This is a genomic window from Labrys miyagiensis, from assembly GCF_030160835.1.
In the GTDB taxonomy this organism is placed as follows: domain Bacteria; phylum Pseudomonadota; class Alphaproteobacteria; order Rhizobiales; family Labraceae; genus Labrys; species Labrys miyagiensis.
Genome location: NZ_BSPC01000015.1, coordinates 169,322 through 279,566, shown reverse-complemented (window position 1 = coordinate 279,566; position 110,245 = coordinate 169,322). Strand labels below are relative to the sequence as shown.

Genomic DNA, 110,245 nt, shown 5'->3' with positions numbered 1-110,245 from the left:
CAATGCAATCCAACGCATCTCAGGCGGAGGAAGATGCCGGGCAGGGTGTTGTCGAATTTATCCGGTCGTTGACGAGCGGTTTGAGCGGGGAACCAGGAGATCGCTTGAGGACAGGAGCTTCAAGCGCGGTGCCTCTCCGCCCTCTGAACACCGGCTTGCCGACTCACTCATTTCTTGACGACCGCTTAGGCGTTTTCTTCCAGACGGAGCGTGGCGTCATTCCAGCTCACCTCTCAGTCGCACGGAATGACGCCACGCCCCATCCGATAGGCCCCGAACGGGCTCGCATTTGGAAGCCCGCCTTCCCACGGCTAAAGCGTTTTGCGATTTGACGGAATCGACAAGAACCGCAAAGACGCGTCCAAACAAAGAGTTAGAGCAAAGAAGCGTTTATGCTCAAACGCGTTTTGCGCTAGCATGGGCGCCTACTCATTCTGGCCGCGAGTCTCCATGCCGATCTCAGCCCGCCCCTTCCTGATGTTCCAAGGCGATGCCGAGGCGGCGATGACGCTCTACCGCGCCGTCTTCGGCGAGGCCGCCCGCATTCTCAAGATCAATCGCTATGGCCCCGGCGAGGCCGGCGCCGAAGGCTCGGTGAAGGTGGCGCTGTTCCAGATCGCCGACCAGGAGATCAAGTGCATCGACAGCCCCATGAAACACGCCTTCGGCTTCACCCCGGCCATCTCGCTCTATGTCAATTTCGACAGCGAGGATGAGCTCGGGCGGGTTGCGGTGGCGCTGGCCGAAGGAGGCGCGGTCTACATGCCGCTCGACGATTACGGTTTCAGCCGGAAATTTACCTGGGTCGGAGACCGCTACGGTGTCACCTGGCAGTTGAACCTGCCCTGAGGCGGAGTACGCTCCTCTGAAGCGTCTCGAGGTTCAGGCCTGCGCCAAACCTGCCAGCGCCTTCGGAAGCATCCCATGCAGGTCATCCGCCGTAAGCCCCAGCCCGAACTGGTTGGCGGCCTCGCCATGCAGCCAGACGCCGGCGCAGGCCGCGTCGAAGGCCGGCATGGCTTGCGCCAGCAATCCGCCGATCAGGCCTGACAGCACGTCACCGGAGCCAGCGGTCGCCAGTGTGGGCGGCGCGTTGGCGTTGATGGCGGCACGCCCGTCCGGTGCGGCGACCACGGTATCGGCGCCTTTGAGCAGGACCACGGCGCCGGTTGCCTCGGCGGCGGCGCGGGCGCGTTCGAGCTTGGAAGCATGCCTGCTGGCGATATCTTCGAACACACGTTCGAATTCGCCCTCATGCGGAGTGAGCACGATGGCGCCCTTCGCGGCGCGCAGGGTGGCAATGAAGCGGATGCGCTCGGCGGCAAAGGCAGTGAGCGCGCCGGCATCAACAACCACCGCCCTGTTCGAGCCCAGAGCCATGTCGACGCGAGAGCGGGTCTCCTCGTCCGGCGGCAGCGCCGGGCCGATCACGAAGGCGTTGCGCCTCTTGTCCTCCAGCATGGCGGCAAAGCCCTCCAGCCCATCGCAGCGCCGCACCATGATGGCGTCGAGCGCGGCGGCATGGATGGGCAGGGCATCCGAGGGGCTCGCCACGGTGACGAGGCCGGCGCCGGCGCGCAGCCCCGCCTTGGCCGCCAACCGCGCCGCGCCCGTGCCCTCGATGCCGGCCGAGAGCACGACGAGATGGCCGCGGGCATATTTATGGCCCTCCGGCATCAAGTGCGGAAAGTGCTGCCGCCACAGTGCCGGCTGGTTGGCGAAGGTCTTCGGCTTGATTGTCTCCAGCACGCTGTCGCTGATGCCGATATCGGCGACACGGACGGCGCCGCAATTGACCTTGCCTGGCACCAGGAGATGGCCGGGCTTGCGCCGGAAGAAGGTCACGGTCTCCTGCGCCTTGATGGCGACGCCTCGGATCTGCCCGTTGCTGCCGTCGATCCCAGAGGGCAGGTCGACCGCGATGACATGCAGGCCTGAAACGTTGACGCGCTCGATCAGGCCAGCGAGCGGCCCGGTAATGTCGCGCGAGAGACCTGCACCGAGCAGCGCGTCGATGACGATGCCTTCCCTGGGCAGCGTCAGGGTGAAGGCATCCTCGATCGCTGATCCCCATTGCTCCGCTGCATAGGCGACCTCCCCCCCCAGCGAAGACACCAGCCCGATCATGCCCAGGCGCACGCGGTAGCCGCGTTCGCGCAGGATTCGGGCCGCCACGAAGCCGTCGCCGCCATTGAGGCCGGTGCCGCAGAGGACGAGGATGGGGGTGTTGAAGGGCCAGCGCGAGGCCGCATCCGCGACGGCCCGCCCCGCCCGTTCGAGCAACTGGCCGGCTGTCATGGTTTCCGCAATGGCAAGACGGTCCGCGTCGGCCATTTCGGACGGACTCAGCAATTCGATCAAGATCCCCTCCAATCCCCTGGTTCATATGCGCCACCTCGTCGCATTCGGTGGAAAAATCATCAAAAAATGCGCTGCTGGGCGAAAATTACACTTCGCAAGCGCACAATTTGTTGGCAGGCTGGTGAAACTTTGTGCAGTCTTGCTGCGTCACCTGCCCAATTTCCGGCCCTCAATACGACAACACTTTGAACGTAAACACGAATTTTCCTGTTGGCGGTTTGGCATGCGACCTGCTACCAGCAAGAAGGTTTCTGCGCACTATGTGCTGAAATCGAGGAGACCCCATGAAGAAAATTGAAGCCATCATCAAGCCCTTCAAACTGGACGAGGTGAAAGAGGCGCTGCAAGAGGTCGGCCTGCAGGGAATTACGGTGACGGAGGCAAAAGGCTTCGGGCGGCAGAAAGGCCACACCGAGCTTTACAGGGGCGCCGAATATGTCGTCGATTTTCTTCCCAAGGTGAAGATCGAGGTTGTGGTGCCCGACGAGCGTGTCGAGCGCGCCATCGACGCCATTCGCAAGGCGGCCCAAACAGGGCGTATCGGCGATGGCAAGATTTTTGTCCTCAATATCGAAGAAGCCATCCGCATCCGTACCGGCGAGAGCGGCCTCGACGCAATCTAAGCGAAGGTGAGATCGCCCGATGCCAAGGCGTTTTGCGATTTGGCGCTATCGCCGAGAAACGCAAAGACGCGTTACAACAAGGAGTTGAAGCAAAAAGGCGTTTATGCCCAAACGCGCTTTGCTTGAGGAAACCGTGCCTAAAGAAGGAAAGGCTATACGATGAAGACCGCCAAGGACGTCCTGAAGGCGATCAAGGACAATGACGTTAAATATGTCGATTTCCGCTTCACCGATCCGCGTGGCAAGTGGCAGCATGTAACCTTCGACGTCTCCCTGGTGGACGATGAGATCTTCACCGAAGGCACGATGTTCGACGGCTCCTCGATCGCCGGCTGGAAGGCGATCAACGAATCCGACATGTGCCTGATGCCGGATCCGACCACGGCGACCATGGACCCGTTTTTCTCGGCCGCCACGATGTCGATCACCTGCGACGTGGTCGAGCCCTCGACGGGCGAAGGCTACAGCCGCGACCCACGCGGCATCGCCAAGCGCGCCGAGGCCTATCTGAAGTCGACCGGCATCGGTGACACCGCCTTCTTCGGCCCCGAGGCCGAGTTCTTCGTGTTCGACGACGTGCGCTTCAAGGCCGATCCGTACAACACCGGTTTCAAGCTCGATTCGACCGAGTTGCCCTCCAATTTCGACACCGAATATGAAGGCGGCAATCTCGGCCACCGCATCAACACCAAGGGCGGTTACTTCCCGGTTCCCCCGCTCGATTCGGCGCAGGACATGCGCTCGGAAATGCTCGCCGCCATGCAGCAGATGGGCGTCGTGGTCGAGAAGCATCACCACGAGGTCGCCTCCGCCCAGCACGAGCTCGGCATGAAGTTCGGCACGCTGGTGACCATGGCCGACCACCTGCAGATCTACAAGTACTGCATCCACAACGTCGCCCACACCTATGGCAAGACGGCAACCTTCATGCCCAAGCCCGTGTTCGGTGACAATGGCTCGGGCATGCATGTGCACCAGTCGATCTGGAAGGATGGCAAGCCGGTCTTCGCCGGCAACAAATATGCCGACCTGTCGGAAACCTGCCTTTACTACATCGGCGGCATCATCAAGCACGCCAAGGCGCTGAACGCCTTCACCAATCCGGCGACCAACTCCTACAAGCGCCTGGTCCCGGGCTATGAAGCGCCGGTGCTGCTGGCCTATTCGGCCCGCAACCGTTCGGCCTCCTGCCGTATCCCCTACACCACGAACCCGAAGGCCAAGCGCGTCGAGGTCCGCTTTCCTGATCCGGCGGCGAACCCATATCTCGCCTTCTCGGCCATGTTCATGGCCGGCATGGACGGCATCCTGAACAAGATCGACCCCGGCTCGGCCATGGACAAGGATCTCTACGATCTGCCGCCGAAGGAGCTCAAGAAGATCCCGACCGTCTGCGGCTCGCTGCGAGAGGCGCTCGGCGCCGTCGACAAGGATCGCGACTTCCTCAAGAAGGGCGGCGTGTTCACCGACGACTTCATCAACTCCTATATCGAACTGAAGATGCAGGAAGTGATGCGCTTTGAGATGACACCACACCCGGTCGAGTTCGAGATGTATTATTCGGTCTAAGGAAGTCCAATCCAGGCGGACAGATCGAAGGGCCGGTGCAGCGATGCACCGGCCTCTTTCTTTGGGACTTGCCGGCCGGTTTGCGTATCGGCGGCAGTCTCCCTCAATAAACTTCGAACAGCTCCACGAAGGTCGGCAGTTCCAGCAGGAAGTCCGGGTCTTTCTCCAGGTGCCGCGTGCGCGTGACATCGTCGCCTGAGAAGGCGCGGATAGCCTCGAGGCTCGGCCAGTAGGAGATCACCATGAATTCGGCATGATCCTCGCGCAGGGCCCGGAACATTTCGACCTTGATGTTGCCGGGAATGCTCTCGATCTTGCGCACGCCCGCCTCGTGCAGATAGCGCGAATAGGTCTCGAAATCCTCCTTGCGTGTCCGGCCCTTCCAGATGCGGATGAATTTCGGCCTCGTGGTGTCGTCCCTGGTCATGCTCTCTCCTTCAGCTTCGCGCCGGCATCCGGGCCGCCGTGGTGGCAAGGCCGATGCCCATGCATACCGTGATCAGACCAGCAATGATGTTCCAGCGCAAAGGCTCGTTCAGCCACAACCTTTCGGCCGTCGAGGCGCAGGGCCTGGCCGTGACCGTGGTCAAATCGAGCTTCCAGCCGGCCCGGCTGCAGGTGCTGTCCGGGGAACACGGCCTGCCGTCGCTACCCGCGGCGGAGATCCGTCTGCACCGCACGCCGAGCCTCTCCAGGGCCGGCACCCTGCTGGCCGATCACCTGAGCGAAGCGATGCAGGCCCTCCCGCCGGTCCTTTCCGCAAGATAGATCAAGGCCGGCGGTGTAAGCCAGGGCGAAACAGGAGAGTAGCTTGCCACCAGCCCCGTTCGACAATCCGCTCGTCGCCGCCAGATTCGAGGCCCTGCCCGGCTCCCTGCGCCAACCTCTGCTGCATCTGCGCCAGACCATCCTCGATGTCGCAGCGGGGTTGCCGCAGCTTGGCGGCCTCATCGAAACGCTCAAATGGAGCGAGCCGGCCTATCATCCCGTGAAGGCGCGGGTGGGCACCACCATCCGCATCAATGCCCATCGTGGTTCCCTAAGCTGTTATGCGCTCTATGTCCCCTGCCAGACGCAGCTCGCCGCCATGATCAGGCAGCACTATCCTGAGACGTTCAGCATCGAAGGCAGCCGCGCTCTGCTCTTCGATGTCGAGGCGACCATTCCGGCCGAGCCGCTGCACTATTGCATCGCCATGGCCCTGACCTATCATTTGCAAGCCAAACGCGGCGCCTGATTTTTCCGCCGCTCGGACACGATCACCCGCAATCTCCTCTCGCTTTTTTGCCGCGCTAATAGCAATCTGCCGGTATGCAGGCGGATCAATTGCATGAAGACCCTCGCTTTTCTCATCTCGGTCATGGCGCTCGCGGCGACCCCGGCTCTTGCGGCCGATAAATTCCCGCCGCCTGACCTGACGCTCGAGCAGCCCAAGCCGGCACAGATCAAGCCGAAGCCGGCCAAGGCCGCGCCGCTCACTAAGGCCAAGTCGCAGTGGAGCGCCGATGACAGCGACAAGCCGGCCAAGACCTTCGGCGACGGCGCCAACAGCGCGTGCTGCAAGCTGAGCGTCACCGCCAGGCAGCGCCCCCTCTACCCGAATATCGGTCCCGACCCCTCAGCCTGGTACCCTGATCAACCCTCCACAACGGACCAGGCTCAATAGGTCTTCCGACTGGACTGTCCTAGCAGCACCCGCGTGTTTCCAAGAGCAAAGCGCGTTTAAGCGTAGACGCTGCTATGCTCAAACTCTTCGTCTCGACGCGTCTTTGCGATACTTGACGATTCCGTGAGATCGCAAAACGCTTTAGGGATTCGCGCGTGTCGAAGGAAATCTGGCTGATTCGCCACGGCGAAAGCACGGCCAATGCCGGCTTGGCCACCAAGGACGCTTCCTCCATCGCACTCACCGACAAGGGCTGGCACCAGGCCCGCGAGATGGCAGCGAAATTCACCGCGGCGCCGGACCTGATCGTGGTCTCGCCCTATCTGCGCGCCCGCCAGACGGCCGGGCCTACGGCGGAGCGCTTTCCGGATGCGCCGATCGAAACCTGGCCCGTGCAAGAATTCACCTATCTTTCGCCGGTGCGCTGCGCCAACACCACGGTCGAGCAGCGCCGCCCGCTGGTGGATGCCTATTGGAAAGCCTGCGACCCCTCCCTGGTCGACGGCCCCGGCGCCGAATCCTTCACCCACATGCTGGACCGGGTGCGCGAGGCGGCGAGGCGCATCGAGGCAAGCCCGGCGAGGACCATCGCCATCTTCACCCATGGTCACATCATGCAGGCCTGGCGGCTCCTCGCCAATAATCCCGCCGCGAGCGACAAGACCGACATGGAGCGCTTCCTTACCGCCTTCCAGGCCCGGCCGATCGAGAACTGCGAATGGATGTCGGGCGCCGCCTATGAAAAGGTGGCGCGCAGCTGAGGCTGGCGACGCCTATTCGCCCGCCTATCATGAACGCCGCGCCGAGACACATGACTACCATCATGTGTCACATGTCGAATTCAGGTCGGGAACTCGGCTTCGACGATATTGCGAGCCCCCGGCCTGTCAGTTCGTTCAGACAGTCGCAGAGACCTGGATCTCGACCAGCAGTTCGGGCGCGGCAAGGCGAGCCTCGACGGTGGCGCGCACCGGCAAATTGTTCATGTCGATCCACTTGTCCCACACGCTGTTCATCTGGGCGAAATGGGCGATGTCGCGCAGCCAGATGTTGACGGTAAGCAGATTGGCCTTCGACGTGCCGGCCTCGGCCAGGAGCGCATCGATCTGGGCCAGGATATCGGTTGTCTGGGCAACAGTGTCGGCATTGGCGTTGCTGGCCGTGATGCCGGCGGTGGTGACGATGCCATTGGCGATAACCGCCTTGCAAAAACGCGGGCCGGGATGAAGGCGCTTGATCATGGGTCGTTCCTCTTTGTGAAACTGCGCGCCTGATCTAGCAGGCCTGCCGGTGCTTCGCCACGGTCTCAGGCTGTCACAAAGTCCGGAAGCTTCTTCGCATGGAAGACGGTCCTTCCGCTTCTGGCGCTGACTGCACCTTGCCGCAGGCAAGGAAGAACCAACCATTGTTGATGTCACGCGGACGGCAAGGAGAGGACGGATCGGATGGCCGACACAGCGGCGTCGCTTTCCCCTGAGGCATTGAATATCGCATGGTATCGGATCGCGCTCACCCGCGCCTCGGCAAGATTTTGATCATCGTCCAGCACAGTCCGCACCGCGGCTTCGTTAATCGGGAAGACCGCTCCGTCATAGCCAGGCGGCAGGCCTTCAAAGGCCTGGGTGGATGCAAAGGCCGGCAACCCAGAAGCCAGGGCGGATATGAGTTTCATCTTCAGCCCCGTGCCGTCGACGGGCACCAGGGCAGCCTTGCTGCGCGCATACACCTCCTCGATCTTATCTACGAAGCCGAGCAACTCGATCGAGGGGAAGGGCGCAACCGCCGCGATGACATCCGGATCATCACAAATACGTCCGCACACGGCGATCCGATAGCGCGAGAGCCATTCGCCGTCCCGCGCCAGCATGCCGCAAAAGCCGCGGGCGTTCATCACATAGCCGGAGGCGACGAATACAAAATCGAAATCCCGGTTGGTCTTCGGCGATACCGCCATCTCGGCCTTTGGCCGATCCCAGGACGAAACGTAAAATGTGGTGGCCTTGCTGAGCATTATGCGAAAAAACGTGGCTTCGGTTGGGGAGATCGCGACCACACCGCTCGTCGCGTCGAGTGCAGCGATCTCACCGCGTAATTTTCTGAGCACATTTGTTGAAATCGGGCTGACATCCTCGAGTTTCGCCCACTTAAGGCTCAGCACATCGTGGGTATCGACAACGCATCGCGAGGTATCGACGCCATTCAATTGACTGAGTGCGTATTTGTAACTGACGACAAAGGCTCCGGCGCGAGTCTTCAGCTCGTCGAAGAGCGGTGTCGCTTTTGGAATCCGCATGCGGAGCAGCTGCGCGGCTTTTTTTGGAAAGAGGGAAATAGCGAAGTTTTTGAGACTAGCAACGCGCCCCAAGGAGCGTGTGTAAGGCTCCGTAACCAGCTTGACGCCTGGCCACCGCCGCCTGAAGGCTTCCTTAGCGTCCTCAGTCCAGGGAAACTGGTGATGGTTTTCATGTGAATAAACAACAACGTCATCAAATTCGGCGGACAGCCTGTTCACGAGGGACGCCGCTCGTGCATGCGAGCCATCCATTTCGACCGCAAAGGCGGCGGTGAAGACGACCACGACTGTACTGAGTTTCGGATACATTGTTTCACCAGGGAGCGAGGTTTAGTTCAACGAACAGTTCAATTGGGAAGTCGGGGCAACGCTACTACTCCGGATGGTCGTCCCTGGAACAGTCTCTAGATTCTGCATAATTGCGTCTTGAACGGAACCGGCGATCGACTTCTTCAGATCGCGTTGCGCCCTGGTCCGAGAGCGGTTATTCGACTTGACCTCGTCGATGGGTTTCTCCACCAGCGGCAATGCCAAGGCGTAGAACTTGGACGTTAGCTTCGATCCACCAAGGCTCGTAAAGAAGTCATCATAGGCAGCAACGAAAACTGATGGTTGTCCGTCGTAGTAACATACCTGGGCCTCGGCGGAGACGCCCAGAATTGTCGTTAAGCCCATGCCGTCCGCAAGGCCGTGGAGCGCAGCGATCAAGACAGCCGGAGCAGAGAGGCCGCGCAACGACTTCATTGCGGTTCGGAGTAGTTCGAAATCGCTCTTGGTGCCTTGAAGGCGGGTCAGCAAGACCACCGTGTTTGCCGGCAGGCCCGCAAGCGACCCAGGCGCAAAACTGAAAGATAGAAGATAAATCAAAACGCCCTCGAATTGATATTCGAAGGTCAGCTCGCCCTCATTGTCAGTAGGATCCGAAAATTTCAGAACAACGCGATGGCGGCCCGCATCGGTTGGATAGTCCCAAAGACAGGCTTCCTTATCGAGAACTTTTGCGACAAACACGGAATCGAATTTAGTTCCCAGTAAATCATAGTGATGAATCGTTGTAGCAGCGCGTTCCGCAGTCGACATTCCCCTTACAAGATACCGGTAGTGCAGATATTTTATAGTGAGTTGCGGCTGCCGCTTTAAAATGTCGCGAAAAACGGGTTTGTTCAATGCCTTAGCGACCCGCCTGTGACGTACGGGATGGGAAAATAGATCGCACACTCGCTTAAGCCGTGCTACGACCTTTCGTTCTCCTTGTTCTTTCTTGCTGAACAGCGCTACGTCGGCAATCTTCTGTAGAAAAAAATTACTTTTCATCGCCATAAAAATCCATCCCCCAATAGATTGGGAAAAAAAAGTACACAACAATGTATTCGATCTGAAGCGCTCTTGTGACTCAGTGAGGGTATTAATTTTGAGCAATTTGAGGCTTCACCCTGGCCTTTGATGGTGTGCACCTGTCAGAACAATCGACGAAAAGTGTTACGAGGCAAGTCCTTTGCGGAGGCGGCGTAATCCAAAAGATGGTCCCTATTAAGGCCATTAGGCCTGTCGATCCCTAGATGGGTTTCGCCATACTTATTCAAGTATAAAGCCAACCACTGAAAAAGAGTCGGAGTGCGGCGTCGACGTCTGATGGTTGACAGTGTTGCCTGCCACCCTCGGCGAGAGACAAACTCCAATTGGTGCGGCCCGCGCTGTCAACGCTCGGAGACGAACGCTCAACAACCTTAAAGCATTGTGTTTTCAGGAAAATTGACCACTCAGGTTTACAGGCGCGAACATGTACGAACTGATTTCACAATTCATACATCTCCCATTAAGGCGCGCGAGCGCTCAATGAAACCCGGCTCAACAGCGCAAGGCGTGTCCTCATGTCTCTATCCCCTGCTCTCAGCCGCGCCGCCCGAGCATTTCTTGACCTCGATATTACCGACATGGTCAGGAAGTCCGGCGTGCCCAGGACTATCATCGCGGAGTATGAGAAGAGCGGGAGAATCCCTCAGAGGCAGGATATAGCGGCGCTTCAACTTGCCTTCGAGGAAGCCGGCATCGTCTTTCTCCCCGATGACGGCAATGGTCCGGGCCTGCGCCTGCGCCGCGGCATCAGGCAGGCTTGGCTGCGGCCGGAAGAACTCACCGCGGAAAACGACGACTGAAGGGCTCTTTGATTGAGATGCACAGCGAAAAGCTGGCGCTTCACAAAGGCTCGCCTCCAGTAACGCAAGGAACAGACGGAACCGATCGAAAGGCGGAGGTATTGGTTGCATTGTAACCATCTTCGAGGTTCGCTTGTTATTCTCCTCATCGTCCACGGCCTGCCTCTCGGCGACGAAAGCCTGACATGGCCATTGTCGCAAGGGCTCGTACCAAGGAAGACGATTGCCCGCCGCCCGCTTCTTCTGATTCCGCAGGCCGCCGGCACTTCCTGGTGATCATCGATGCCGAGGGAGAGGAATTAGTCCGGCGACTGCGCAGACAATTCCCGCAAGCCTCCATCCATGTCCTGGACGAAGATCCCAACGGTTCCGGCGCCGCGACGCGGTTGCCTCCCGAGATTGCCTCTCGACTGGGTGCCTCCGTTCGCCGACCGCCATCGGCCCAGATCACTCCCATGCTGACACCGCGCCAGGCGAGCATCCTGAAGCTGATCGCGGAGGGGCGCTCAAACAAGGAGATCGCGCGTGCGCTCGCAATCTCTCCCTTTACCGTGCGCAACCATGTCTCGCTCCTCCTGCGTGTCCTCCACGTAGCGACAAGGGAAGAGGCCGCGAAGATCGCCAGTCAAAAGGTTGTGACATGAAGGCTTATGAGCATGCTCCACCATACGATCAAGCCCAATCTACAAATGCACAACTTCAGATTGATTAACTAATATTAATTCTCTACCTGGTTGCATTCACTTCCGGATCCAAGGATCGTTGTCATCGGCCGGAGCATCACGCGACGGCGTTACAATGCGGGAGGTTGCCGATGGGGCTGTGGGGGCTGGCCAGGCAATTGATCGGAGCCGGGAGCAGGATGCCTGTGTTGGGCTCGCTGGTCATTGGTTCCTATCAGGCGCGCTTGCCTAAGACCGGTTGGAACCTGGAGCACCCTTTCGACCGGCTCCATGGCGTCGACACCAGCGGTACGGTACCCGACTACATGCTCATCGCAGGTGCCACGGCCTATGGCGCGGCGCAGCCAAGCATCGTATGCCGTGCGCTGGCGGCAATCCCCGAACCTCGATCATGCCATTTCGTCGATCTGGGCTGCGGCAAGGGCCGGCCCCTGCTGGTCGCCAGCGGGATCTTTCCCACGCTCACCGGCGTGGAGATTTCCCGCGCTCTCGCGCAGGTTGCGAGGGCCAATGCCGCGGCGTTCGGCAAGGCTCATCCACAGCATGGGCGCATCGACATCATTGCGGGCGACGCCCTTGCCTATGCACTGCCTGACCAGCCACTGGTCATCTTCCTCTACAACCCCTTCCGCTTCCCGCTGATGGCCAGGCTCGTGGAGACGGTCGAGGCGTCGCTCCGCCGGCGGCCGCGCGATCTCTATATCGTCTATTACAATCCTGTCTGCGCCGAGCTTTTCGACGCTTCCCGCCTGCTCGAACGCCGCTACGCCGCCCAGTTGCCCTATGACGCCGGCGAGATCGGCTACGGCCCGGAAGAATCCGATGCGGTGGTGATCTGGCAAAACCGTGGCAACACCCATCCACTTCCGGTGGGCAGTCCCAACACACCCATCACGATCGTCTCCCCCGACGCGCGGGCCGTCGTCGAGGCCGTGGCCTGAAATCAACTGTCCTTGCGGGCGGCCAGAGCCATGGCGATCAGCGTGGCGCCACCAAAAACCAGGTCGATGCCGACGATCAGACCTATGGCCCAGAGGGCCGAGCCCGGCAGCGCCGAGATGATGTAGGCGGCCAGGATGAGATCGACGATGCCGTTCACCAGCATCCACTCCCAGCGGCCGGAGAGGCTGCGGCGGTGGGAGATGGCCAGCACGACCATCAGGATGCCGTCGATCGCAAAGAAGGCGGTGAGCAGCAGCGTGAGCGAGAGCAGGCCCTGCAGCGGGTTCCAGATCAAGGTGATGCCGGCGAGGATGGCCAGGATGGCCGAGATCAGCGCCCAGGCAAAGCCCGGGGCCTCACGGGCGCGAAGCGTGGCGACAAGGCCGATGATGCCGGCAAGCAGGAAAAGCCAGCCGAGGAAGACCGTCGTCACCAGGCCCGCCAGCAGCGGCACGACGATGGCCACGCAACCGAGGATCAGCAGGATGATCCCTTCGGCGAGGAAGATGCCCCATTGGCTGAGAAGAGGCCTGCTCTGGCTCGAGGGCATGATCGGCGGTTTCAGCGACATGGTCGGTCTCCTTCTCTTCGATGACGAATTCGATCCCGGTGTGGATTCATAGTGATGGCGATGCCGGCCTGCGCCCGGCCAAGAGCGCCACGAGCCTGTCGAGAAACGCCTTCTGAGCCGGGATGATCTTTTCCGCCGCCAACGCTGGATCGAGCCATGCCGCGCGGTCGACCTCAGGGAATTGCATGCGCTTGCCGCTGTGCGGCGGCCACTCCAGCTCGAAAAGGTTGCTGCGCAGCGCCGTCACCTCGAAATCGCCCGCCAGCGCCCAGCCCTGCACCCGTTTGCCGCCCGATTGTACAACCTCGCCGAGCGGGAGGAGATCGCCGGGCGGCAGCGCGTGACCCAATTCCTCTTCGAATTCCCGCCTGGCAGCGGCTGACGGATCCTCGCCCTCGGCATATTCTCCCTTGGGGATCGACCAGGCGCCAAGGTCCTTCCTCGCCCAGAAAGGACCGCCGGGATGGACCAGCAGGACTTCGAGCGTCTCGCTGCGCTGGCGATAGAGCATGATGCCGGCGCTTCGGGAAGGCATCGCAAGCTCCTCAGGCAGGTCCGGTGAAACGTACTGTGGCGCGCCCGTCTACGGCTGGCAACCCCGCCGCGACCCGGCAGCAGCCCCACAGAATATGCACATGTATACATAGGCTCTGAACAACACCTCAGTGGCTCAGAAGGCAGCAGACGGGGCAGCGCTGCAGCAGAACCTGCGTAACGCCACCAAAGATCCATTCATGCAGCCAGGTATGGCCATAGGCGCCCGCCACGATCAGATCGGCATTGTTCTGCTCGGCAAAGGCGATCAACTGCTCGGCGGTGGTCCCCCGCCGATAAGGCACGGCATCGCTCGTGGCGACAACGCCATGGGTCCGCAGGAAGTCGGCCACGGCCAGGGTCTGCTCACGTGCCGCCGGCATGTCCTGCCGGCGCGTGAACTCGACCACGCTCACCTGCTTGGCAGCCTGGAGGAAGGGCAGCGCATCAGTGACGGCGCGGCGGGCCTCCCGCGTATTCTTCCAGCCCACGACGACCCGCTCGCCGGAAAAGTCCGGTAAGCCCGGCGGTACTACCAGCACCGGCCTGCCCGCCTTCATGATGACGTCAGCGGGATCGAAGGCCGATTGCGGGGCATGCAACGTCGCCTCTGCGCGCCGGCCGGCCACCACCAGATCGCTCGTCATCGCATAGAGGCAGATAGCCTCGGCGGGATAATCGAGGCGGCTATGCCAGGTGGCACGCATCCGGCTCGCCGTCATGATCCTGCGGAAGCGAGCCTCCGCAGCGCGCAGGCAGGACTCGATGAATTCGAGGTCCACCGCCACCACACCGCCGCTATTCGCTGGGCGTGCCAGCCCGGTGGACGCCGAGACGACAGGATCGATCTTGGCGGCCGCTACGCCTGTAAGCGCGGCTCCGAACCGGCGTGCGAGCGAAATCGCCAGACGGATCCTTGCGTCACTGTGATCGTCATCCTGGACATGAACCAGCAGATTTGGATAGGGCATGCGAAAGCCGAGGGACTTATTGTCTTCTTGCAGGCGAAGAATTTCTTAAGCCCCGAATTTGCACCACGATGCTCAGCAATCCGCAAGGTAAATTGGTACTGACCAAAAGGCAAAATCGATTACGAGCACCCAATAGGCGCCGGAACGACCTCTGATCATCGCTGCATATGCAAGGAACCGCCAATGCTCCCGGAGGCAAGCCCCAGAGCGGTGAAATGCAACTGCCGGCGTGTGTGCATGCCGAGGCGCCGATAGAGCCCGATGGCGGCATGATTGTCGGAAAAGACATGCAGGAACGGGATCTCGCCCCGACCGTGAATGCGGCGGGCGACCTCCCCCAATAGAGCCTGCGCGTAGCCATGGCCGCGATGATCGGGATGCGTGCACACAGCCGTGATCTCGGTATATCGGCCCGGCCGCATGCGCTCGCCGGCCATGGCCGCCAGCCGCCCCGCGACCCTGATGCCCAGAAAAGTGCCGAGGCTGTGGGTGCGGGTGTTGAAGGGGCCTGGCTTGGTCAGATCGGCCAGTTCCATCATCGCCGTCACATCCTCCCCTCCGAGTTCCACGATCTCGGCCGAGCCGGCAGGGATATCCGCCGGCGCGCCGATCATCTGGTCTCCCATGCGAGCCATCAGCACCTCGAAGCTCTCGGGCGGGGCCACCGGATCGGTTGTGCAAAGCGCGGCCCGATCCCCTGGCGCCATCAGCTCTCCGAGCGCCGCGAAGCTCTCGGCCGAATTGTCCCGCAAGGCGGCGAAGGGCGCCACCTCGACGGGATAGCGGCGCGCCAGGGCGCCGCCTTCGGCCAGCCCCTGCTGCGTGCCGTTGAGGGCGCTCCAGATCGGATGATCGAGCACATGGAGTGATGAAACGATTTCAGTGTTCGACATGAGTCTCTCGTTCGAGGGCCGTCCTGCGTTGCAGTTGGCCGGTGTTTGCAAGGGACTTTACCCTCCACCCTTAATCATAGATATTGGCAGGATTGACATCTTTGATATCGATACAGCCATGAAGATTGCCATTCTCGTGCTTGACCATGTCTTCGATACCGCGCTTGCGGCGATCCTCAATGTGCTGACCACGGCCAACGAGCTTTCCGGCGAGATATCCTCGCATTGCTTCCGTCAGCGCCGGAAGCATCCGAGAGCATGGTCGTTGACAAGGCCGACGGCCTGCATCCAGGCATAGACAATGGTCGGGCCTACGAATTTGAAGCCGCGCTTCTTCAGCTCCTTCGAGATCTTCTCCGACAGGGCCGAGGAAGCGATCCAGCTGGTGCCATCGCCCTTGAGCACCTGTCCATCCGTGAAAGACCAGCAGAAATTAGCAAAATTCTCGCCGCGATCTTCCATCTCGCAATAGATCTGGGCGCCGCGAATGGTCGCCTCGATCTTGGCCCGCGCCCGCACGATGCCGGGATCGGCCATCAGCCGCTCGATATCCTTCTGGTCGAATTTGGCAACCTTGCGGGGATCGAACCCGGCGAAAGCCTTGCGGAAGGCCTCACGCTTGCGCAGCACGATGATCCAGGCCAGGCCCGCCTGGAAGCCTTCCAGCATCAGCATTTCCCACAACATGCGCGGATCGCGCTGCGGCACGCCCCATTCCTCGTCATGATAGGCCCGCATCAGCGGATCGCCCTCGGCCCAGCCGCAGCGGTGACGGAGGTGGGTGTCGCTCATGGGAAGGCCTTTCTGGACGGCTGACCGGAAACCGAATCTCCGCGCAGCATAGCAGCTGGGCAAGCACGAAAATTAGAAGGGTAACTTGCAAGTTAAACTTCTAATATCTATGCTCGCTGCATGATCCGAAGAACCGATGCGCCCCTGCCCTTCGAGGCTGCCGTTTCCGACCTCCTGCAGGCGACAGGACAGCTGTTGCGCCGGCTGCGGGCGGAATCCAACCCCAGCGAGTTGACCTGGTCGCAGTCCGTCGTCCTCGCCCGCCTCGAACACGCAGGCTGGATGACGACAGCGGATCTGGCCCGCGCCGAGGCCGTGAAGCCACAGTCGATGGGCGCTTCTCTCGCGGGACTGGAACAGGACGGCCTGGTACAGCGACGCCCCCACCCCACCGATGGCCGGCAGGTCCTCTATGGCCTCACCGACCATGGCCTGCAGACGCGCCAGCACCACACGCTCCTGAAGCGCGAATGGCTTTCCGCCGCCTTGGCGAGGCTTGATGAGGCCGATCGCGAAACCCTCACAGCCGCCGTGGCGATCATCCACCGTCTTTCCGAAAACTGAACCTTCCCCTCCACTTTGAGCACCAAAGGATTGCACAATGGCCCTGTCCCAGATCGACACCAACGCCGCCCTCATCGTCATCGACCTCCAGAAGGGCATCGTCGGCCTGCCGACCGCCCATCCGGCCGCGGAGATCGTCGAACGCGCGGCCAGGCTCGCCCGCGCCTTCCGCGCCCGCAAGCTGCCCGTGGTGCTGGTGAATGTCGCCGGCAGGGCGCCGGGCCGCACGGATGCCACCTTCAACTTCACACCACCGGCCGACTGGGCGGATCTGGTTCCCGAGCTCGACCGGCAGCCTGACGATTACACCGTGACCAAGATGCAGCTCGGCGCCTTCTACGGCACCGCCCTGGAACAGATCCTGCGCCGGCGCGGCGTGACCCAGGTCTTCCTCGCCGGCATCTCTACCTCGGTCGGCGTGGAAGCCACCGCTCGCACCGCGTATGACCAGGGCTACAATGTCGTGCTGGTGACGGACGCCATGACCGATCTCAATGCCGAGGCGCATGAGAACAGCCTTGCCAGAACCTTCCCCCGCATCGGCGAGAGCTCCAGCACTGAGGAGGTGCTGGTGCGCCTGGGGTGACAGCGAGCATCCGGTCAGACCTGGTCATTCGGTACTCGGCAGATCGAGAGCCGAACGCAGTTGCCCCTCCCCCTTCCGGTAAAGGAGGGAGTGGTGGACAGGCTCCAGCAGATCGGCATGCGGGACAAAACCAGCGACATGCTTGTTGAACGCAATCGAGCCGCAGCCGGGCACGAGGCAATCGGGTTTGCCCTTGGGGCATTGACTGAATTCACACAGGCGCCCGAGATAGCGATCGCTGCTCGGCTCGAACAGGAAGATATCCAGTTGCTGGCTGACAATGCTTACGCCCGTGCCGGCCTCGTAGGCCTGTCGCAGGGCATTGGCGGCAGCCTTGCGCAATTGTCCCAGACGGCTCTGCGAGGAGAGCCAAAGCGCAAGATCGAGGTCTTGGCACTCGTGCCAGACCTCAATACCGGCTCTGCGGAATTCGCTGAAACGAGGGACTTCCTTCCACAAGGCCTTTGCGACGGAGCCGATCACCGCTATCGCTTCGACCTCGGCAAAGGGTATCCAGGCTTTTGCAACGACGTCGGCCGCTTGCCGGAACTGCCGCTGCCGGGCCAACAGATAGCGATTTTGTTCCTCGATCTTGGCACGACGCATTCATCTTTTCCGGACTCTTGAGGGTGGGTTGCTGCGACACTTGCGACGCCCACTCCTATGTTGAAGGCTGTCGGAAGCACGAACCTTCATGCGTCTTACAGGGATAAGCAAGGGAGAGCGGTACCGCCATGGAATTCCGAGACGACGAGCTTGAACATTTCGCCGCGCATGGGGCCGCGCCCTTACCGGCGGACGGCGAACAGGGGCATGTCGAGCATGATGGCGCCCATATCTGGTACGCATCGCTCGGCGCCGGGCCGGCGGTAGTCCTGCTCCATGGTGGCCTCGGCCATGGTGGAAATTGGGGTTATCAGGTGCCGGCCTTGCTCGAAGCCGGCTACAGGGCGGTGCTGATCGACAGCCGCGGCCATGGCCGCAGTAGCCGGGACGAGCAACCCTACCGCTATGACCGCATGGCCGGCGACGTGCTGGCCGTCATGGACAGGCTGCAAGTGGAAAAGGCAGCGCTTGTCGGCTGGAGTGACGGCGCCTGCATCGCTCTGATCCTCGCCGACAAGGCGCCGGAGCGCGTGGCCGGCGTGTTCTTTTTTGCCTGCAACATGGATCCCGGCGGCACCAAGGAGCTGCAGCCGAGCGTGGCGCTCGACCGCTGCTTCGGGCGCCACCGCCAGGACTACGCCGCACTATCGCCGACGCCGAACCAGTTCGAACCTTTCGTGGCCGCGGTCACGCAGATGATGAAGACCCAGCCGAACTACACCGCGCAGCACCTCGCCGGCATCCGCGTGCCCGTCACCATTTCGCAGGGCGAGCATGAGGAGTTCATCAGGCTCGACCATGCCGAATATCTCGCGCGCACGATTCCGGGCGCGAAGCTGGTGATCCTGCCCGGCGTCAGCCATTTCGCCCCGCTGCAGCGGCCGGCGCTGTTCAACCAGACCATACTGGCGTTCATCAGGGATGTTTTCCACGCCCCGGATCCTGACTGAGCTATCGGCGGAACCTCGACTTTTTTCGTTGCCAGACTTGCCGTGCATCGTCGTCGCGCTGCAACTTCTCCGGGGCAAGCGGCAGAACCAGCGCGGTGTTAGATGGGGGGCTTGGCCCAGATGAGGCCGCTCGCAAACATCCGAACTCGGCGCTTGACCCTCGGCTCTCGGCGGTTAGACCTTGGATCATCGCGCTTCCCGGGATGTCTATTGAATGAACGAGGTTTTGGTCGAGAACCTTGGCGGGAGTTTCCCCGCCTCCTCGCGCTTTACCCTCGACGCCGTGGTGGTCGGTGGCGGCGTCATCGGTCTTGCCATCGGGCGGGCCCTGGCGTTGGCCGGCCGGGAGGTCATGGTTCTCGAGGCCGAGCCGATCACCGGCAGCATAGTCTCCTCGCGCAACAGCGAGGTCATCCATGCCGGCCTCTATTATCCGACCGGCAGCCTGAAGGCGAAGCTCTGCGTCGACGGCAAGCACAAGCTCTATGCCTATTGCGAGGAGCGTGGCATTGCGCACCGGCGCTGCGGCAAGCTGGTCGTCGCCGCCAATGAGGCCGAGCTGGCCTATCTGGAAAAGCTGCGGAAGCAGGCCATCGCCAACAATGTCGACGACTGTGTACTCCTCGATGGCGACACCGTGCAGCGGATGGAACCGAATCTGGTCGCGGCGGCGGCGCTGCTTTCGCCGAGCACCGGCATCGTCGACAGCCATGGCCTGATGGCCGCCTATGTCGCCGATATCGAGTCTCATGGCGGCAGCGTCGTTACCCACTCGCCCGTGCTGGGCGGCCGGCTTGAGGGCGACCGCGTGCTTCTCAGCATCGGCGGCCGCGATCCCATCGAGATCGAGGCGGCGCTCGTAGTCAACAGCGCGGGGCTCGATGCCTGGGTGGTCTCGCGCAATATCGAGGGGCTCGACACGACCACAATACCGGAGCGCCATCTCGCCAAAGGCAGCTATTTCGCGCTGACGGGCCGCGCTCCCTCGCAGCGCCTGATCTATCCCGTGCCGGAACCGGGCGGCCTTGGCGTGCACCTGACCCTCGACCTCGCCGGGCAAGCCCGCTTCGGTCCCGATGTCGAGTGGACCGAGACCATCGACTATGAGGTGGATCCTCGTCGCGCGGAGAAGTTCTACGCCGCCATCCGGCGTTATTGGCCGGACCTCAGGGACGACGCCCTGCAGCCAGCCTATTCCGGTGTGCGGCCGAAGGTCGCCGGCCCCTCCGGCGGCGCCGGCGATTTCATCATTCAAGGGCCGCGCGAGACTGGCCACCACGGCTATCTCGCCCTTTATGGCATCGAATCCCCGGGCCTTACCTCCTCGCTTGCGATAGCCGAGGAGGTGAGGCGCCTGGCGCTTCCTGATAGAGCGGCCGAACTTGAGAAGTCGTGATAGATTTTTATCGTATCACTTTGATAAAAAACATAGATATTCGCGAGGAATTGATCGATGGCCGACTTTCTGAACGTGCCCGCTGCCGTCGCCAGGGCCCAGATCGAAGTCGTATTGCGGGCCTGGGGCATGCCCGAGGACAAGATCGGCATCACCGCGGAAATCATGACCGAGACGGACCTGCGCGGCGTCGATTCCCACGGCATTTCCATGCTGCTGCTCTACCGGCAGATCCATGAGACCGGCCAGCTCAAGCTCGCGGCCGAGCCGCGCATCGTGCGCCAGACGCCGGCCACTGCGCTGATCGATGGCGGCGCCGGGCTCGGCCATCCCGTCTCCACCATGGCAATGGAACTTGCCATCGACAAGGCCAAGGCAACAGGCATTGCCGCAGTCTCGGTCTTCAACTCCCACCATTTCGGTGCTGCGGGGATCTACAGCCACATGGCGGCGAAGGCGAACCTGATCGGCATGGCTGTTTCAACCACCCGATTTGTAACTGTGGTACCGACACGCGCCGCCGAGGCGGTGCTCGGCACCAATGTCATCTCTCTAGCGGCACCCTCGCGCGATGCCCTGCCCGTTATTCTCGACATCGCGACCAGCGTGGTCGCCAGCAACAAGGTGAAGATCTACGCCCTCGCCGACAAATCCCTGCCGGCGGGCTGGGTCGTCGATGCCAGGGGCGAGGCGGTATGCGAGTCCGGCCTCGCCTTTCAGCGCCTGTCGGGCAATGGCGAGGGCGGCCTTACCCCGATCGGTGGCGCCGGCACAACGCTCGGCGGCCACAAGGGCTACGGTCTCGGCCTGTTCGCTCAGATCCTGGCCGGCTCGCTCTCCGGCGGCTCCTTCTCGCCCACACGCAACAAGACCCAAAGGCCGGGCGATCCCGACAATATCGGCCATTTCTTCATGGCCATCGACCCACAGGCCTTCCGCCCGCTCGACGAGTTCCAGCACGATGTCGAGGATGTCGTCGCCACCCTGCGATCGACCCGTCCCATCAAGCCGGACGAGCCGGTGCTGATCCCCGGCGATCCCGAATGGCTCACACGCGAGCAGCGCCTCGCCGAGGGCATTCCGATGCCGGCGGGGCTTGTCGAAAAGATCCGCGAGATCGCCCTGGCAGCCGGCGCGCCCTTCCTGCTCGGCGCCTGATCCTCACGGCTCCAGGAGACCCAGCTCGCGCTGCAGCTTCTTCGTCAGGTTCGAGGCGATCAGCCGGTAGGAACGCCTCAGATAGGCCTCAATTTCATCAGGGCTCAGCGGGGCGTCCGGGGCAGTGCAGACCCATTGCCGCTTGGCGAAATAAGGCGCCTGCTTGATGCCCTCCAGGGCAGTCAGCACCTCGAAACTCGTCTCGCCGGTCTTGAACACCAAATGGTGCAGATCGGGCGGCGTCAGGCTCACCAGCGCGAACACCTTGCCGCCCACCTTGGCAACCTTGGCTCCCCACTGCTCGACCAGCGACACACCGGCCAGGGTGAGGACGAAGCGCTCGAAGCTTTCGGGTTCGAAAAGATCCATCGTGCTCCCCGGAACGGAAATGCGGACTCCGGAAGATAGGCTCTGGGCCCGTTCCTGACTACGCCGCGAGAGCCAAGGCTGCCGATCCTCCCTCCGGGCCATGCAGCGGCCACCGCCCGAGTGTCCGATACTCAGTCAGGCCCACGCGGCTATGGATCAGGACAAAATCTCGAATGGGCAGGCGTATCGGTGTGATTGTCCGGGGTAAGATCGGCTCGGACAAATAAGCCAATGTCATGTGGGGCACGAAGAGGTCTCCCGCGCGAAGCCCGTTTTCTCTCATCCTGTCGCCCAACTGCCGGTGGAGGCGAAAAACTTCCCCTTCCCCAGTGCGCAGAACAAGAGGATATCGCGGGCTTTCTCCCCGCCGCACAGGGTGAGGCTCGAAGGTCTCGATAACAGTAAAGTCGATATCGAACGCCTCCATCGAAACCTTGGCCCCCGCTCGCTGCGAAGCCAAGACATCGTCCTTGCGAAGATGTTTACGGTCGGCGACATGATGGGTGGAAACGTGCAGGCGATCGTCCCTCAGGGGCTTCGCCCATAGCCTATTTTCCAACAGGAATTTTCGGGCGAAACGGTGCACTCGAAGAGACGTCTCGCTGTCTGTTTGGCATGCGAAAAACAATCTTTCGAACCTTGCCCGCGGTTCTTCACGAAAACCGAATGATAGCTGCTCCATGGTATTGCCTCCAATGCGACAAGCGCTTCGTTCTCGACAAAGATATGATAGAACAAAACAAGAACGAAATGCAAGAGCACTCGGCCTGCCATTCCCGCCGGGCGCAGCGCACCGCTGAACACCTCCTCCCGCGGCACCCTGACGGCCCCATGCGGGGCCGCCTTTTTACACCGGTACCCTCTGAATCGGGTTTCAAGCCTTTGCGTATTCGTCGCGGCGGCGCCACCACATGCCCGCCTCGTTGCGGCCCAGAGGCGCGCGGTCGAGCCACTGATACATGCCCCACAAGCCGTCGAGCCCGCGCGCATAGGTCGAATAGGTGTGATAGACGACGCCGTCCACCAGTGCGAAGGCGCTCATGCCCGGCCGCTCGCGGATGAAGGTCGAGGGATCGGTACCGGCCGTGGCCGCGATCTCGGCAAGGATACCCCCTTCGGCAGGCGGATTCTCCGCCCTCTCCTTCGGCGCCGGTTCCTGTCCTGCCCACGCCGGCTCTCGCCGGTAATTATACTCGATGCCGCCTTCGCGCTGCTGCGCTTCCGTGAAGCCGACGTTGAAATCGGCATTGAAGTCGCTGCCGAAGGAAGAGGCCCAAGGAAAGCGCCAGCCAAGCCGCTGCTTATAGGTCTGCAGTTTTCCGAGCGGCGCACGCGACACCGCGTAGAGCATCACGTCATGATTGGCCAGATGCACGGCAAAGCCGTCGAATCCGTCCGCGATCGCCGAGCAGGACGGGCAGCCTGCCTTGTAATCCGGACCGAACATGAAGTGATACACAAGGAGCTGCGAGCGTCCGCCGAAGAGATCCGCCAGGGCGACGCTCCCCGCCTCCGTCTCGAAGCGATAGGTCTTGTCGATGCGGACCCATGGCAGGTCCTGCCGCCGGCGCGCAACCTCGTCGCTGCGGCGCGTCAGCTCTTTCTCAGCCTGGAGCAGTTCGAGCCGGGCTGCCAGCCATTCCTCGCGCGTGCCGATCCTGTGTGTCATCGTCATCCTTCTTCTCCCTTTGCTAAGCCCCGTCATTCGCCACCGGGCACCATGACGGCTGGTCCGCGATCGTGAGATAGAATAGTAACCGGCTATCGATCGGTGGGAGTGACAAGTGTGGCGGGATTTCCATGGACTCGCTGATCACAGCCGCAGCGCACGCGCTGGCCGCGGGTGACCCCTTCGGCGCCCTGAACCGGGTTGCCCTGCGCAATGATCCGCCGGCGTTGGCGCTTCGTGGCATTGCGATGGCGCAGCTCGGCGATCTCGATCGGGCGAAGCTTCTGCTGCGCCAGGCCGCCCGCGCCTTCGGGCCGAAAGAGGCGGTGTCTCGGGCGCGCTGCATCGTGGCGGAGGCCGAAATTGCCCTGGTCTCGCGCGACCTCGGCTGGCCCGCCAAGACACTCGATGCCGCGCGGGCGACCCTGGAGCGGCATGGTGACCGGGTGAATGGCGCCCATGCCCGCCATCTCGAAGCCCGGCGCCTGCTCCTGATCGGACGTCTCGACGAGGCTGAGCGCAAGCTCGGCGAACTCGATCCCGATCTCCTGCCGCCGGCCCTGAGAACGGCGCACGAACTGGCGGTCGCCGGTATCGCCATGCGGCGTCTTCGCTCCAAAGCTGCGCGCGACGCCCTCGCCCGGGCCGAACAGGCTGCACGCCAGGCTCACATTCCCGCCCTTACCGCGGAAGTCGAAAATACGGCGCAGGCACTGAACAGCCCTGCCGCGCGCCTGATCGCCGCTGGAAGGGAGCGGTCGCTGCTGCTGGATGAGGTCGAGGCGCTTCAAGCCTCCAAGGCGCTGGTGGTGGACGCCTGCCGTCACGTGGTACGCGACGAGCAAGCATCGATACCGCTTGCGACCCGGCCCGTCCTGTTTGCCCTGGCGCGCACCCTCGCCGAAGCCTGGCCTGGCGATGTGACGCGGGAGTTGCTATTGGCGCGGGCCTTCGGCGCCCGGCACGCCGATGAATCGCACCGCGCCCGGCTGCGGGTGGAGATCGGCCGGCTCCGCAGCATGTTGCAGGCCGTCGCCGAGATCAGCGCCACCAGGCAAGGCTTTGCGCTGGCGCCATCCCGGGCCCGCGATGTCCTCATCCTGGCGCGGCCGGTGGAGGAACAGCACGGGGCCGTACTTGCCTTCCTGGCCGATGGCGAAGCCTGGTCGAGTTCCGCCTTGGCCTTGGCGCTCAGCGCCAGCCAGCGCACTGTGCAGCGCGCCCTCGATGGGCTCGCTCTGGCGGGCAAGGTACAATCCGTCGGTCGCGGACGGGCGTTGCGCTGGATGACCACGCCCGTTCCAGGTTTCACGACGACCTTGTTACTCCCGGCGCCGCTGCCGGGCGGCTAGCATCTATTCGACCAGATGACAGCCGGCCAGCGCCGGAAAGGACGAGACATGGAGGGCGAAAGCATGACGAGATCAGCAGCCAATATCGTGCGGGAATACGGCCCCTTTCCGGGCGTCGAGCAAGTGGGTGGCGTTACCTTCGACGGCCAGCGTGTCTGGTTCGCCGCCGGGGACAGGCTGAACGCCTTCGATCCCGAGAGCGGCGAGATCGAGCGCTCGATCGAGGTGCCCGCGCATGCCGGCACGGCCTTTGACGGCCAGCATCTGTTCCAGATCGCCGAGGATCGCATCCAGAAGATCGATCCCGCCACCGGCGATGTGCTTGCTGCCATCCCAGCGCCGGGCGGCGGCAGCGATTCCGGCCTCGCCTGGGCCGAGGGGACGCTGTGGGTGGGACAATATCGCGACCGCAAGATCCACCAGATCGACCCCGAGACTGGAAAGGTTCTGCGCACCATCGACTCCAATCGCCACGTCACCGGCGTTACCTGGACCAATGGCGAACTCTGGCACGCCACCTGGGAGAACGACGAGAGCGAGCTGCGGCACATCGATCCTGCTACCGGCAAGGTGCTGGAAAGGATCGACATGCCTGCCGGTGCGGGCATCTCGGGGCTGGAAAGCGACGGCAATGGCTGCTTCTTCTGCGGCGGCGGCCGGAGCGGAAAGGTCAGAGCCGTCCGCCGTGGGGGCTGAGGCCCCACAGCGGAACCGAGCGAGGCAGAGACAGAGCGCTGGCGCCAGCTCAACTGATGCGGCGTGCCTGCCGGAGCGGTGAACGCAGCAGCAGGTAGAACGCCACGACATGCGTGATCATTAGCAACGGCACATAGAGGATCGGGATCGCATAGGTGGCTCCCAATTCCCCTGCCCGCGCCGGCAGATCCACCTCGACCGCGTGAACATAGTCGAGAACGAGGTCTGCCATCCCCACGACATTGAAGGCGATGACGAATAGCCAAAAGAGCGGCCTCATTCTCACCGTGATCAGCGCCAGCATGGCGAGCACGCCTGTGGCTAAGTCGCCATAAGCGGCGAACACCGTAAAGCTCGCGGGTAGATTGGGACCGATGACACCCGGGAGGATGAAGACGAGCCCAAAGAACCGGAAGCTATGCAAAGTCGCAATGGCGCGCTGTGCATCGAACGGGTCCATCACCTTGAGCCTCGGCAGGATATAGGCGCCGAAGCAGAGCAACCAGGCCACGTAACCCAGCACGAGATGGATCTGGAAGAGGGTTTCGGCTGACATCTCGCCCTCCTATCGGACCGTTGCGGCTTCGAACACCGCCGTCAGGATACCAAGCCGGCCTTCCATGAGGCTCCGCCCGAGATTGGCGGCAAGCTGGGCAAACTCCGGCCCCATCACCACGCCGAGATTGGGGGAAGACGGCGGCCCCGAAGCACGCAATTCGGCGAACCAGGCCTTGGCCGTCTCGGTGTCGTCATGCCAGATGAGGGTCTGGAAGCCGGCCGGCTCGATTGCCTCGCGCGTGGCCTCGGCCGTCAAGAGAAGGCTCGTCGCCGGCGTACGCGCCCAGGGAAGCGGATAATGCGGCTCGCCATCCCTCAGCACGACATCATAGGTGGCAAACCGGCCGCCGGGCTTGAGCACCCGGCGGATCTCGCGGTAGAGGCGTGCACGGTCGGCGATGTTCATGGCGACATGCTGCAACAATGCGACGTCGAAGCTGGCGTCGTCGAAAGGAAGTTCCAGGGCACTGGCGGCCTCGAAGGAGACCTGCCCGCTCTGTCCGGTACGTCCGGTCAGATAGCGCGCTGCCTCGACGAAGGACTCGCTGAGATCGACGCCCGTCACGCGGCAACCATGGGCCGCAGCCAGGAAGCGCGCCGGCCCGCCGAGGCCTGAACCGACATCGAGCACGCGCATGTCGCCGGTGATTCCGGCCAGCTTCGCCAGTTCGGTCGTTGCGGCAAGGCCCCGCGTGTGAAACTGGTCGAGACCGCTCAATTGTTCGGGTGCGAGCGGCCTCTCCTCGGGCCCGAGAGCGGCGAGCGGCGCCTTCAGTCGTTCGATGAGGCCGGTGGCGCGATAGTGATCGCGCACACCGTCGAGCAGATCGGTCATGACGGGATTTCTCCTCGGCTTCAGGGGTATCGCCGGTTTCGGTTCCCGGCACTGGTACGCAAGCCAGATGTAAGACAGCTTCCCGTGAGCTACTATCGGCGATAATGTTGATGGGGCATGAAGCAGAACTTCACAGTCAGGCAAGGCGCGCTCGACGGCGTGGAGACGTTCCTGAACGTCGCTCGTCACCGCAGTTTCCGCCGCGCGGCGGCCGCCCTCGGCGTCACGACTTCGGCCGTGAGCCAGACCATACGTCTGCTCGAAGCGAGGGTTGGCGCGGCGCTTCTCACCCGCACGACCCGCAGTGTCGGCCTGACCGAGGCTGGCAAACGCTTCCTGGAACGGGCCGCGCCTGCCTTTGAGGAACTGGTGGCCGCCGCTGAGGCCGCCCGCGATCTGGGGCAGCGTCCGGCCGGACTCCTGCGCCTGGCCGTGCCACGGGCGGTCGTGCCGCTGCTCCTCGAGCCGGTGATCGCCTCCTTCTGCCAGGCCTATCCCGAGATCGAGGTGGAGATCGCGGCGAGCGAGGAAATGGTCGACCTGGCGGCACACGGCTTCGACGCCGGTATCCGGCTCGGCCAGTTCATCGCGCCCGACATGGTCGCCATCCGCCTGACGCCGCCTTTCCCTTTCGCGGTGGTCGGCAGCCCCGATTATCTCAGCCGGCACCCGCCGCCGGAGCGCATCGACGACTTGCGCGGCCATGCTTGCCTGCGCATCCGCCGTTCGAACGGCTCGATTGGGCCCTGGTCTTTTGTGGAGGACGGCAAGGCCGTCGAAGCCATCGTCTCTGGCCCCCTCGTCGCGCACGACTATCCCACGCTTCTCGGGGCGGCGATCCAAGGCCTGGGCCTCGCCCAGGTGCCTGAGCCAATCACGCGAGCGCCCATCGCCGAGGGCCGATTGCAGGAGGTGCTATCCTCCTTCGCCGTGTCGACACCGGGAATTTTCCTCTACCATCCGGGCCGGCGTCAGGTCCTGCCGAAACTGCGTGCCTTCATCGAGCATGTCAGGCATCAGGGTTGACGTCGGATAGGACGGAAGCGCCAGCCCCGACACCGGGAACCTCCCGTCGAAACTCATGCGAGTTTCATGCGCCGGAAACCTGCAATCGCTCGAGATCGGCCAGCAATCCCGGGCCGGTGGGCTGCCATCCCAACTTCTGCCGCGTTTGCGCGCTGGAGGCAGGCATGTCGCGCCCGGCAAACATCGCAAGCCAGCCGAAAGCGGCTTGAGCCTCGTCCGGGGCGATCGATTTCACCGGCAGCTTCAGACGTCGGCCGATGGCTTCGGCTATGTCGCGCATCGGCACCCCCTCTTCCGCGACTGCATGATATTTTGCATTCGGCTCAGCCTTTTCGACCGCCAACCTGTAGAGTCGGGCTACGTCGAGAACATAAGCCGCCGGCCAGCGATTGAGTCCGTCTCCGACATAGGTACACGCGCCTTTCTCGCGATATATCTCGATCACGGGCGTGATGAGACCCTGCTTGACCGTGTCGTGAACCTGCGGAAGTCGCACCACCGACACATTGACCCCATCCGCTGCGACCGAGCCCGCCGCCTCTTCCGAGGCTGCGCGGGGATGCACGTCGGAACCGATGGTCCGATTGCCTTCCTCGGCTGGCTCACCGGGCACGGTGTTGGCTATTGGGGTCCCGGAGGTGATGACCAGCGGCCGGTCCGAGCCGGCAAGAGCCGAGCCAAGGGCGCCGATGACACGCCGGTCATCCTCGCAATTCGCCACGAACCTGGAGAAGTCATGATTGAAGGCGAGGTGGATGACGCCGTCCGATCGAGCGGCGCCCTCCCTGAGGCTGTCCAGATCCTCGAGCGAGCCGCGATGGACCTCGGCACCAGCCGTGGCCAGTTCTTCAGCCCCCTTGTCCGAGCGGGTCAGCCCCAGCACTTGATGGCCCGCGCCGATCAATTCCTTGACGACGGCCGAGCCGATGAATCCGGCGGCGCCGGTCACGAACACACGCATGAGAGAGATCTCCAGTTTTCGTTGGAGACAAACATGTGCTCGTGATTTATTCTGGTAAAGTAGTGACATTATCGTATTATAATGGCTAACAGGATGAGCGAGTACGCCACGCATGAAACCTTGCTCGGGACCTATCTGAAGGACCGCAGAGCGAAGCTCGATCCCGCCTCCTTCGGCTTTTCGTCGCAACGCCGCCGCACGCCCGGCCTGCGCCGCGAGGAAGTGGCGCAGCGCGCCAATATCAGCCCGACCTGGTACACCTGGCTCGAACAGGGTCGGGGCGGCGCACCTTCTGCGGACGTGCTCGATCGCATCGCCCGTGCCCTGCTGCTGACGGATGTCGAGCGCGAGCACCTTTTCTTGCTCGGCCTCGGGCGGCCGCCCGAGGTGCGTTACCAGAAGGGCGACGGCGTCACCCCGCGGCTGCAACGTGTGCTCGATGCGTTGCAGCCGAGCCCTGCCCTCATCCGTACCGCCATTTGGGATGTCGTCGCCTGGAACCGGGCGGCGACCGTCATGCTGATCGACTATGGGTCCTTGCCTCCGGAGCAGCGCAACGTCCTGCGCTTCATCTTCCTCGATCCCCGCTTCCGCGCCGCGCAATATGACTGGGAGGGCGTGGCGCGCTTCGTGGTGGGCGCCTTCCGGGTGGACGCCGCCCGCGCGGGAGCCGCGGCAGAAGTCGAGCCTTTGGTGGAGGAACTCTGCCGTCTCAGCCCCGAATTCAGGACGATGTGGCGCGACAACGACGTCAGCAGCCATGGCGAGAACCTCAAGCAAATACGGCACCCCGTTCTCGGTCCACTGGCCTTCGAATATTCCGCCTTCACGGTCGAAGGTCGGCCCGATCTCACCATGGTGGTCCATAATCTGGTGAACCCCGGGGATGCCGAGCGGATACAGGCGCTGCTCGACGCTCAATGACGCGAGCTTTGGCCTGGAGCCACGCCTGCATCCTGCCCGATTTGACGAAGCAAGTATCCGATGAGCATCCCGATAGAGCATCCCTATGATTTCGATCCCACCTACGGCCTCGGACTTGCAGAGCTTCGTGCGATAAGGCCGCCCCAGGCACCGCCTCACTTCGACAATTTCTGGCGCGAGCGTTATGTCGGCGCGCTTGGCGTGAATCCGCAGCCGCAGCTGGGCGAAAGCCGATTGAGCCATCCGGACTGGCACGTCCATGATATCGCCTACACTTCGACCGATGGCTTCCGGATCGGCGGCTGGCTGCTGCTGCCGCGAGAGGGAACGGTCAGGCGTGGCCTTGTCGTCGGTCATGGCTATGGCGGGCGCGACCAGCCGGATTTCGACATTCCGGTCAAGGAGACAGCCGTGCTGTTTCCCTGTTTTCGTGGGCTCTCGCGCAGCAGCCGTCCACCGATTTCAAGCGATCCCGCCTGGCACGTGCTCAATGATATCGACAAGCCGGAGAGCTATATCCTGGGCGGCTGCGTCGAGGATCTCTGGGTAGCCATCTCTGTTCTGATCAAGCTCTATCCCCAGCTTGACGGACGGATCGGTTATAGTGGCATCAGCTTCGGCGGCGGCATCGGCGCCCTGGCGCTCCCCTTCGACCAACGCATCGATCGTGGCCATCTGATCGTGCCGACCTTCGGCAATATGCCGGTCTGGCTGAGCCTGCCTACCACCGGCAGCGCCCATTCCGTTCAGAACTATCGGAAGACCCATGGGGACGTGCTCAACACCCTCGGCCTTTTCGATGCGGCGACGGCCGCGACGCGCATTCAGGTTCCCATGCTCCTTGCCGTTGCCCGCTTCGATCCGGTGGTGGCGCCGCCCTGCCAGTTTTCGGTCGCCAATGCGCTGCCGACATCAAACGATCATGAAACCGTCATCCTGGATGCGGGTCATTTCGACTATCCCGGCTGCGAGGAGCAGCACGCACTCCTTACGGAAAAGGTCAGACGGTTCTTCAGGGCGACATGAGGCGAGATTATCGGCGCTGCTACAGTCCGCGCCTTCACAGGGACATGGAACTCCTGATCTTCGGCCATGCCGGAGCAAAGGTGCTGATGTTTCCGACAAGGGACGGGCGCTTCTGGGAATATGAGAGGCTCAACATCGTCGCGAGCCTCGCCGACAAGGTCAGCGCCGGATATTTGCAGCTTTATTGCATCGAGGGCCTGGCACAGGAAACCTTCTACGACGCAGGCCGTCATCCGGCCGATCGCATCCGCCGGCACGCCGCCTTCGAGGACTACATCCTCAACGAGGTGCTGCCGCTGATGGCCTCGACCAATTCCCACGATTGCACTATGGCGCTGGGCTGCAGTCTCGGTGCCTTCCAGGCCGCCAGCCTGGTTTTCCGGCATCCGCACCTCTTCCGCAAGCTCGTCGCCTTCTCCGGCCGCTATGACCTGACGATGCAGGTGGAATGTTTCGGAGACCTGTTTGAGGGCTATTACAACGAGGATATCTATTTCCACACCCCGACGCATTTCCTGCCCGGCCTCACCTGCTCCTGGCGGCTGGACAAGCTGCGCCAGCTCGAAATCGTCCTCGTCATCGGAAATGCCGATCCTTTCCTCGACAACAACCGCCACCTCAGCCGCCTCCTCGACGAAAAGAGCATCCGTCACCAGCTTCATTTCTGGGACGGACGCGCCCATCGCGCCGGGGCATGGCGGAAGATGGCGGCGCTGTATGTTTGAAGTGGGATGGAGTTGAGTTGGAGGGAAGAGAAACCCGGGGAAAGTCGCAGGATTCTACCCCGGCATTCAGTGGCATGCGGCTCGCAGTGGGCTAGAGTAAAATGCGTTCAGGCAGGAGCGAATTTCGAAATTAACTTACTGGTATCAAAAGCATTTTGCGATTCTTGGTGATTCAATCTGAAAGTAAAGCGCTCTAGGTCGAGATCAACGTTGCGTCCACGGTAATGGCGGCGTTGAGGACCTTGGAAACCGGACAATTCTTCTCAGCGTCACCAACCATTCGAGCAAACGTGGCTTGATCCAGGTTCGGGACCTGAGCACGCAGCGTCAGAGCTGACCGGCTGATGCGAAACCCCGCGCCCTCCGGTTCGATCGTGACGGCGGCGTCGACATCGAGCTCTGTCGGCGTATAGGCGGCGCCTTGCAGGATAAAGGCCATTGTCATCGAGAAACATCCGGCATGGGCAGCCGCGATCAACTCTTCGGGATTGGTGCCCTTCTCGTTCTCGAAACGGGTCCGAAAGGAATACGGGGTCCCTGTAAGCGCACCGGACTCGGTCGAAACCGTGCCGCCGCCATCGCGACCGGTGCCGCGCCAAACTGCCTTCGCCTTGCGGATCATGTCACTTCTCCTTGATTATTTGCCGTTCTAAAAACCAACGTCGTGAGGCCTATGAGAGGAATTTCACAAGTTCATCGTTGATCTCCTCCGCATGCGTCCAGGGTATGCCGTGGGAACCTCCATCGATCTCGATGGACTTCACGTCTTTGAGCAGCTTCGCCTGTCGTCTCGACGTCACCTCCGCGGGCAGGATGCGGTCGTCATCGCCGTGGATGATCAGGGTCGGCAGGTCGTTGCGGGCGATGTCCTTGCGAAAATCCTCGATCCAGGCGTCGATGCAGGCGACTGTGCCGATTGGCGAGGCACCGATTGCGACCACCCAATTGGCTTCAAGGACGCGCTCGCTGACCCGCTTTCCATCCGCCCCGCCGACACTGTAGAAATTCTTCAGAAACTCCATCACTGTGGCCGGCCGGTCGTCCCTGAGGCTGGCGCGAATGCCGTCGAACACGCTCGGGTCGACGCCTTCCGGATTGTCGGGTGCCTTGACCAGATAGGGTCCGAGCGTGCCGATCAGCACGGCCTTGTGGAGCCGCCCCGTGCCGTATTTGCCGATGTATCGTGTGATTTCCCCGGTGCCCATTGAATGCCCGACCAGCGAGACGCCGGTCAGGTCCAATGCGCTCAACAGGGCGTCTAGATCCGCCGCGAACGTATCGTAATTGTACCCAACGCCTGGCTTGCTCGACCGGCCGAAGCCGCGGCGGTCATAGGTGATCACGCGATGGCCGGCTGCGAGCAGCGCGGCGGTCTGCTTCTCCCACGCGTCGCCGTTCAATGGCCAGCCGTGGATGAGCACGACAGGCGATCCGCAACCGTGATCCTCGTAGTAGATCTCGATGGGTTGCGAGTTTTCCTGACCGACTTTGATAGTGCTCATGGGATTGGTCTCCTTTGTGGTTTCGGCGAATGAGACTGCCGGCAGCAACGGCTCGTCCAGCAGCGGCAAGCGTATGGGAGCGCCCCCTATGACCCGCTGAACCAGTTGTAGCCCTGGTCCTCCCAATAGCCGCCGGGATAGTCGTTGGTGACGACAATGGCGCTGATGTTCTTGGCGCTCTTGAAACCGAGCTTCGTGGGTATCCGCAGCCGCACCGGAGCGCCCCATTCTGGCGTGAGCGGTTGGCCAACGAAATCCAACGCCAGGATGGTCTGCGGGTGTAGGGCGCTAGGCATATCGATGCTGGTGAAATAGTCATCGAAGCATTTGAAAGCGACATAGCGGGCGCTGAGATCGGCGCCAATCCGCCGCAGAAAGGCGTGTAGTGGGATGCCGGTCCACTGGCCTATCTGGCTCCAGCCCTCAATGCAGATATGGCGCGTCACCTGCGTCTCTAGTGGCAGCATCCGCAGTTGATCAATGGTCCAGGGCCGCTTGTCGCCGATCAGTCCAGACAATTCGAGCCGCCAATCGGAAGGCGTTTCCCGAACCTGCCAATCCTCGTAGAACGCATTGAAGCGGTATGGATTAGTCACGGCGCTCGGTGGATAGGTCCTCGCGAGCCTCAGAGGCGAGAACAGCTGCGCCTGCACCCAGTCGTCGAACTGCATGATCGTCCAGAGGGCTCCATCCACGCCGGAGTGGGTCGACAGATCACAACCGGTCAGCATCATCAGACTGCCCAGCGACAGGCCGCGCGTAAGCAGCCCGCGCCGGCTGAGCCGGTCGAGTTCAGGTTTGATCTCATCCAGGGTGACCGCCGGCTTCGGGCGCGGCTTTCGCTCAGGGCTCATGGCGCCGGATCCTCAGGCTCAGCGGGGACAGGAGCGAGCATGGCGATTAGCGTGTTGGGAAAGATCACCACCAGGGTGAGGTGGACGGCGAGGAACAGCACGAGGCCGATCATGGCGGCTAGATGGAAGTTGCGAGCGAGAGGAAAGCCGCCGAACAGGTCGGTGAGCCAACCAAGCTGCACCGGCTTCCAGATCGCGAAGCCGGTCGCGATCTGAACACCAAGCAAGCCGATCACGCCCAGGTAGAGCAACTTTTGCACGGCGTTGTAGTGACCCACGTTGTGTCCCAACTGCCCGGTCAAGGCGGCGATCATGGTCTTGACCACGGCGCGTGGGCTGAGCGGGAAGAATTCGCGAAGGAAGTGGCCGCTTGCGAAGCCGTAAATTAGGTACGCGCCCACGACAGCGAACAGCACCCACATGACGCTGATGTGCCAGGCGATGCCGCCCGCCAGCCATCCACCCAGGGTCATCCAGCGTGGAAAGACGAATGGCAGGTCCGGCGAGGCATTGTAGATCGCCCAACCGCTGAGCATCATGCAAATGATCGTCGGCGCCCAGATCCAATGCATGATCCGGATAGGCAGGGGATGTGCGGGACGTCTGTGTGTAATCATCTTCGACACGCGCGCCTCCCGACGCCAAGCGCCCTATTGGCACCGGTCAGAACGGGGGGGTCAGCCCGTTTGCGCCTACCGCTACCAGGCCCGCGGTGATCTTGCCGTTGGTGCTGTCAGCGAGCACGAATGCGTGGGCTCCCGTGTTGGAGATCGACGCGGCGCCAGGTACGAACGCCACTACCGGTGCCGTTGGCGGAATTAGAACCTTCTGCTCACCGCCCTTATAGGCGAGCGTCACATACTTTACGTCACTCTTTGCCGTAGCGGTCGCGACGCTGGCGTTGGTCATAGTGCTGTTGACGCGCGGGGCATCCTTGTTCGAGCTGATCGCCTTGACATTGGCGTTGGTCATACTGCTGGCGGTAGGCGCGCCGCCAGATAGGGTTGTGTCGGGAAGGGGATCATACTTGGCATTCCCTTCGGCGGCGCCCTTCATCTCGGGTGGGAAAACGATCACCGAGAGTGCGATCCGCCTGCCACCCCCATCCTTGCTCGCCACACCCAGATAACTGCCGGGGCCAACGCTGTTGAGATTAGATGGCACGACCGAGACAAATCCCGTTTTGTCATTGAGCGACGCGGTGACGTTGCCGTTTACTGTATGCACGGTGAGGCTGTCAGACGACGTCGCAACAATAGTGCCGCGAATGCGCAACGGCTCCGCTGAAGCCGTCGTGGCAAGCCCGATGCTCGCCGTGGCTACGAGAGTCAGCGCGAGAAGCCGTTTCATGGTCTGGTGTCCTCGTACTTGGGGCCTATCCCCGCGAATGCGTTCCGGTTTGACGTTCTGCGCTTCTGCGCGCGGCATACAGGCGAATGTCGAGACGGCAAGCATATGGCCAATTTTATTCTCTTCAGACATCGAATTTGCTCCATTTTTTCATAATTATTGAATGCATTGGTCACGAACGGATAACTAAAAGATCGAAATCTCAAATTATATTGAGAAATGTATCTTGTTTTATACTGTGACCATGCTGTACTGCGCTAACGACCGAAGGTTGCTACAAAACTGGCCTTGCCGAGGATCTTGTCGCCCAGGCCCTTGTTCAGAATAAACGAATGCAACGCGGGAGAACCCGATTTGGGAATCCCGCTGACGGCCTCTACGTCGGCGACCGATAGCGCGTAGAGCGTGAACACGAAGTGGTGCGCAATGTCGCCAACCGGAGGACACGGGCCGCCGTAGTTGCCGTTTCCGCCAGTAGCTCCCGTATCCAGGAAATCGTTGGCGCCGCCGAAGGCAGGGGCAGGCAGGCTGCTGGGCGTATTGCCAGCGCCCTGCGGCAACCCTGGGGCAGTGGCCGGGATGTTGTAGACGGCCCAATGCCAAAACCCGCTCCCGGTCGGCGCGTCCGGGTCTAGGACCTGCAATGCGAGCGACTTCGTCCCTTCGGGAACATTGGACCACTCGATCGCTGGGGAGACGTTCGATCCCGTGCAGCCGAAGCCGTTCAGGATGAATTTCTTGTCGAAGCGTCCCGACGACAAGTCGGGACTGGACACCGTAAACGTCGCCGCACCGGCATATGCGGCCTGCGCAAGCGCCCCGCAGGCCAATGGCAAGGTGGCGAGCACGGTCGCGATTTTCTTGACAGCTGACATTATTAACTCCGCTCTCTCATGACTTCAGGATAGATTCCCTAAAAGAAAATAATTATCCTGTGGCGTACCAATATGTTAGGTACATATTCCGATACATCGAGGATTTATTACGAAGACGAATCGCTATATTTACTTTAATTTCATCGAATATCAGAACGATGACTATGTATTCAAACGCAATGTGCTCCTAATCTGACGCGTTATGCTGATTTCTCAACTCAAACACCCTACTCAATACTCAAATACCGAGTACCGCCCATCTCCTGCGCGCGATGTCGCCGCCCCGGAATCAGCTCCGGCCCTTTCAAGAGCCCGCGCAAAATCTTCTAAGTAACGCGCGAACAGCCGCTCGGCCCTCCGCAACCGGCGAGAGCCTTTTCCGGGAGACCGGCGTGTTCCGCCTGACAGCCGGAGTTCCCCTCAACCGAGGTTCGGTTGCGTCTCCTTGAAGCTCCGCAAGGCTTGGATCTTCGTCCACCAATCCGCAAAGCCATCGACGTCGAAGACGACATCCCGGTCCGGCGTGAGCGCGACATAGAAGGCGATCGGTGCGAGGTAGAGGTCCGCGAGGCTGAGCTCACCCGCGATGAAGGACGATGCGCCCTTGGCCTTCATGGCAAGTTCAATTGCCTTGCGGCCATTCTCGATGCCGTCCTTGCGCATAGCTTCATTCTTGCCCCCGACGAAATCCGGGAACAGATGGAAGGCCGCCACGCCGCCGACCAACGCGCCATAGGCATAGGAATCGATGATGCCCATGATCATGTCCATCCGTACGCGGTCCTCGGGCGTCGCCGGAATCAGCGACCTGCCGGGCAGGACGTCGTTGAGGTAGCGAGCGATTGCCGTGGTTTCAAGGATACGCATCCCGCCCCGGTCGAGGACCGGAACCTTGCCAAAGGGATGCCGCTCCAGATGCTCGGGCCTTTTCGGATCACCTTCCAAGACATTGAGCTGCACCTGCTTGAACTGCCTGAAATCCTTCTCCGCGAGCAGCATCTTGATGGTGCGCACATAGGTGGAGCCGTCGAAGCCCCAGAGGGTGATGTCGGACATGAATCGTTTCCTGTTTATGCGCCGCAGCAGGGTTGATGCAGGTGAATTCGCATCCGGCTCACCTGGTCCGGACGCTACAAGGGGAGGCGCTCAGCCTGTATTGGCAAGCTTGCCAACTTTGATATCGATTTCGCCATGCGTCCCTCGCTCGCGGCTGCCCCGAGCCTTGGAGCCACGATGCCCAAGGCAGAACCGAAGCCGCGCTTGCGGTATTGGCAAACTTGTCGATTTTGATATCGTATTTGCCATGCATATTCATGTCCTCGCCCTCAACGGCGTTTTGGATACCGGCCTGGCCGCGGTGCTGGACGCTTTTGGCTTCGCCAATACGCTGGCGGAAATGACCGGCATCTCCTCGCTGCGATTCCAGACGAGCGTCGTCGGTCTGCGAAAGACCGTCACAACCGCGCGAGGCCTGAGCGTGCCGGTGACTTCGGCTCTACGCGCGCCGACACCGGATGCCGTGCTGATGCCCGCCATCAACCGGATCATGCCGGAGCCGCTGGTGCAGGCGCTGGGCAGCAGCGAGGTGCGCGAAGCCGGAGCGGTACTGCGCAAATGGTCGGAGCGCGGTGCGCTGACCGCGGCAGCCTGCGTCGGAACGTTCGTGATGGCGGAAGCGGCCCTGCTCGACGGCGAAGAGGCCACCACCACGTGGTGGCTGGCGCCTCTGTTCCGGCAGCGCTATCCGCAGGTGAGGCTGGTCGAGACGCGGCTCATCGTGCAATCCAACGCAGTGGTCACCGCCGGCGCGGCGCTCGGCCATCTGGACCTGGCGCTGACCCTGATCCGGCGCGCCAGTCCCGAATTGGCCAGCGTCACGGCAAAGTATCTGGTGGCCGACATGCGCACCTCTCAGGCGACCTACACGATCCCAGGTTACGTGGTGCACACCGATCCGCTGGTGCTCAAATTCGAGCACTGGGCGCGGCAGCGTCTGGCCGAGGGTTTCTCGCTCGATCAGGCCGCTGCGGAACTCGCCACCAGCAAGCGCACACTGGCGCGCCGGATGCAGGACGTGCTGGGCAAATCGCCGCTCGAATATTTCCAGGATCTGCGGATCGAGCGCGCCGTGCACCTGCTCGAAACCAGCCAGGCCAGCGTCGACCAGATCGCCGCCCAAGTCGGCTATGCCGAAGGCGTGACGCTGCGCGTGCTGCTGCGCCGGAAACTCGGCCGCGGCGTGCGCGAGATCCGTCGCAGCTTGTAGGCCTAGTGTCCTGGCTTTTTGTTCGCAGAATGACTGGTTGAGTAACCTTTCAGCCTAGCCGCACCCAATCTATGGCTTCGAGCACATAGGGAGCGAACAGGAAATCCCGGATCTCGATGATCCGGCTTTCCGACCAGTCGATCAGGACAAAATGCGCCGGTCTTTCCATCGGACCGGTGCCGTCGAAGACCAGCATGGCCGGCTGTCCTTCAACCGCGCCGAAGGCGAACCGCCATCTCGTCTCTTCCGCATAGCGCGTGAAATAGAGGCCAATCTTGTCGCGCCCTTCCAGTTGCAGCCGGTTCACCAGATCGAGCTTGACGTCATCGGCGAGCATGGCGCGGATTGCGTCGAAATCGCCGCTCCGAAAAAGCTCGACATAGGCGGCGATCTTCCGCCGGTCGGAACCGGACATCAGCGGCAGCCGGGTGTCGTCGGGTGCCTGCGCGAGTTGCCGCAGCGCCGCGCGCCCGCGCTGAAGCGCCGATTTGGCGGCTGCCGGAGAGCACTCGGCGATGCTTGCAATCTCGTCGACCGAATAACCCAGGACATCCTTGAGGATCACCGCGCAGCGCTGAAGTTCGGGCAGAAGCAGAAACGTCCGAAAGCTGATCGCGACGATGTCCGCCTCGGGTATGGGCGCCGCTTCGACGTCTTCGGTGAGCGGAACGACCGTGTTCCGGGCCCTGTCGCGCAGGAAATCGAGGCTCGCATTGTGGGCGATGCGAAACAGCCAGCCCTCGAGATTATCCACTCCGGCGCCCTGGGCTCGCGCCTGAAGGGCCTTGACGACGGTATCCTGCAACACATCCTCGCCGGTGATCGCCGATCCCGTCATGCGCGCGCAGTAGCGATGAAGGCGTGGTCGCATCGCTTTCAGACGATCCTCGAATTCATCTGTGTTCATGTATCGAGACCTACGGCGCTTCCGCGCTCTGTTGCGCCAGGGATTGGGCATGAATGTCGATGAGAATCTTCGACAGTGTGGCCGGTTGCGACAGGAATGGCGAGTGGCTGCTTTCCAATGTGTGGGTCATTGTCTTGCCGCCGATGGCACCGTCAACCGTCGCGATCATGTGATCCTGACCGGTCAACGGAATCGCGCGATCCTGTGTGCAACGGATGTAATGGCGCGGCACCGTGCCAAATCTTCCAGGCGTAATTTGCGATGGGGCCAAGGCGCCGGCGTTCGATTCGTCGCAATGAAGCTGCGACGCCGCATGCGCGAATTCGGACTCCGACACGTCGCCATAGAACGAAGCCTTGAGCAGCGATCTGTAGGCTTCATCGGTTGATCCGGCATGGATCCTTGTCGCGCCGATGGCGGCGGGGTCGCCCACGAACAGCGAAGGCGCCAGAGCCGAAGACAGGGTTTCATGCTGGAGCATTGCGAGCAACGGCATGCCGTTCGGCACCATGAACCCGGCAAGATATACGACCGCGAGAAGCAGGTTCGGAACCTGCTCGGCGACCGCCGAAACCGTCATCCCGCCGGCCGAGTGCCCGACCAGGATGACCTTGCCGTCGCTGAGTGACGCAGCTTCCTTTACCAGCTTGACGACCGCCTGCGTCCGCTCCTCCTGCGTGACGCCGGCGATGGGCGACCGCTCGGCGGCGAACGCCGCGAGGTCGAATGGGCGAAGACCGAGCGATGCTGGTGCTACCGCATGTGCCCCCGCGCCGGGAAGGTCGAGCGTCAAGGCCGCGAAGCCGTTGGCTTCAAGGAGTGGCGTAACTCTGTCCCACGCCGAATGGTTGTGCCAGCCGCCATGGACCAGGACAAAAACTGCTTTGGTTGCCGACATCACTGCGCTCTCTTCGTCTGCTCTTACGATCTATACGACCTGCATCACCGGTCGCCCGCCATTTTGCCCTCGCTCGCCGAGACGAACAAAGGGAGAAGGGTTCAGACCTCCCTGTTGTCGAAAAGGAACATTTGAACGCCCGAGTCATCAGGCGCAAGAAGTCGGCGATCCGCCCGAGCCGCCTGTCCCTCCGGGCTTGCAAACGCCTTTTCGATCGCCGCAAGGTCGTCGAAATACAGCGTTCCGATGCGATGAACATTCGAGCTCCCTACCGGCGTTGCGATGGGGCCGTCGCTGACCTCGTATTTCCTGAGACCCGGAATCTTCTTGGCGAGAGGCACGTGGATATCGAAGTAATGTCGGTCAAACGCCTCGACGTCACTCGGTGTCCGGTAGATCACGACCATGCGAGCCATCGCGGTTCTCCTTTGCTAGTTGTGTGATGCAAACTTGCTTGTGTGGTCCCACTTACCGGGTTTCGCTCAACACCGCCGAGCCCATGATCGAGTCCAAGCTCGCCAGCTCGCTGATCTTCGGGAGATAGGCCTTCATGCGCGGATCGCCGCGCATCGCCTCGACGGCTGCTGGGGTCTCCCACTCGGAGTAGATCACGACGCCGGCGCCGTCCCTTGCCGCGATTAGCCGGGTCGTCTTCCAGCCGGGGAGCGTGCGGATCACGGCGTCGGTGTTCTGCCGCAAGAGCGCGACCAGCGCATCCTGCTTCCCGGGTTTGACCTTCAGCATATTGATCAAGATAACCGACTCGTCGGACATGGCATGTCTCCTTGTGTTTCGGACACACCAAGGACGATCCGAAGGGTGGAAACGGATCGCGACGTAGAAGATTTTTTGGAAGTGATCTCGAAGGCGTGTGCTTTGCCGAGTTCTGCAACGCCAGTTGCAACGGTCGGACGCAGCTAGGCATCGGCAGGAAAATGAACTTCTATCAACGGGTTACGTCGTACCGTGTCGTAGATTTGGATACCCTCGGATAGGCAAAAATCACTCCCACTCGATTGTTCCGAGCGATCGTAACGCGCTGAATTTCAAGTGCAAAAATTTTCTGCACGCTGCGAAGGACCGTCTTCCCGATCCGTCAGAAATTCGCGCTCTTGAATTCAAAGGCGAATTTCGACGATCCGCGATTTTCTCGGTTTCAGCGACTATCGGCATCGATTGGTCAATCTCGCTTTTACTCAACGAGAACGGCGTCGCTCAGCCTCGCAAAAAAAGACCGTCAACCGTCCGGCAACTTACCGCTTGTCGTATCTTAATCATGACGATCATCCTTGCTCTCGGCCGCGAAAATAACGAACCGCAGCAACGACCAGAGTGTCGGCCGGCTAGAGGGCTAGACTGGGCTCTTCAGCGAAAATTTCAGCCAGAAAATCGATGAAGACCCTGACCTTGCTGGCGAGGAACCTTCCGTTGGGCCTGACCGCGCTGATCGCAAGCTTTGGGCGCGAGTAATCCTTCAACACCTCCCGCACAGTTCCGGAGGCGATCTCCGCGGCAAACAGCCAGCCCGGTGTGTGCGCTAGGCCCAGGCCAGCCAGGACGGCAGCGCGGATCTGCTCCGCATCGTTGGTGCGGAAGGCGCCCATTGGGTGGTGGACGATGGGACCGAAGCGGCCCGAAAACTCCCAGACGCGCGGCGCGCCATCGGGCGCATAGATCACGCAAGCGTGGCGTTCCAGATCGTCGGGCGTCTGCGGCTCGCCATGTTTCGCCAAGTAGGTGGGGGTGGCGACGGTGACGATAGGCGTCTGGGCAATCTTCCTGGCGATCAGGCTGGAATCCGATAGTTCGCCATTGTGGATGCCGAGATCGACGCCTCCTTCGATCAGGTTGACCAGGTGATCGGTGACGACCAGTTCGACGGATACCCCGGAGTAGCTGGCAAAAAACGCGCTCAACCGAGGCACGATATAGAGCCGGCCGAACACGGGCGTCACATTGGCCCTTACCAGGCCGGATGGCGCGACGACGCCGCGTCCGACACGGGACTCCGCAGCTTCGAGGTCGCCTAACAGTCGCACGCCGGACTCGTAGAAGTCACGGCCGGCCTCGGTAAGGGTCAGGCTGCGGGACGTCCGCTGCAGCAGCTGCGCGCCGAGGTATGCTTCGAGAGCCGCGATCTGCTTGCTCACCGCCGGTTGCCCGACGCTTAAGGTGCGGGCCACAGCGGAAAAGCTTCCGGCGTCCACCACCCGGACGAACAGGCCGATGGCGCCCATACGGTCCATCCGCGTCTCCCACCCATTCCTATAGTGGAATTGATTCTATTCCAATTGGCTTTCTACCCCCTCGTCCAAGGAAAGACTAGTTCTTTTGTCATCCGCCGGAGGAAAGCCCCCTGGCGCATTCGAAAAGGAGATCGCCATGACCAAGAGCACCGACGAGAAGGCCCTCACCGACATCGTGAAGGAAATGGCTACGTCCATGACCGCCGAGCAAAGCACGCGGCACTGGGCGGACGATGCGCTGTGGTTCGACATTCCGGCCTTCGCTTCAAGGGGCCTTGGGCCGGCGAAGAAGATGTTCGACCGCGTATTCAGCGGGTTCAAATCCTGCGACATCGACATCCTCGAAGAGGATGTGAAGATCAGCGGCGACATCGGGATCGTCTGTACGGTCCAGAAGGCCAAGATCGTGCTCAGGAACGGCGAGACCAAGCACGCCTGGGTGCGCCAGACCGACTGCTTCGAGCGGCGGGGCGGCGAGTGGAAGCTGTTCCATGAACACGCCTCATCCCCCGCCGGCGGGGAATGGGACGGCAAGATCATCACAGGCTAGGTCGGGGCTAAAGCAAGCCGAGGAAAGGAAGCCGCCATGGTCCTTTCGATGGATCGTCAGGTCGCAGCTGCGCTCGACCGAATGGTCGCGGGGCTGGGCGAGGTCCGACCTCGCCCGCCCGTCGGCGACTGACGCACGCGCCGTGAAGGCGGCACCGCCATGTTCGGCGAGTGGGCTGCTCTTCAGCCGGTCCCGACGGACGTGGTCACGCGCGACATTCGGATCCCGTCGTACGACGGCGAGCCGATCCTGCTGCGATGGTTCGAGAAAAGCGGCCCGCAGCCAGGATCGGCCGCACTCTATCTCCATGGCGGCGGGATGCTGCTTGGAAGCGTGGATGTGTATGACAAGATTCAAGGCGCTACGTCTCGGCGAGTGGCGTGCCCCTTCTCGCTGTAGATCACCGGCTCCCACCCGAGCATCCGCACCCGACGCCAGTCGAGGATGGCTACGCGGGGCTGCGATGGTTTGCCGATCATGCACCGGAGTTTGGCGTCGACCCTGCCCGCATCGCCATCATTGGGGACAGCGCTGGCGGCGGCCTCGCCGCGGCGACCGCAATCCTGGCGAGTGATCGCGGGGGGCCGGCGATTGCGGCGCAAATCCTCATCTATCCGATGCTCGACGACCGCAACACGCAGCCAGATGCCGAGATCGCTCCGTTTCTCACCTGGACCTGGACGACAACATCACCGGATGGGGAGCTCTCCTCGGCGAGCGAGCAGGGAAAAACGGCGTTGAGGCCTACGCGGCACCTGCTCGCGCGACCGATCTCTCCGGCCTGCCGCCGACCTACATCGAAGTGGGGCAGCTCGACATCTTCCGGGACGAGAGTGTCGCTTACGTGCAGCGACTACAGACGCAAGTGCCAACCGAGCTGCACGTTCCCCCCGGGGCTCCACACGGTTTCGAGCTGTTTGCGCCTGATGCCGACGTATCGCGCCGCGCTATCGCCGACCGCATCCGAGCCCTGAGAACGTTTTGACTAGGAGGCACGTCATCATGAGCATTCAAGCGACAAACTTGCATCACACCAAGCCCGGCCGTGCGGCCGAACTCCTTGCAGCCCTGCAACGGGCCTTACCCGACACGATTGCCCACGGCGGTTGCGAGGAAATCCGCCTCTGTCGCGACCAGGACAACGAGAACAAGGTGATATCGATAACTCGCTGGACCAGCCGGGCGGCCTACGAGGAGTACCTCGCGTGGCAGGAGGGAAAGGGAGACACGGCGAGGTTTCGTGAGATGCTGATCAAGGACATGGAGGTCAGCTTCTACGACGAGGTGTTCGTCATTAAGCCGGACGCGCCGACCAATTCCATGCGAAATGAATCGTTGGTCGAGGTGCAAAAGGAGGTCGTGCGGCAGTTCTTCCTCCGCAACTCGGCCGGAGAGATCCCGCGGGCGGTCGCCCTGTTCCGCGACGACGCGACGTATTGGTTGCCGACCACACGCGAGACGCTGGGCACCGACAAGCTCCCGGAAGCGCTCAAGTTTGTCCAATCAAGACTCGATGGTCCGATTCGCTACGAGATCGGGACAATGGTCGCCGAGCCAAAGCGGATCGCAGTGCAGCTTGAGGGCTTTGCGAAGACGGTCGAGGGAGCCGCTTATAACAATCTCTATCACGTCTATTTCGAATTCGAGGGCGAAAAAATCGTGCGCGTTCGTGAGTACAATGACACGGCGCACGTCTTTGACACGCTGCGCGCCGGGCAGCGCCGACGGATTGGCTAGCGTGACCTGTCCGTCGGCCAAAGAGGATCGGCTTTCTGCTCGCCTGACGACGACTATCGACCACTTTCGGCGAAGAACAATTGCTTTGGGTACGCTGCTCTATCCCACTCTACTCCACAGCACCCGCCCCCCTTATTCCCACTCAATCGTCCCGGGCGGCTTGGACGTCACGTCATAGACCACGCGGTTGATGCCCTTCACTTCGTTGATGATCCGCGTCGCCGCCCTGCCCAGAAAGTTCATGTCGAAGGGGAAGAAATCCGCCGTCATGCCGTCGACCGAGGTCACCGCCCGCAGTCCGCAGACGCTGTCATAGGTGCGCCCATCGCCCATCACGCCGACGGTGCGCACCGGGAGCAGCACGGCGAAGGCCTGCCAGATCTTGTCGTAGAGGCCGGCCTTGCGGATCTCGTCGAGATAGATGGCATCGGCGGCGCGCAGCGTGTCGAGCTTTTCGCGCGTGATCTCGCCGGGGATGCGGATGGCGAGGCCGGGTCCCGGGAACGGGTGGCGGCCGACAAAGGCTTCGGTGAGGCCGAGCTCGCGGCCGAGCGCGCGCACCTCGTCCTTGAAGAGTTCGCGCAGCGGCTCCACCAGCTTCATGTTCATGCGTTCGGGCAGGCCGCCGACATTGTGGTGCGACTTGATGGTCACCGAGGGGCCGCCTGAGAAGGAGACGCTCTCGATCACGTCGGGATAGAGCGTACCCTGGGCGAGGAATTCCGCGCCACCGATCTTCTTTGCCTCGGCCTCGAACACCTCGATGAACAGGCGACCAATGGTCTTGCGCTTGATTTCCGGGTCGCCGACACCGGCGAGCGCGCCGAGGAACAGCTCAGACGCATCGACGTGGACGAGCGGGATATTGTAGTGATCGCGGAACAGGCCGACGACCTGCTCGGACTCCCCTGCCCGCATCAAGCCGTGATCGACATAGACGCAGGTGAGCTGGTTGCCGACCGCCTCGTGGATGAGCACGGCCGCCACGGAGGAATCGACGCCGCCCGACAAGCCGCAGATCACCTTGCCGGCGCCGACCTGCTTCCTGATCTTCTCCACCATCTCGGCGCGGTAGGCCGACATCGTCCAGTCCGGCTCGATGCCGGCGATCTTCTGGACGAAGTTGCGCAAGAGCTTGCCGCCGTCAGGCGTATGCACCACCTCGGGGTGGAACATGGTGGTGTAATATCTGCGCTCCTCATTCACCGCGATGGCGTAAGGGGCGTTTTCCGAGGTGCCGATCACCTTGAAGCCTTCGGGCAGTTGCGTGACCCGGTCGCCATGGCTCATCCATACCGGATAGCGCTTGCCGGCCTCCCAGAAGCCTTCGAACAGCGGGCTCGTCTCCTTGATCTCGACATCGGCGCGGCCGAATTCGGCGGCATGCCCGCCCTCGACCTTGCCGCCGAGCTGCGTCGCCAGGGTCTGCTGGCCGTAGCAGATGGCGAGGATCGGCACGCCGGAATCGAACACCGCCTGCGGCGCCCGCGGGCTGCCGGGCCGCGTCACCGAGTCCGGGCCGCCCGAAAAGATCACGCCTTTCGGCTTCAATCTCTCGAAGGCTTCCGCTGCCGACTGGAAGGGATGGATCTCGCAATAGACGCCGACCTCGCGCACGCGACGAGCGATCAGCTGGGTGACTTGCGAACCGAAATCGATGATGAGAATGGCGTTGTGTGTCATGGGAGCGAGGTAGTCGACCGGGGCCACCGATGCAACCGAGGCATGCCGATTTTCTTGCATGACAGCAATGAAATGGGGAGGAATGGGAGGAAATTGGTGCACACGCGCAAACTCTCCGGGTGCATGGACATCCTGCCCGTTCTCGGAAGCGGCACGGTTGAAGAACGGGCAGGATGCCCGTGCACCCGGAGACTTCAGGCCCGGTGCAGCACCGTCACAAAAAAGCCGTCGGTCCCGGAGCGGTTCGGGGAAAGCTGCAGCCCTAGCCCCTGAGAGGAGGCGAAACGCGCAAAGCCCGAGAAGCCGGCAGCCTTCGCTAGCACCTGAAGAGGCGCCGGCGTGAAATCGCTGTGGTCGGCCAGAAAGGCCTGCACCGAGGCGTCGTTCTCCTCGGGCAGCACCGAGCAGGTCACGAAGACGAGGCGGCCGCCCGGCTTTACCGCCTTTGCACCGGCCTTGAGCACCGCCGCCTGGTCCTTCTGGCGGTCGGCAAGGCTGGAGGGGCGCAGGCGCCATTTGGCGTCGGGGTTGCGACGCCAGGTGCCGGAACCCGAGCAGGGCGCGTCTACCAGCACCATGTCCATATGGCCGTCGAGATCCTCGATTAGCAGGGCGCCGCGCGGCGTGCGCACCTGGACGTTGCGGGCCCCCGCCCGGCTCAGGCGCTCATGGATCGGCGCGAGGCGGCGCTTGTCGCTGTCGGTGGCGAAGATCTGGCCCTTGTTGTCCATCGCCGCGGCGAATTCCAGCGTCTTGCCGCCGCCGCCGGCGCAGAGGTCGAGCACCTGCTCGCCGGGCCTGGCAGCGGCGATCATGCCGGCCAGCTGCGAGCCCTCGTCCTGGATCTCGAACCAGCCTTTCTGGAAGCTCTCCTCGGCCTGCACCGCCGGGCTGCGGCCGTCGGGTCCGAGCGGCACGCGCAGGCCCCAGGCCGAGAGCGGCGTCGCGGTAGCGTGAAGAGGCTCGAGTTCGGCCAGCAGTTTCTCGCGCGAAGCCTTCAACGTGTTGACGCGCAGATCGACCGGCGCGCGCTCGGCGAGTGCCTGCCCCTCCTTGACGGCGTCGGCGCCGAAAGCCGCTTCGAAGGACGTCCAGAGCCAATGCGGCACATCCGCCTGAATGTCAGGCGCGGCGTCGGCGAGCTTGCGGCTGGCGAGGGCCGTCTGCTCTTCCGTCGTGAGAGGTTCCGGCGCGAAACGTTCGCCGTTGAACAGGCCGGCGAGGCTTTCAAGCGTCTCGCCACGCTGCAGGACCAGCATGCCGATCAGCGTGGCGCGCGGCGTCTCCGCCTCCATCAGCCAGCGCGACGAGGCGCGGCGGCGCAGCATGTCATAGACGAGACCCGCCAGGGCGGCGCGGTCGCCGGAGCCGGCGAAGCGGTGCGAGAGGCCCCAATCCTTGAGGGCATCGGCGGCCGGGCGGCGGCGGGTCTCGATGTCGGTGAGGATTTCGATGGCGGCGGAAAGGCGGGCGGCGGGGGTCAAATATCACCTGGGAGCGCGGACATCTTGTCCGCTCTTGGAAACGAGGCGCTCAATAGGAAAGGAAGAGCGGACAGGATGTCCGCGCTCCCAGTCAGTTCCGTCCCGGATAGTTCGGGCTCTCGCGCGTGATGGTCACGTCATGCACATGGCTCTCGCGCAGGCCCGCGCCCGTGATCTTCACGAAGCGGGCCCTCTCCTGGAACTCCTCGATCGTCTCGGCGCCGACATAGCCCATGGAGGCACGCAGGCCGCCGGCGAGCTGGTGCAGCACGGTCGAGACCGGCCCCTTGTAAGCGACCTGCCCCTCGATGCCCTCGGGCACCAGCTTCATCGAATCCTTGATGTCGGCCTGGAAATAACGGTCGGCCGAGCCGGCGGACATGGCACCGATCGAGCCCATGCCGCGATAGGATTTGTAGGAGCGGCCCTGGTAGAGATAGACCTCGCCGGGCGTCTCGTCGGTGCCGGCCAGCATCGAGCCGACCATGGCGACCGACGCGCCGGCGGCGATCGCCTTGGCGAAGTCGCCCGAGGTCTTGATGCCGCCATCCGCGATCACGGGCACATCATGCTCGCGCGCGGCATTGGCGGCGTCGATGATGGCGGTGAGCTGCGGCACGCCGACACCGGCGACGATGCGGGTGGTGCAGATCGAGCCCGGGCCGATGCCGACCTTGATGGAATCAGCGCCGGCGCCGATCAGCGCCCTCGCGCCCTCGCCGGTGGCGACATTGCCCGCGACGACCTGGACGGAGTTGGAGATGCGCTTGATGCGGGAAACGGCGTCGAGAACCTTCTGTGAATGGCCATGAGCGGTGTCGACGACGATCATGTCGACACCGGCATCCATCAACATCTCCGAGCGCGAATACCCACCATCCCCGACCGTCGACGCGGCGGCGACGCGCAGACGGCCCTGCTCGTCCTTGCAGGCATTGGGATAGAGCGTCGCCTTCTCGATGTCCTTCACCGTCATCAGGCCGACGCAGCGATAATCCTCGTCGACAACCACCAGTTTTTCGATGCGGAACTGATGCAGCAGGCGCTTGGCCTCTTCCTGCGCGACGCCGGTGCGCACCGTGACCAGCCGCTCCTTGGTCATCAGTTCGGCGACCGGCTGGTCGAGCTTGTCGGCAAAGCGCACGTCGCGGTTGGTGAGGATACCGACCAGGATACCCGGCACGCCAGGCGCGGCCCCCGTGACGATCGGAATGCCGGAGATCTGGTGGCGCTTCATCAGGGCCAGCGCATCGGCCAGCTTGGTTTCCGGAGGGATGGTAATCGGGTTGACCACCATGCCGCTCTCGAAGCGCTTGACCTGTCGAACCTGCTCGGCCTGCTCCTCGGGGGTAAGATTGCGGTGGATGACGCCGATGCCGCCATTCTGCGCCATGGCGATCGCCATATTGGCTTCCGTTACCGTGTCCATGGCCGAGGCCAGCAGCGGCAGATTGACCGAGATGGAACGGGTAACGCGCGAGCGGATATCGGCTTGCGCCGGCATCACTTCGGAATGGCCTGGAGTCAGCAGGACATCGTCAAAGGTGAGCGCTTCAGGAAAAAGCGATGAATCAACGATGCGTGTCATTGCCAACTCTCAAAGTATGAAGAAGCGGGAATAAGATCGGCGATGGGTGAACGACGCCCAGGCTGCCCGAACTTGGTTGGCGCGATCGTTTACCATTTGGAATCGACAAGCGGAAGACGGTCAGATGTCTTTTTGATGCCTGCCAGCCATGCAATTTTTGGCACAGGGTACTTTTGGTGTGCCGGTCTTCAGACCGGCATGGAACCGCGGCCATTCGGGTAAGCAGCCGAAGATGGTGTGCCGATCTCCAGATCGGCATTTGCGTGGCACTCTACTTATCGTTTGCCGAGGGTTCATGCCGGTCTGAAGACCGGCACACCGAAGAGGCGCGTGGTGGGGTGCCGGTCTTCAGACCGGCATGAAACGCAGGCGCTGCAAGAAAATGCGGGTCCGAGGACCCGTCCTCCGGCTTACGCGCTCTTCGACATCGGCAGCACATTGTGCAGCGTCTGCTCCGCGCCATCCATGAATTTGCGGATGTTGCGCGCCGCCTGGCGGATGCGCTGCTCGTTCTCGACGAAGGCGATGCGCACAAAATCGTCGCCATGCTCGCCGAAGCCGATGCCGGGCGCCACCGCGACGGAAGCCTTCTCGATCAGGAGCTTGGAGAATTCCACCGAGCCGAGATCCTTGAACTTGGGCGGAATCGGCGCCCAGGCGAACATCGAGGCGGGCGGAATCGGCACGTCCCAGCCGGCACGACCGAAGCTCTCGACCAGCGCGTCGCGGCGCTTGCGATAGGTCTCGCGCATTTCGACGATGCAGTCCTCCGGCCCGTTCAGGGCGGCGGCGGCCGCGACCTGGATCGGCGTAAAGGCGCCATAGTCGAGGTAGGACTTCACGCGGGCGAGCGCCGCGCACAGGCGCTCATTGCCGACCGCAAAGCCCATGCGCCAGCCTGCCATGGAGAAGGTCTTGGAAAGCGTGGTGAATTCCACCGTCACATCCATGGCGCCCGGGATCTGCAGCACCGAGGGCGTTGGCTCGCTGCCGAAATAGATCTCGGAATAGGCAAGGTCCGACAGCACGAAGAGGTCGTTCGCCTTGGCGAAGGCGACGAGGTCCCGGTAGAAATCGAGGCTGGCGACGCAGGCCGTCGGGTTGGCAGGATAGGAGACGATCACCGCGATAGGCTTGGGAATCGAATGCTTCACCGCCCGTTCGGCCGAACGGAAGAACTCCTCGTTCGGCTCGGCCGGCACGGAGCGGATCACGCCGCCCGCCATCAGGAAGCCAAAGGCGTGGATCGGATAGGACGGATTGGGACACAGTACCACGTCGCCGGGCGCGGTGATGGCCTGCGCCATGTTGGCGAAGCCTTCCTTCGAGCCGAGCGTGGCGACGACCTGGCGATCGGGATCGAGCTTCACGCCGAAACGGCGGGCATAATAGTTCGCCTGGGCCTTGCGCAGGCCGGGAATGCCCTTGGAGGCGGAATAACGGTTGGTGCGCGGCTTCTGGGCTGTCTCGATCAGCTTGTCGGTGATGAACTTCGGCGTCGGCAAGTCGGGATTGCCCATGCCGAGATCGATGATGTCGGCCCCCTGCGCGCGTGCTGCTGCCTTCACCCGGTTGACCTGCTCGAAGACATAAGGCGGCAAACGGCGGGTTGAGTAGAAGTCGGACATCGCAGTGCTTTCGCGCGCAACAGCGCTTTCGAGGTTGAAGGGGACGTACCTCTAAATCATTTCGGTCAAAGATGGCAAAAGAAATACCAGACCTAATTCGGCGGGAAGAAGCTGGCCTTCTGTCGCTTGGCAGGTATGACCGGCTTCTTCGCGCCCGTCTTCTTGACTACCTTTTCGTCCGGCGAAGGTTGCCGCCCCGGCGTGGCGAGGAGGCTCGCCTCCAGCGCCTTGCGCTGATCCTGGTCGAGAACGCGGTCGCTTCGCGGTGGCGGGGTCACGCCCACGGCCGGATAGACGGGAGTCTGCGCGGAACGCGATTCGACCACGAAAGGCTTTGGCGCCGGCAGGGGACCTGAGGTCAAGCCAAGCGCATGGGCCGTCTGCTTCGTATCGCTGGCGCAGCCGGCAAGAGCGATTGCCGCCAGAGCGGCAGTGGTAACGAGTACAAGGATCCGCATAAGCATCTCACAATTTTCGTGTTCCGATTATATGATGCGTGGCGTCTGGCAAATAGAGGGAAATCGAGCATTTCGAATCCATGGTTCACAAGCAATGCTCACAGGAGCGTTCACATGGTGCGAAAACGTGCTCTAATGGTTGCTGATGAAGAACGATAAGCCAACCGGCCAACAGCATCCCGCCGACGGTACCGCCGTGTTCGGACCGATCGACATCGAATCGCTCGCGCGCAATATGGGCCGGGCCGTTGAGGAGGGCGGCAAGGCTCTCGCCGCCTATCTGCGGCCGCGTGAAGACGGAAGAGTCAAAAACGACTTTGCCGAGGAAGTCACCGACGCGGTGAACACGCTCGGCCATCTCGCCGAATATTGGCTCACCGATCCCCAGCGCACGCTGGAGGCGCAAACCAACCTTGCTACCGGCTTCATGTCGCTATGGGCCTCGACCTTGCAGCGCATGACGGGCGAGGAAGCCAAGCCAGCCGCCGAGCCCGATCCCAAGGATCCGCGCTTTCGTGATCCGGAATGGAGCGAGAACCAATATTTCGATCTGCTGAAACAGGCCTATCTGATCACCACGCGCTGGGCCGAGAAGCTGGTGAAGGAGGCCGATGGGCTGGAGCCGCATCTGCGCCACAAGGCCGATTTCTATGTGCGCCAGGTCTCGGCGGCGATCTCGCCGAGCAACTTCATCGCCACCAACCCTGCTTTGATCCGCGACACGCTGGCGGAGAACGGCGAGAACCTGGTTCGCGGCCTGCACATGCTCAAGGAGGACATCGACGCGGGCGGCGGCGATCTCAGGATCCGCCAATCCGATACCTCGAAATTCGAGGTGGGCGTCAACCTGGCGACCACGCCGGGCAAGGTGGTCTATCGCAATGCCACGATGGAGCTCCTGCAATATACGCCGACCACGGAGAACGTGCTGAAGCGGCCCTTGCTGATCTGCCCGCCCTGGATCAACAAATTCTACGTGCTCGACCTGACCCCCGAGAAGAGCTTCATCAAATGGTGCGTCGACCAGGGCATCACCGTCTTCGTGATCTCCTGGGTCAATCCGGACGAGAAGCAGCGCAACAAGGGCTTCTACGAATATATGAAGGAAGGGCCTCTTGCCGCCCTCGACGAGATCGGCAAGATCACAGGCGAGAAGGAGGTCTCCGCCATCGGTTATTGCGTCGGCGGCACCCTGCTCTCGGTGACGCTCGCCTGGATGGCCGCCAAGGGCGATACCCGCATCGGCTCGGCCACCCTCTTCGCCACGCAGGTCGATTTCGAGAATGCCGGCGACCTCAAGGTGTTTGCCGACGAGGATCACATCCTGTCCATCGAGAAGAAGATGGACGAGCACGGCTATTTCCCCGGCGCCAAAATGGCCGCGGCCTTCAACATGCTGCGCAGCCAGGAGCTGATCTGGCCCTATCTCGTCAACAATTATGTCCGCGGCAAGCAGCCGACACCCTTCGACCTGCTCTATTGGAATGCCGACGCCACCCGCATGCCGCAGAAGAACCACTCCTTCTATCTGCGCAATTGCTATCTCGAGAATAATCTCACCCGCGGGAAGATGGTGGTGGGCGACGAGACCCTCGACCTCAAGAAAGTGAAGATCCCGGTCTACGAGCTTGCCACGCGCGAGGACCATATCGCCCCGCCGAATTCGGTCTTCATCGGCGCCCAGGCCTTCGGCGGTCCGGTGCGCTATGTGCTGTCGGGCTCGGGCCATATCGCCGGCGTCGTCAATCCGCCTGTCCGCAAGAAATACCAATATTGGCTCGGCAGCGATCCGGCCGGCAATTTCGAGGACTGGTTCGCCGCGGCCACCGAGCACGCCGGCTCCTGGTGGCCGGATTGGCTGACTTGGCTCAGGCACCAGGCGCCGGAGGAAGTCCCAGCGAGCAAGCGCGCGCCGGGCGGGCGACGCAAGACGCTGGGCGATGCGCCGGGAACCTATGTGAAGGAGTAGGAGGCCGCCGCCTCATCCGACGTGAGGCAGGTGGGCGGAACTTGCCGCTGCCTTATCCTTGCCCCTGCGCCGGACGGCAAAGCTGTCATGAAACAGGAAGAGCGAGAATGCCTGCAGGATGGCGGGCGCCAGCATGCGGAAGGCCATGGCAAAATGCATCGATCCGAGGTCGACCACGAACAGGCCGATGCTCAGGCCAAAGGCGATATAGCCTATGGCAAAAGCCACCGATCTGATCGTTTCACGTCCAGGTTCCATGTGGGAGCGCTCCGTGCAGGACGCTCCAACGCTAAAGGCCATGACTTAGGGGAGGCTTAGGGGAGGCTTAGGATAAGGATATCGGGCGCCACGCAAGGCCCAAACCGAAGGCTTATGTGACGTGTTTTCCCTCATCTTAAGCTAATTCTCACTGCCTAGGCTGCCGCCGCCGTCCGAGGGAGATCCGTTTCAAACGTGAGTCCGGTTCCATGCGTGTCCTGATCGTCGAAGACGATCCGATGATTGGCAAGGCCCTGCGCACCGCCCTCAGGGACGAGGCGATGACCGTTGATTGGGTGCGCGACGCCAACGATGCGGAGCATGCCCTCGTCACGCACAGCTACGCGCTCATCCTCCTCGATATCGGCCTGCCCGGCCGCAGCGGCCTCGATCTCCTGCGCAGCCTGCGCGACCAGGGCGAGGAGATCTCAACTTTGATCATCTCGGCGAGCGATGATCTCGACAACAGGGTCGACGGTCTCGATCTCGGTGCGGATGACTACCTGGTCAAACCCTTCGAGATGCGTGAGCTTCTGGCCCGCATGCGGGCGGTGATGCGCCGCCGTCATGGTGGGCGGGCTGTCTCCGGCCTCACCAATGGCGAGATCACGCTCGATCTCAACAGTCATCAGATGACCTTCAGGGGCACGACCCATATCCTGCCGGCCAAGGAATTCGCACTCATGCGTACGCTGATGGAGCGGCCGGGTGCCATCTTCTCACGCGCCCAGCTCGAGGAACAGCTCTATGGCTGGGGCGAGGAAGTGGAAAGCAATGCCATCGACGTGCTGATCCATTATATCAGGCGCAAATTCGGCAAGGACATCATACTCAACATGCGGGGCGTGGGCTGGATGATCGACAAGGCAGCACGATGATCTCGCTGCGGCGCACGGCCTTCATCTGGCTCTCGCTGCTGCTGCTGTTCAGCGGAATCGTCACCACGGTGACGTCCTATATTCAGGTCACCCGGGAGTCCGACGAACTCCTCGACAACCAGTTGCGCCAGCTTGCTCACTACATCGGCGAGGCCCTGCCCACGGATTTGCAGCCCGTGCCCTACAATCCTTCCTTCGAAGCGGAGGAAAATTTCGTCGTCGAGATCTGGATGCCGGGCGAGACACAGGCGCGGTCCTCAAATCCAACGGCGGCCGTTCCCCGGCAGGCCCAAAACGGCTTCAACAATGTCCAGACGCCGAACCACGCCTGGCGTACCTTCACCGATATCGATCCGCGCCGCACCGTGCAGGTCTCGCAGCGCCTCGATGTCCGGCATGAGCTCTCGGCCGACGCCGCGCTGCGCGCCGCCATCCCGATCGCCATCCTCATTCCGCTCTCCTGGCTGTTGCTGGGCCTGGTGATCGATCGTCTCAGCCGGCGGCTCGACAAGCTGGCAGCCGACGTCGCCGAACGGCAGGTGACGAGCAGGGAGCCGATCGCGGTCGAGGATGTCCCGCGCGAACTCGCGCCCTTCATTCGGGCGATCAATGACCTGCTCTTCCGACTGCAAGCCTCGATGGAACGCCAACGGCGCTTCGTCTCCGACGCCGCCCACGAGCTGCGCACCCCGCTCGCCGCCCTGAAGCTGCAGGTGGGCAATGTCCGCAGCATCGCCACTACGCGCGCCCAGAAGGAGCGGCTGGACGAAGTGGACCAAGGCGTCAGCCGTGCCTCCGCCCTGGTGCAGCAGCTCCTGAAGCTGGCGCGCTATGACGCCGAGGCCTCGCCCGCGCCGCCCGAGCCGACGGATGTGACCCTCCTGGTGCATGAATGCATCGCCGCAATCGCTCCGCTCGCCCGTAGCCGTGGCACTGAACTGAAGCTGCAGGCGACGGAACTTCCCGCGGTGGAAACCACCCCCGGCGAGCTCAAGGTCCTGATCTCGAACCTGGTCGACAATGCCGTGCGTCACTCGCCGGAAGGCGGCAAGGTCGAAGTCGAGGTCAAAGCAGCCGGGAATGACATTCTCGTTACGATCCACGACGAAGGACCCGGCATTCCCGAGCCGCTGCTCGAACGGGTCTTCGAGCGCTTCTACCGGGTCGCCGGACAGGAGGTCGACGGCAGCGGTCTCGGCCTTGCCATCGCACGCTCCATTGCCGAGCGGCACCAGCTCAAGCTCTCCCTGCGCAACCGCGAGGACGGGACAGGTCTTGTCGCTGAACTGCAGCTTCCGGGCCCCTCCGGCCAGCCGGAAGGCCCTCTAAGTCACCCCTAATTCTCGCAGCCTAGAAAATTCCATGGCGCAGGACCGGTCCTTTCCCGGCGCGCCTAAGGAAAATGGGCTGCGATATGGCCAAACTCTTCCCCTTTACTCAACGCAACAGGCTGGTTGGCCCCCCGGCTGTGCTCGTCTGCGTTTCGACGGTCATGGTCGGGGCACTTTCGCTGCTCGCCGGACGCAGGCTCATTGTTCCATGAGGCGGGCCTGGCTCTACGGTTTCGCCGGCCTTGTCCTGCTGGCCTTCTCCGCCGTGGGTGGCTACGCCGCCGATATTCTGCTCAACAACAATTTCAACGAAGTGCGCCCAGGTGAACTCTACCGCTCGGCCCAGCCCGATGCGCTGGAGATCGCCGCTTACGCCAACCGCTACAAGATCAAGACCATCGTCAACCTGCGAGGCAGCAATCCCGGCACGCTGTGGTACGATTCCGAGGTCGCGGCCTCCAAGGTGCTCGGCATCACCCATGTCGATTTCCCAATGTCGGCCAAGCGGCAGCTCACGCTGGCGCAGGCACAGGCCCTCGTCGAAATTTTCAGGACTGCCCAGAAGCCGATCCTGATCCATTGCGAAGCCGGCGCCGATCGCAGCGGCCTTGCTTCGGCCCTCTACCTTGCCGCCGTGAGCAAGGCTGACGAGGCGACCGCCGAGCGGCAGCTCTCCATCCGCTTCGGCCATATCTCGTCGCCGCTCAGCGCCGCCTATGCGATGGATCTCACCTTCGAGAGTCTCGAACCCTGGCTGGGTTTCAAGAACTCCTGATCCCGCCGCCGATGGCAGCGCGCCGCGTTCGTCATTGCGAGCGAGGCGAAGCAGTGACCGTGTCCCCGCCGCTTTTTCGCCTTGTAGCCCTTCTTGAGGCAGGCTTTAGCTCACCAGCGCCTCGATAGCTGGATAGACGGCCGGGTTGCCGGCAATGATAGCATTGCCGTTGCTCAGGCCATCATGGGCCAGGAAGTCGTTCGTGCGCCCGCCGGCGGCATGGATGATGGCGATCGCCGCCAGGCAGTCCCAGGAATTGATGTGGCTCTCGACATAGCCGAGCAGGCGGCCACAGGCGACATAGCAGAGCGACAACGCCCCGGAGCCATTGCGATGATACATGCCGCCGGCTTCGAGGAGCTGTTCCAGGGTGGCAATCACCGTTTCGGGCTGGATGCGATTGTTGTAGCCCACGCTCACCACGCCGTCGGTCAGCTCGGTGCCCTTCTGGAGTTCGATCGGCCTGCCGTTCAGGGTGGAAGGCGCCTGTAGCCCCCCGGCAAAGAGCTCGTCGTCCTTGGGCGCATAGACCAGGCCGAACTGCAGCTCACCGTCATAGACGAAGGCGATCGACACACACCAAGAGGAGATCCCGCTCAGGAAGGGCTGCGTGCCGTCGATGGGGTCGACCACCCAGATGCCACGCTTGCTATCGATGCCGACAGGTCCCGTCTCCTCGCCGAAGAAGGCATCCTCGGGATAGGCCCCTGCGATGAGCTTCTTGATCAACAATTCGGTCTGCAGATCGGCCTCGCTCACCACATCCTGTAGGCCCTTGCTCTTGACGGTCAGGGAACCAAGCTCGTTGAAATAGCCCAACGCGAGCGCTCCCGCCTCCCGGATCAGGCCATGGGCGAAGGAATAACGCTGATAGATTGGATCAGACACCGTCTCTAGTCCTTTGAATTTTATTGAATTCCGCGAGTCGCCGTCGCGATCGACCTTGGGGTTCCCGCCCTTGTATCTCCATTTTTGCAGCGACGCTACGCCGGAGGCTAATGTTCAGACTCATCACTGCCATGAAACTTTGTTGCGTCTCAGCTTCTCGATCTATTGACCGTCCCGGTTGTTCCTGAAAGCTTGTCCGGACGCATTCCAGACATGAGCGTACGAGGCGCATGAACCAGTCCAGTCGCTCTCCTTTGCTAAAACCAGTTCGCACCATCGATACGGCCTGGATTACCCTGAGCGACGGCACGCGCCTGGCGGCAACGATCCGGCTTCCGCAGGATGCCGAAGCCTCGCCTGTCCCCGCAATCCTCGAATATCTGCCCTATCGGCGGCGGGACGGCACGGTGCTGCGTGACCGGCAGACGCATCATTATTTCGCCGAACGCGGCTACGCCGCCGTGCGTGTCGACATGCGCGGTTCCGGCGATTCCGACGGTATCCTCTATGACGAGTATTTGCCGCAAGAACAGGAAGACGCCGTCGAGGTGATCGCCTGGCTCGCCGCCCAACCCTGGTGCAGCGGGAGCGTGGGCATGATCGGCATTTCCTGGGGCGGCTTCAACGGGCTGCAAGTGGCGAGCCATCGCCCGCCTGCGCTGAAGGCCGTCGTCACGCTATGCTCCACCGATGACCGCTATGCCGATGACTGCCATTTCATGGGTGGCTGCCTCCTCAACAACAGCCTCGCCTGGGGTTCGACCATGTTCGCCTTCGGCGCCCAGCCGCCCGATCCTGAGGTCGTGGGCGAGCGCTGGCGGCAAATGTGGCTTGAGCGCATCGAGAAGGCGCCTCTGCAGATCAAGGCCTGGATCGAGCACCAGCTCTATGACGATTACTGGAAGCAGGGATCGATCTGCGAGGACTACAGCTCGATCACCGCAGCCGTCTATGCCGTGGGCGGATGGGCGGATGGCTACAGCAATGCCATTCCGCGCATGCTCGCTGGCCTCAAGGCGCCGAAAAAGGGGCTGATCGGGCCTTGGGGCCATGCCTATCCGCACATCGCTCGTCCCGGCCCCGCCATCGGCTTCCTGCAGGAGGCGCTGCGCTGGTGGGATCATTGGCTGAAAGGCAAGGATAGCGGCATCATGGACGAACCGATGCTGCGCGTTTGGATGCAGGAGAGCCAGCCGCCGGCGACGACTTATCCGGAACGACCCGGGCGCTGGGTGGCGGAACCAGCCTGGCCTCCGCGGGATCGCGAGGCCCTCACTTTGCACCTTGCACCGCATCGATTGACGCGGGAGCGCTGCGAGGACGACAGCGTGATCATCGCCTCGCCGCTCGCGACCGGAGTCACTTTCGGCGAGTGGTGCCCTTATGGGCTCGACGGCGAATTGCCGCTCGACCAACGGCCTGACGACGGCCGCTCCGTGGTGTTCGATACCGCCCCGCTCGCGGAGCGCCTCGAACTCCTCGGCGCGCCAGTAGTGAGCCTCCATGTCGCCTGCGACAAGCCGACCGGCATGATCGCCGCCCGGCTGGAGGACGTCTCGCCCGATGGTGCCTCGACGCTGGTCTCCTACGGCCTCCTCAATCTTACCCATCGCTACGGCCATGAAGAGGCGGTGCCGCTCGTGCCGGGCAAGCGCTTCAGCATCAGGCTCGCTCTCAACGACATTGCACAGGCCTTTCCCGGCGGCCACCGCATCCGCCTGGCGCTGGCGACCTCACACTGGCCTATCGCCTGGCCCTCCCCGGACCATGCTCGGGTGACGCTGTGGACGCGGGAAAGCACGCTGACCCTGCCCGTCCGCGCTCCTTCTGCACTGGATGAAACGCTGGCGCCCTTCCTGCCGCCCGAACAGGCCGAGCCCGAACCCGTCGTTCTGCGCAAGCTGGCGGGACGCAATCGCGAGGTGGCCGAGGATCCCAGTACCGGCGCCTGGACGGTGACCGTGCATCGCGAGCGCTCGTCCTACGACATCGCCGCCATCGATCTTTCCTTCGACGCCAGTTCCGTGGAACATTATCGCATTGGGGAAGGCGATCCCTCCTCGGCCCAGGCCGATACGGGCTCGACATGGCAGCTCAGGCGGGGCGATTGGCATATCGTGACCAAGACCCACACCAATCTTCGCTGCACGCCCGCCAGCTTCGAGGTCGAGGCGCGGATGGATGCTTTCGAAGGAGAAACGCGGGTGGCCAGCCGAAACTGGAAATACAGTATACCCAGGAACGGTGTGTGATTTATTACTTAATCCGATCTAGGTATGTATTTTGGTATAGGCGTTCCCTTTCGGACGTGCAAAGTTCTGGAATCCGCTCGCAAGGCGTCATGAAACAAAACCGCAAGCATGGGAGATCGCGATGTCATATGAATTGTCCAGGCGCCACGTCCTGACGGGTGGCCTTTCGGTATTGGCCGCGGCGACGCTCGGGCTGCCGCACCCCGCTCTCGCCGCGGCGGCCGGCAAAGACAGCATCGTTGTCCGCATGGAGACCGATCTCACCAACCTCGATCCGGCCAACCGCACCGGGCCGATCGACAATAATGTGATCTGGTCGGTGATGCAGGGCCTTGTCTCCTTCAAGCCGGGCACCACGGAATGGCAGCTCGACGCGGCCGAGGAGATCACACAGGTCAGTGACACCGAGATCTCCTTCAAGCTGCGCCCGGGCCTGAAATTCACCGGCGGCTATGGCGACCTCACCGCCGAGGATGTGAAATATTCCTTCGAGCGTTTCATCAAGCCCCCGAATGGCAAGCCGGTCGTCTACGCCAAGGACTGGGCGCCGCTCGACCATGTCGAGGTTACCGGGCCCCTCAGCGGCCGCATTATCCTCAAGGCGCCTGCCCCAGCCCTGTGGGTGATCGCGCTTGCCGACGGTTCCGGCCGCATCGTCTCCAAGAAGGCCTATGAAGCCCTCGGCGACAAGGCCGAGACCACGCTGATCGGCTCCGGCCCCTATATGCTGAAGGAATGGACGCCGCGCGAGCAATTCGTGCTGGCCATCAATCCCGACTATGCCGGCCCGATCAAGCCGACCTTCAAGGAGATCGTCTGCAAGCCGATCGGCGAGCAGAAGACGGCGGAGATCGCCTTCCAGTCCGGCGAGGTCGACTTCACCATGATCGAGCCCGAAAGCGCCAAGACGATGGAGGGCGTGGCCGACAGCAAGGTGCTGCAGATCCCGGCCATCGATTATGTCTGGTTCGGACCGAACATGACCAAGAAGCCCTTCGACGACATCCGCGTGCGCCGGGCCATTCGCCTTGCCGTCGATGTCGATGCGATCCTGCAGGGCGCCTATTCCGGCCTCTATCCACGCGCCAACGCCATGATGGCCGAGAGCCTGCTCGGCTATTGGAAGGACGCGCCGGTCTATCAGCGCGATGTCGACGGAGCCAAGAAGCTGCTGGCCGATGCCGGCCTCGCCGATGGCTTCAAGACCAAGCTGACCATCCAGTCGACGGCCCGCTTCCAGGCCATCGCCGCCATCATCCAGGCCAACCTGGCCGATGTCGGTATCGAGGTCGAGATCGATGCGCTCGAATCGGCCGCCTTCTGGGCGCTTGGCGAAGGCGATACCAGCAAAGACCTCGAACTCTCGCTGGTGAAGTTCAGCGGCAAGTTCGACCCGAGCTTCCAGAGCCAGTGGTTCACCACCGCGCAGATCGGACAATGGAATTGGCAGCGTTTTTCCAGCAAGGTCTATGACGATCTCGACGCGCTCGGCTCCAAGACGGTAGATCCGGCCAAGCGGGCTGAGATCTACATCAAGATGCAGAAGCTGATGGACGACTCGGCCGCCTTCATCTGGATCACCCACAACACCAATGCCTTCGCCACGCGCAGCTGGCTCAAGCCCGGCCTCCTGCCCAATGGCAATAGCTGGCTGTTCACCGGCTTCACCCAGGCGTGATCGCCTTCCTGGGAGCGCGGGCTTCCAGTCCGCTCTTGGAAACGAATCGTCCTACGATGAAGGAAGAGCGGACATCGCAACATTCATCGCCGATGTAATGTTGCTGCGATGTCCGCGCTCCCAGGCTACTTCATGTCCTATACCCTGCTTCGGCATCTCTTCTTCAAGCTGGCCTCCTCCGCGCTGGCGATCGTCGGCGCGGTGGCGTTCATGCTGCTGCTGCCGCGCCTGATCCCGGGGGATGCCGCCACGGTGATCCTCGGCCCGCGCGCCACGCCCGAGGCGGTCGCCGCGCTGCGCAGCCGCATGGGACTGGATCTCAGCTTCCCCGAGCAGTTCCTCGGCTTCTTTGCCCGGCTGTTCCGGGGCGATTTCGGCGTGGATGCGGTGAATAGCCGGCCGATCGCCCAACTCATTGTCGCCGCCCTGCCGAACACCATCATCCTGGCCCTTTCCGCCATGGGCCTTGCCCTGCTCTTCGGCGTCCCCCTCGCATTGTTGTCGGCGCGCCGGCCGGGCGGCTGGTTCGACCGCGTCAGCGCCTTTGCCAGCGTCGGCTTCGTCGCCGCCCCGAGCTTCGTGGTCTCGATCCTGCTGTTGCTGTTCTTCGCCAAGCGCCTCGGCTGGTTTCCAGTGCTCGGCGCCGGCGAACCCGGTAATATCCCCGACCAGTTGCACCACCTCGTCCTGCCGGCCTTTGCGCTTGCCGTCGGCTGGATCGGTTATATCGCGCGCCTGTTGCGCTCCTCCCTCCTGGAAGTGCTGGGCGAAGCGCATATCCGCACCATGCAGGCCTATGGTGTCTCGGAAGGGCGCATCCTGCTGAAATATGCCCTGAAGCTTGCGTGGATCCCCACGCTTGCCATCGTCGGCATGGGTATCGGCGAACTCCTGGGAGGCGCCGTCTTCGCGGAGGTCATCTTCAATCGGCCCGGGCTCGGCACGCTGGTGGTCAAGGCGATCCTGGAGCGCAATTACACCATCGCCCAGGGCGGCATGTTCGTCATCGTGGCGCTCTTCGTGCTGGCGACGCTGATCGCCGACCTCTTGCAGTCCTTCTCCGATCCGCGCGAGCGCCAGCGGCTGATCGGGCAGAGGGCGACGGCATGACCACCAGCGAACTCCTCAAGCGCGTGCTGGCGCGGCCGGGCGGCGGCTTCAGCCTGGTGGTGGTGGCCCTGCTGATCCTGCTGGCGCTCGCGGCGCCCTGGCTTCCCCTGCCCCAGCCCAACGCCATAGCGCCGATGCAGCGCTTCCAGAATCCCTCGCTGCTGCATTGGCTCGGCACCGACCAGCTCGGCCGCGACCTCCTCAGCCGCAGCATCTATGGCGCCCGCATCGCGCTCGGCATCGCCGCCTCGGTGATCGCCCTGTCGCTCACCATCGGCGTCGCCCTCGGCATCCTCGCGGCATTGTCGCCCAAGATTATCGACCAGGCCCTGCAGGCCCTGTTCGATGTGGTGCGTTCCTTCCCCACCCTTATCCTGGCTCTCGCGCTGGTCGCCGTATTCGGGCCCGGGCTCGGCAATATCGTGTTGCTGGTCAGCGTCGTCTTCATCCCGATGTTCGGCCGCGTGGCGAGGGCGCAGACCATCGCGCTGCGCAACAGCCCGTTCCTCGAAGCCGAGAAAGTGCTGGGCGCCCAGCGTTGGCGCATCTTGCTGCATCATGTCGTGCCCAACATCATCGGGCCGATCTTCGTGCTCGCCAGCATGAACATTCCGGTGGTGATCACCATCGAGGCCGGCATGAGCTTCCTCGGCCTCGGCGTGAAACCACCGCTGGCGAGCTGGGGCAGCCTGCTCAATGACGGCTATACCTATCTCGACCAGTCGATGTGGCCGACCCTGATCTCCGGAGGCGCCCTGATCCTGGCAACGCTCGGCTTCTCCCTGCTGGGCGAAGCCCTGCGCGACGCCATCGATCCCAAGCTGAGGGTTGAGAGATGAGCGATACCCTGCTGGCGATCGACGATCTCGACGTGCGCTATCCCACCTCCGAGGGCGAGGCGCTGATCCTCACGCATATCGACTTCGCCGTACCCGACAAGACGGTGGTTGGCCTGGTGGGCGAAAGCGGTTCGGGCAAGTCGACCCTGGCGCTCGCCTTGATGGGACTGCTGCCGGAGAACGCCCGGATCTCGGCCTCCAGGGCCCGTTTCGCCGGCCGCGACCTCCAGGGCCTGCGGCCCGCCGCCGTCTCCTCCCTCCGGGGAGAGGCCATCGCCATGGTGTTCCAGGACCCGATGACGGCCTTGAACCCGCTCTTCACGGTCGGCACGCAGCTCGTCGACATCCAGCGGCGCAAGCGGCCGAATGAGTCGCGCAAAGCCCTGTGGGAGCGCGGGCGTGCCATGCTGGAGCGCGTCGGAGTGCCCGATCCGGCGGCGCGCATGCACCGCTATCCGCATGAATTTTCCGGCGGCATGCGCCAGCGTGTCGTCATCGCCATGGCGCTGCTGGTCGAGCCGCGCCTGTTGATCGCCGATGAGCCGACCACCGCGCTCGACGCCACCATCGAAGCCCAGATCGTCGAGATCCTGAAGGACCTGCGCAACGAGATCGAGGGTTCGGTCCTGGTGATCAGTCACAGTTTCGGCCTGATCGCGGAACTCTGCGACAGCGTGGTGGTGCTCTATGCCGGCGGTGTCGTCGAGACCGGCCCGACGGCGCAGGTGCTGACCGCACCGCGCCACCCCTATACCAAGGCCCTGCTTGCCTGCGAAATCGACCCCTATGCGCTCTTCGAGCCTGGCGAGCGGCTCGCCACCATTCCCGGCGTGGTGCCCAACCCCGCCAGGCGCCCGGCAGGCTGTTCTTTCGCCGCGCGTTGCGCCTCTCGCCATGAGCGCTGCAGCGAGCCCCCGCCTTTCGTGACACTGACGCCCGGCCGCGGCGCCGCTTGCTGGCTGGAGGTGCCCGCATGACGACGCCTGCCCTCGCCCTTGATCGCCTGACCGTGCGCTACCAGACCCTACAGGCTGTCGACGGCCTCTCGCTGCAGATCCAGCCAGGCGAGACGCTCGGGCTGGTCGGCGAGAGCGGCTGTGGCAAGTCCTCCCTGGCCCGTGCCATCGTGCATCTCGCCGACAGCGAGGGCGGCATCCGGATCGACGGAGAGGATGTGGGCGACAGGATGCGCCGGGACGCCCGTTTCGTGGCCGCCAAGGTGCAGATGCTGTTCCAGGATCCGATGGCCTCGCTCTCCCCGCGCATGACCATTCGCAAGCTCTTGGAAGAGCCGCTTCGTATCCACGGCCGCTTCAATCGGGAGAACTGGGCGGAGATCGAAAGCCTCGCCGCGGATCTCGGCCTGGGACAGCAGATCCTCGGGCGCTACCCCCATCAGATCAGCGGCGGCCAGGCCCGGCGCGTCGCGCTGGTAAGGGCGCTGGCGGTCAAGCCCAGGATCCTGATCGCCGATGAGCCGACCGCCGGTCTCGATCTCTCGGTACAGGGTGACCTGCTCAATCTGCTTGCGGGCATGAAGCAGCGCTTCGGCCTCAGCTATCTCCTCATCTCCCACAATCTCAATGTGGTCGGGCGCGTTACCGACCGCGTGGCGGTGATGTATCTCGGCCAGATCGTCGAGAGCGGTGACACGGCCACCGTCTTCCGCGCGCCCGCCCATCCCTATACCGCCGCCCTGCTCTCCGCGAACCTCACGGTCGATCCGGCGCGCCGGCGCGAGCGCATCGTGCTGAAGGGTGAACTGCCCAGCCCCCACAATCCACCGCCGGGCTGCCGTTTCCACCAGCGCTGCCCGCATGTGCAGGATCTTTGCCGGGGCACGGCGCCTGTGCCGACGAGGTTGGACGACGGTCGCACCGTCGCATGCCACTTCCCGCTGGCGGGGAGCGGTGCAGAAAGAAAGGCAGAGCTGGCGTAAAAAATGTGCCGATTTCCAGGTCGGCACTTCTCGTGAGAGGCCGGTGTCTCCGTGCCGATCTGGAGGTCGGCTAACTGAATCCCACTCTCTGAACACCAGCTTGCTGGTTCACTGATTTCAAACGCTCACCACAACGCGCAAACGCCCTCGTTCCCACGCCCTTTCCGGCTGGGTTGATGAGGAGACCGAGCGATGGCGGCTGCCGAGCAGCCGTGAAAGCAGGATCATGGAAGATGCAGGCCGCACTGTCGGTGCAGGCCGCCATCGCCCCGTTCCGGCTGCCCGGCACGCTGACAAGGCGTGCAAGGCCACCTGTTTTTCCGCCTTATGAAGGCGGAGGCGAGCCAAGAGCGGATGGCACGGACCATCCGAACCTGGCCAGCCGGCTCGGTGAAGGGGCTCAGCGCTGCAGTCCTGGCCGGACAGTGGCATAGGCCGTCTTCACCGCATCGGCGGGAGGTGGGACGAAGGCGTTGCCGGGCTCAAGCCCGTCACGCTCCGTCCAGGGATCACAGGGCACTTCCATGGGGTGCCGATCCCTCTGTCCCGCTCGTCACCCCTGGAGGCCGGCTTCGAAAGAAGCTGGCCGCCGCGCGCCTATCGCTTGGATAGGCACTCGGGGTGGATGGAGGCGTTCGGAGCCGGGTTGACCATACGCCGGCTACTGACGCTTCGTTCCAAGACGGATGAGAGCATGGGAATGAACAGGAGTCAATATCTGTTCTTTTTCTGTTCAACACAATTCAACGCCCGTGTCATCGACGGAGGAGGATGCCACGCAGAGCGCCGTCGATTGATCCTAAAGCTTGGGGGCTTTAAGATCGATTGCCTTGGCTGTCATCCCCGGCTGTATCCTCACAAGCTTTGCTTGTGAGTGTGCTCACGAGCACAGCGAGAGAGAGCGAGGGGAAGGGGATCCAGGGGCCCATAAGGCAGAGACCTTTGGCCCCTGGATCCCCTTCCCAAGGCCTCCGGCCTTGCCGGGGATGACAGCCTCTCCTGTCTCGTTGGCGATCGCGTCTAAAGCCACTTTGCTCTAGCACGGGCGATAGGTTTGACCGGGTGACCAAGGGATCGCTTAGGAACAGGCGCTTCAAGCGTCGCGCCTTTCCTGTTCCGATTCACTTGCCGTTTTGACGACCCTTAGTCGATGTCCTCGACCCCCTCCGGGCCACCACCATAGACACGCTGGGCCAAGGCCGATTTCATGAAGTCGTCGAGGTCGCCGTCCAGCACGTCGCCGGGCGTGCCGGAGGTGTAGCCGGTGCGCGTGTCCTTCACCATCTGGTAGGGCTGCAGCACGTAGGAGCGGATCTGGTGGCCCCAGCCGATGTCGCTCTTGCCGGCATGGGTCGCCATCGCCGCTTCCTCGCGCCGCTTGAGCTCGGCCTCATAGAGGCGCGCCTTCAGCATGCCCCAGGCCGTGGCCCGATTCTTGTGCTGGGAGCGGTCCTGCTGGCAGGCCACCACGATGCCCGAGGGCAGATGGGTGATGCGCACCGCCGAGTCGGTCCGGTTGACGTGCTGGCCGCCGGCGCCCGAGGCGCGATAGGTATCGATGCGGCAGTCCGACTCGTTGATCTCGATGTTGATGCTATCGTCGATCACCGGATAGACCCACACGCTGGCGAAGGACGTATGCCGCCGGGCATTGGAATCATAGGGTGAGATGCGCACCAGGCGATGCACGCCCGATTCCACCTTGGCCCAGCCATAGGCCTTCTCGCCTTTCACCACGATCGTCGCCGACTTGATGCCCGCGGTTTCACCATCGGTGAAATCCATCAACTCGACCTTGAAGCGGTGCCGTTCGCCCCAGCGCGTATACATGCGCAGCAGCATATTGGCCCAGTCCTGGCTCTCGGTACCGCCGGCGCCAGAGTTGATTTCGATATAGGTGTCGTTGCCGTCGGCCTCGCCGGAGAACAGAGCTTCGAACTGGCGCTCGACCACTTCCGTTTTCAGGCTGGCGAGAGCCGCCTGCGCTTCGTCGACGATGGAATCATCGCCATCGGCCTCGCCGAGTTCGGCAAGCTCCAGCGTTTCGTCGAGATCCTTCTCGATGCGAACGAGCGAAGACAGCCGATCATCGAGATCGGTGCGCTCGCGCATCAGCTTCTGCGCCTTCTCGGCATCGTTCCAGAAGTCGGGCTGCTCGGTGAGGTGGTTCAGCTCTTGCAGGCGGGCGTAGGAAGTATCCCAGTCAAAGATGCCTCCTCAGCAGTCCCGCAGACTGCTTGATGTCGTCCGCAAGGGACAGGATTTCAGCGCGCATAAGTGAATCGCCCGTTTGGATTGTTTAGCCGGGCTCCATATAGGCAAGCCATCGGCTGAGTGAAAGAACGAATATGGGGTGCTGCCCGCGGTAGCCGGAGGGCCTCAATAAAGATCGCCGGTTCCAGCCGAGACCGCGCCGCCGCCACCGCCAGCTTGCGGGCCACCGCTTTCGCCGAAGCCGCCGCCCGAACCGATCACAGAATAATTGTCAGGCGGCGCCGTGCCGGGCTTGAAGGCTTCAAGGATCGCGCTTGCACCATCGGCCCGCAAACCGGATTTGCGGTCGATGCTGATGAGCTTGAGGCCGGGCGGCACACGGAATGGGACGGGCGCCTTGTCGGCCAGGGCTTGCTTCATAAAGGAGCCGAAGATCGGGGCAGCGAGGCTGCCGCCTGTCACGGCATTGCCGATATGGCGCGGGTTATCGTAACCAAGATAGAGGCCGCAGACGAGATCCGGGGAGAAGCCCACGAACCAGGCGTCCTTCTCGTCGTTGGTCGTGCCGGTCTTGCCGGCAAGCGGGCGGTTGAGCGATTTCAGGATCTGCGCCGTACCATGCTGGATCACGCCCTCCAGCATCGATGTGACTTGATAGGCCGTCATCGGATCCAGGACCTGCTCGGCATTGTCGATCAGCTTGGGTTCGTCCTGGTTGCTCCAGCTATCGGCGTTGCAGCCTTGGCAGACACGCTCATCATGCTTGTAGATCGTATGGCCCCAGCGATCCTGGATGCGGTCGATCAAGGTCGGCTTGATCAGGCGACCACCATTCTCGATCATGCCGTAACCGGCGACCATCCGCATTACGGTGGTGCCACCTGCGCCCAGAGCCATGGAAAGATAGGGCGGCAGGTCGTCATAGACGCCGAACCGGCGGGCATATTCGGCAACCAGCGGCATGCCCATATCCTGGGCGAGGCGAACGGTCATGACGTTTCGGGAATATTCGATGCCGAAACGCAGGGTCGCCGGCCCGTAGAACTTCCCGCCGTAATTTTCCGGCCTCCAGGTATCCTGGCCATTCCCCTGGTTTACCTCGATAGGCGCATCGTTCACCAAGGTCGCGGGCGTGTAGCCACTGTCGAGCGCGGCGGCATAGACGAAAGGCTTGAAGGAGGAGCCCGGCTGGCGCTGGGCCTGGGTGGCGCGGTTGAACTCGGACTGGTCGTAGGAGAAGCCGCCGACCATGGCGAGCACGCGCCCGGTATAGGGATCCATCACCACCATGGCGCCGGAGATCTCGGGGATCTGGCGCAGGCGATAGCTGCCATCCGCCTGCGGCTCGACATAGACGACGTCGCCGGGCTTCAGCACCTGGCTGACCTTGCCCACCGCCTTGCCGCGCAGTGGGCCGCTTGCCCAGCGTGCCCATTTGACGCCATCGAGGTTGACAGCGCCAGTCGGCCGGTCGCCCGAGACATTGCCGGAGCGGTCGAGCGGCGGCTGCAGGCCGATGCGGGCGCTGGCGTCGCCGGATTCGAGCACGATGGCGAGCTGCCAGGGCGCGATGTCGCTCAGGCGCTTCTCGGCGCCGAGGGTCACGCCCCAATCCTCGCCGAGATCGACATTCTTCACCGGCCCACGATAGCCGCCGCGCTCGTCGAAGCGCACCAGCCCTTCGACCATGGCGGCGCGGGCTTCACGCTGGAGCTTGGGGTCGAGCGTGGTGCGTACGGACAGCCCGCCCTCATAGAGCTTGTCCTCGCCATAGCGCTCGGCGATTTCGCGGCGGACTTCCTCGGTGAAATAGTTGGCGGCATAGGTCTGGGCGCCATTTACCATGCGGGGATTGATGGCGAGCGGCTCGGCCTGGGCCTTCTGGCCCTCTTCCTTGGTGATATAGCCGTTCTCGACCATCTGGCCGATCACCCAGTTGCGGCGCTCAATGGCGGCATCGTGCTTGGTGATCGGATTGTAGTTGTTCGGCCCTTTCGGCAGCGCCGCCAGATAGGCGCATTGGGCAATCGACAATTCGTCGACCGATTTGTCGAAATAATTGAGGGCCGCGGCGGCGACGCCGTAATTGCCCATGCCGAGATAGATCTCGTTGAGATAGAGCTCGAGGATCTTGTCCTTCGGATAAGTCTGCTCGATGCGAAGCGCTAGGATGGCTTCCTTGATCTTGCGGACATAGCTCTGGTCGGGCGCGAGGAAGAAGTTCTTGGCAACCTGCTGGGTGATGGTCGAGGCACCCTGCGGCCTGCGACCGTGATGGGTGAGGTTCGACAGGGCGGCGCGCAGCACGCCCTTGGGATCGATGCCGATATGATTGTAGAAATCATTGTCCTCGGCCGACATGAAGGCATGCGTCAGCAAGGGCGGCACCACCTCGATCGGCAGATAGAGCCGGCGCTGGCGTGCATATTCGGCGAGCAGCGTGCCATCGCCCGCATGCACGCGGGTCATCACCGGAGGTTCGTAATCCTTGAGCGCGGCGGTATCCGGCAGGTCGCGGGTATTGGCCCACACATAGAGGGCGACGAACGAGCCCCCGACAAGGAACAACATCGATGCCGTTGTGAACAAAAATCCAAGGAATCGAACGAGAAGTCTCATCACAACGCTTTCATCGGCAATATCGTCCCCAACCGCGGCGGGCCTGGGGTTAGGGCATGCTGCACCTACGCGCAAGCGGCGCTTTCATCCCCTTCTTTACCATGTCCCGGCAACCGAACCCAAGGGTGGGAGGGGCATGGTTACGCTTTTGCAGGTCGTTTGTGGAGAAACTGCGGCCCGCCCGCAACATATCATTAATGATGTCAGGGCGCTGCAGCGTTGGAGACTGCCGGTTGATTCTGGCGACGCTGCGTAAAAAAGGCGTCCACTGCAGTGACCACGGCATCCGTCGCACGATTTCGCCAATCGTCGGAGGTCAGCAGCTTCACATCGTCCCGGCTGGAGAGATAGCCGAGCTCGAGCAGAACCGAGGGGATGTCCGGCGCCGTCAGCACCATGAAGCCGGCGGAGCGGTGCGGGTTCTTGTTGAGCGTGGCGGCGGCTTGGAACTCGTCGATCAGCACCTTGGCAAAACGGTTGGAGAAAGTCTTGGTCTCCCTCCGCGTGAGGTCGATCAGGATGTCGGCGACATCGCCGGGTTCGGCCGTGAGATCGACGCCGGCGATGGCGTCTGCCTTGTTTTCCTGTTCGGCGTAGCGAGCGGATTCGGCGTCGGACGCCTTGTCCGAGAGCGTGTAGATGGTGGCGCCTCTCACCCCGAACGGATCATGCAGCGTATCGGCATGGACGGAGACGAACAGGGAGGCCCGGTTGGCGCGGGCGAACTGGATGCGGCCCGACAGCGTGATGAACGTGTCATCCTCCCGCGTGAGCACCGCGCGATAGCGGCCAGTGGCGTTGATCTTCTCGGCGAGCTTCTTGGCGAATTCCAGGACGATGCTCTTTTCCTGTTCGCCCGAGGGCGAGGTTGCGCCGGCATCGATGCCGCCATGGCCGGGATCGACCACCACGATGGGAAGGCCGGGCTGGATCTCCGGCAGCAGCGTATCGGCGCCCTGCGGAGGCGGCGGTGTCGCCGTCATGTCGGAGGCCTTCTGCGCCGCCACCGTACGAAGGAAGGCCGACCTGTCGGTCTTGACGAGATCGATGACGAGGCGCGCCGGCTGGTTGTCGACCGCATCGAGCAGGAAGGACTTGTCCACCGAAACCGGTCCGGTCGGATCCATGACGATGCGCGACTTGCCTTGAGCGATCAGACCGAAGCGATAGGCGCTGATCAGGCCGCGGCCATGCTTGCCGATGTCCGGGGCGATGTTGAAGGCGATCTGAGGCAGGTCGACCACGACGCGATAGGGATCGGCCAGCACGAAGACCCGGAAGTTCAGCTTGTCGGTCGGGCCATTGAGGTCGACGATCAGGCGGGTGCGCTTCTCATCGCCGGCCAGACGCGCATCGCTGGCGACCAGCGCGTCGGCCTGCGCCGGGGCGGGTGCTGTCACGGCCGGCGCCGGGGCGGCTTGCGTCATGGCAGGCACGGGCGCGGGGCCGCCCTGGGCGGCGAGAGCGCCGTGCCAGTCGAGAACAGCCAGCATTCCCAAAACCATCGCGGCGACGAGCTTCATCCCAGCCGTCATCTCCATCATCAGGGCCCGCCCGTCGGCTTGCCCTTTCCGTCGTCCGTGCACATATCCGTGACGAAGTGGCGAAACAATGATGATCGTCGAGAAGCGTGTCTCTTGTGTTAACGCCGCGGGCTCAAAATCCGTGTCCTTCTTGCAACAGGCTACGGAAATCCTTGCCAAATCGAACAAGAACTCGATAAAACAATTTCTGCTCTCGAATGGTTCTCCGACCATGCCGAATTCGAGCATCAGAAGGGCCCCTGCAGACCGGTTGCGCAGCACAGGCGTAACGATCGTATGCGGTGCCGGCCTAGCCGATCGTCATCCGGCTGCTGATGTGTCCTCAGAGGATAAGGAGAATCACCGGTGGTGTGCGGATCGCCTGGCGATCCGGGTTGGCGCGAGCGCCAGTTGGATATCCCGTCCTGCCCATCGACCGAGAGCGCCGTCGCAAGGCCCCTCTTGCGACCCGAACCCGGTGATGGAGCGATGCAGACAATAGCATCCCCCGGACGTAACGAAGTGAAGCAGCGTGCATTCCCTCATGGGATTGCCCGGACACTGCCGCTTTCGCCTTCGGGACATACCAGTCGCCCTTCATCGAGACTTGTCCCCGCCAACAGAGCAAGCGCCTGCCTCATCGGCATGGCTGTGCCGGCCGTGATTGCCGCCAGCCATCCGCATGATCATGGCCGCGCTTGCCAGAGAGAAAATAATAATGGCCAACAAAATGTTGATCGATGCCGCCCACCCGGAAGAGACCCGGGTCGTGGTGGTCCGCGGCAATCGCGTCGAAGAGTTTGATTTCGAGGCAGCCAATCGCAAGCAGCTGCGCGGCAATATCTATCTTGCCAAGGTGACCCGGGTGGAGCCCTCGCTCCAGGCTGCCTTCGTGGAATATGGCGGCAACCGCCATGGCTTCCTCGCCTTCTCGGAAATCCATCCCGATTACTATCAGATCCCGGTGGCCGATCGCCTCGCTCTCCTCGCGGAAGAGCAGCGCTCGCACCGCGACGAGGACGACGAGGACGAGGGCGGAAACGGCAATGGCGGCGGTGAAGGCCGGCGCGGGCGCGATCGTCGCCGCGGGCGCAACCGCGGCCAGAACAGGACGGAAGCGGCCGAGGCCTCTGAGGCCGATGCCAGCGTTTCCGCCCCCGCACCAGAGGCTGAAACCGAAGTCGAGGCCCGCGACGACCACAGCGCCGACGAAAATGGCGGCGGCGAGGAAGGCGGTTCCGGCGGCATCGTCGAAGTCGGTTCCGGCAGCGACGAAGAGCATGTCGAGGCTCTCGGCGGCGGGGATGTGGCTGATGATATCCCCGAGCGCGTGGTGCGCACCCGCAAGCAGTACAAGATCCAGGAAGTGATCAAGCGCCGCCAGGTCCTCCTGGTGCAGGTCGTCAAGGAGGAGCGCGGCAACAAGGGCGCCGCTCTCACAACCTATCTGTCGCTGGCCGGTCGCTATTCGGTCCTGATGCCCAACACGGCACGCGGTGGCGGCATCTCCCGCAAGATCACCAATGCGGTCGACCGCAAGCGCCTCAAGGCCGTGGCCGGCGAGCTGGACGTGCCGGATGGCATGGGTGTCATCCTGCGCACCGCCGGCGCTTCGCGCACCAAGGTCGAGATCAAGCGCGACTTCGAATATCTGCTGCGCCTGTGGGAGAATGTTCGCGACCTCACGCTGAAGTCCGCCGCGCCCACGCTGGTCTATGAAGAGGGGTCGCTGATCAAGCGTTCGATCCGCGATCTCTACAACAAGGATATCGACGAAGTCATCGTCGCCGGCGACGATGGCTACCGCGAGGCCAAGGACTTCATGCGCATGCTCATGCCGAGCCACGCCAAGAATGTGCAGGCTTATCGCGAGGCGGCGCCGCTCTTCCAGCGTTTCGGCGTGGAAGCCCAGCTCGACGCCATGTTCTCGCCCAGTGTGAACCTGAAGTCCGGCGGCTATATCGTCATCAACCAGACCGAAGCGCTGGTCTCGATCGACGTGAACTCCGGCCGCGCCACGCGCGAGCACAATATCGAGGACACCGCCCTCAAGACCAATCTGGAAGCGGCGGAGGAAGTCTCCCGCCAGTTGCGCCTGCGCGACCTCGCCGGCCTCATCGTCATTGACTTCATCGACATGGACGAGGGCCGCAACAACCGTACCGTCGAGCGCAAGCTCAAGGATTGCCTCAAGAACGACCGTGCTCGTATCCAGGTTGGCCGGATCTCGCATTTCGGCCTGATGGAGATGTCGCGCCAGCGCATCCGCACGGGCGTCTTGGAATCCTCCACCGAGGTCTGCCCGCATTGCGGCGGCAGCGGCCATGTTCGCTCTGTCACGTCGGTGGCGCTGCACATCCTGCGCGCCCTGGAAGACCAGCTCCTCAAGAGCGCCACGCACAACCTCGTGCTGCGCACCCGCACGGCCACCGCGCTCTATGTGCTCAACCACAAGCGCGGCCATCTCTATGCGCTCGAAGCCCGTTTCGGCGTGCTGATCACCGTCAGCGCCGATGAGACCATTGTCGGCAGCCAGAACTACCTGATCGAACGCGGCGAACTCGCCACCCCGCAGGAAGTGCGCCCGGCAGTGACCACGGTCCAGGTCGACTCCTTCCCGCCCGTCGAGGAAATCGTCGAGGTCGAGGAAGAGGAGATCGAAGAGGAGGAGGACGAAGAGTCCGAGGCCCCGAAGGGCGGCCGCAAGTCGCCTCACCATCGTGCCGAAAGCGAAGGCGAAGGCGGCGAAGGAGGTCGCAAGCGCCGCCGCCGTCGTCGTCGCCGGCGGGGTAATGGCAGCGCCGAGGCGGAAGCGCCGACCACTGCCGCGTCGAATGAAGAGGGCAACGAGGTTGGTGGCGAAGCGATGGTTGCCGAGTCTTCGGAAGTTGGCGCGGCTGAGACCGTGTCCGTCGCCGAGACCGCGGCTGCCGAGCCCTCCGAGGATGAGAAGGCCGAGGCCGGCAAGCGCCGCCGCCGAGGACGCCGTGGCGGACGCCGCGGCGCCGAGGACGAGGCTGCACCGGCTGTGGAAGCTGCCGAGGCAGTTGCGCCCGACGTTGTGACCGTCGATGCCGAGCCGGCCCCTGTGCCTGTGCCTGCGGAAGCGACTGCCGACGAAAAGCCTGCCAAGCCCAAGCGCCGCGGACGCAAGCAGGTGCCGATCACCGTCGAGGCCGACAGCGTGCCTGTCGCGGAAAGCATCCCGGAACCCGCGCCTGCCCCTGTCGTGCCCGAACCGGTCGCCGCAGCGCCGGAACCCCAACCGGAACCGGTGCCCGAAGAGGCGCCCGCACCGGTCGTGCGCGAGGTCGCGGTTTCCAATCCCTCCGCCTATGTCTATGTCGACGCCGTCGACCCCGCCAAGCCCAAGAAGGCAGGCTGGTGGTCCAAGAAGTAAAAGTCTGACCGCAAGGCCAGCCGACGCCGCACTGGAGACCAGTGCGGCGTTTTCGTCTGCGGGGCATTGGCAGGCGGCGTTCTTTCAAGATAGGTTCACGAAGGGGGCACTGCGATTTCCCCATCAATCAGATGAGGAAACCGCGTGATACCCCTTGATTTCCCAACACAAACCCTTCCGTTGCCACCCGTGACCAGCAAGCACCATTACGAGAAGGTCGCCTTTGTCGCGAGCACCGCGCCCTCCGCACGCAAGGCGCTCAAATCGCTGACGGCACGCTACGGCAATGTGCCGCCCGGCGAGGCGGATGTGATCGTAGCGCTCGGCGGCGACGGCCTGATGCTGCAGACCCTGCACAAGCAGCGCGGCCGCAAGATCCCGATCTACGGCATGAACCGCGGCTCGGTGGGCTTCCTGATGAACGAGTTCCGGGAGAACGATCTCAACGAGCGCCTATCCAAGGCGCGCAAGAGCGTGGTGCATCCCCTCAGCATGAGCACCACCGACATACACGGCCAGTGCACCAAATCCTACGCGATCAACGAGGTCTCGCTGCTGCGTGCCAATTTCCAGGCCGCCAAGCTGCGCATTTCCATCGATCGCCATGTCCGGCTGGAAACCTTGATCTGCGACGGGCTCATCCTCTCCACGCCGGCTGGATCGACCGCCTATAATCTCTCCGCCAACGGCCCGATCCTGCCGCTGGACGCGCCGCTGCTGGCATTGACGCCGATCTCGGCCTTCCGCCCGCGGCGCTGGCGCGGCGCCATCCTGCCGCAGCGTGCCCATGTCACCATCGAGGTGCTGGAGCCGGCCAAGCGCCCGGTCAACGCCGTCGCCGACAATTTCGAGGTGAAGGATGTGCAGCGGGTCGAGATAGCCATGGATTCGTCGCAGGATCTTGTCATGCTGCACGATCCCGGGCATTCGCTCGATGAGCGCATCCTGCGCGAACAATTCGACTGGTAGCCGCCATGCGCTTCCTCCGCCTCCTGTGCCTTGCATCGGGCTTGATCGTTCCGGCGGCCGGCTTCGCGGCGCCGGCCTCGGTGCAGGACGATCAGATCACGCTCACCGGCCCCATCGTCGAGAATTTCATCGCAGCCCATGGTGAGTTGTCGACACTGGCAGCCCAGCTTACCAGGAAATATGGCGACCGTTCGGAGACGCCGGGCGATGACCCGGTTGCCTCCCTGCCCGCCTTCGACAACGTTCCCGAAGCCAAGGCGCAAACCCAGGCTCTTCTCGCCAAATTTCACTACAAGGATTTCGATGAGCTCGAGATCGTCACCAATTCGGTGATGCTCGCCTACCAGGCGGACGTTCCCGATAGCGGGGATGACCAGGCCACGCCCGACGGCTCGAAGGTCGATCTAGACGCCGACAAGGCCAAGGCGAAGGCGGAGGTCGAGGCCGACACCAGCCTGACGCCGGACAAGAAGAAGGAGGCATTGCAGCAGATCGAGGACCAATACGCCTCGCTGCAGGATTCAACGCCCCTGCCCGGCAACGCCGAGGCCGTAAAGCCCTATCTCGACAAGCTCAAGCCGATAGCTGAATCCAATTGATCGACCAGTGGATTGCGAATGAACCACGATTCCTACCCGGATGAGTACATCAACAATATCCTGCGCAGCGTGCGCAGCATCGCCATGGTCGGCGCTTCGGCGAACGAGGTCAGGCCGAGTTTCTTCGTGCTGAAATATCTCAAGCTCCGCGGCTACCAGATGTATCCGATCAATCCGGGCCTGGCCGGCAAGACCATCCTGGACCTGCCGGTCTATGCCAGCCTGGCGAAACTGCCTGTCCCTGTCGACATGATCGACATCTTCCGGAATTCGGAAGCAGCCGCCGCTGTGGTCGATGAAGCGCTGGCCCTGCCCGTACTGCCCAAGGTGATCTGGATGCAGCTCACCGTGCGCAACGACGCCGCGGCTGCAAAGGCCGAGGCGGCCGGCATCAGGGTGGTGATGAACCGCTGTCCCAAGATCGAATATGGCCGCCTCTCCGGCGAGATCGGCTGGGCCGGAGTCAATTCACGCGCGCTTTCCTCCAAGCGCCCTACACGGGACACGCGCGGTTTCCAGCGCCTCGGCCTGCGCGAGTAGGTCCGAGTGCGCGGGCATCTTGCCCTTTCTAAAACCGCCCTGCTTGCGGGAAGCGAAGAATGGGCACGAGGCCCGCGCGCCCGGAAGGGCTATCCCGCGGCATCTTGACGACGCACCCTTTTATCAGACGAATACATACCCCAGAAAACGATCTCAGGAGGAAATGATGTCGGCCGAGCAGCAACCGGGCTTTTCGACGCTTGCCATCCATGCGGGCGCGCAGCCTGATCCGACCACCGGCGCCCGTGCCACGCCGATCTACCAGACGACATCCTTCGTCTTCGATGACGTCGACCACGCGGCTTCCCTGTTCGGTCTGCAGGCTTTCGGCAATATCTATTCGCGCATAGGCAATCCCACCAACGCCGTGCTTGAGGAACGTGTCGCGGCCCTGGAAGGTGGCACGGCCGCGCTCGCCGTTGCCTCGGGCCATGCGGCGCAAGTGCTGGTCTTCCATGCCCTGCTGCAACCCGGCGACGAGTTCATTGCCTCCAACAAGCTCTATGGCGGCTCGATCAATCAGTTCACCCATTCCTTCCGCTCTTTCGACTGGAATGTGCGCTGGGCCGACGCCAACGATCCTTCGAGCTTTGCCACGGCAATCACCCCGAAGACCAAGGCGATCTTCATCGAATCGATCGCCAATCCGGGCGGGATCATCACCGATATCGCGGCCATCGCCGCCATTGCCAAAAAGGCCGGCATCCCGCTGATCGTCGACAACACACTCGCCTCGCCCTATCTCTGTCGTCCCATCGAATTTGGCGCCGACATCGTGGTGCACTCGGCCACCAAGTTCCTCGGCGGGCATGGCAACTCGATCGCCGGCGTCATCGTCGACGGCGGCAAGTTCGACTGGCTGTCGTCCGGGCGCTATCCCTTCCTGTCCTCGCCCCGGCCTGAATATGGCGGCATCGTCATCGGCGAGACCTTCGGCAATTTTGCCTTCGCCATCGCACTGCGTGTGCTCGGCCTGCGCGACCTCGGCCCGGCGCTCTCGCCCTTCAACGCCTTCCTGATCCTCACCGGCATCGAGACACTGCCGCTGCGCATGCAGAAGCATTCCGACAATGCCCTGGCGGTCGCAGCCTATCTCTCGGAGCATCCAGAGGTGTCCTGGGTGTCCTATCCCGGGCTCGACAGCGACCGCTACAATGCCCTTGCCCGCAAATATTGCCCGAAGGGCGCCGGCGCGGTGTTCACTTTCGGCCTCAAGGGCGGCAACGAGGCGGGCGTGAAACTGGTCTCGAATGTGAAGCTGTTCTCGCATCTCGCCAATGTCGGCGACACGCGCTCGCTGATCATCCACCCGGCCTCGACCACGCACCGCCAGCTCTCCGACGCGCAGAAGGTCACCGCTGGTGCCGGCCCGGACGTCGTGCGCATTTCGGTGGGCATCGAGGACGTCAAGGACATCATCGCTGACCTCGACCAGGCCTTGGCCACGGGCTGACGTTTATCGGAGTGCGTCGTCAGGCCTCTGATTCAAAGGGTATTCGAAAGATGAAAACGTCCTGCGCTAAGATCGAATCGGCGAACAACAGCATATCGCTGGAGTCCCGGAAAGCGGCGAGGTCCAAACCTTGAGAAGTCGAAATTCACGTCAATGATCATAGAACCACCACCCCCCAAACCGCGTGTAATGGTAATCGGTACAGGTGGAACCATCGCGTCTTCCGGAGCTGGAGCCGTCGATCTTCACAATTACAGCGTCACGAGCACTGTGCAGGAGATACTCGCCGCCGTGCCGGAAGTGGCCGAGCTTGCCGAGCTTACGAGCGACCAACCCGTCAGTGTCGATAGTTTCAAGATCGACAATCCAATCTTGTTGGCAATAGCAAGATCCGTCCTGGCAGCGGTGGCGAATCCTCGGATCGATGCTGTCGTCGTGACGCACGGCACGGATACGCTCGAAGAGACCGCCTATTTCCTGCATCTGGCCGTAAGGACAGTCAAACCTATCGTGGTGGTCGGCGCCATGCGTCCGGCAAACGCATTGAGCGCCGACGGGCCTTTGAACCTTTATAACGCCGTGCTGATCGCGACTTCGCACGCTTCATCGGGTAAGGGGGTCCTGATCGTTGCGAATAATCATGTCTTTGGCGCGCGGGACCTGGCAAAGCGTGACACGTCAGCCATTGGGGCAATAGAGGGTATGAAATACGGCATACTCGCCGAGATTTCCGGGGATCGTGTAGACTTCACGCACTTCCCCGCAAAGCCGCATACTGTTCACAGCGAGTTTGACCTGGCGCAGGTCGAAGCACTGCCCGATGTCGATATCATGTTCGACCACCAAGGAGCGGGCGACCATCTTTATCGGGCTTCCCTCGAGGCCGGCGCAACGGCGATCGTCGTCGCCGGAATGGGGAATGGCAGCCTGTCGGTGGGAGCACGGCAGGGGGCGTTGCTGGCGCATCAAATCGGCATTCCCTTCATTCGCGCCAGCAGAACCGGACAGGGCATCGTGGCTCCCCTCAAGAGCGACGTGGCGCTCGGCATCATCGCGGGTAACTCGCTGACACCGCAAAAAGCTCGCATCCTGGCCATGCTGGCAATCGCGCATCGTAAGTCGGGCGCTGACCTCCAGGCAATTTTCGACAGATACTGAGCGTTTCCGGCCGCTGAAGCGTTTTGCAATTTTTGGCGAGGGCAGCCGGCGCCTCTGGGTCGGAAGCGATTGCAACCGTTCAGAGATCACCGGAAATCCAGTAAAGCCGAGGCTCTTGCCGCGTTCCCGCCAGGTTCCTCAGACCGGTGAGCCAGAACTACCGGGCTGGGCGAGCCTCTCGGTCCCAGCCGTCAGCCGTTGCGCATGCACGGTCACGGCGGCGAGCAGGATGACGCCGGCAAGCTGGTGCAGGATCGCCGACCACAGCGGCACCACCAGCAGCAGCGTCATGATGCCGATGCCGGCCTGCGCCAGAGCGATCAGCGTTATCAGCACGGCACGGCTGCGGGCCGCGCCGCTGCCCTGGCGAAGGGCCACGAAGCCCTGGATCAACGCCAGGATCACGATGAGATAGGCTACCATGCGGTGCTGGAACTGCACCGTCAGCACATTCTCGAAATGGTTCACCCAGCTTGGCGCCATGATGTAGAGATTGCCGAGCGTCGGGAGGAAGTGCCCGTCCATCAGCGGCCAGGTGTTGTAGGACAGGCCTGCGCGCAGGCCCGCCACCAGCCCGCCCATGAAGATCTGTGCCACCACAAGCGGCACCAGTCCGAAGGCGATCGCCCTGGCGAGGCCGGGCAGTACACCACCGTCACGCCTGTCGGCCAGCGAGGACGCCACCCAGGTGATGGCGAGGAAGATGACGCAGGCGAGCGTGAGGTGCATCGCAAGACGATATTGCGAGACCTCCGTGCGATCGGCCAGGCCCGAGGCCACCATCCACCAGCCGAGCGCCCCCTGGCTACCGCCGAGCGCCAGCAGCCCGACCAGTTTCCAGGTGAGCTCGCGCGTCAGCCAGCCCTTGAGCCAGAACACCAGCATAGGCACGAAGAAGACGAAGCCGATCAGCCGGCCGACGAGGCGATGCGTCCACTCCCACCAATAGATGAATTTGAACTCGTCGAGCGACATGCCGAGGTTCAGCTTCACATATTGCGGGATCTGCTTGTAGCGCTCGAATTCCGCCGCCCAGTCGGCATCGGAAAGCGGGGGGATGGTGCCGCGGATCGGCTTCCATTCGGTAATGGAAAGGCCCGATCCCGTCAGCCGCGTGGCGCCGCCGAGCACCACCATGCCGACCACCATCAACGCGACCAGGATGAGCCAGGCGCGGATGATGCCGTAGTAACTGGAGGTGCTGCTGGCCGTCACCCTGCCACCCGCGATTGCCGTCACGCTGTCAGCCTTTCGAAATTCGTCGCATCGCGCACCGGAATATCCTGCACGTTTGCGTCTGATGCGTTAGAAGGCGCACAGATACAGAAGACACCGGCCTACGGCAACGCGTACTCGCGTCGCAGCCAGGCCTGACGATGGAGCCGGAGCGAATGGCCCAGGACTACAAGCCCCCTTCCCTGCGCAAGCTCGCCGGCGCCCTTGCCATGCTGGTGCTCGTGGTGGTCTACGCCCTCTTCGCCACCGCCTTCGCGCAGGGGCGCATCACCGAGGCCTCGCCCTGGCTGCAGCTGCCGCTCTACGCCATCCTCGGCATCGCCTGGATCTTCCCGGCAATGGCGATCATCAAATGGATGGAGAAGCCGGGGAGGAAGTAGCGCCCCGGAATTGCAGGCATCCTTGCCCATACGCGCCAATTTTGTGGAAAAAGGCGCGCGAAACGCGGAGTGGCGATCCCGGGAATTACCCCGCCGCCGCAAGCAGCGCGGCGTGCAGTCCCCGCACGTCGCGCCGCCCGTCATAGCGCTGGCCGTTGATGAACAAGGTCGGGGTGGCGTTCACGCCACTCTCGATGCCGCTTTGGAAATCGAGATCGATGCGTTCGGCGTAGCGCCCCGACAGAGCCGCTTCGATCGCTTCGGCGACCAGCCCGAGCCGGCGGCCGTAGTTGCGCAGCGAGCGGTCGTCGAGGGCATGCTGATTGTCATAGAGGATGCGATGAGCGTCCCAGAACTTGCCGGCGTCGCTCGCTGCCTCCGACAAGCCTGCGGCATGCAGCGCGTGGGGATGCGGCTCGATCAGGGGAAAGTGGCGGAAGACATAGCGAAGCCGCTCGCCCATCAGGAGCTGGACGCCATCGATGACGCCCACCGTCTCCCCGCAATAAGGGCATTCGAAATCGCCATATTCCACCAGGGTGACAGGAGCATCGTCGAGCCCCTTCACATGATCCTGCGGTTCGATATCACGTGTCAGTGCGGCCATTGGCGGCGGACTCCAGGCAAATTTGGAGGTAGGACGCTCCGCCCGCACCACCATGCAAAGCGCGGCGGCTCAAGCGCAGACGTCGCTGCCAGTATTACTGATTGAGATTCGGCACGAGATCAAAGATCTGATGCGGCATCAGATGCCTGGTCACGACCAGATAGACGATGGTGAACACGATGATGGCGATCACCGTGGTGATACCCGCCTTCTTCAGGAGCATCGGCTTTTGCGGCGCCGCCCCTTCGCTGCCCGGCACCACGTCGCCCGCCTCGAACTGGCTTTTCACGCCGAGCGGCAGCACGGCGAACAGGACCATCCACCAGATGACGAAAAAGAGCGCGATACAGAGCACAGGGGACATGGCGGCGTTTTCTTATGGTTGTTTCTTCGACCTTGCCTTCTTAGGCGCCGACTTGGGCGCCCGCAAGGAAGCGGCGATACCGAGCCGCGCCCATTTCAGCGCCTCGTCGGGATCGTCGAGCGCCGAGTCGGGCAGGCTCCAATAGGGCAGTTGCACCGTGCGATTGCGGCCCTGATAGGAGAAGCGCCGTGCTCCCGCCTGTTCGAACAGCGTGATAGTTTCCGCATCCGCCTTGATCCAGATCTCGTCGAAGGCGCCCAGCGCGAAGACGATCCCGTCCGAATAGAGACCCACACCGCCGAACAGGCGGCGGATCGAAAGCCGCGGCAGGCCAGCGAAAAGGTCGCGCAGATGCTCGTGATCCATCCGCGCCGGAACTCAGGCCGTCACGGCCAGCGACTCGCCCGAGGCAGGCGTGATCGCGACGGATTCGCCGCAGCCGCAGGCCGAGGTCTGATTGGGATTGTTGAAGACGAACTGGGCCGAGAGCTTGTCGGTCACATAATCCATCTGCGTGCCGAGCAGGAACAGCACCGCCTTGGGGTCGATCAGGACCTTGACGCCCTTGTCCTCGACCACCTCGTCGAGCGGATTGACGCTCTGGGCATATTCCATCGTGTAGGACATGCCGGCGCAGCCGCCATTCTTCACGCCAACCCGCACGCCCTCGAAGGGCCTGTCGGCATTGGCCATGATGGCCTTGATCTTCTCGGCAGCCGCATCGGTCAGCGACACAACCTTGAACTGGGGACGAATCTTGCTCACGGGACCACTCCAACAACGCCGGGTTCAAGGCCCGACGCTCGGACAACACAAGACGAATATAAGTGCGAATCCACACAAATGCGAGGGGATCGGGGGCGGGCCTTCAGACCCGCCTGCAAATATGACCCTCTGGGAGAAAAAGGCCGGGTCTGAAGACCCGCCCCCCATCATTCACCACATATCCAGCGCCACGCGTGCTTCGTCCGACATGCGGGACTGGTCCCACGGCGGATCGAAAACCATGTTGACCTGCACGTCCGACACACCCGGCACGGACGACACCGCATTTTCGACCCATCCCGGCATTTCGCCGGCGACCGGGCAGCCCGGCGCTGTCAGCGTCATGTCGATGATCACTTTGCGGTCGTCAGCGATCTCGACCCTGTAGATCAGGCCAAGTTCGTAGATATCGGCCGGAATCTCCGGATCGAACACGGTTTTCAGTGCCGCGACAATGCCATCGGTCAGCCGATCGATCTCTTCCGGCGGCAATGCACTCGCCTTGGCGACCGCCGGTTCATTGGGCCGCGCCTCGGCCAGATTTCCGTCGGCCATCAATGCCTCCGTCATGCAAAAAATGTCTGCGCCTTGACGAGCGCCTCTGCCAGCGCGTCCACCTCGTCGAGCGTATTGTAAAGCCCGAAGGAAGCGCGGCACGTCGATGTCACGCCATATCGCGCCAAAAGCGGCTGAGCGCAATGTGTACCTGCTCGCACTGCAATACCATAGCGGTCGAGCACTGTCGCGACATCATGCGCGTGGGCGTTCTTCAGCTCGAAGGACACGATGCCGCCCTTGCCCGGCGCCGTGCCGAAGATGCGGATCGAGTTGAGCCTGGAGAGGCGCTCCTGCGCATAATCCAGCAGCTTTTCCTCATGTGCGCGGATATTCTCGCGCCCCAGCGCCATCATATAGTCGAGCGCCGCGCCGAGCCCGATGGCCTGGACGATCGGCGGCGTGCCGGCTTCGAAGCGATGCGGCGGCGCGGCATAGGTGACGGTGTCTTCGGTGACCTCGCCGATCATCTCGCCGCCGCCGTTGAAGGGCGGCATCCGCTCCAGCCATTCCTTCTTGCCGTAGAGCACGCCGATTCCGGTCGGCCCATAGACCTTGTGGCCGGTGAAGGCGTAGAAATCGACGTCGAGATCCTGGACATCGACATCGAGATGCACGGCGCCCTGGCTGCCATCGGCGAGCACGGGAATGCCGCGGGCATGGGCGAGCGCCACGATCTCCTTGAGGGGCGTCACCGTGCCCAGCACATTGGACATATGGGTGATGGCGACGATCTTGGTCCGCGGTGTCAACAATTTCTCGAAGGCTTCGAGATCGAAGGAACCGTCATCGCGCACCGGCGCCCATTTCAGCGCGGCGCCCGAGCGCTCGCGATGGAAATGCCAGGGCACCACGTTGGAATGGTGCTCCATGATGGAGAGGATGATCTCGTCCCCCTCGCCGATCTCGAGCAGGCGGCCCATCGAGGCCGCCACCAGGTTGAGCGACTCGGTGGCCGAGCGCGAGAAGATGATCTGCTCGGTCGAGGGCGCATTGATGAATTTGCGCACGCTCTCGCGGCCGGCCTCATAGGCTTCGGTCGCCGCATTGGCAAGATAGTGCAAGCCCCTGTGAACATTGGCATATTCATGCGTATAGGCATGCATCATGCGGTCGAGCACCGCCTTCGGCTTCTGGGCCGAGGCGCCGTTGTCGAGATAGACGAGCGGCTTGCCATAGACCTGCAGGGCCAGCGCCGGGAAATCGGCCCGAACCTTCGCGAGATCATAGGGAATGGCGGCAACAGGCTTGTTCACAATTCAATTCCTTCCACGCGCACTGCCACCCGCTCCGAAGAGAGAGCGTCAGCGCATCAAACGCGCCGGCTGAGCCACGCCTCCGTAAGGGCGCTCAACTTCTCCCGCAGCGCTTCATCCTCGACCGTCTCGATCGCCTCGCCGACGAAAGCCTGCACCAGGATCGCCTCGGCCTCGGCCTGCGGGATGCCGCGGGCCTTGCAATAGAACAAGAGGTCCTCGTCAAGCGCGCCGCAGGTCGCGCCATGGGCGCACTGCACATCGTCGGCGAAGATCTCCAGCTCCGGCTTGGCGTTGGCCTCGGCCGTCTCGGAGAGCAGCAGCGAGCGGCTCATCATGCGCCCGTCCGTCTTCTGCGCGCCATGGCGAACCACGATCTTGCCCTGGAATACCGAACGCGCTTCGCCGTCGATCACGGCATTGAACAATTCGCGGCTCTCGCCCCCCAGCGCCAAATGGTCCACCACCAGCGTGGTATCGGCATGGCGGGTACCAGCGAGCAGGGTCGCTCCGCTAAGCAGGGCCTTGGCGTTGTCGCCCTTGTAGGTGAGGAAAAGCTGGTTGCGCGACACGGCCGCCCCGCTCTCCAGGGCAAAACTCTGAAGCCTGGCGTCCTTGCCGAGCGTGATGAGCAGCGAGGAAAGATGTTGTGCCTCAAGGCCTTGCGCCTGGAAGCTGAGACGGTGTAGCTCAGCGCCATCACCGACCTTCACGGCCAGTGCGGCATTGGTCTGATGCGCCACGCCTTCCGGCCCCTCATAGCTGTCGATCAGCGTCAGGCTGGCGCCGGAGCCAAGCACGACCAGCGAGCGGGTGAACGTCGCCTGCGCCGTGGCGGCGCTGTGACGCGTCTCGATCGCCACCGGCTTTGCGATCGCCACGCCTGGATCGACGGTGACGACCACGCCATCACTCATGAAGGCGGTGTTGAGATCGAGCACGGCATTGTCGGGCGCGCCGGCGCCAAGCTCGGCAATCAAGGTCGCATCGGCGGACGCCAGGGTCTCGGCCAGGGAGGCAACACGCAGGCCGGCCGGCAGTTCCGCAACATTCGACAGCGAAGGCGAATAGGCGCCGTCGACGATGACGAGGCGAACATGGTCGATGCCGGCGAGGAAATCCTCCGCCTTCCCGTCGGCCGAGGGCGAGCCCTTGGGGCCGGTGGAAACGGGATTGGCGTCGCGCATCAGAGCGCGCAGATCCGTATATTTGAAGTCCTCGACGCGGCGATGCGGCAGGCCGCTCGCGCGGAACTTCGCAATGGCATCCTCGCGCAAGCTGCGCACGCCGGCTTCGCCTGGCAGCACCTGTCGCAGGCCGCCATAGGCTTCGTCCAGCGCCGTTTCCGCCGGGGTCTTGACTGGGATGACGTTGGCCATGGTTACGCCGCTTCCTCGTAATCGCGATAACCATTGGCTTCGAGTTCGAGCGCCAGCTCCTTGCCGCCGGACTTCACGATGCGGCCCTTGGAGAGCACATGCACGCTGTCGGGCACGATATGCTCGAGCAGGCGCTGGTAATGGGTAATGACGATGAAGGAGCGCTGGGGCGAGCGCAGGGCGTTCACGCCCTCGGCAACAATGCGCAGCGCGTCGATGTCGAGGCCGGAATCGGTCTCGTCGAGCACGGCCAGGCTCGGCTGCAGCAGGGACATCTGCAGGATTTCCATGCGCTTCTTCTCACCGCCCGAGAAGCCGACATTGAAGGCGCGCCGCAGCATTTCCCTTGGAATCTTAAGATCATCGGCCGCCTTGTTCACGCGCTTGATGAAATCCGGCGTCGACAATTCGCCCTCGCCGCGCGCCTTGCGCTGGGCATTGAGCGCGGCCTTGAGGAAGGTCATGGTGGCAACGCCCGGGATCTCCAGCGGGTATTGGAAGGCCAGGAACACGCCGCGGGCAGCGCGCTCTTCCACCGGCACGTCCAGGATGTTCTCGCCGTCGAGCAGGATCTCTCCCCCGGTAACCTCGTAATCGTCCTTGCCGGCGAGGATATAGGAGAGGGTCGACTTGCCGGAGCCGTTCGGGCCCATGATGGCCGCGACCTCGCCGTCGGCCACCTTGAGGCTCAGCCCCTGGAGGATCGGCTTGCCGTCGATCTCGGCGTGGAGGTTCTTGATTTCGAGCATTTCTATCGGTCCTGAATTTGGTGTCGCGGGAATCGCGGAGATTCCGGCGCGAAATTTCTTGGAGGGCGCCGGATCAGCCGACGCTGCCCTCCAGGCTGATGGAGATGAGTTTCTGCGCCTCGACCGCGAACTCCATCGGCAAATGCTGCAGCACGTCCTTGACGAAGCCGTTGACGATCAGGGCCGTCGCCTCCTCGGCCGAAAGGCCACGCTGGAGGCAGTAGAACAGCTGGTCGTCCGAGATCTTCGAGGTGGTCGCCTCATGCTCGAACACGGCCGATGAATTCTTCGACTCGATATAGGGCACGGTGTGCGCGCCGCAGTGCTCGCCGATCAGCAGCGAGTCGCAATTGGTGAAATTTCGCGCATTGCTGGCCTTGCGATGGGCCGAGACCAGGCCGCGATAGGTGTTGTTCGAGTGTCCGGCCGAGATGCCCTTAGAGATGATGCGGCTCTTGGTGTTCTTGCCGAGATGGATCATCTTGGTGCCGCTGTCGACCTGCTGGCGCCCATTCGACACCGCGATCGAATAGAACTCGCCCTGCGAGCCCTCGCCGCGCAGGATGCAGGATGGGTACTTCCAGGTGATGGCCGAACCGGTTTCCACCTGTGTCCAGGAGATCTTCGAGCGCGCGCCGCGGCAATCGCCACGCTTGGTGACGAAGTTGTAGATGCCGCCCTTGCCTTGCGAGTCGCCCGGATACCAATTCTGCACCGTCGAATATTTGATCTCGGCATCATCGAGCGCGACCAACTCGACCACGGCGGCATGAAGCTGGTTCTCGTCGCGACGCGGCGCCGTGCAGCCTTCGAGATAGGACACATAGGCGCCCTTGTCCGCGATGATCAGCGTGCGCTCGAACTGGCCGGTCTTCTCCTCGTTGATGCGGAAATAGGTCGACAGTTCCATCGGGCAGCGCACGCCCGGCGGTATATAAACGAAGGAGCCGTCCGAGAACACGGCTGAATTCAGCGTGGCGAAGAAGTTGTCGGTGGAAGGCACCACAGTGCCGAGATATTTCCTCACAAGATCCGGATGCTCGCGCAGTGCTTCCGAAATCGAGCAGAAGATCACGCCAGCCTTGGCTAATTCCGCCTTGAAGGTGGTGACCACGGAGACGGAATCGAACACGGCATCGACGGCGATGCGGTTGGCCGGGGCGATGCCCTCCAGCGCTTCCACCTCGCGCAGGGGGATGCCGAGCTTCTCATAGGTCTTGAGGATCTCGGGATCGATCTCGTCGAGCGACTTCGGCGCCCCGTTCTTCTTCGGCGCGGCGTAGTAATAGAGGTCCTGGTAATCGATCTTCGGATATTCGACGCGCGCCCAGGTCGGTTCCTGCATGGTCTTCCAGCGGCGATAGGCATCGAGCCGCCATTCCGTCATCCAGACAGGCTCGCCCTTCTTGGCCGAGATGTAGCGCACGATATCCTCGGACAAGCCTTTGGGCGCAAGCTCCATCTCGACATCCGTGACGAAGCCGTACTTGTACTGATCGACGTCGATCGCCCGGACCTGTTCGACGGTTTCCTGAACTGCAGGCATACTAGATTCCAAGAGCAAAACGCGTTTCGACGAAAACCGGTCTTGCTCTAGCCTCCTGTTTTGACGCGTTTGCGATTCTTGCCGTTTCCGTCAAATCGCAAAACGCCTTGGCACCACCCGAAAGCGGCAAATTGTACAGCCCAGACAAGCGTTTAAGCCGCCCGATGCTGCTTTCTCTCATGTATGTTCTTTCGCAGCCTTGTCCAGACTGCGATGAAAAACTCAATGTCCTGGACTGTGTTTTCGCGCCCCAGCGACACCCGCAACGCGCAGTTCGCAAGTTCCGGGGCCACACCCATGGCCGTCAGCACATGGCTGACCTTGACCTTGCCCGACGAACAGGCTGATCCTGACGACACGGAAATACCCTCAAGATCGAGCGCAATCAATGCCATTTCGGCCGGCATCCCCGGCTCGGCGAAGTTGAGCGTGTTCGGCAGGCGCTTTCCGCCCACGCCGAAAACCACCAGGTCCGGCGAATTCGCGCGCAGGCGCTGCTCCAACTCGTCCCGCAGAGCCTGCACATGGCCGCCGAAAACGCCAAAGCCATGCTGCGCAGCCTCGGCCGCAGCACCGAAACCGGCTATGGCAGGCACATTCTCGGTCCCGGCCCGCATGCCCTTCTCCTGTCCACCGCCGCGGATCAGCGGATGAGGCTGGTGCAGGCTGTCGCTGGCCAACACGAGCGCACCGGCGCCGAGCGGGCCGCCCAGCTTGTGGCTCGAAAGCGTGAGAAGATCGGCACCGATCTCACTGATCGAGAAAGAGATCTTCCCTGCCGCCTGTGCTGCGTCACAATGCAGGAGGCCGCCGGCCTCATGCACCAGCGCGGCGATCTCGCCCACCGACTGGATCACGCCCGTCTCATTGTTGGCGAGCATCACCGAGACAAGGCCGCTGACGCCTTCGGCCTGCCAGCGGGCCAGCAATGTCCTGACCGCTTCGAGATCGACAATGCCATCAGCGCCCACCCGCAGAAGCGCAGGCGCTTCGCTGGCATGAACGCCGTTCAGAACGCTGGCATGCTCGATGCTGGACACGGCTATGCGTTGTACAACCGGCCTTCCGGCCCGCTGCCAGTCGAGACTGAGCGCCATGTTGTTGGCTTCGGTGGCCGAGGCGCAGAACACGACATTCTTCGCCTGCGCGCCGACAAGGGCGGCAATCTGCTGTCGCGCAGCCTCGACGCGCTTGCGCGCGGCGCGTCCGTCCCCATGTATGGAAGACGCCGCGCCGCACTGATCCAGGGCTACGACCATCGCGTCACGGGCTTCAGCCCGCAGCGGTGTCGTCGCGTTATGGTCCAGATAGAGGCGCGATCTCGTCAAACGTCAAATATCCGTCGTTTAAGCAGTCCATCGATACGGAAAAGCTTGCAAAACGCCCTGCTCTTCGTGCTAAGAAGCGCTACCCGAACGCGGGCTGGGTGTAATGCGTCCTTATCGGCGCAGGGACCGGAGCGCGTCGCACAGGCGACAGTCTCTTTAGAATTATTCTAAAGAACTACTCCTTCTCGCCCCGGCCGTCAAGGCCAGTCGTTGGAGCCGGAGCGCGGGTTCAAGGCACACAAAGAGGCACTTCAATCTATGCCCGAAGTTACGTTCACCGGCCCTGCAGGCCGCATCGAGGGCCGCTTCCAGCCTTCCAAGCAGCGCGGAGCCCCCATCGCCATCGTCCTGCATCCCCATCCCCAGTTCGGCGGGACGATGAACAACAAGATCGTCTACGATCTGTTCTATGCCTTCGTGCAGCGCGGCTTTTCGGCCCTGCGCTTCAATTTCCGCGGCGTCGGCCGCAGCCAGGGCTCGTTCGACCATGGCGCGGGTGAATTGTCGGATGCCGCCTCGGCGCTCGACTGGGTGCAGGCGGTGACGCCGGAAGCCAAGTCCTGCTGGATTGCGGGCGTCTCCTTCGGCGCCTGGATCGGCATGCAGCTCCTGATGCGCCGCCCGGAGATCGAGGGCTTCATCTCGGTCGCGCCCCCAGCCAACCGCTTCGACTTCTCCTTCCTCGCCCCCTGCCCCTCCTCGGGCCTGATCGTGCATGGCGACGCCGACCGCGTGGCCCCGCTCAAGGATGTCGAGACCCTCGTCTCCAAGCTGAAGACGCAGAAGGGCATCATCATCGAACAGTCGGTGATTTCGGGCGCCAATCACTTCTTCGACAACAAGACGGATGAGCTGATCGCGTCTTGCTCCTCCTATCTCGACAGGCGCCTCGGCCTCAACGAGATCGACGCCGCCTGAGCTTCATCAACAAGCTTCGTTTCAAGCCCGCCCTCCCCGGCGGGCTTTTTGCTGGAAGGGCCCCATGTCCTCGACCATCCGCTCGCTGACCATTCGCCGCGCCGAACCGAAGGATGCCGCCGCCATCCTCGGCCTCATCCGTCAGCTCGCCGTCTATGAGAAGCTGCTGCACGAGGTCACGGCCAGCGATGCAGACATCACGGCAACCCTGTTCGGCGATCTGCCTCGCGTGTTCTGCGACATCGCCGAATGGAACGGCGAGACCGCGGGTTTCGCCCTGTGGTTCTACAACTACTCGACCTTTCTCGGCCGCCACGGCCTCTTTCTGGAAGATCTCTTCGTCCGCGAGGAATTCCGCGAGCACGGCATTGGCAAGGCGCTGCTGCGCCACCTTGCCCAACGCTGTCTCACCGAGAAGCTCGGTCGCTTCGAATGGTCGGTGCTCGACTGGAACGAGCCCGCCATCGGCTTCTACGAAAAGCACGGCGCCATCCTGCGCAAGGAATGGATCGGCTGCCGGTTGACCGGCGAGCCGCTGGAGGCGCTGGCGAGGGGTGATTGAGGCTTAGGGCCGATCGGAAAGGTCGAGCCCAGCCGCGACGATCCTATCGAGCAGCTCGCGCTTGCGACCCTCGGCCGTATCCGCCGGCACCACCAAGCAAATGGTAGCGACGGCGACACCACGCCGGTCGCGGATAGGCGCGGCGAGACAAGAGGTGAAGCGATCGGAAAGGCTCGTCGTCATGCAGCGCCCGTCGATCCGGGCCTGCGCCACGCCAACGACGAACTCCTCCGGATCCACCACCCGCCCATCAGGAAGCCTGTAGTCTTCGGGCGGCACGAAGGCGCGAACCTCCTCGGCCGTCATGTGGTCGAGCAGGAGCCGGCCTGACGCCGTCCAGGGCAGCGGCACCTCCACGCCGATATCGGTGGTGATGCGGAAGAGGCCGGAGCCATCGCTCGAGTCCACCACGACATATTTGTGGCCGCGAAGGGCGCAGAGCTGCGCTGTCGCACTCGTCTCCGCCGCCAGCCTGTCCAGCACGGCACGGCAGCGGCGATGCAGCGGATTGGCCTCGGTATAGGCGCGGCCAAACAGATGCATGGCCTTGCCGAAATAGATGTAGCCGTCCTCGCCCACCGGCTCGAGCATCTCCGCCTCGACCAGTCGGTTGACGATGGCATAGAGCGTCGAGCGTGGCGCCCCGATCTTGCGGGCGAGATCGCCGACCTTGGTCGGCTGGCGCAGGCGCAGCAAGGCTTCCAGGACATCGATGACGCGATCGATACCCCGCTGACGCTCCGTCAGCGAGGCTGGAGATGGCTTCGACTGACCGACCCGCTCATCCATTCGGCTTCTTCCAATTCGCAACAGCCCCTCTTGACACAAAAACACCTGCCCGTATAGCGTCACGCTGTCCTGCATAAAAGACGACTGTCCAAAATACAAGACAACCGCACAAGCAGGCCTATAGAGGGAAAACAGATGAACCGCTTCATGAAAGTGCTCGTCGCCGGCCTGGGCGCGGCGACGCTCTGCCTGTCCGCCATCAGCGGGGCGCAGGCCGACGGCAAACTCCAGGAGGTACTGGCGCGCGGCAAGCTCATCGTCGGCACCGGCAGCACCAACCCACCCTGGCACTTCCAGGACGACAAGGGCGAGCTTGTCGGCTTCGACATCGACATCGCCCATATCCTGGCCAAGGGCCTGTTCAACGATCCGAGCAAGGTGGAGTTCGTCACCCAGTCCTCGGACGCCCGTATTCCCAACATCACCACCGGCCAGGTCGACATAACCTGCCAGGCAATGACCGTGACGGCGCCGCGTGCCCAGCAGGTGGCCTTCACCATCCCCTATTATCGCGAAGGCGTCGGCCTGCTGCTGCCCAAGGGCGGCAAATATGCTGACTACAATGCGCTGAAGTCGGCTGGTTCCAGTGTCACTGTCGCGGTGCTGCAGAACGTCTATGCCGAGGACATGGTCCATCAGGCTCTACCGGACGCCAAGGTCGATCAGTATGACAGCTTCGACCTGATGTATCAGGCGCTCAACTCCGGCCGCTCCGACGCCGCTGCGACCGATCTGTCCTCCCTGCGCTGGTTCATGAAGAAGAACCCCGACAAATATGTCGACGCCGGCTATGCCTGGAACCCGCAGACCTATTCCTGTGCGGTGAAGCTGGGCGATGCGGATTGGCTGAACTTCGTCAATACGGCTCTGCGCGAGGCCATGACGGGCGTCGACTTCCCCGACTACAAGAAGTCCTTCGAAACCTGGTTCGGCGTCACCCCGCCTGCTCCGACCCCGGGCTTTCCCACCGAGATGCGCTGATTGCACAGGCAGCGGAGCGCATTCGGGCGCTTCGCTGCCGGCCCATCACGCTTCGGCGTGACGGCTGGAAAGGCTGCGGGAGCGGGCCATGGGTTACACGCTGAACTTCTCGGTCGTCTGGGCAAGCTTCGACAAGCTGCTCTGGGGCCTTGCCCTCGGCATCGGCCTCGCCATCGCCTCGGTGGCACTGGGTGCGGTCATCGGCCTTGTCTGCGGCTTTGCCAGCGTCGGGCCTTCGCCATGGGCGCGCCGGCTGGTGGCCGGCTATGTCGCGATCATCCGCAATACGCCGATCCTGGTGATCGTGCTCATCATCTATTTCGCCCTGCCGCAAGTCGGCATCCGGCTCGACAAGATCCCGAGCTTCATCGCCGCGCTCACGGTCTACTCAGGTGCCTATCTCGCGGAAGTCTTTCGCGCCGGGCTGATCTCGGTACCCAAGGGTGTGGTTGAGGCGGCCCGTGCCATTGGCCTCACCCGCCTGCAGTCCAACGCCTATGTCGTGGCGCCGATCATGATCCGAAATGCCCTGCCCGCCCTTGGCAGCACCTTCATATCCCTGTTCAAGGATACCTCGATCGCCGCGGCCATTTCCCTGCCGGAGCTCACCTATCAGGCCCGCAAGATCAATGTGGAGAGCTTCCGCATCGTCGAGACCTGGACGGTGGCGAGCGCCCTCTACATCGCGACCTGCCTGCTCATGGCCGCCGCTTTGCGCGGCCTCGAGCGCCGCTTCCCTAAATTCTGAGCGCGAGGGCCGCCCATGTCGTCCATTCTCAACGAAATTTGGATCGCCCGCTTTCCCCTGCTACAGGGCGTGGTGAACACGATCGAGATCTCGGTGCTGGCCATCATCCTCGGCACGCTGCTCGGCACCATCGTCGGCCTGGCGCTCGTCTATGGCCCGCTGTTCGTCCGTTATCTCTGCCGCATCTATATCGACATCATGCGCGGCACGCCGGTGCTGGTGCTCGTGCTGGCGACCTTCTACATGCCGGCGGTGTTCGGCCTGAAGACCGGCTCCTTCATCGCCGGCATCATCGCCCTCACCCTCTTCTGCGGCTCGCATGTGGCGGAAATCCTGCGCGGCGCCCTTCAGGCCATTCCGCGCGGGCAGACCGAGGCAGGCCGTTCCATCGGCCTCACCTTCCCGCAGACCCTTCTCTATGTGCTGCTGCCCCAGGCGATGCGCTCGATGCTGCCGACGTGGATCAACACGAGCGTCGAACTGGTCAAGGCCTCGACGCTGCTGTCGGTGATCGGCGTCGGCGAGCTCCTGCTCAAGACGCAGGAGATCATCGCCCGCAACTCCATGACCATGGAATTCTACCTGCTGGCGGGCGGCATCTATCTCATCCTCAACTTCGCCATCGAGCGTCTCGGCAAGGCCGTCGAGCGCCACGTCGCATTCCGCTGAAGGAAACCGAACATGCAACCGCTCTTGCAGATCAAGGCGCTTCACAAGCATTTCGGCAAGGTCGAGGTTCTCAAGGGCGTCGATCTCGAGGTGCATGAGAAGGAAGTGGTTTCCATCATCGGATCGAGCGGCTCGGGCAAGACCACGCTGCTGCGCTGTGTCAACCTGATGGAGGAATTCGATGGCGGGGAGGTGCTGCTCGACGGCGAGTCGATCGGCTATCGCCTGCAGGGCGGCAGGCGCCATCGCCTCGGCGACCGCGAGCTCTCGCGCCAGCGCTCGATGACCGGCATGGTCTTCCAGAATTTCAACCTGTTCCCGCATCTGAGCGCCGCCGGCAATGTCATGCTCGGCCTGCGCAAGGTGAAGGGCCTCGCCAAGGACGAGGCTCGCTCGATCGCCGAAACCTGGCTCAAGCGGGTCGGCCTCGGCGAGCGCATGGACAATTATCCGAGCCAGCTCTCGGGCGGCCAGCAGCAGCGCGTCGCCATCGCCCGCGCCCTGGCGATGAACCCGAAGCTCGTGCTGCTCGACGAAATCACTTCGGCACTCGATCCCGAACTGGTGCAGGAAGTGCTGAATACCGTGAAGGCCCTGGCGGCGGAGGGCGCGACGCTGCTGCTAGTCACCCATGAGATGCGCTTTGCCCGCGACGTGTCCCACCGTGTCGTCTTCATGGAGAAGGGACTGATTGCCGAGCAGGGCCCGCCTTCCGAGATTTTCGGCAACCCCAAGAGCAAGCGCCTGGCCGAATTCCTCGGCAGTGCCCGCCACTGACCCTCTTTTATGCAGCAAGTGAGAATTTGACATGAGCATCGAACGCTTCGGATCGGCCGGCAGCGGCGCGGGCGGCAAGGCCCTGCCCTTCGTCAAGGCCGTGCGCGCCGGCGACTTCGTCTTCATATCCGGCCAGGTGCCGATGGGTGCGGACGGCGAGATCGTCGAGGGCGGCATCGTCGAGCAGACCCGACTGACCATCGAGAACGTCAAGGCGGCCCTGGCCACCGCCGGCCTCGATCTCAGCCATGTCGTGAAGGTCACGGCCTGGCTCGCCGACACGCGTGACTTCTGGAGCTTCAACCGAGTCTACACCGAGTATTTCGGAGCCGCGCTGCCCGCCCGCTCCTGCGTAAGAGCCGATATGATGGTCGACTGCAAGGTGGAGATCGAGGCGATCGCCTACGCACCGGCCGCTTGAGGCCGGCCTGTAATGTCAATGCTCGTTCGCCGCGAGCACCGCCTCCACTCGGATCTCCTCGGTCAGCCGGCGCTTCAGCTCGGAAAATTCCGGCGCCGTCTTCAGCGTGTAGTGCCGCGGATGCGGCAGGTCGACGGGCAGGATCGTCTTGATGCGGCCGGGGCGCGCCGACATCACCACCACGCGAGAGCCGAGGAAGATGGCTTCCTCGATGTCATGCGTCACGAACAGGATGGTCTTGGCCTCGCGCTCCCAGATGCCGAGCAGCAATTCCTGCATCAGGCTGCGCGTCTGGTTGTCGAGGGCACCGAAAGGTTCGTCCAGTAGCAACATGTCGGGATTGTTGGCGAGCGCGCGGGCGATCGCCGTGCGCTGCTGCATACCGCCGGAGAGCTGCTTGGGGTAGTGCTGGGCGAAGCCCTGCAAGCCGATGCGCTCCAGCCACTGCGCCACAACCGCGCTACGCTCTGTCTCCGGCAGGCCGCTCTCGCGCAAACCGAAGGCGACGTTTTCGGCCACCGTCAGCCAGGGGAACAGGGTGTAGGACTGGAACACCATGCCGCGGTCCCGGCCCGGGCCGGTCACCGGGCGGCTGTTGACGGTGACCTCCCCGATGGTCGGCTTGTCGAGGCCGGCCAGGATGCGCAGCAAGGTGGACTTGCCGCAGCCTGAGGGGCCGAGGATGGTGATGAAATCATTGCGCTCGACGGCCAGGTTGATCGGTTCCAGCGCCTTGACCGGCGCGCCGCCATTGCGGCCCGCGAAACTGCGCGAGACGCCCTTGATGGCAACCATGCTCATGCCAGCCTCCAAGCGAAAAGCCGGCGGTTGAGCAGCTTGAACAAGGTGTCGGAGACGAGGCCGATCAGGCCGATGACGATGATGCCGAAGATGATCCGGCCGGTGGCGAGCTTGGACTGGCTGAAGATGATCATGTTGCCGATGCCGGACGAGGCCCCGATCAATTCGGCGACGATGACATAGGTCCAGGCCCAGCCGAGCACCAGCCGCAGCGTCTCGGCGATATCGGGCGCATTGGCCGGAATGATCACCCGCTTGACGATGCTGGTGTTGCCGGCGCCCAGCGTATAGGCGGCTTCGACCAGGTCCCGCCGTGTATTGCCGACGAACACGGCCACCATCAGGATGATCTGGAACACCGAGCCGAGAAAGATGACCAGCAGCTTTTCGAGTTCGCCCGTGCCAGCCCAAAGGATCAGCAGCGGCAGGAAGGCGGAGGCCGGCAGGTAACGCGCGAAGGAGACGAAGGGCTCCAGGAGCGCCTCCACCGGCTTCCAGGCGCCCATCAGGATGCCAAGCGGCACAGCCACTACGGCCGCGAGCAGAAAACCGCCCACCACGCGCCAGACGGTGATGAGGATATCGAGGAGAAAATTCTCGCGCGCCAGCAGTTCCCAGCCGTCGGCAAGCATCTTGAGGGGATTGGCGAGGAAGAGCGGCGCGACATGGCCGCTGAAGGTGAGCCATGCCCAGAACGCCACGAAAAGAACGAAGAAGGAGATCCCCAGGACGATCCGGAGCAGTGTGCCTATGGGTTCGAGTGGGCGCAAGATCGGGATCCTGTGGTGGGTGGAGGAGTATAAGAGCCCTCGCCCGGGCTGCTATCGAGTTCAGGCAGACCACGCTGGCAGGAAAGGCGCTGGCATCCTTCCCCGACTGCGGGGAAGGTGGACCGGCGAAGCCGGGCCGGAAGGGGGAGAGTGGCGCGACATCCCCAGTTTCGGATAGGCAGGCGCCACGCTACCCCTTCCGTCATTTCTCCGAAATGCCACCTTCCCCGAAACCGGGGAAGGATGACCCGCGCCTTTTTGGTGAACGCTAGCCCGGTAGGCGCGTGAGCGCATAACTGCTCAGTTCACGAAGCGCGGATCGGCGAGAGTCGAGACATCGGGCGCCGAGCTGATCAGGCCCATCTTGATCAACAGGTCGGCCGCCGTCTTGGAGAAGCTTGGGAATTCATCGTTGAAGAACTTCTTGTTGTCGGCCCGGTCGGCCCAGCGCAGATATTTGGCCGAATCCGCGAATTCCGCCGCAGACTGCTTCACATCGGCGCCCATGATCTCATTCGACTTGTCGGGGCTGGCCTTGATCATGTCGAGCGCCTCGAAATAGCTGTCCGCGAGTGCCTTGGCGGCGTCGGGGTGCGCGTCGAGGAAGGCGGGCGTGCAGCCGAGCGTATCCATCACCATGGGATAGTCGAGCGTCGTCGCCAGGATGTGGCCCTGGTCAGGCTTGTCGCGCACGGCGGAGAGAAAGGGCTCGTAGCTCACCGCCGCATCGTTCTGGCCGGCCAGGAAAGCCTGAGCAGCCGCATCCGGCTCGAGATTGACCACCGTGACGTCCTTGGTGCTCATGCCGTTCTTGTTGAGCACCCAGGCGAGTAGGAAATAGGGCGAGGTGCCCGGGGCGGAACTCGCCACCTGCTTGCCCTTGAGGTCGGCCACCGTCTTGATGGCGCCCCGCGCCACGATACCATCGGCGCCATAGGATTCGTCGAGCTGGAAGATCTGCTTGGTGGTGACGCCGCTGGCATTCCAGACGATCCAGGTCTCTACCGTGGTGGCAGCGCATTGCAGGTCACCCGAGGCGATCGCCAGCGGGCGGGAGGCCTGCGGTATTTTCTTGATGGTGACGTCGAGCCCGTGCTTCTCGAAGATGCCGGCGACCTTGGCGAGGGTCAGCGGGGCAAAGCCGGTCCAGCCGCTGATGCCGATGGCGACCGAAGTCGCCGCCATGGCGGGCGCCGCCAAGCCGAGGGAAAGGGCCAGGGACAAGCCGAACAGGGTCTTCTTCACGGGAATGCGCTCCTATGCGAGGCGATGAAATACGGGAAAATGAAAGCGATGCGGCCGGAAAACATTACCGGCAGTTCATGTTTCTCGCATGCTTTCAAAAGCGCTGTCAAAGGCACTGGGAGCGCGGACATCCTGTCCGCTCTTGGAAACGGTGCGTACGAAAGAAAAGGCGCAAACCTCACGGTCGCGCCCTTTTTTATAACGTCTGTGGTTCAAGAGCGGACGAGGACGTCCGCGCTCCCAGCCTATTCCGGCACTTGCCGCACGGCGCCCCTGGCAGCGCTGGTTGCCATCAAGGCATAGGCGCGCAGGGCCGCCGTGACCTTGCGCTTGCGCGGCGCTGCCGGACGCCAGGGGCCATTACCCTTGGCCTGGCGACGGCGGGCGATCTCTTCCTCCGGCACCGCCAGCACGATCGTGCGGTTGGGGATGTCGATCTCGATGATATCGCCAGGCTCGACCAGGCCGATGGTGCCGCCTTCTTCCGCTTCCGGAGAGACATGGCCGATGGAAAGGCCGGAGGTGCCACCGGAAAAGCGACCGTCGGTGATCAGCGCGCAGGCCTTGCCCAGGCCCTTCGACTTCAGATAGCTGGTCGGATACAGCATTTCCTGCATGCCCGGCCCGCCACGCGGTCCCTCATAGCGAATGACGACGACGTCGCCCGCCTTCACCTTGTTGTTGAGGATGCCGTCGACAGCCGCGTCCTGGCTCTCGAACACCACGGCGGGGCCGGAGAACTTCAGAATCGACTCATCCACGCCCGCCGTCTTCACGATGCAGCCGTCCAGAGCCAGATTGCCCTTCAGCACGGCAAGGCCGCCATCCTTCGAGTAGGCATGCTCTGCCGAACGGATGACGCCCTTCTCGCGGTCGAGATCGACATCGTCCCAGCGGCGGTCCTGGCTGAAGGCGGTCTGCGTCGGCACGCCGCCCGGCGCCGCCATGAAGAAGTGGCGCACGCTCTCGCTCTTGGTGCGGACGATGTCCCAGCGCTCCAGCGCGTCGGCCATGCTCGATGAGTGTACGGTCGGCAGGTCGCGGTTGATCAGGCCGGCACGATCGAGCTCGCCCAGGATGCCCATGATGCCGCCGGCGCGATGCACGTCTTCCATGTGAACATGGGAAACGGCAGGCGCGACCTTGCAGAGCACGGGCACGCGGCGCGACAGGCGGTCGATGTCGTCCATGGTGAAGTCGATCTCGCCCTCATGGGCCGCCGCTAGGATGTGCAGCACCGTGTTGGTGGAGCCGCCCATGGCGATGTCGAGCGTCATGGCGTTCTCGAAGGCACCGAAACTGGCAACCTTGCGCGGCAGCACGCTCTCGTCCTCCTGCTCGTAATAGCGGCGGGCGAGATCGACGATGAGATGGCCGGCCTCGACGAACAGGCGCTTGCGGTCGGCATGGGTGGCCAGCGTCGAGCCATTGCCGGGCAGCGACAGGCCGAGCGCCTCGGTGAGGCAGTTCATCGAATTGGCGGTGAACATGCCCGAGCACGAGCCGCAGGTCGGGCAGGCCGAGCGCTCGATTACCTTCACATCCTCGTCCGAGACCTTGTCGTCGGCGGCGGCCACCATGGCATCGACGAGATCGAGCGCCTTCTGCTTGCCACCCAGGATGACCTTGCCGGCCTCCATCGGGCCGCCCGAGACGAACACCGTGGGGATGTTGAGCCGCAGCGAGGCCATCAGCATGCCGGGGGTGATCTTGTCGCAATTGGAGATGCACACCATCGCGTCGGCACAATGGGCGTTGACCATGTATTCGACGCTATCGGCGATGAGCTCGCGCGAGGGCAGCGAATAGAGCATGCCGTCATGGCCCATGGCGATGCCGTCATCGACCGCGATGGTGTTGAATTCCTTGGCGACGCCGCCCGCCTTCTCGATCTCGCGCGCCACGAGCTGACCGAGATCCTTGAGGTGGACGTGCCCGGGCACGAATTGCGTGAAGGAGTTTACGACCGCGATAATCGGCTTGCCGAAGTCCCCGTCCTTCATACCAGTCGCGCGCCAGAGGCCGCGAGCACCGGCCATGTTACGGCCGTGGGTGGTTGTGCGGGAACGATAGGCAGGCATGGGTCTTCTCTATGGCTTTTTTCGAAAAAGGTTGAGCAAGGGACCGTATATGGGCCCGTGATGGGCGGAAGGCAAGTAAATCCTGGGAGCGCGGACGTCCCTACGACACTCAGGAGAGTGTCGTAGGGACGTCCGCGCTCCCAGTCACTCCGCTCCGAAGTCGTAGCTCACGAAGCCCTCGGCGTTGCGGGGCTTGCGGAAGATCTCCGGATGGTCGAGCGAATGCCGGGCGTCTCGATAGCCGGCCGCCCAGTGTTCCTCCATCATCAGCCGCGAGAATTCGTAGTCCTTGCTCGCTCCCTCGTATTTCTGGGCGCGGTAGATCAACTGCACGACATTGCAGGTCTTGCGGTTGAGAGCGCGGTTCAGGAGATCGATATCCTCCTCCTGGCCGAAATCCTCCGGAAGCCTCGACAGGATGCGCTTGAGGGCGCCGCGCAGGCGCTGGTAGTCGCGGGCGCGGTCGGTGGCGGCGCGGGTGCGGCTGGAATACTGGATCTCCTTCTGGCGCACCTCGACCTCGGCGAGATCCTTGGGGATATCGCCGCGAGCGTTCCACAGGTCGATCTGGAAGGCGAGCGTATCGAGATCCTTGTCATGCAGGATCCATTCGAGCGGCGTGTTCGAGACGAGGCCGCCATCCCAATAGAACTGGCCGTCGATTTCGATGGGCGGGAAGCCGGGCGGCAGCGCTCCGCTCGCCATGATGTGTTCGGGCGTGATGCGCGGCGTTCCCTGCCCATTGTCGAAATAGGCAAAATTGCCGGTGGCGATGTTGACGGCACCGACGGCGAACCGCGTCTCGCCGCTGTTCAGCCGGTCGAAATCGACGAGTTCCAGCAGGGTATGCTTCAGGGGCGCGGTGTCGTAGAAGCTGGTGGCCCCGAGCACCCCCGGCGGCATGAGATAGGGCGGCGGGAAGCGCGGTTCGAAGAATTGCGGAGCGCCCTTCAGCAGCACCTGCCCGGCCTGAAGCTGGTTGACGAACCTGTGCTGCCGATCGCCTTCACGCGCGAAGAGCCTGACCCATTGAAGCGCCGGTTCGAAAGGCGGATCGGTGATCATCTCCCAGAAACGGCGCAGCTTTGGCACGCGCTCGCCCGGCGCGTTGCCGGCGATGATGGACGCATTGATGGCGCCGATCGAGATGCCGGCGATCCAGTTCGGCTGGATGCCGTTTTCCTCCAGCGCCTGATAGGCGCCGGCCTGATAGGCGCCAAGCGCGCCACCGCCCTGGAGGAGGAGCGCGACACGCTCGAAATCGGCATGCTTGTCGTGAAGTTCCGGTATTTCGGGCTTCGTGGCAACACTGGTTTGAGAGGCGGCAGCTCGCGCGGTCTTCACAGGCAAGGTTCACCCTTTCGGTCGGTTCATGCGCCCCAGGACAGCGGCATTACCAAACGACCAAGACAGGCAGATGGCATATCGAGTGTGGCCGCCTTGTTGACCTCAAACCACCAGCACGATCACATGGCAGACCGGTTTCTTGCCCCAGACGGCGTTGACGGCTGAACGGACCGCGCGCTCCACGGCCAGTTCCACCGCGTCAGGGTCGCGGCGCTTGGGCTTGGGCAAGCCCTCCAGTACCAGCAAGGCGGCATCGGCGATGACATCGTCCATGGCCCGGCCGTCACCGATCTTCTGGGGCAGGCCGGAGAACTTCACATCCGGCTCGCTGATGATATCGCCCTTGTCGGAGAGCGCCAGCGCGACGGTGACCGCGCCGGACCAGGACAGGCGGCGGCGCTGGGGGATGGTTTCCTCGGCGACGTTGACCAGGATGTCACCGTCGAGGCAGACACGGCCGGTCGGGGCTTCGTCGATCACCTTCGTATCCCCGGCACGCAGCGCGATGATCTCGCCATCGCCGGCCGCGATCACTTCCGGCACGCCGAGTGAGCGCGCCAGTTCGGCATGCTCGGACAGGTGCCAGGCTTCGCCATGCACGGGAATGGCGATCTTGGGCCGCGTCCAGTGATACATATCCGTGAGTTCGCCCCGGCGCGGATGGCCGGAGACGTGCACGAGCTGGTTGCGGTCCGTGACGATCTCGGCGCCCTGCTTGACCAGGCCGTTGATGATATTGCCGACCGCCTTCTCATTGCCCGGAATGGTGCGGGAGGAGAAGATCACCGTGTCGCCCTTGGCCAGGGTCACCTCGGGGTGCTCGCCGCGGGCGATGCGGGCAAGCGCGGCGCGCGGCTCGCCCTGGCTGCCGGTGAGCACGGCCACCACCTTGTCGCGCGGCAGGAAGCCATAGCTTTCCGGACTGAGGAAATCGGGAATGCCGTCGAGCAGGCCGCATTCGCGTGCCACCTGGCAGACGCGCTCCATGGCGCGGCCAACGATGACGACGCTGCGGCCGTTCTCCACGGCCGCCTCGGCAATGGAACGGATGCGCCCGACATTGGAGGCGAAGGTGGTGATCGCCACCCTGCCCTTCTTGGCGGCGATGATCTCGGCGAGGCTCTTGGCGACATCGCGTTCGGAGGGCGAGCGCCCTTCCCGGATGGCATTGGTGGAGTCGCAGACGAGCGCCAGCACGCCCTCATCGCCCAGCGCCTTGAGCTTGGCCGCATCGGTCAGCGGCGGGATGACGGGCGTCTCATCGATCTTCCAGTCACCGGTGTGGATGACCATGCCGGCCGGCGTGCGGAGGGCAAGCGCATTCGATTCGGGAATGGAGTGGGCGACGTTGATGAGCTCGATATCGAATGGGCCAAGCGTGAAGCGGGCCTGCGACGGGATGATGCGAAGATCGATCTGGGGCGCATCCGGCTCGTGCAGGCGCTTGGCCTCGAGCAGGGCCGCCGTGAATTTGGTAGCGTAGACGGGCACCTGCAGCTTCGGCCACAGATGCACCAGCGCGCCGAAATGATCCTCATGCGCGTGGGTGAGAACGATGCCCAGAAGGTTCTTGCGCTGTGCCTCGATGAAACGCGTGTCGGGCATTACGAGATCGACGCCCGGCAGGGCCTCGTCGGCAAAGGAAACACCGCAATCGACCATCAGCCACTGGCGCTTGTTCGCCGGGCCATAGCCGTAGACGGCCATGTTCATGCCGATCTCGCCGATGCCGCCCAGGGCACAGAAGACGAGGTCGGCGGTATCGCGTGCCATAACAGGCTCCTAACAGGCGCGAGGCGCCATTATTCCTGCTGCAGGATCTGCAGCCAGTGCGTTCATAAACCGATGGAACTTGGAACAAGCCCCGGAAAGAAGATCTCGCCGGCGGAAACCGGGCGACGCTGGCCGGCGTCGTCGAGCAGGATCAGGGCGCCCTCGCTGTCGAGAGCCTCGAAGATGCCCTCGATATCCCCCGAGGGCAGGCGCACCACGATGCGGCGCCCGAGCCCGGCGGCTCGCCGCAGCCAAGCCTTGCGGATCTCGGCGAACCCCGCCCCGCGTTGCCACAATTCGAGACGCTTGGCAAAGGCATCCGACAGGGCGGCGAAGTAAATGTCTACATTCAACGCCGTGTCGGTAGCGGCGAGATGCGCGGCCGGATAGGGCGTATGGTCGGGATGGCTGGCGATGTTGACGCCCCAGCCGATGACGGCGGAAAAACAATCACCCGCGTGAGCGCCCTCGACCAGGATGCCGACGACCTTGGCGCCGTTGATGAGAATGTCATTGGGCCATTTCAGCGTCATGGCCGTGGCGGCTCGCGGCGCCGTGGCGATGATGGCGTCACTGGCCGCGAGCGCGGCGACGAAGCACAGATCCGCCGCCCGCCTTGGCTCGGCCGGATCGGTCAGCACGACAGAGGCGTAGAGATTGCCGGCTGGAGAGGACCAGGCTCGGCCACGGCGTCCCCTGCCCGCCGATTGCTCGCGGGCGGTGACCCAGAGCCGGTCCTCCTGCCCACGTGCCAAAGCCTCGACATTGGTTGAACCCGTGATGTCGAGATGAAGGTGACGGAAGCCTGCCGTCTGTGCCCCTGCGCCGAGTTTCATTGCCTCGACGAAATCAACCCGCAGGCCATAGCGACGCCGCCGCGGAGGCGGCGGGCCCATTGATCAGCGCCGGATAGAGAATGTAGGCGAGCGTTACCGCCGAGACGAACAGCACAGCCCTCATGGTGCCGGACATCGGCTCGAGATTCTGCGACGGCGCATCGAAGAACATGATCTTGACGACACGCAGGTAGTAGAAGGCACCCACCACGCTCGTGAGCACGCCCAGCACGGCCAGCCAGTAGAGATTGGCGTGCACGGCAGCCACGAAGACATACCACTTGCCCCAGAAGCCCGACAAAGGCGGAATACCCGCGAGCGAGAACATCAGCGCGGCCAGCACATAAGCCCGCACCGGATATTTGTCGGAAAGGCCCGAGAGGTCGTTGATGTTCTCGACATAGGTGCCATCGCGCTTCATCGAGAGGATGCAGGCGAAAGTGCCGACGGTCGTGCCCAGATAGAGCGCGAGGTAGATGAGCACGCCTTGCACACCTTCCACGGTGCCGGCGGCAAGGCCGACAAGGGCAAAGCCCATATGTCCGATCGAGGAATAGGCCATCAGGCGCTTGATGTTGTTCTGGCCGATGGCGGCGAAGGAGCCGAGCGCCATGGACGCGATGGAGAGGAACACCACGATCTGCTGCCACTGCGCCAAGGCAGAGGGGAAGGAGGTGATGATCACCCGCACCAGGAGGCCCATGGCGGCAATCTTGGGAGCACCGGCGAACAGGGTCGTCACCGGGGTGGGAGCGCCCTCATAGACGTCGGGCGTCCACATATGGAAGGGCACGGCAGAGATCTTGAAGGCAAGGCCGGCGAGCAGGAAGACGATGCCGAAGATCAGGCCGAGACCGACATGATCCTTCACCGCGGTGGCGATGCCGGTGAAGGAGATCGTGCCGGAGAAGCCATAGATCAGCGAGGCGCCGTAGAGCAGCATGCCCGAGGACAGCGCACCGAGGACGAAATATTTGAGGCCTGCTTCGGTCGACTTCAGGTCGTCGCGATGGATCGATGCCACGACGTAGAGCGCCAGCGACTGCAGTTCGAGCCCGATATAGAGCGCGATCAGGTCATTGGCCGACAGCATCATCATCATGCCGGTGGTGGCCAGCAGGATCATCACCGGATATTCGAACTTCTCGATGCCCTTGGCCTTGAGGTAGTCGCTCGACATCAGGATGGCGGTGCCCGCGCCGATCAACACCAGGATCTTGGTGAAGCGCGAGAAGGCGTCCACTGTGAAGGAGCCGCTGAATGCCTTCGCATCCGGGCTCATCGCCACCAGCACGATGACCACTGCCAGCAGCAGCACCGAGAGCGAAGTCACGAGGCTGTAGCCGCGCGGCTCCGAAAACACCCCGATCAGCAGGAGCGCGATGGCGCCGAGCACCAGGACGATCTCGGGAAGGGCCGTTGCGATTTGAGAAGCAGACATGGCGGACCTTCAGTTAAGCGCTACGGTGGCAGCCTTGGCTGCCTGGACGAGATTGGTGACCGCCGCCTCGCTCATGGTCAGGATCGGCTTGGGATAGACGCCGAAATAGACGGTGAGCAGCACGAGCGGGGTAAGGATGGCGAACTCCCGCCAGGTCAGGTCGGCGATGTTGGCAAGGCTCGGCTTCTCAAGCGCGCCGTAGACGACGCGGCGATAGAGCCAGAGCGCATAGGCCGCCGACAGGATGACGCCGAAGGTGGCGAAGAAGGCCACCCAGCTATTGACCGAGAAGGCGGCGATCAAGGTGAGGAACTCGCCGATGAAGCCGGAGGTGCCGGGCAGACCGATATTGGCCATGGTGAACACCATCAGCGCCAGTGCGTACCAGGGCATGCGGTTGACGATGCCGCCATAGGCCGCGATCTCGCGGGTGTGCATGCGGTCATAGACCACGCCGACGCTGAGGAAGAGTGCGCTGGAGACGATGCCGTGCGAGATCATCTGGAACATCGCGCCCTGCACGCCCTGCTCGTTCATTGAGAACAGGCCCATGGTCACGAAGCCCATATGGGCGACCGAGGAATAGGCGATCAGCTTCTTGATGTCCTCCTGCATCAGCGCCACCAGCGAGGTGTAGACGATGGCGACGACCGAGAGCGTGAACACCAGCGGCGCGAAATATTCGGAAGCCGCCGGGAACATCGGCAGGGAGAAGCGGATGAAACCGTAACCGCCCATCTTCAGAAGGACGCCCGCCAGGATGACCGAACCCGCCGTGGGTGCCTCGACATGCGCGTCGGGCAGCCAGGTATGCACGGGCCACATCGGCATCTTCACCGCGAAGGAGGCGAAGAAGGCGAGCCAGAGGTAGGTTTGCATATGGGGCGGGAACTGGTGCTTCAGCAACACGGCGATATCGGACGAACCGGCGTTCCAGTACATCGCCATGATGGCGACGAGCATCAGCAGCGAGCCGAGCAGCGTGTAGAGGAAGAACTTGAAGCTGGCATAGATGCGGCGCTGCCCACCCCAGATGCCGATGATCAGGAACATCGGGATCAGCTGGCCTTCGAAGAACAGGTAGAACAGCACGATGTCCTGGGCGCAGAACACGCCGATAATCAGCGTTTCCAGCACCAGGAAGGCGATCATGTATTCACGCACGCGGTTCTGGATCGAGCGCCAGGAGGCGAGGATGCAGAAGGGCATGAGGAAGGTGGTGAGGATGACGAAGGGCAGCGAGATACCGTCGACACCCATGCGGTAGCTGATCGCGCCGCCGGTGGTGCCGCCGAGCCAGTTCGCCGTCTCGACGAACTGGAAGTTGACGTTGGAGCGATCGAAGGCAAAGAGCGGGAACAGGGAGACGATGAAGGTCGCCGCCGTGGTCCACAACGCGATGATGCGCGAATTACGCTTGATGCCTTCGGGATCGCCCCGAAGGATCAGCATGAGCACGACACCGACCATCGGCAGGAACGTCGTGACGGAGAGAACCGGCCAAGAGAAAGTGGACGACATCAGTGCGTGCCTCCGAGCATGGACCAGGTGAACAAGGCCGCAATGCCGATCAGCATGGCGAAGGCGTAGTGATAGAGGTAACCCGACTGCAGCTTGACGACACCGCGAGTGACGTCGACCACGCGGGCCGAGACGCCATCGGGGCCGAGGCCGTCGATGGTGGCGCCGTCGCCCTTCTTCCACAGGAAGCGGCCGAGCCACTTGGCCGGGCGGGTGAAGGCCCAGTCATAGATCTCGTCGAAGTACCACTTGTTGAGCAGGAACTGGTAGAGCACCGGATTGCGCTCGGCGAGGCGGACCGGCACCGACGGATTGACGCGGTACATGTACCAGGCCGTCACCCAGCCGATCGCCATCATCGTGAACGGCGCCAGATGCACGAACCACGGCACATGCTCCATGCCCTCGATGATCTTGGTGCCATCGCCCAGCGAGAGCGACTCGCGCCAGAAGCCTTCCAGGCCCTCGGTGGTGGCGAAGGAATAGTGGAAGAGCATGCCGGCGAAGGTCGCGCCGAAGGCCAATACCGCCAGCGGGATCATCATCGGCATCGGCGATTCATGGGCGTGATCATAGACATGATGATCCGCACGGGTATCGCCGTGGAAGGTCATGTAGATCAGGCGCCAGGAATAGAAGGAGGTCATCAGCGCGGCGATCACCGTCATGCAGAAGGCATAGAGCGGCACCAGGCCGCCGCTCTCCGCATAGGCGGCATAAGCGGATTCGATGATGCCGTCCTTGGAGTTGAAGCCGGCGAAGCCGATCTGCGTGAAGGGAATGCCGAAGCCGGTCAGCGCCAGCGTGCCGACGATCATCGCCCAATAGGTGAGCGGGACCTTGGCCTTCAGGCCGCCCATCTTCCGCATGTCCTGCTCGTGATGCATGGCATGGATGACCGAGCCGGCACCAAGGAACAGCAGGGCCTTGAAGAAGGCGTGCGTGAAGAGGTGGAAGACGCCGATATTGTAGGCGCCGACGCCCAGCGCCACGAACATGTAGCCGAGCTGCGAACAGGTCGAGTACGCGATGACGCGCTTGATGTCGTTCTGGACGAGGCCAACCGTGGCGGCGAAGAAGGCCGTGGTGGCGCCGATGAAGGTGACGAAGGTCAGGGCCTCCGGCGCGTGCTGGAACAGCGGCGACATGCGCGCCACCATCACGATGCCGGCGGTAACCATCGTCGCGGCATGGATGAGCGCGGAGACCGGTGTCGGGCCTTCCATGGCGTCCGGCAGCCAGGTGTGCAGCAGGAACTGCGCCGACTTGCCCATCGCGCCCATGAAGAGCAGGAAGCAGATGACTTCCAGCGCCGGCCAGTCATGGCCGAGGAAGTGGATGTTGGTCGAGGCCTTGGCGGCGGCGTCGTGGAAAATACCCTCGAAGCCGACCTGGCCGAAGATCGCGAACACCGCGAAGATGCCGAGCGAGAAGCCGAAATCGCCGACGCGGTTGACCACGAAGGCCTTGATGGCGGCGGCATTGGCCGACGGCTTCTTGAACCAGAAACCGATCAGCAGATAGGAGGCCAGACCCACGCCTTCCCAGCCAAAGAACATCTGCACCAGATTGTCTGCGGTCACCAGCGTGAGCATGGCGAAGGTGAACAGCGACAAATAGGCGAAGAAGCGTGGGCGATAGGGATCATCGTCCATGTAGGAGATGGAGTAGAGGTGGACGAGTGAAGACACCGTCGTCACCACCACCAGCATCACCGCCGTCAGCGTGTCGATGCGCAACGCCCAGTCGACCTGCAGCTTGCCGACATGGATCCAGTCGAGCACCGGCACGAGAGTGGTATTGCCGGCGAAGCCGACGCTGAAGAAGGCGATCCAGGACAGCAGGCAGCAGACGAAGAGCAGGCCCGTCGTCAGATATCCGGCAAAGCGGATCTTGCCCTCGGAATGGGGAGAGGCCTCGACCGCATGGTCGTCATGGCCATGGCCGTCATCGCCATGGATCTCGGCGGTGTGAGTATCGGCACCGTGGGCATCATGGCCGTGATCGTCATGGCCATGGCCGGAGGTCGCGGCAGCATCGGGCGGCGACAGCCGCCAGGTCAGCATGTCGGCGATGCCGGCGATCAGGAAGCCGAGGAGCGGCAGGAAGACAATTGCGTTATACACGCCCTCAGCCCTTCATCACGTTGATATCTTCGACGGCGATCGAGCCGCGGTTGCGGTAGAACGCCACGAGAATAGCCAGACCGATCGCAGCCTCGGCGGCCGCCACAGTGAGGATCAGGAGGGTGAACACCTGGCCCGTAATGTCATGCAGCGCCGCGGAGAAGGCGACCATATTGATATTGACCGACAGGAGAATGAGCTCCACCGACATCAGGATGACGATGACATTCTTGCGGTTGATGAAAATGCCCAGCACGCCGATGGTGAAGAGGACGGCGGCGACGGCAAGAAAATTGGAAAGATCGACGGCCATTGTCAGATCCCCTGCCCTGGCTGAACCTTGATGACCTCAACCGACTGCGCCTTGGTGCGCGCCGATTGCAGAGCCGGATTTTGGCGCT

At 62.8% G+C, this 110,245-nt stretch carries 115 protein-coding genes and 1 pseudogene (1 of these 116 only partly in view); 51 read left to right on the top strand and 65 right to left on the bottom strand.

Features of this window, described 5'->3' with window-relative positions:
• The first annotated feature begins 450 nt into the window (after nt 1–450).
• Complete coding sequence (locus tag QQL24_RS09800; RefSeq protein WP_284311791.1) at nt 451–849, top strand: VOC family protein; 399 nt, start codon at nt 451–453, stop codon at nt 847–849.
• 33 nt (nt 850–882) lie between these two features.
• Here QQL24_RS09800 and QQL24_RS09795 read toward each other — a convergent pair whose 3' ends face one another.
• Complete coding sequence (locus tag QQL24_RS09795; protein ID WP_284311892.1) at nt 883–2,358, bottom strand: NAD(P)H-hydrate dehydratase; 1,476 nt, start codon at nt 2,356–2,358, stop codon at nt 883–885.
• A 287-nt stretch (nt 2,359–2,645) separates the two neighbouring features.
• On the opposite strand from QQL24_RS09795, the gene QQL24_RS09790 reads away from it, so the two are divergent.
• The gene (locus tag QQL24_RS09790; protein WP_068296275.1) at nt 2,646–2,984 is read left to right on the top strand and encodes a P-II family nitrogen regulator; all 339 of its coding nucleotides are present in this window, start codon (nt 2,646–2,648) and stop codon (nt 2,982–2,984) included.
• Nucleotides 2,985–3,143: 159 nt separating this feature from the next.
• Nucleotides 3,144–4,553: a type I glutamate--ammonia ligase gene (glnA, locus tag QQL24_RS09785; protein WP_284311790.1), complete on the top strand. Its 1,410-nt coding sequence runs from the start codon at nt 3,144–3,146 to the stop codon at nt 4,551–4,553.
• 103 nt (nt 4,554–4,656) lie between these two features.
• On the opposite strand, the gene QQL24_RS09780 is transcribed toward glnA, so the two are convergent.
• Nucleotides 4,657–4,980, bottom strand: a complete 324-nt coding sequence (locus QQL24_RS09780; protein ID WP_284311789.1) for an antibiotic biosynthesis monooxygenase family protein — start codon at nt 4,978–4,980, stop codon at nt 4,657–4,659.
• 53 nt (nt 4,981–5,033) lie between these two features.
• Here QQL24_RS09780 and QQL24_RS09775 point away from each other — a divergent pair, with 53 nt between their 5' ends.
• From QQL24_RS09775 to QQL24_RS09760, 4 genes are all read left to right on the top strand, one after another.
• Nucleotides 5,034–5,321, top strand: coding sequence for a type 2 periplasmic-binding domain-containing protein (locus tag QQL24_RS09775; RefSeq protein WP_284311788.1), 288 nt, complete (start codon nt 5,034–5,036; stop codon nt 5,319–5,321).
• Between the two features lie 43 nt (nt 5,322–5,364).
• Complete coding sequence (locus QQL24_RS09770) at nt 5,365–5,790, top strand: DUF1801 domain-containing protein (RefSeq protein ID WP_284311787.1); 426 nt, start codon at nt 5,365–5,367, stop codon at nt 5,788–5,790.
• Nucleotides 5,791–5,883: 93 nt separating this feature from the next.
• Nucleotides 5,884–6,219 carry a hypothetical protein gene (locus tag QQL24_RS09765; RefSeq protein WP_284311786.1) on the top strand — a complete coding sequence of 112 codons (336 nt, stop codon included), beginning with the start codon at nt 5,884–5,886 and terminating at the stop codon, nt 6,217–6,219.
• A 155-nt stretch (nt 6,220–6,374) separates the two neighbouring features.
• Nucleotides 6,375–6,980 (top strand): histidine phosphatase family protein, encoded by a 606-nt coding sequence (locus QQL24_RS09760; protein ID WP_284311785.1) that lies wholly within the window; start codon nt 6,375–6,377, stop codon nt 6,978–6,980.
• 135 nt (nt 6,981–7,115) lie between these two features.
• On the opposite strand, the gene QQL24_RS09755 is transcribed toward QQL24_RS09760, so the two are convergent.
• The 3 genes from QQL24_RS09755 to QQL24_RS09745 form a co-directional block, all read right to left on the bottom strand.
• Complete coding sequence (locus QQL24_RS09755; protein WP_284311784.1) at nt 7,116–7,460, bottom strand: RidA family protein; 345 nt, start codon at nt 7,458–7,460, stop codon at nt 7,116–7,118.
• A 173-nt stretch (nt 7,461–7,633) separates the two neighbouring features.
• The gene (locus tag QQL24_RS09750) at nt 7,634–8,821 is read right to left on the bottom strand and encodes a glycosyltransferase (RefSeq protein ID WP_284311783.1); all 1,188 of its coding nucleotides are present in this window, start codon (nt 8,819–8,821) and stop codon (nt 7,634–7,636) included.
• Between the two features lie 21 nt (nt 8,822–8,842).
• Nucleotides 8,843–9,832, bottom strand: a complete 990-nt coding sequence (locus tag QQL24_RS09745; RefSeq protein WP_284311782.1) for a DUF535 family protein — start codon at nt 9,830–9,832, stop codon at nt 8,843–8,845.
• Nucleotides 9,833–10,383: 551 nt separating this feature from the next.
• On the opposite strand from QQL24_RS09745, the gene QQL24_RS09740 reads away from it, so the two are divergent.
• From QQL24_RS09740 to QQL24_RS09730, 3 genes are all read left to right on the top strand, one after another.
• Nucleotides 10,384–10,668, top strand: a complete 285-nt coding sequence (locus QQL24_RS09740; RefSeq protein WP_284311781.1) for a transcriptional regulator — start codon at nt 10,384–10,386, stop codon at nt 10,666–10,668.
• A 185-nt stretch (nt 10,669–10,853) separates the two neighbouring features.
• Entirely contained in the window at nt 10,854–11,312 is a 459-nt protein-coding gene (locus tag QQL24_RS09735) for a helix-turn-helix transcriptional regulator (protein ID WP_284311780.1), read from the top strand.
• Between the two features lie 218 nt (nt 11,313–11,530).
• On the top strand, nt 11,531–12,292 hold the full coding sequence (locus QQL24_RS09730) for a methyltransferase domain-containing protein (protein WP_284311779.1): 762 nt from the start codon (nt 11,531–11,533) through the stop codon (nt 12,290–12,292).
• 2 nt (nt 12,293–12,294) lie between these two features.
• Here the strand turns inward: QQL24_RS09730 and QQL24_RS09725 are convergent, their stop codons facing one another.
• The 6 genes from QQL24_RS09725 to QQL24_RS09700 form a co-directional block, all read right to left on the bottom strand.
• Nucleotides 12,295–12,864, bottom strand: coding sequence for an HdeD family acid-resistance protein (locus QQL24_RS09725; protein WP_284311778.1), 570 nt, complete (start codon nt 12,862–12,864; stop codon nt 12,295–12,297).
• A 46-nt stretch (nt 12,865–12,910) separates the two neighbouring features.
• Nucleotides 12,911–13,399 (bottom strand): NUDIX hydrolase, encoded by a 489-nt coding sequence (locus tag QQL24_RS09720; RefSeq protein ID WP_284311777.1) that lies wholly within the window; start codon nt 13,397–13,399, stop codon nt 12,911–12,913.
• Between the two features lie 127 nt (nt 13,400–13,526).
• The gene (locus tag QQL24_RS09715) at nt 13,527–14,369 is read right to left on the bottom strand and encodes a universal stress protein (RefSeq protein ID WP_284311776.1); all 843 of its coding nucleotides are present in this window, start codon (nt 14,367–14,369) and stop codon (nt 13,527–13,529) included.
• 155 nt (nt 14,370–14,524) lie between these two features.
• Nucleotides 14,525–15,262, bottom strand: a complete 738-nt coding sequence (locus QQL24_RS09710; protein WP_284311775.1) for a GNAT family N-acetyltransferase — start codon at nt 15,260–15,262, stop codon at nt 14,525–14,527.
• Between the two features lie 70 nt (nt 15,263–15,332).
• Nucleotides 15,333–15,512 (bottom strand): hypothetical protein, encoded by a 180-nt coding sequence (locus QQL24_RS09705; protein WP_284311774.1) that lies wholly within the window; start codon nt 15,510–15,512, stop codon nt 15,333–15,335.
• The gene (locus QQL24_RS09700) at nt 15,497–16,054 is read right to left on the bottom strand and encodes a DNA-3-methyladenine glycosylase I (protein WP_284311773.1); all 558 of its coding nucleotides are present in this window, start codon (nt 16,052–16,054) and stop codon (nt 15,497–15,499) included. Before QQL24_RS09700 ends, QQL24_RS09705 begins: the two co-directional genes overlap by 16 nt.
• A gap of 120 nt (nt 16,055–16,174) precedes the next feature.
• Between QQL24_RS09700 and QQL24_RS09695 the strand changes: the two genes are divergently transcribed.
• Nucleotides 16,175–16,618 carry a MarR family winged helix-turn-helix transcriptional regulator gene (locus tag QQL24_RS09695; protein WP_284311772.1) on the top strand — a complete coding sequence of 148 codons (444 nt, stop codon included), beginning with the start codon at nt 16,175–16,177 and terminating at the stop codon, nt 16,616–16,618.
• Nucleotides 16,619–16,655: 37 nt separating this feature from the next.
• A complete protein-coding gene (locus QQL24_RS09690; protein ID WP_284311771.1) occupies nt 16,656–17,204 on the top strand; it encodes a cysteine hydrolase family protein in 549 nt (182 codons plus the stop codon).
• 24 nt (nt 17,205–17,228) lie between these two features.
• Here the strand turns inward: QQL24_RS09690 and QQL24_RS09685 are convergent, their stop codons facing one another.
• Nucleotides 17,229–17,810 carry a hypothetical protein gene (locus tag QQL24_RS09685; protein ID WP_284311770.1) on the bottom strand — a complete coding sequence of 194 codons (582 nt, stop codon included), beginning with the start codon at nt 17,808–17,810 and terminating at the stop codon, nt 17,229–17,231.
• Between the two features lie 128 nt (nt 17,811–17,938).
• On the opposite strand from QQL24_RS09685, the gene QQL24_RS09680 reads away from it, so the two are divergent.
• The 3 genes from QQL24_RS09680 to QQL24_RS09670 all read left to right on the top strand — a co-directional run bounded on the left by QQL24_RS09680 (nt 17,939) and on the right by QQL24_RS09670 (nt 21,314).
• A complete protein-coding gene (locus QQL24_RS09680) occupies nt 17,939–18,760 on the top strand; it encodes an alpha/beta fold hydrolase (RefSeq protein ID WP_284311769.1) in 822 nt (273 codons plus the stop codon).
• A gap of 214 nt (nt 18,761–18,974) precedes the next feature.
• Nucleotides 18,975–20,156: an NAD(P)/FAD-dependent oxidoreductase gene (locus QQL24_RS09675; RefSeq protein ID WP_284311768.1), complete on the top strand. Its 1,182-nt coding sequence runs from the start codon at nt 18,975–18,977 to the stop codon at nt 20,154–20,156.
• 57 nt (nt 20,157–20,213) lie between these two features.
• Entirely contained in the window at nt 20,214–21,314 is a 1,101-nt protein-coding gene (locus QQL24_RS09670; protein ID WP_284311767.1) for an Ldh family oxidoreductase, read from the top strand.
• Between the two features lie 3 nt (nt 21,315–21,317).
• Here QQL24_RS09670 and QQL24_RS09665 read toward each other — a convergent pair whose 3' ends face one another.
• The 3 genes from QQL24_RS09665 to QQL24_RS09655 all read right to left on the bottom strand — a co-directional run bounded on the left by QQL24_RS09665 (nt 21,318) and on the right by QQL24_RS09655 (nt 23,358).
• Nucleotides 21,318–21,683 carry an MmcQ/YjbR family DNA-binding protein gene (locus tag QQL24_RS09665; protein ID WP_284311766.1) on the bottom strand — a complete coding sequence of 122 codons (366 nt, stop codon included), beginning with the start codon at nt 21,681–21,683 and terminating at the stop codon, nt 21,318–21,320.
• Nucleotides 21,684–21,741: 58 nt separating this feature from the next.
• On the bottom strand, nt 21,742–22,365 hold the full coding sequence (locus tag QQL24_RS09660; protein WP_284311765.1) for a 2'-5' RNA ligase family protein: 624 nt from the start codon (nt 22,363–22,365) through the stop codon (nt 21,742–21,744).
• A 192-nt stretch (nt 22,366–22,557) separates the two neighbouring features.
• A complete protein-coding gene (locus QQL24_RS09655; RefSeq protein ID WP_284311764.1) occupies nt 22,558–23,358 on the bottom strand; it encodes a DUF899 domain-containing protein in 801 nt (266 codons plus the stop codon).
• Between the two features lie 125 nt (nt 23,359–23,483).
• Between QQL24_RS09655 and QQL24_RS09650 the strand changes: the two genes are divergently transcribed.
• Both QQL24_RS09650 and QQL24_RS09645 read left to right on the top strand, forming a co-directional pair.
• A complete protein-coding gene (locus QQL24_RS09650) occupies nt 23,484–24,704 on the top strand; it encodes a helix-turn-helix domain-containing protein (protein ID WP_284311763.1) in 1,221 nt (406 codons plus the stop codon).
• A 63-nt stretch (nt 24,705–24,767) separates the two neighbouring features.
• Entirely contained in the window at nt 24,768–25,400 is a 633-nt protein-coding gene (locus tag QQL24_RS09645) for a Vgb family protein (protein WP_284311762.1), read from the top strand.
• Between the two features lie 49 nt (nt 25,401–25,449).
• On the opposite strand, the gene QQL24_RS09640 is transcribed toward QQL24_RS09645, so the two are convergent.
• Together QQL24_RS09640 and QQL24_RS09635 are read right to left on the bottom strand one after the other, a co-directional pair.
• Nucleotides 25,450–25,956 (bottom strand): DUF8737 domain-containing protein, encoded by a 507-nt coding sequence (locus QQL24_RS09640; protein ID WP_284311761.1) that lies wholly within the window; start codon nt 25,954–25,956, stop codon nt 25,450–25,452.
• A 9-nt stretch (nt 25,957–25,965) separates the two neighbouring features.
• The gene (locus tag QQL24_RS09635; protein WP_284311760.1) at nt 25,966–26,793 is read right to left on the bottom strand and encodes a class I SAM-dependent methyltransferase; all 828 of its coding nucleotides are present in this window, start codon (nt 26,791–26,793) and stop codon (nt 25,966–25,968) included.
• Between the two features lie 117 nt (nt 26,794–26,910).
• On the opposite strand from QQL24_RS09635, the gene QQL24_RS09630 reads away from it, so the two are divergent.
• Nucleotides 26,911–27,819 (top strand): LysR family transcriptional regulator, encoded by a 909-nt coding sequence (locus QQL24_RS09630; protein ID WP_284311759.1) that lies wholly within the window; start codon nt 26,911–26,913, stop codon nt 27,817–27,819.
• Nucleotides 27,820–27,883: 64 nt separating this feature from the next.
• Here the strand turns inward: QQL24_RS09630 and QQL24_RS09625 are convergent, their stop codons facing one another.
• On the bottom strand, nt 27,884–28,780 hold the full coding sequence (locus tag QQL24_RS09625; protein ID WP_284311891.1) for an SDR family oxidoreductase: 897 nt from the start codon (nt 28,778–28,780) through the stop codon (nt 27,884–27,886).
• 93 nt (nt 28,781–28,873) lie between these two features.
• Here QQL24_RS09625 and QQL24_RS09620 point away from each other — a divergent pair, with 93 nt between their 5' ends.
• From QQL24_RS09620 to QQL24_RS09610, 3 genes are read left to right on the top strand one after another with little or no spacing between them, the layout of a single operon-like run.
• Nucleotides 28,874–29,704 (top strand): helix-turn-helix transcriptional regulator, encoded by an 831-nt coding sequence (locus QQL24_RS09620; protein ID WP_284311758.1) that lies wholly within the window; start codon nt 28,874–28,876, stop codon nt 29,702–29,704.
• Nucleotides 29,705–29,764: 60 nt separating this feature from the next.
• Nucleotides 29,765–30,730 (top strand): acetylxylan esterase, encoded by a 966-nt coding sequence (locus QQL24_RS09615; protein ID WP_284311757.1) that lies wholly within the window; start codon nt 29,765–29,767, stop codon nt 30,728–30,730.
• Entirely contained in the window at nt 30,727–31,455 is a 729-nt protein-coding gene (locus QQL24_RS09610) for an esterase family protein (RefSeq protein WP_284311756.1), read from the top strand. The genes QQL24_RS09615 and QQL24_RS09610 overlap by 4 nt, the downstream gene beginning before the upstream one ends.
• 193 nt (nt 31,456–31,648) lie before the next feature.
• On the opposite strand, the gene QQL24_RS09605 is transcribed toward QQL24_RS09610, so the two are convergent.
• From QQL24_RS09605 to QQL24_RS09575, 7 genes are all read right to left on the bottom strand, one after another.
• Nucleotides 31,649–32,077 (bottom strand): OsmC family protein, encoded by a 429-nt coding sequence (locus QQL24_RS09605; RefSeq protein ID WP_284311755.1) that lies wholly within the window; start codon nt 32,075–32,077, stop codon nt 31,649–31,651.
• 49 nt (nt 32,078–32,126) lie between these two features.
• On the bottom strand, nt 32,127–32,957 hold the full coding sequence (locus QQL24_RS09600; protein WP_284311754.1) for an alpha/beta fold hydrolase: 831 nt from the start codon (nt 32,955–32,957) through the stop codon (nt 32,127–32,129).
• A gap of 86 nt (nt 32,958–33,043) precedes the next feature.
• Nucleotides 33,044–33,811 (bottom strand): molybdopterin-dependent oxidoreductase, encoded by a 768-nt coding sequence (locus QQL24_RS09595; protein WP_284311753.1) that lies wholly within the window; start codon nt 33,809–33,811, stop codon nt 33,044–33,046.
• Nucleotides 33,808–34,428: a cytochrome b/b6 domain-containing protein gene (locus QQL24_RS09590; RefSeq protein WP_284311890.1), complete on the bottom strand. Its 621-nt coding sequence runs from the start codon at nt 34,426–34,428 to the stop codon at nt 33,808–33,810. Before QQL24_RS09590 ends, QQL24_RS09595 begins: the two co-directional genes overlap by 4 nt.
• Before the next feature lie 46 nt (nt 34,429–34,474).
• A complete protein-coding gene (locus tag QQL24_RS09585; RefSeq protein WP_284311752.1) occupies nt 34,475–35,293 on the bottom strand; it encodes a metal ABC transporter permease in 819 nt (272 codons plus the stop codon).
• Nucleotides 35,294–35,418: 125 nt separating this feature from the next.
• Nucleotides 35,419–36,036 (bottom strand): YbhB/YbcL family Raf kinase inhibitor-like protein, encoded by a 618-nt coding sequence (locus QQL24_RS09580; RefSeq protein WP_284311751.1) that lies wholly within the window; start codon nt 36,034–36,036, stop codon nt 35,419–35,421.
• A gap of 420 nt (nt 36,037–36,456) precedes the next feature.
• Nucleotides 36,457–37,092 carry a glutathione S-transferase family protein gene (locus QQL24_RS09575; RefSeq protein WP_284311750.1) on the bottom strand — a complete coding sequence of 212 codons (636 nt, stop codon included), beginning with the start codon at nt 37,090–37,092 and terminating at the stop codon, nt 36,457–36,459.
• A gap of 247 nt (nt 37,093–37,339) precedes the next feature.
• On the opposite strand from QQL24_RS09575, the gene QQL24_RS09570 reads away from it, so the two are divergent.
• Nucleotides 37,340–38,302 carry a GlxA family transcriptional regulator gene (locus tag QQL24_RS09570; protein WP_284311749.1) on the top strand — a complete coding sequence of 321 codons (963 nt, stop codon included), beginning with the start codon at nt 37,340–37,342 and terminating at the stop codon, nt 38,300–38,302.
• Between the two features lie 49 nt (nt 38,303–38,351).
• Here the strand turns inward: QQL24_RS09570 and QQL24_RS09565 are convergent, their stop codons facing one another.
• The 5 genes from QQL24_RS09565 to QQL24_RS09545 all read right to left on the bottom strand — a co-directional run bounded on the left by QQL24_RS09565 (nt 38,352) and on the right by QQL24_RS09545 (nt 42,353).
• Nucleotides 38,352–39,209, bottom strand: coding sequence for a sigma-70 family RNA polymerase sigma factor (locus QQL24_RS09565; RefSeq protein WP_284311748.1), 858 nt, complete (start codon nt 39,207–39,209; stop codon nt 38,352–38,354).
• Nucleotides 39,210–39,219: 10 nt separating this feature from the next.
• Nucleotides 39,220–40,107: an alpha/beta fold hydrolase gene (locus tag QQL24_RS09560; protein WP_284311747.1), complete on the bottom strand. Its 888-nt coding sequence runs from the start codon at nt 40,105–40,107 to the stop codon at nt 39,220–39,222.
• A 101-nt stretch (nt 40,108–40,208) separates the two neighbouring features.
• The gene (locus tag QQL24_RS09555) at nt 40,209–40,523 is read right to left on the bottom strand and encodes an EthD family reductase (protein WP_284311746.1); all 315 of its coding nucleotides are present in this window, start codon (nt 40,521–40,523) and stop codon (nt 40,209–40,211) included.
• A gap of 52 nt (nt 40,524–40,575) precedes the next feature.
• Entirely contained in the window at nt 40,576–40,881 is a 306-nt protein-coding gene (locus tag QQL24_RS09550; RefSeq protein WP_284311745.1) for a putative quinol monooxygenase, read from the bottom strand.
• A gap of 569 nt (nt 40,882–41,450) precedes the next feature.
• On the bottom strand, nt 41,451–42,353 hold the full coding sequence (locus QQL24_RS09545) for a LysR family transcriptional regulator (RefSeq protein ID WP_284311744.1): 903 nt from the start codon (nt 42,351–42,353) through the stop codon (nt 41,451–41,453).
• A gap of 136 nt (nt 42,354–42,489) precedes the next feature.
• Between QQL24_RS09545 and QQL24_RS09540 the strand changes: the two genes are divergently transcribed.
• From QQL24_RS09540 to QQL24_RS09530, 5 genes and pseudogenes are all read left to right on the top strand, one after another.
• Nucleotides 42,490–42,903: a YybH family protein gene (locus QQL24_RS09540; protein ID WP_284311743.1), complete on the top strand. Its 414-nt coding sequence runs from the start codon at nt 42,490–42,492 to the stop codon at nt 42,901–42,903.
• A gap of 159 nt (nt 42,904–43,062) precedes the next feature.
• Entirely contained in the window at nt 43,063–43,302 is a 240-nt protein-coding gene (locus QQL24_RS09535) for an alpha/beta hydrolase family protein (RefSeq protein ID WP_284311742.1), read from the top strand.
• Nucleotides 43,284–43,496: pseudogene (locus tag QQL24_RS36585) on the top strand (alpha/beta hydrolase fold domain-containing protein); the annotation flags it as partial. The gene QQL24_RS09535 and the pseudogene QQL24_RS36585, both read left to right, overlap by 19 nt.
• Nucleotides 43,497–43,573: 77 nt before the next feature.
• Nucleotides 43,574–43,888: an alpha/beta hydrolase gene (locus QQL24_RS36580; RefSeq protein WP_431310664.1), complete on the top strand. Its 315-nt coding sequence runs from the start codon at nt 43,574–43,576 to the stop codon at nt 43,886–43,888.
• 17 nt (nt 43,889–43,905) lie between these two features.
• Entirely contained in the window at nt 43,906–44,640 is a 735-nt protein-coding gene (locus QQL24_RS09530) for an antibiotic biosynthesis monooxygenase (protein WP_284311741.1), read from the top strand.
• A 132-nt stretch (nt 44,641–44,772) separates the two neighbouring features.
• On the opposite strand, the gene guaA is transcribed toward QQL24_RS09530, so the two are convergent.
• The 5 genes from guaA to QQL24_RS09505 all read right to left on the bottom strand — a co-directional run bounded on the left by guaA (nt 44,773) and on the right by QQL24_RS09505 (nt 51,481).
• A complete protein-coding gene (gene guaA / locus QQL24_RS09525; protein WP_284311889.1) occupies nt 44,773–46,323 on the bottom strand; it encodes a glutamine-hydrolyzing GMP synthase in 1,551 nt (516 codons plus the stop codon).
• A gap of 194 nt (nt 46,324–46,517) precedes the next feature.
• Nucleotides 46,518–47,807 carry an RsmB/NOP family class I SAM-dependent RNA methyltransferase gene (locus tag QQL24_RS09520; protein ID WP_284311740.1) on the bottom strand — a complete coding sequence of 430 codons (1,290 nt, stop codon included), beginning with the start codon at nt 47,805–47,807 and terminating at the stop codon, nt 46,518–46,520.
• A gap of 91 nt (nt 47,808–47,898) precedes the next feature.
• A complete protein-coding gene (gene guaB, locus QQL24_RS09515; RefSeq protein ID WP_284311739.1) occupies nt 47,899–49,395 on the bottom strand; it encodes an IMP dehydrogenase in 1,497 nt (498 codons plus the stop codon).
• A 410-nt stretch (nt 49,396–49,805) separates the two neighbouring features.
• The gene (locus tag QQL24_RS09510; protein WP_284311738.1) at nt 49,806–51,023 is read right to left on the bottom strand and encodes an LL-diaminopimelate aminotransferase; all 1,218 of its coding nucleotides are present in this window, start codon (nt 51,021–51,023) and stop codon (nt 49,806–49,808) included.
• A gap of 92 nt (nt 51,024–51,115) precedes the next feature.
• Entirely contained in the window at nt 51,116–51,481 is a 366-nt protein-coding gene (locus QQL24_RS09505) for a hypothetical protein (protein WP_284311737.1), read from the bottom strand.
• Nucleotides 51,482–51,716: 235 nt separating this feature from the next.
• Between QQL24_RS09505 and QQL24_RS09500 the strand changes: the two genes are divergently transcribed.
• Nucleotides 51,717–53,450 carry a PHA/PHB synthase family protein gene (locus tag QQL24_RS09500; RefSeq protein WP_284311888.1) on the top strand — a complete coding sequence of 578 codons (1,734 nt, stop codon included), beginning with the start codon at nt 51,717–51,719 and terminating at the stop codon, nt 53,448–53,450.
• A 12-nt stretch (nt 53,451–53,462) separates the two neighbouring features.
• On the opposite strand, the gene QQL24_RS09495 is transcribed toward QQL24_RS09500, so the two are convergent.
• A complete protein-coding gene (locus tag QQL24_RS09495; RefSeq protein ID WP_284311736.1) occupies nt 53,463–53,708 on the bottom strand; it encodes a hypothetical protein in 246 nt (81 codons plus the stop codon).
• Between the two features lie 209 nt (nt 53,709–53,917).
• On the opposite strand from QQL24_RS09495, the gene QQL24_RS09490 reads away from it, so the two are divergent.
• The 3 genes from QQL24_RS09490 to QQL24_RS09480 all read left to right on the top strand — a co-directional run bounded on the left by QQL24_RS09490 (nt 53,918) and on the right by QQL24_RS09480 (nt 56,692).
• The gene (locus tag QQL24_RS09490) at nt 53,918–54,586 is read left to right on the top strand and encodes a response regulator (protein WP_284311735.1); all 669 of its coding nucleotides are present in this window, start codon (nt 53,918–53,920) and stop codon (nt 54,584–54,586) included.
• Nucleotides 54,583–55,926, top strand: a complete 1,344-nt coding sequence (locus tag QQL24_RS09485) for an ATP-binding protein (RefSeq protein WP_284311734.1) — start codon at nt 54,583–54,585, stop codon at nt 55,924–55,926. The genes QQL24_RS09490 and QQL24_RS09485 overlap by 4 nt, the downstream gene beginning before the upstream one ends.
• Nucleotides 55,927–56,125: 199 nt before the next feature.
• A complete protein-coding gene (locus tag QQL24_RS09480) occupies nt 56,126–56,692 on the top strand; it encodes a dual specificity protein phosphatase family protein (protein WP_284311733.1) in 567 nt (188 codons plus the stop codon).
• 105 nt (nt 56,693–56,797) lie between these two features.
• Here QQL24_RS09480 and QQL24_RS09475 read toward each other — a convergent pair whose 3' ends face one another.
• Nucleotides 56,798–57,580 carry an inositol monophosphatase family protein gene (locus tag QQL24_RS09475; RefSeq protein WP_284311732.1) on the bottom strand — a complete coding sequence of 261 codons (783 nt, stop codon included), beginning with the start codon at nt 57,578–57,580 and terminating at the stop codon, nt 56,798–56,800.
• Nucleotides 57,581–57,810: 230 nt separating this feature from the next.
• Between QQL24_RS09475 and QQL24_RS09470 the strand changes: the two genes are divergently transcribed.
• From QQL24_RS09470 to QQL24_RS09445, 6 genes are all read left to right on the top strand, one after another.
• Nucleotides 57,811–59,832, top strand: a complete 2,022-nt coding sequence (locus QQL24_RS09470; protein ID WP_284311731.1) for a CocE/NonD family hydrolase — start codon at nt 57,811–57,813, stop codon at nt 59,830–59,832.
• A gap of 121 nt (nt 59,833–59,953) precedes the next feature.
• A complete protein-coding gene (locus QQL24_RS09465; RefSeq protein ID WP_284311730.1) occupies nt 59,954–61,510 on the top strand; it encodes an ABC transporter substrate-binding protein in 1,557 nt (518 codons plus the stop codon).
• A 132-nt stretch (nt 61,511–61,642) separates the two neighbouring features.
• Entirely contained in the window at nt 61,643–62,620 is a 978-nt protein-coding gene (locus tag QQL24_RS09460) for an ABC transporter permease (protein ID WP_284311729.1), read from the top strand.
• Complete coding sequence (locus tag QQL24_RS09455) at nt 62,617–63,459, top strand: ABC transporter permease (RefSeq protein ID WP_284311728.1); 843 nt, start codon at nt 62,617–62,619, stop codon at nt 63,457–63,459. Before QQL24_RS09460 ends, QQL24_RS09455 begins: the two co-directional genes overlap by 4 nt.
• Entirely contained in the window at nt 63,456–64,436 is a 981-nt protein-coding gene (locus QQL24_RS09450) for an ABC transporter ATP-binding protein (RefSeq protein ID WP_284311727.1), read from the top strand. Before QQL24_RS09455 ends, QQL24_RS09450 begins: the two co-directional genes overlap by 4 nt.
• On the top strand, nt 64,433–65,398 hold the full coding sequence (locus tag QQL24_RS09445; RefSeq protein WP_284311726.1) for an oligopeptide/dipeptide ABC transporter ATP-binding protein: 966 nt from the start codon (nt 64,433–64,435) through the stop codon (nt 65,396–65,398). The genes QQL24_RS09450 and QQL24_RS09445 overlap by 4 nt, the downstream gene beginning before the upstream one ends.
• Nucleotides 65,399–65,798: 400 nt before the next feature.
• Here the strand turns inward: QQL24_RS09445 and QQL24_RS09440 are convergent, their stop codons facing one another.
• The 4 genes from QQL24_RS09440 to QQL24_RS09425 form a co-directional block, all read right to left on the bottom strand.
• Nucleotides 65,799–65,924 carry a hypothetical protein gene (locus QQL24_RS09440; RefSeq protein WP_284311725.1) on the bottom strand — a complete coding sequence of 42 codons (126 nt, stop codon included), beginning with the start codon at nt 65,922–65,924 and terminating at the stop codon, nt 65,799–65,801.
• 617 nt (nt 65,925–66,541) lie between these two features.
• A protein-coding gene (gene prfB, locus QQL24_RS09435) for a peptide chain release factor 2 (RefSeq protein ID WP_284311724.1) occupies nt 66,542–67,673 on the bottom strand; the annotation gives its coding sequence in 2 pieces (ribosomal slippage) (nt 66,542–67,603 and nt 67,605–67,673; 1,131 coding nt in all).
• Nucleotides 67,674–67,777: 104 nt separating this feature from the next.
• Nucleotides 67,778–70,231: a penicillin-binding protein 1A gene (locus QQL24_RS09430; RefSeq protein ID WP_284311723.1), complete on the bottom strand. Its 2,454-nt coding sequence runs from the start codon at nt 70,229–70,231 to the stop codon at nt 67,778–67,780.
• Nucleotides 70,232–70,434: 203 nt separating this feature from the next.
• Complete coding sequence (locus QQL24_RS09425; RefSeq protein ID WP_284311722.1) at nt 70,435–71,775, bottom strand: N-acetylmuramoyl-L-alanine amidase; 1,341 nt, start codon at nt 71,773–71,775, stop codon at nt 70,435–70,437.
• 697 nt (nt 71,776–72,472) lie between these two features.
• Here QQL24_RS09425 and QQL24_RS09420 point away from each other — a divergent pair.
• From QQL24_RS09420 to QQL24_RS09395, 6 genes are all read left to right on the top strand, one after another.
• Nucleotides 72,473–75,154, top strand: a complete 2,682-nt coding sequence (locus tag QQL24_RS09420) for an Rne/Rng family ribonuclease (RefSeq protein WP_284311721.1) — start codon at nt 72,473–72,475, stop codon at nt 75,152–75,154.
• A 189-nt stretch (nt 75,155–75,343) separates the two neighbouring features.
• On the top strand, nt 75,344–76,123 hold the full coding sequence (locus tag QQL24_RS09415) for an NAD kinase (protein WP_284311720.1): 780 nt from the start codon (nt 75,344–75,346) through the stop codon (nt 76,121–76,123).
• A 5-nt stretch (nt 76,124–76,128) separates the two neighbouring features.
• Nucleotides 76,129–76,722, top strand: a complete 594-nt coding sequence (locus tag QQL24_RS09410; RefSeq protein ID WP_284311719.1) for a hypothetical protein — start codon at nt 76,129–76,131, stop codon at nt 76,720–76,722.
• 18 nt (nt 76,723–76,740) lie between these two features.
• Nucleotides 76,741–77,262, top strand: coding sequence for a CoA-binding protein (locus QQL24_RS09405; protein WP_284311718.1), 522 nt, complete (start codon nt 76,741–76,743; stop codon nt 77,260–77,262).
• A 166-nt stretch (nt 77,263–77,428) separates the two neighbouring features.
• On the top strand, nt 77,429–78,715 hold the full coding sequence (locus QQL24_RS09400; protein ID WP_284311717.1) for an O-acetylhomoserine aminocarboxypropyltransferase: 1,287 nt from the start codon (nt 77,429–77,431) through the stop codon (nt 78,713–78,715).
• 189 nt (nt 78,716–78,904) lie between these two features.
• Nucleotides 78,905–79,873 carry an asparaginase gene (locus QQL24_RS09395; RefSeq protein WP_284311716.1) on the top strand — a complete coding sequence of 323 codons (969 nt, stop codon included), beginning with the start codon at nt 78,905–78,907 and terminating at the stop codon, nt 79,871–79,873.
• Between the two features lie 138 nt (nt 79,874–80,011).
• Here the strand turns inward: QQL24_RS09395 and QQL24_RS09390 are convergent, their stop codons facing one another.
• Nucleotides 80,012–81,112: a COX15/CtaA family protein gene (locus tag QQL24_RS09390; protein WP_284311715.1), complete on the bottom strand. Its 1,101-nt coding sequence runs from the start codon at nt 81,110–81,112 to the stop codon at nt 80,012–80,014.
• A gap of 152 nt (nt 81,113–81,264) precedes the next feature.
• Between QQL24_RS09390 and QQL24_RS09385 the strand changes: the two genes are divergently transcribed.
• Nucleotides 81,265–81,489, top strand: coding sequence for a DUF2842 domain-containing protein (locus tag QQL24_RS09385; RefSeq protein ID WP_284311714.1), 225 nt, complete (start codon nt 81,265–81,267; stop codon nt 81,487–81,489).
• An 85-nt stretch (nt 81,490–81,574) separates the two neighbouring features.
• Here QQL24_RS09385 and QQL24_RS09380 read toward each other — a convergent pair whose 3' ends face one another.
• From QQL24_RS09380 to QQL24_RS09335, 10 genes are all read right to left on the bottom strand, one after another.
• The gene (locus QQL24_RS09380; RefSeq protein ID WP_284311713.1) at nt 81,575–82,096 is read right to left on the bottom strand and encodes a DsbA family protein; all 522 of its coding nucleotides are present in this window, start codon (nt 82,094–82,096) and stop codon (nt 81,575–81,577) included.
• Nucleotides 82,097–82,190: 94 nt separating this feature from the next.
• On the bottom strand, nt 82,191–82,460 hold the full coding sequence (locus QQL24_RS09375) for a DUF1467 family protein (protein WP_284311712.1): 270 nt from the start codon (nt 82,458–82,460) through the stop codon (nt 82,191–82,193).
• Between the two features lie 12 nt (nt 82,461–82,472).
• On the bottom strand, nt 82,473–82,826 hold the full coding sequence (locus tag QQL24_RS09370) for a TfoX/Sxy family protein (protein WP_284311711.1): 354 nt from the start codon (nt 82,824–82,826) through the stop codon (nt 82,473–82,475).
• 12 nt (nt 82,827–82,838) lie between these two features.
• On the bottom strand, nt 82,839–83,216 hold the full coding sequence (locus tag QQL24_RS09365) for a HesB/IscA family protein (RefSeq protein WP_284311887.1): 378 nt from the start codon (nt 83,214–83,216) through the stop codon (nt 82,839–82,841).
• Between the two features lie 180 nt (nt 83,217–83,396).
• Nucleotides 83,397–83,780 (bottom strand): SUF system Fe-S cluster assembly protein, encoded by a 384-nt coding sequence (locus QQL24_RS09360; RefSeq protein ID WP_284311710.1) that lies wholly within the window; start codon nt 83,778–83,780, stop codon nt 83,397–83,399.
• 11 nt (nt 83,781–83,791) lie between these two features.
• Entirely contained in the window at nt 83,792–85,036 is a 1,245-nt protein-coding gene (locus tag QQL24_RS09355) for a cysteine desulfurase (RefSeq protein ID WP_284311709.1), read from the bottom strand.
• A gap of 56 nt (nt 85,037–85,092) precedes the next feature.
• Nucleotides 85,093–86,415, bottom strand: a complete 1,323-nt coding sequence (gene sufD, locus QQL24_RS09350) for a Fe-S cluster assembly protein SufD (RefSeq protein ID WP_284311708.1) — start codon at nt 86,413–86,415, stop codon at nt 85,093–85,095.
• 2 nt (nt 86,416–86,417) lie between these two features.
• The gene (gene sufC / locus QQL24_RS09345) at nt 86,418–87,164 is read right to left on the bottom strand and encodes a Fe-S cluster assembly ATPase SufC (protein WP_284311707.1); all 747 of its coding nucleotides are present in this window, start codon (nt 87,162–87,164) and stop codon (nt 86,418–86,420) included.
• 73 nt (nt 87,165–87,237) lie between these two features.
• Entirely contained in the window at nt 87,238–88,710 is a 1,473-nt protein-coding gene (gene sufB / locus QQL24_RS09340) for a Fe-S cluster assembly protein SufB (RefSeq protein WP_284311706.1), read from the bottom strand.
• Between the two features lie 152 nt (nt 88,711–88,862).
• Nucleotides 88,863–90,038: a cysteine desulfurase family protein gene (locus QQL24_RS09335; RefSeq protein WP_284311705.1), complete on the bottom strand. Its 1,176-nt coding sequence runs from the start codon at nt 90,036–90,038 to the stop codon at nt 88,863–88,865.
• A gap of 258 nt (nt 90,039–90,296) precedes the next feature.
• On the opposite strand from QQL24_RS09335, the gene QQL24_RS09330 reads away from it, so the two are divergent.
• Both QQL24_RS09330 and QQL24_RS09325 read left to right on the top strand, forming a co-directional pair.
• Complete coding sequence (locus QQL24_RS09330) at nt 90,297–90,956, top strand: alpha/beta hydrolase (RefSeq protein WP_284311704.1); 660 nt, start codon at nt 90,297–90,299, stop codon at nt 90,954–90,956.
• 64 nt (nt 90,957–91,020) lie between these two features.
• Complete coding sequence (locus QQL24_RS09325; RefSeq protein ID WP_284311703.1) at nt 91,021–91,518, top strand: GNAT family N-acetyltransferase; 498 nt, start codon at nt 91,021–91,023, stop codon at nt 91,516–91,518.
• Nucleotides 91,519–91,521: 3 nt separating this feature from the next.
• On the opposite strand, the gene QQL24_RS09320 is transcribed toward QQL24_RS09325, so the two are convergent.
• Complete coding sequence (locus QQL24_RS09320) at nt 91,522–92,307, bottom strand: IclR family transcriptional regulator (protein ID WP_284311702.1); 786 nt, start codon at nt 92,305–92,307, stop codon at nt 91,522–91,524.
• Between the two features lie 147 nt (nt 92,308–92,454).
• On the opposite strand from QQL24_RS09320, the gene QQL24_RS09315 reads away from it, so the two are divergent.
• From QQL24_RS09315 to QQL24_RS09295, 5 genes are all read left to right on the top strand, one after another.
• Nucleotides 92,455–93,288: a transporter substrate-binding protein gene (locus QQL24_RS09315; protein ID WP_284311701.1), complete on the top strand. Its 834-nt coding sequence runs from the start codon at nt 92,455–92,457 to the stop codon at nt 93,286–93,288.
• A gap of 88 nt (nt 93,289–93,376) precedes the next feature.
• Nucleotides 93,377–94,036 carry an amino acid ABC transporter permease gene (locus QQL24_RS09310; protein ID WP_284311700.1) on the top strand — a complete coding sequence of 220 codons (660 nt, stop codon included), beginning with the start codon at nt 93,377–93,379 and terminating at the stop codon, nt 94,034–94,036.
• Between the two features lie 15 nt (nt 94,037–94,051).
• The gene (locus QQL24_RS09305; RefSeq protein WP_284311699.1) at nt 94,052–94,705 is read left to right on the top strand and encodes an amino acid ABC transporter permease; all 654 of its coding nucleotides are present in this window, start codon (nt 94,052–94,054) and stop codon (nt 94,703–94,705) included.
• Between the two features lie 12 nt (nt 94,706–94,717).
• Nucleotides 94,718–95,482 (top strand): amino acid ABC transporter ATP-binding protein, encoded by a 765-nt coding sequence (locus QQL24_RS09300; protein ID WP_284311698.1) that lies wholly within the window; start codon nt 94,718–94,720, stop codon nt 95,480–95,482.
• Nucleotides 95,483–95,513: 31 nt separating this feature from the next.
• Entirely contained in the window at nt 95,514–95,903 is a 390-nt protein-coding gene (locus QQL24_RS09295) for a RidA family protein (RefSeq protein WP_284311697.1), read from the top strand.
• A gap of 15 nt (nt 95,904–95,918) precedes the next feature.
• Here QQL24_RS09295 and QQL24_RS09290 read toward each other — a convergent pair whose 3' ends face one another.
• From QQL24_RS09290 to QQL24_RS09235, 12 genes are all read right to left on the bottom strand, one after another.
• Complete coding sequence (locus QQL24_RS09290; RefSeq protein WP_284311696.1) at nt 95,919–96,704, bottom strand: ABC transporter ATP-binding protein; 786 nt, start codon at nt 96,702–96,704, stop codon at nt 95,919–95,921.
• Entirely contained in the window at nt 96,701–97,474 is a 774-nt protein-coding gene (locus QQL24_RS09285) for an ABC transporter permease (RefSeq protein WP_284311695.1), read from the bottom strand. Before QQL24_RS09285 ends, QQL24_RS09290 begins: the two co-directional genes overlap by 4 nt.
• 300 nt (nt 97,475–97,774) lie before the next feature.
• The gene (locus tag QQL24_RS09280; RefSeq protein WP_284311694.1) at nt 97,775–98,719 is read right to left on the bottom strand and encodes an ABC transporter substrate-binding protein; all 945 of its coding nucleotides are present in this window, start codon (nt 98,717–98,719) and stop codon (nt 97,775–97,777) included.
• Nucleotides 98,720–98,964: 245 nt separating this feature from the next.
• Entirely contained in the window at nt 98,965–100,800 is a 1,836-nt protein-coding gene (ilvD, locus tag QQL24_RS09275; protein WP_284311693.1) for a dihydroxy-acid dehydratase, read from the bottom strand.
• 144 nt (nt 100,801–100,944) lie between these two features.
• Complete coding sequence (locus QQL24_RS09270) at nt 100,945–102,144, bottom strand: patatin-like phospholipase family protein (protein ID WP_348536441.1); 1,200 nt, start codon at nt 102,142–102,144, stop codon at nt 100,945–100,947.
• Between the two features lie 105 nt (nt 102,145–102,249).
• Entirely contained in the window at nt 102,250–103,920 is a 1,671-nt protein-coding gene (locus QQL24_RS09265) for a ribonuclease J (protein ID WP_284311692.1), read from the bottom strand.
• Between the two features lie 62 nt (nt 103,921–103,982).
• Nucleotides 103,983–104,816 carry a biotin--[acetyl-CoA-carboxylase] ligase gene (locus tag QQL24_RS09260; protein ID WP_284311691.1) on the bottom strand — a complete coding sequence of 278 codons (834 nt, stop codon included), beginning with the start codon at nt 104,814–104,816 and terminating at the stop codon, nt 103,983–103,985.
• Nucleotides 104,770–106,197: an NADH-quinone oxidoreductase subunit NuoN gene (gene nuoN, locus QQL24_RS09255; protein ID WP_284311690.1), complete on the bottom strand. Its 1,428-nt coding sequence runs from the start codon at nt 106,195–106,197 to the stop codon at nt 104,770–104,772. The genes QQL24_RS09260 and nuoN overlap by 47 nt, the downstream gene beginning before the upstream one ends.
• A gap of 9 nt (nt 106,198–106,206) precedes the next feature.
• On the bottom strand, nt 106,207–107,718 hold the full coding sequence (locus QQL24_RS09250; RefSeq protein ID WP_284311689.1) for an NADH-quinone oxidoreductase subunit M: 1,512 nt from the start codon (nt 107,716–107,718) through the stop codon (nt 106,207–106,209).
• Nucleotides 107,718–109,844, bottom strand: coding sequence for an NADH-quinone oxidoreductase subunit L (nuoL, locus tag QQL24_RS09245; RefSeq protein WP_284311688.1), 2,127 nt, complete (start codon nt 109,842–109,844; stop codon nt 107,718–107,720). Before nuoL ends, QQL24_RS09250 begins: the two co-directional genes overlap by 1 nt.
• A 4-nt stretch (nt 109,845–109,848) precedes the next feature.
• Nucleotides 109,849–110,157 (bottom strand): NADH-quinone oxidoreductase subunit NuoK, encoded by a 309-nt coding sequence (gene nuoK, locus QQL24_RS09240; RefSeq protein WP_284311687.1) that lies wholly within the window; start codon nt 110,155–110,157, stop codon nt 109,849–109,851.
• Nucleotides 110,158–110,159: 2 nt separating this feature from the next.
• Nucleotides 110,160–110,245, bottom strand: the 3' end of a protein-coding gene (locus QQL24_RS09235; RefSeq protein WP_284311686.1) for an NADH-quinone oxidoreductase subunit J. It continues 523 nt past the right edge of the window; only the last 86 of its 609 coding nucleotides appear in the window; its start codon lies beyond the right edge, outside the window; the stop codon is at nt 110,160–110,162.

What these genes read in the sequence shown, in the direction of transcription:
- QQL24_RS09800 (WP_284311791.1), top strand. Translation starts at nt 451, where the DNA reads ATGCCGATCTCAGCCCGCCCCTTCCTGATGTTCCAAGGCGATGCCGAG.
- QQL24_RS09790 (WP_068296275.1), top strand. Translation starts at nt 2,646, where the DNA reads ATGAAGAAAATTGAAGCCATCATCAAGCCCTTCAAACTGGACGAGGTG.
- glnA (WP_284311790.1), top strand. Translation starts at nt 3,144, where the DNA reads ATGAAGACCGCCAAGGACGTCCTGAAGGCGATCAAGGACAATGACGTT.
- QQL24_RS09780 (WP_284311789.1), bottom strand. Translation starts at nt 4,980, where the DNA reads ATGACCAGGGACGACACCACGAGGCCGAAATTCATCCGCATCTGGAAG.
- QQL24_RS09775 (WP_284311788.1), top strand. Translation starts at nt 5,034, where the DNA reads ATGCCCATGCATACCGTGATCAGACCAGCAATGATGTTCCAGCGCAAA.
- QQL24_RS09765 (WP_284311786.1), top strand. Translation starts at nt 5,884, where the DNA reads ATGAAGACCCTCGCTTTTCTCATCTCGGTCATGGCGCTCGCGGCGACC.
- QQL24_RS09755 (WP_284311784.1), bottom strand. Translation starts at nt 7,460, where the DNA reads ATGATCAAGCGCCTTCATCCCGGCCCGCGTTTTTGCAAGGCGGTTATC.
- QQL24_RS09750 (WP_284311783.1), bottom strand. Translation starts at nt 8,821, where the DNA reads ATGTATCCGAAACTCAGTACAGTCGTGGTCGTCTTCACCGCCGCCTTT.
- QQL24_RS09745 (WP_284311782.1), bottom strand. Translation starts at nt 9,832, where the DNA reads ATGGCGATGAAAAGTAATTTTTTTCTACAGAAGATTGCCGACGTAGCG.
- QQL24_RS09740 (WP_284311781.1), top strand. Translation starts at nt 10,384, where the DNA reads ATGTCTCTATCCCCTGCTCTCAGCCGCGCCGCCCGAGCATTTCTTGAC.
- QQL24_RS09735 (WP_284311780.1), top strand. Translation starts at nt 10,854, where the DNA reads ATGGCCATTGTCGCAAGGGCTCGTACCAAGGAAGACGATTGCCCGCCG.
- QQL24_RS09730 (WP_284311779.1), top strand. Translation starts at nt 11,531, where the DNA reads ATGCCTGTGTTGGGCTCGCTGGTCATTGGTTCCTATCAGGCGCGCTTG.
- QQL24_RS09725 (WP_284311778.1), bottom strand. Translation starts at nt 12,864, where the DNA reads ATGTCGCTGAAACCGCCGATCATGCCCTCGAGCCAGAGCAGGCCTCTT.
- QQL24_RS09720 (WP_284311777.1), bottom strand. Translation starts at nt 13,399, where the DNA reads ATGCCTTCCCGAAGCGCCGGCATCATGCTCTATCGCCAGCGCAGCGAG.
- QQL24_RS09715 (WP_284311776.1), bottom strand. Translation starts at nt 14,369, where the DNA reads ATGCCCTATCCAAATCTGCTGGTTCATGTCCAGGATGACGATCACAGT.
- QQL24_RS09710 (WP_284311775.1), bottom strand. Translation starts at nt 15,262, where the DNA reads ATGTCGAACACTGAAATCGTTTCATCACTCCATGTGCTCGATCATCCG.
- QQL24_RS09705 (WP_284311774.1), bottom strand. Translation starts at nt 15,512, where the DNA reads ATGCTTCCGGCGCTGACGGAAGCAATGCGAGGATATCTCGCCGGAAAG.
- QQL24_RS09700 (WP_284311773.1), bottom strand. Translation starts at nt 16,054, where the DNA reads ATGAGCGACACCCACCTCCGTCACCGCTGCGGCTGGGCCGAGGGCGAT.
- QQL24_RS09695 (WP_284311772.1), top strand. Translation starts at nt 16,175, where the DNA reads ATGATCCGAAGAACCGATGCGCCCCTGCCCTTCGAGGCTGCCGTTTCC.
- QQL24_RS09690 (WP_284311771.1), top strand. Translation starts at nt 16,656, where the DNA reads ATGGCCCTGTCCCAGATCGACACCAACGCCGCCCTCATCGTCATCGAC.
- QQL24_RS09685 (WP_284311770.1), bottom strand. Translation starts at nt 17,810, where the DNA reads ATGCGTCGTGCCAAGATCGAGGAACAAAATCGCTATCTGTTGGCCCGG.
- QQL24_RS09680 (WP_284311769.1), top strand. Translation starts at nt 17,939, where the DNA reads ATGGAATTCCGAGACGACGAGCTTGAACATTTCGCCGCGCATGGGGCC.
- QQL24_RS09675 (WP_284311768.1), top strand. Translation starts at nt 18,975, where the DNA reads ATGAACGAGGTTTTGGTCGAGAACCTTGGCGGGAGTTTCCCCGCCTCC.
- QQL24_RS09670 (WP_284311767.1), top strand. Translation starts at nt 20,214, where the DNA reads ATGGCCGACTTTCTGAACGTGCCCGCTGCCGTCGCCAGGGCCCAGATC.
- QQL24_RS09665 (WP_284311766.1), bottom strand. Translation starts at nt 21,683, where the DNA reads ATGGATCTTTTCGAACCCGAAAGCTTCGAGCGCTTCGTCCTCACCCTG.
- QQL24_RS09660 (WP_284311765.1), bottom strand. Translation starts at nt 22,365, where the DNA reads ATGGAGCAGCTATCATTCGGTTTTCGTGAAGAACCGCGGGCAAGGTTC.
- QQL24_RS09655 (WP_284311764.1), bottom strand. Translation starts at nt 23,358, where the DNA reads ATGACGATGACACACAGGATCGGCACGCGCGAGGAATGGCTGGCAGCC.
- QQL24_RS09650 (WP_284311763.1), top strand. Translation starts at nt 23,484, where the DNA reads ATGGACTCGCTGATCACAGCCGCAGCGCACGCGCTGGCCGCGGGTGAC.
- QQL24_RS09645 (WP_284311762.1), top strand. Translation starts at nt 24,768, where the DNA reads ATGACGAGATCAGCAGCCAATATCGTGCGGGAATACGGCCCCTTTCCG.
- QQL24_RS09640 (WP_284311761.1), bottom strand. Translation starts at nt 25,956, where the DNA reads ATGTCAGCCGAAACCCTCTTCCAGATCCATCTCGTGCTGGGTTACGTG.
- QQL24_RS09635 (WP_284311760.1), bottom strand. Translation starts at nt 26,793, where the DNA reads ATGACCGATCTGCTCGACGGTGTGCGCGATCACTATCGCGCCACCGGC.
- QQL24_RS09630 (WP_284311759.1), top strand. Translation starts at nt 26,911, where the DNA reads ATGAAGCAGAACTTCACAGTCAGGCAAGGCGCGCTCGACGGCGTGGAG.
- QQL24_RS09625 (WP_284311891.1), bottom strand. Translation starts at nt 28,780, where the DNA reads ATGCGTGTGTTCGTGACCGGCGCCGCCGGATTCATCGGCTCGGCCGTC.
- QQL24_RS09620 (WP_284311758.1), top strand. Translation starts at nt 28,874, where the DNA reads ATGAGCGAGTACGCCACGCATGAAACCTTGCTCGGGACCTATCTGAAG.
- QQL24_RS09615 (WP_284311757.1), top strand. Translation starts at nt 29,765, where the DNA reads ATGAGCATCCCGATAGAGCATCCCTATGATTTCGATCCCACCTACGGC.
- QQL24_RS09610 (WP_284311756.1), top strand. Translation starts at nt 30,727, where the DNA reads ATGAGGCGAGATTATCGGCGCTGCTACAGTCCGCGCCTTCACAGGGAC.
- QQL24_RS09605 (WP_284311755.1), bottom strand. Translation starts at nt 32,077, where the DNA reads ATGATCCGCAAGGCGAAGGCAGTTTGGCGCGGCACCGGTCGCGATGGC.
- QQL24_RS09600 (WP_284311754.1), bottom strand. Translation starts at nt 32,957, where the DNA reads ATGAGCACTATCAAAGTCGGTCAGGAAAACTCGCAACCCATCGAGATC.
- QQL24_RS09595 (WP_284311753.1), bottom strand. Translation starts at nt 33,811, where the DNA reads ATGAGCCCTGAGCGAAAGCCGCGCCCGAAGCCGGCGGTCACCCTGGAT.
- QQL24_RS09590 (WP_284311890.1), bottom strand. Translation starts at nt 34,428, where the DNA reads ATGATTACACACAGACGTCCCGCACATCCCCTGCCTATCCGGATCATG.
- QQL24_RS09585 (WP_284311752.1), bottom strand. Translation starts at nt 35,293, where the DNA reads ATGTCTGAAGAGAATAAAATTGGCCATATGCTTGCCGTCTCGACATTC.
- QQL24_RS09580 (WP_284311751.1), bottom strand. Translation starts at nt 36,036, where the DNA reads ATGTCAGCTGTCAAGAAAATCGCGACCGTGCTCGCCACCTTGCCATTG.
- QQL24_RS09575 (WP_284311750.1), bottom strand. Translation starts at nt 37,092, where the DNA reads ATGTCCGACATCACCCTCTGGGGCTTCGACGGCTCCACCTATGTGCGC.
- QQL24_RS09570 (WP_284311749.1), top strand. Translation starts at nt 37,340, where the DNA reads ATGCATATTCATGTCCTCGCCCTCAACGGCGTTTTGGATACCGGCCTG.
- QQL24_RS09565 (WP_284311748.1), bottom strand. Translation starts at nt 39,209, where the DNA reads ATGAACACAGATGAATTCGAGGATCGTCTGAAAGCGATGCGACCACGC.
- QQL24_RS09560 (WP_284311747.1), bottom strand. Translation starts at nt 40,107, where the DNA reads ATGTCGGCAACCAAAGCAGTTTTTGTCCTGGTCCATGGCGGCTGGCAC.
- QQL24_RS09555 (WP_284311746.1), bottom strand. Translation starts at nt 40,523, where the DNA reads ATGGCTCGCATGGTCGTGATCTACCGGACACCGAGTGACGTCGAGGCG.
- QQL24_RS09550 (WP_284311745.1), bottom strand. Translation starts at nt 40,881, where the DNA reads ATGTCCGACGAGTCGGTTATCTTGATCAATATGCTGAAGGTCAAACCC.
- QQL24_RS09545 (WP_284311744.1), bottom strand. Translation starts at nt 42,353, where the DNA reads ATGGACCGTATGGGCGCCATCGGCCTGTTCGTCCGGGTGGTGGACGCC.
- QQL24_RS09540 (WP_284311743.1), top strand. Translation starts at nt 42,490, where the DNA reads ATGACCAAGAGCACCGACGAGAAGGCCCTCACCGACATCGTGAAGGAA.
- QQL24_RS09535 (WP_284311742.1), top strand. Translation starts at nt 43,063, where the DNA reads ATGTTCGGCGAGTGGGCTGCTCTTCAGCCGGTCCCGACGGACGTGGTC.
- QQL24_RS09530 (WP_284311741.1), top strand. Translation starts at nt 43,906, where the DNA reads ATGAGCATTCAAGCGACAAACTTGCATCACACCAAGCCCGGCCGTGCG.
- guaA (WP_284311889.1), bottom strand. Translation starts at nt 46,323, where the DNA reads ATGACACACAACGCCATTCTCATCATCGATTTCGGTTCGCAAGTCACC.
- guaB (WP_284311739.1), bottom strand. Translation starts at nt 49,395, where the DNA reads ATGACACGCATCGTTGATTCATCGCTTTTTCCTGAAGCGCTCACCTTT.
- QQL24_RS09510 (WP_284311738.1), bottom strand. Translation starts at nt 51,023, where the DNA reads ATGTCCGACTTCTACTCAACCCGCCGTTTGCCGCCTTATGTCTTCGAG.
- QQL24_RS09505 (WP_284311737.1), bottom strand. Translation starts at nt 51,481, where the DNA reads ATGCGGATCCTTGTACTCGTTACCACTGCCGCTCTGGCGGCAATCGCT.
- QQL24_RS09500 (WP_284311888.1), top strand. Translation starts at nt 51,717, where the DNA reads ATGGGCCGGGCCGTTGAGGAGGGCGGCAAGGCTCTCGCCGCCTATCTG.
- QQL24_RS09495 (WP_284311736.1), bottom strand. Translation starts at nt 53,708, where the DNA reads ATGGAACCTGGACGTGAAACGATCAGATCGGTGGCTTTTGCCATAGGC.
- QQL24_RS09490 (WP_284311735.1), top strand. Translation starts at nt 53,918, where the DNA reads ATGCGTGTCCTGATCGTCGAAGACGATCCGATGATTGGCAAGGCCCTG.
- QQL24_RS09485 (WP_284311734.1), top strand. Translation starts at nt 54,583, where the DNA reads ATGATCTCGCTGCGGCGCACGGCCTTCATCTGGCTCTCGCTGCTGCTG.
- QQL24_RS09480 (WP_284311733.1), top strand. Translation starts at nt 56,126, where the DNA reads ATGAGGCGGGCCTGGCTCTACGGTTTCGCCGGCCTTGTCCTGCTGGCC.
- QQL24_RS09470 (WP_284311731.1), top strand. Translation starts at nt 57,811, where the DNA reads ATGAACCAGTCCAGTCGCTCTCCTTTGCTAAAACCAGTTCGCACCATC.
- QQL24_RS09465 (WP_284311730.1), top strand. Translation starts at nt 59,954, where the DNA reads ATGTCATATGAATTGTCCAGGCGCCACGTCCTGACGGGTGGCCTTTCG.
- QQL24_RS09460 (WP_284311729.1), top strand. Translation starts at nt 61,643, where the DNA reads ATGTCCTATACCCTGCTTCGGCATCTCTTCTTCAAGCTGGCCTCCTCC.
- QQL24_RS09455 (WP_284311728.1), top strand. Translation starts at nt 62,617, where the DNA reads ATGACCACCAGCGAACTCCTCAAGCGCGTGCTGGCGCGGCCGGGCGGC.
- QQL24_RS09450 (WP_284311727.1), top strand. Translation starts at nt 63,456, where the DNA reads ATGAGCGATACCCTGCTGGCGATCGACGATCTCGACGTGCGCTATCCC.
- QQL24_RS09445 (WP_284311726.1), top strand. Translation starts at nt 64,433, where the DNA reads ATGACGACGCCTGCCCTCGCCCTTGATCGCCTGACCGTGCGCTACCAG.
- QQL24_RS09440 (WP_284311725.1), bottom strand. Translation starts at nt 65,924, where the DNA reads ATGGAAGTGCCCTGTGATCCCTGGACGGAGCGTGACGGGCTTGAGCCC.
- QQL24_RS09430 (WP_284311723.1), bottom strand. Translation starts at nt 70,231, where the DNA reads ATGAGACTTCTCGTTCGATTCCTTGGATTTTTGTTCACAACGGCATCG.
- QQL24_RS09425 (WP_284311722.1), bottom strand. Translation starts at nt 71,775, where the DNA reads ATGATGGAGATGACGGCTGGGATGAAGCTCGTCGCCGCGATGGTTTTG.
- QQL24_RS09420 (WP_284311721.1), top strand. Translation starts at nt 72,473, where the DNA reads ATGGCCAACAAAATGTTGATCGATGCCGCCCACCCGGAAGAGACCCGG.
- QQL24_RS09410 (WP_284311719.1), top strand. Translation starts at nt 76,129, where the DNA reads ATGCGCTTCCTCCGCCTCCTGTGCCTTGCATCGGGCTTGATCGTTCCG.
- QQL24_RS09405 (WP_284311718.1), top strand. Translation starts at nt 76,741, where the DNA reads ATGAACCACGATTCCTACCCGGATGAGTACATCAACAATATCCTGCGC.
- QQL24_RS09400 (WP_284311717.1), top strand. Translation starts at nt 77,429, where the DNA reads ATGTCGGCCGAGCAGCAACCGGGCTTTTCGACGCTTGCCATCCATGCG.
- QQL24_RS09395 (WP_284311716.1), top strand. Translation starts at nt 78,905, where the DNA reads ATGGTAATCGGTACAGGTGGAACCATCGCGTCTTCCGGAGCTGGAGCC.
- QQL24_RS09385 (WP_284311714.1), top strand. Translation starts at nt 81,265, where the DNA reads ATGGCCCAGGACTACAAGCCCCCTTCCCTGCGCAAGCTCGCCGGCGCC.
- QQL24_RS09380 (WP_284311713.1), bottom strand. Translation starts at nt 82,096, where the DNA reads ATGGCCGCACTGACACGTGATATCGAACCGCAGGATCATGTGAAGGGG.
- QQL24_RS09375 (WP_284311712.1), bottom strand. Translation starts at nt 82,460, where the DNA reads ATGTCCCCTGTGCTCTGTATCGCGCTCTTTTTCGTCATCTGGTGGATG.
- QQL24_RS09370 (WP_284311711.1), bottom strand. Translation starts at nt 82,826, where the DNA reads ATGGATCACGAGCATCTGCGCGACCTTTTCGCTGGCCTGCCGCGGCTT.
- QQL24_RS09360 (WP_284311710.1), bottom strand. Translation starts at nt 83,780, where the DNA reads ATGGCCGACGGAAATCTGGCCGAGGCGCGGCCCAATGAACCGGCGGTC.
- sufD (WP_284311708.1), bottom strand. Translation starts at nt 86,415, where the DNA reads ATGGCCAACGTCATCCCAGTCAAGACCCCGGCGGAAACGGCGCTGGAC.
- sufC (WP_284311707.1), bottom strand. Translation starts at nt 87,164, where the DNA reads ATGCTCGAAATCAAGAACCTCCACGCCGAGATCGACGGCAAGCCGATC.
- sufB (WP_284311706.1), bottom strand. Translation starts at nt 88,710, where the DNA reads ATGCCTGCAGTTCAGGAAACCGTCGAACAGGTCCGGGCGATCGACGTC.
- QQL24_RS09330 (WP_284311704.1), top strand. Translation starts at nt 90,297, where the DNA reads ATGCCCGAAGTTACGTTCACCGGCCCTGCAGGCCGCATCGAGGGCCGC.
- QQL24_RS09325 (WP_284311703.1), top strand. Translation starts at nt 91,021, where the DNA reads ATGTCCTCGACCATCCGCTCGCTGACCATTCGCCGCGCCGAACCGAAG.
- QQL24_RS09320 (WP_284311702.1), bottom strand. Translation starts at nt 92,307, where the DNA reads ATGGATGAGCGGGTCGGTCAGTCGAAGCCATCTCCAGCCTCGCTGACG.
- QQL24_RS09315 (WP_284311701.1), top strand. Translation starts at nt 92,455, where the DNA reads ATGAAAGTGCTCGTCGCCGGCCTGGGCGCGGCGACGCTCTGCCTGTCC.
- QQL24_RS09310 (WP_284311700.1), top strand. Translation starts at nt 93,377, where the DNA reads ATGGGTTACACGCTGAACTTCTCGGTCGTCTGGGCAAGCTTCGACAAG.
- QQL24_RS09305 (WP_284311699.1), top strand. Translation starts at nt 94,052, where the DNA reads ATGTCGTCCATTCTCAACGAAATTTGGATCGCCCGCTTTCCCCTGCTA.
- QQL24_RS09300 (WP_284311698.1), top strand. Translation starts at nt 94,718, where the DNA reads ATGCAACCGCTCTTGCAGATCAAGGCGCTTCACAAGCATTTCGGCAAG.
- QQL24_RS09295 (WP_284311697.1), top strand. Translation starts at nt 95,514, where the DNA reads ATGAGCATCGAACGCTTCGGATCGGCCGGCAGCGGCGCGGGCGGCAAG.
- QQL24_RS09290 (WP_284311696.1), bottom strand. Translation starts at nt 96,704, where the DNA reads ATGAGCATGGTTGCCATCAAGGGCGTCTCGCGCAGTTTCGCGGGCCGC.
- ilvD (WP_284311693.1), bottom strand. Translation starts at nt 100,800, where the DNA reads ATGCCTGCCTATCGTTCCCGCACAACCACCCACGGCCGTAACATGGCC.
- QQL24_RS09265 (WP_284311692.1), bottom strand. Translation starts at nt 103,920, where the DNA reads ATGGCACGCGATACCGCCGACCTCGTCTTCTGTGCCCTGGGCGGCATC.
- QQL24_RS09260 (WP_284311691.1), bottom strand. Translation starts at nt 104,816, where the DNA reads ATGGGCCCGCCGCCTCCGCGGCGGCGTCGCTATGGCCTGCGGGTTGAT.
- nuoN (WP_284311690.1), bottom strand. Translation starts at nt 106,197, where the DNA reads ATGTCTGCTTCTCAAATCGCAACGGCCCTTCCCGAGATCGTCCTGGTG.
- QQL24_RS09250 (WP_284311689.1), bottom strand. Translation starts at nt 107,718, where the DNA reads ATGTCGTCCACTTTCTCTTGGCCGGTTCTCTCCGTCACGACGTTCCTG.
- nuoK (WP_284311687.1), bottom strand. Translation starts at nt 110,157, where the DNA reads ATGGCCGTCGATCTTTCCAATTTTCTTGCCGTCGCCGCCGTCCTCTTC.